At 63.2% G+C, this 115343-nt stretch carries 102 protein-coding genes and 7 pseudogenes (2 of these 109 only partly in view); 53 read left to right on the top strand and 56 right to left on the bottom strand.

Annotation, left to right across the window (positions count from 1 at the left end):
* The 8 genes and pseudogenes from M1E07_RS01650 to M1E07_RS01615 all read left to right on the top strand — a co-directional run.
* A protein-coding gene (locus M1E07_RS01650; RefSeq protein ID WP_461175319.1) for a CoA transferase subunit A crosses the window boundary here: on the top strand, positions 1–18 show its 3' portion. The gene continues 900 nt to the left of window position 1, outside the view; 18 of the gene's 918 nt are visible here — the last part of the coding sequence; the start codon falls outside the window, past its left edge; its stop codon occupies positions 16–18.
* The gene (locus M1E07_RS01645; RefSeq protein WP_461175318.1) at positions 15–830 is read left to right on the top strand and encodes a CoA-transferase subunit beta; all 816 of its coding nucleotides are present in this window, start codon (positions 15–17) and stop codon (positions 828–830) included. Before M1E07_RS01650 ends, M1E07_RS01645 begins: the two co-directional genes overlap by 4 nt.
* Before the next feature lie 62 nt (positions 831–892).
* The gene (locus M1E07_RS01640; RefSeq protein WP_461175317.1) at positions 893–2074 is read left to right on the top strand and encodes a CoA transferase; all 1182 of its coding nucleotides are present in this window, start codon (positions 893–895) and stop codon (positions 2072–2074) included.
* Position 2075: 1 nt separating this feature from the next.
* Positions 2076–2930 (top strand): HpcH/HpaI aldolase/citrate lyase family protein, encoded by an 855-nt coding sequence (locus M1E07_RS01635; protein ID WP_461186645.1) that lies wholly within the window; start codon positions 2076–2078, stop codon positions 2928–2930.
* Positions 2931–3192: 262 nt separating this feature from the next.
* Positions 3193–3936, top strand: coding sequence for a 3-oxoacyl-ACP reductase FabG (fabG, locus tag M1E07_RS01630; protein ID WP_461175315.1), 744 nt, complete (start codon positions 3193–3195; stop codon positions 3934–3936).
* Between the two features lie 470 nt (positions 3937–4406).
* A complete protein-coding gene (locus M1E07_RS01625) occupies positions 4407–5033 on the top strand; it encodes an HTD2 family dehydratase (protein WP_461186644.1) in 627 nt (208 codons plus the stop codon).
* A gap of 21 nt (positions 5034–5054) precedes the next feature.
* Positions 5055–6275, top strand: a complete 1221-nt coding sequence (locus M1E07_RS01620) for an acetyl-CoA C-acetyltransferase (RefSeq protein ID WP_461175313.1) — start codon at positions 5055–5057, stop codon at positions 6273–6275.
* Positions 6276–7068: 793 nt separating this feature from the next.
* Positions 7069–8172, top strand: a pseudogene (locus M1E07_RS01615) (IS30 family transposase).
* A gap of 340 nt (positions 8173–8512) precedes the next feature.
* On the opposite strand, the gene M1E07_RS01610 reads toward M1E07_RS01615, so the two are convergent.
* Positions 8513–9163 carry a TetR/AcrR family transcriptional regulator gene (locus M1E07_RS01610; RefSeq protein WP_461175312.1) on the bottom strand — a complete coding sequence of 217 codons (651 nt, stop codon included), beginning with the start codon at positions 9161–9163 and terminating at the stop codon, positions 8513–8515.
* Between the two features lie 384 nt (positions 9164–9547).
* Complete coding sequence (locus M1E07_RS01605; RefSeq protein WP_461175311.1) at positions 9548–9937, bottom strand: nuclear transport factor 2 family protein; 390 nt, start codon at positions 9935–9937, stop codon at positions 9548–9550.
* Between the two features lie 270 nt (positions 9938–10207).
* Here M1E07_RS01605 and M1E07_RS01600 point away from each other — a divergent pair, with 270 nt between their 5' ends.
* The 4 genes from M1E07_RS01600 to M1E07_RS01585 all read left to right on the top strand — a co-directional run bounded on the left by M1E07_RS01600 (position 10208) and on the right by M1E07_RS01585 (position 14939).
* Positions 10208–10996, top strand: coding sequence for an enoyl-CoA hydratase/isomerase family protein (locus M1E07_RS01600; RefSeq protein WP_461175310.1), 789 nt, complete (start codon positions 10208–10210; stop codon positions 10994–10996).
* Between the two features lie 211 nt (positions 10997–11207).
* Positions 11208–11945, top strand: a complete 738-nt coding sequence (locus tag M1E07_RS01595) for an SDR family NAD(P)-dependent oxidoreductase (protein ID WP_461175309.1) — start codon at positions 11208–11210, stop codon at positions 11943–11945.
* Positions 11946–12042: 97 nt separating this feature from the next.
* Positions 12043–13197 carry a serine hydrolase domain-containing protein gene (locus tag M1E07_RS01590; protein ID WP_461175308.1) on the top strand — a complete coding sequence of 385 codons (1155 nt, stop codon included), beginning with the start codon at positions 12043–12045 and terminating at the stop codon, positions 13195–13197.
* A gap of 815 nt (positions 13198–14012) precedes the next feature.
* Entirely contained in the window at positions 14013–14939 is a 927-nt protein-coding gene (locus M1E07_RS01585) for an NADP-dependent oxidoreductase (protein ID WP_461186643.1), read from the top strand.
* Positions 14940–15284: 345 nt separating this feature from the next.
* Here the strand turns inward: M1E07_RS01585 and panD are convergent, their stop codons facing one another.
* From panD to M1E07_RS01545, 8 genes and pseudogenes are all read right to left on the bottom strand, one after another.
* Positions 15285–15728 carry an aspartate 1-decarboxylase gene (gene panD, locus M1E07_RS01580; RefSeq protein ID WP_461175307.1) on the bottom strand — a complete coding sequence of 148 codons (444 nt, stop codon included), beginning with the start codon at positions 15726–15728 and terminating at the stop codon, positions 15285–15287.
* A gap of 6 nt (positions 15729–15734) precedes the next feature.
* Positions 15735–16016, bottom strand: a complete 282-nt coding sequence (locus M1E07_RS01575; RefSeq protein ID WP_461186642.1) for a hypothetical protein — start codon at positions 16014–16016, stop codon at positions 15735–15737.
* Positions 16017–16329: 313 nt separating this feature from the next.
* Complete coding sequence (locus tag M1E07_RS01570; RefSeq protein WP_461175305.1) at positions 16330–17469, bottom strand: bifunctional 2-methylcitrate synthase/citrate synthase; 1140 nt, start codon at positions 17467–17469, stop codon at positions 16330–16332.
* Between the two features lie 27 nt (positions 17470–17496).
* Entirely contained in the window at positions 17497–18402 is a 906-nt protein-coding gene (gene prpB, locus M1E07_RS01565) for a methylisocitrate lyase (RefSeq protein ID WP_461175304.1), read from the bottom strand.
* A complete protein-coding gene (locus tag M1E07_RS01560; RefSeq protein ID WP_461186641.1) occupies positions 18402–19922 on the bottom strand; it encodes an MmgE/PrpD family protein in 1521 nt (506 codons plus the stop codon). The genes prpB and M1E07_RS01560 overlap by 1 nt, the downstream gene beginning before the upstream one ends.
* Positions 19918–20176, bottom strand: a pseudogene (locus M1E07_RS01555) (FCD domain-containing protein); the annotation flags it as partial. The gene M1E07_RS01560 and the pseudogene M1E07_RS01555, both read right to left, overlap by 5 nt.
* Before the next feature lie 322 nt (positions 20177–20498).
* Entirely contained in the window at positions 20499–21599 is a 1101-nt protein-coding gene (locus tag M1E07_RS01550) for an ABC transporter permease (protein ID WP_461175302.1), read from the bottom strand.
* Positions 21596–23110, bottom strand: coding sequence for a sugar ABC transporter ATP-binding protein (locus M1E07_RS01545; RefSeq protein ID WP_461175301.1), 1515 nt, complete (start codon positions 23108–23110; stop codon positions 21596–21598). Before M1E07_RS01545 ends, M1E07_RS01550 begins: the two co-directional genes overlap by 4 nt.
* Before the next feature lie 248 nt (positions 23111–23358).
* Between M1E07_RS01545 and M1E07_RS01540 the strand changes: the two genes are divergently transcribed.
* Entirely contained in the window at positions 23359–23511 is a 153-nt protein-coding gene (locus tag M1E07_RS01540; RefSeq protein WP_461175300.1) for a hypothetical protein, read from the top strand.
* Between the two features lie 78 nt (positions 23512–23589).
* On the opposite strand, the gene M1E07_RS01535 is transcribed toward M1E07_RS01540, so the two are convergent.
* The 8 genes from M1E07_RS01535 to M1E07_RS01500 all read right to left on the bottom strand — a co-directional run bounded on the left by M1E07_RS01535 (position 23590) and on the right by M1E07_RS01500 (position 31825).
* Complete coding sequence (locus tag M1E07_RS01535; protein ID WP_461175299.1) at positions 23590–24024, bottom strand: acyl-CoA thioesterase; 435 nt, start codon at positions 24022–24024, stop codon at positions 23590–23592.
* Positions 24025–24321: 297 nt separating this feature from the next.
* Positions 24322–24552 (bottom strand): hypothetical protein, encoded by a 231-nt coding sequence (locus M1E07_RS01530; RefSeq protein ID WP_461175298.1) that lies wholly within the window; start codon positions 24550–24552, stop codon positions 24322–24324.
* 59 nt (positions 24553–24611) lie between these two features.
* Positions 24612–24785: an ATP-binding protein gene (locus tag M1E07_RS01525; protein WP_461186846.1), complete on the bottom strand. Its 174-nt coding sequence runs from the start codon at positions 24783–24785 to the stop codon at positions 24612–24614.
* 452 nt (positions 24786–25237) lie between these two features.
* The gene (locus M1E07_RS01520) at positions 25238–26290 is read right to left on the bottom strand and encodes an MBL fold metallo-hydrolase (protein WP_461175296.1); all 1053 of its coding nucleotides are present in this window, start codon (positions 26288–26290) and stop codon (positions 25238–25240) included.
* A gap of 441 nt (positions 26291–26731) precedes the next feature.
* Positions 26732–27151, bottom strand: coding sequence for an organic hydroperoxide resistance protein (locus M1E07_RS01515; RefSeq protein WP_461175295.1), 420 nt, complete (start codon positions 27149–27151; stop codon positions 26732–26734).
* 589 nt (positions 27152–27740) lie between these two features.
* The gene (gene pntB / locus M1E07_RS01510; RefSeq protein WP_461186640.1) at positions 27741–29219 is read right to left on the bottom strand and encodes a Re/Si-specific NAD(P)(+) transhydrogenase subunit beta; all 1479 of its coding nucleotides are present in this window, start codon (positions 29217–29219) and stop codon (positions 27741–27743) included.
* Positions 29216–30772: a Re/Si-specific NAD(P)(+) transhydrogenase subunit alpha gene (locus M1E07_RS01505; protein WP_461186639.1), complete on the bottom strand. Its 1557-nt coding sequence runs from the start codon at positions 30770–30772 to the stop codon at positions 29216–29218. The genes pntB and M1E07_RS01505 overlap by 4 nt, the downstream gene beginning before the upstream one ends.
* A gap of 60 nt (positions 30773–30832) precedes the next feature.
* Positions 30833–31825 (bottom strand): amidohydrolase family protein, encoded by a 993-nt coding sequence (locus M1E07_RS01500; protein WP_461186638.1) that lies wholly within the window; start codon positions 31823–31825, stop codon positions 30833–30835.
* Positions 31826–32067: 242 nt separating this feature from the next.
* On the opposite strand from M1E07_RS01500, the gene cofE reads away from it, so the two are divergent.
* The 3 genes from cofE to cofC all read left to right on the top strand — a co-directional run bounded on the left by cofE (position 32068) and on the right by cofC (position 34955).
* Entirely contained in the window at positions 32068–32928 is an 861-nt protein-coding gene (cofE, locus tag M1E07_RS01495) for a coenzyme F420-0:L-glutamate ligase (protein WP_461186637.1), read from the top strand.
* Positions 32925–33956, top strand: coding sequence for a 2-phospho-L-lactate transferase (gene cofD, locus M1E07_RS01490; RefSeq protein WP_461186636.1), 1032 nt, complete (start codon positions 32925–32927; stop codon positions 33954–33956). Before cofE ends, cofD begins: the two co-directional genes overlap by 4 nt.
* Positions 33957–34358: 402 nt before the next feature.
* Positions 34359–34955, top strand: a complete 597-nt coding sequence (gene cofC, locus M1E07_RS01485) for a 2-phospho-L-lactate guanylyltransferase (RefSeq protein ID WP_461186635.1) — start codon at positions 34359–34361, stop codon at positions 34953–34955.
* On the opposite strand, the gene M1E07_RS01480 is transcribed toward cofC, so the two are convergent.
* The 8 genes from M1E07_RS01480 to M1E07_RS01445 all read right to left on the bottom strand — a co-directional run bounded on the left by M1E07_RS01480 (position 34936) and on the right by M1E07_RS01445 (position 45001).
* On the bottom strand, positions 34936–36441 hold the full coding sequence (locus M1E07_RS01480) for a flavin-containing monooxygenase (protein WP_461186634.1): 1506 nt from the start codon (positions 36439–36441) through the stop codon (positions 34936–34938). The genes cofC and M1E07_RS01480 overlap by 20 nt on opposite strands.
* Before the next feature lie 47 nt (positions 36442–36488).
* Complete coding sequence (locus M1E07_RS01475) at positions 36489–36881, bottom strand: hypothetical protein (protein WP_461186633.1); 393 nt, start codon at positions 36879–36881, stop codon at positions 36489–36491.
* Positions 36882–36967: 86 nt separating this feature from the next.
* The gene (gene cofG, locus M1E07_RS01470; protein ID WP_461186632.1) at positions 36968–39346 is read right to left on the bottom strand and encodes a 7,8-didemethyl-8-hydroxy-5-deazariboflavin synthase CofG; all 2379 of its coding nucleotides are present in this window, start codon (positions 39344–39346) and stop codon (positions 36968–36970) included.
* Entirely contained in the window at positions 39339–39602 is a 264-nt protein-coding gene (locus M1E07_RS01465; RefSeq protein WP_461186631.1) for a hypothetical protein, read from the bottom strand. Before M1E07_RS01465 ends, cofG begins: the two co-directional genes overlap by 8 nt.
* 10 nt (positions 39603–39612) lie before the next feature.
* Positions 39613–40287, bottom strand: a complete 675-nt coding sequence (npdG, locus tag M1E07_RS01460; RefSeq protein WP_461186630.1) for an NADPH-dependent F420 reductase — start codon at positions 40285–40287, stop codon at positions 39613–39615.
* 563 nt (positions 40288–40850) lie between these two features.
* Positions 40851–42020, bottom strand: a complete 1170-nt coding sequence (locus M1E07_RS01455; RefSeq protein WP_461186629.1) for a sugar ABC transporter substrate-binding protein — start codon at positions 42018–42020, stop codon at positions 40851–40853.
* 379 nt (positions 42021–42399) lie between these two features.
* Positions 42400–43569, bottom strand: a complete 1170-nt coding sequence (locus M1E07_RS01450; RefSeq protein WP_461186628.1) for a sugar ABC transporter substrate-binding protein — start codon at positions 43567–43569, stop codon at positions 42400–42402.
* A 262-nt stretch (positions 43570–43831) separates the two neighbouring features.
* On the bottom strand, positions 43832–45001 hold the full coding sequence (locus M1E07_RS01445) for a sugar ABC transporter substrate-binding protein (protein WP_461186627.1): 1170 nt from the start codon (positions 44999–45001) through the stop codon (positions 43832–43834).
* A gap of 358 nt (positions 45002–45359) precedes the next feature.
* On the opposite strand from M1E07_RS01445, the gene M1E07_RS01440 reads away from it, so the two are divergent.
* Positions 45360–45959 carry a pyridoxamine 5'-phosphate oxidase family protein gene (locus tag M1E07_RS01440; RefSeq protein ID WP_461186626.1) on the top strand — a complete coding sequence of 200 codons (600 nt, stop codon included), beginning with the start codon at positions 45360–45362 and terminating at the stop codon, positions 45957–45959.
* 1159 nt (positions 45960–47118) lie between these two features.
* Here the strand turns inward: M1E07_RS01440 and M1E07_RS01435 are convergent.
* The 5 genes and pseudogenes from M1E07_RS01435 to M1E07_RS01415 form a co-directional block, all read right to left on the bottom strand.
* Positions 47119–47790: pseudogene (locus M1E07_RS01435) on the bottom strand (IS982 family transposase); the annotation flags it as partial.
* Positions 47791–47861: 71 nt separating this feature from the next.
* The gene (locus M1E07_RS01430) at positions 47862–48608 is read right to left on the bottom strand and encodes a glucose 1-dehydrogenase (RefSeq protein WP_461175329.1); all 747 of its coding nucleotides are present in this window, start codon (positions 48606–48608) and stop codon (positions 47862–47864) included.
* Positions 48609–48736: 128 nt separating this feature from the next.
* Positions 48737–49483: an NADPH-dependent F420 reductase gene (locus tag M1E07_RS01425; RefSeq protein ID WP_461186625.1), complete on the bottom strand. Its 747-nt coding sequence runs from the start codon at positions 49481–49483 to the stop codon at positions 48737–48739.
* Positions 49484–50015: 532 nt separating this feature from the next.
* Complete coding sequence (locus M1E07_RS01420) at positions 50016–51014, bottom strand: PDR/VanB family oxidoreductase (RefSeq protein WP_461186624.1); 999 nt, start codon at positions 51012–51014, stop codon at positions 50016–50018.
* Between the two features lie 246 nt (positions 51015–51260).
* Positions 51261–52526 (bottom strand): cytochrome P450, encoded by a 1266-nt coding sequence (locus M1E07_RS01415; protein ID WP_461186623.1) that lies wholly within the window; start codon positions 52524–52526, stop codon positions 51261–51263.
* 882 nt (positions 52527–53408) lie between these two features.
* On the opposite strand from M1E07_RS01415, the gene M1E07_RS01410 reads away from it, so the two are divergent.
* Positions 53409–54194: an SDR family oxidoreductase gene (locus M1E07_RS01410; protein WP_461186622.1), complete on the top strand. Its 786-nt coding sequence runs from the start codon at positions 53409–53411 to the stop codon at positions 54192–54194.
* Between the two features lie 1039 nt (positions 54195–55233).
* Here the strand turns inward: M1E07_RS01410 and M1E07_RS01405 are convergent.
* Together M1E07_RS01405 and M1E07_RS01400 are read right to left on the bottom strand one after the other, a co-directional pair.
* A pseudogene (locus M1E07_RS01405) lies at positions 55234–55982 on the bottom strand (SDR family NAD(P)-dependent oxidoreductase).
* A gap of 210 nt (positions 55983–56192) precedes the next feature.
* Positions 56193–56644: pseudogene (locus M1E07_RS01400) on the bottom strand (Gfo/Idh/MocA family protein); the annotation flags it as partial.
* A gap of 1284 nt (positions 56645–57928) precedes the next feature.
* Between M1E07_RS01400 and M1E07_RS01395 the strand changes: the two are divergent.
* Together M1E07_RS01395 and M1E07_RS01390 are read left to right on the top strand one after the other, a co-directional pair.
* Complete coding sequence (locus M1E07_RS01395; protein ID WP_461186621.1) at positions 57929–58909, top strand: alpha/beta hydrolase; 981 nt, start codon at positions 57929–57931, stop codon at positions 58907–58909.
* Positions 58910–58931: 22 nt separating this feature from the next.
* A complete protein-coding gene (locus tag M1E07_RS01390) occupies positions 58932–59228 on the top strand; it encodes a tyrosine-type recombinase/integrase (RefSeq protein ID WP_461186620.1) in 297 nt (98 codons plus the stop codon).
* A gap of 303 nt (positions 59229–59531) precedes the next feature.
* Here the strand turns inward: M1E07_RS01390 and M1E07_RS01385 are convergent, their stop codons facing one another.
* Positions 59532–59747, bottom strand: coding sequence for an SDR family oxidoreductase (locus M1E07_RS01385; protein WP_461186845.1), 216 nt, complete (start codon positions 59745–59747; stop codon positions 59532–59534).
* Between the two features lie 150 nt (positions 59748–59897).
* Here M1E07_RS01385 and M1E07_RS01380 point away from each other — a divergent pair.
* From M1E07_RS01380 to M1E07_RS01365, 4 genes and pseudogenes are all read left to right on the top strand, one after another.
* Positions 59898–60871 (top strand): annotated as a pseudogene (locus M1E07_RS01380) (IS481 family transposase).
* 316 nt (positions 60872–61187) lie between these two features.
* Positions 61188–61901: a biotin transporter BioY gene (locus M1E07_RS01375; protein WP_461186619.1), complete on the top strand. Its 714-nt coding sequence runs from the start codon at positions 61188–61190 to the stop codon at positions 61899–61901.
* Positions 61902–61935: 34 nt separating this feature from the next.
* Entirely contained in the window at positions 61936–62637 is a 702-nt protein-coding gene (locus tag M1E07_RS01370) for an energy-coupling factor ABC transporter ATP-binding protein (RefSeq protein ID WP_461186618.1), read from the top strand.
* The gene (locus M1E07_RS01365; RefSeq protein ID WP_461186617.1) at positions 62634–63269 is read left to right on the top strand and encodes an energy-coupling factor transporter transmembrane component T family protein; all 636 of its coding nucleotides are present in this window, start codon (positions 62634–62636) and stop codon (positions 63267–63269) included. Before M1E07_RS01370 ends, M1E07_RS01365 begins: the two co-directional genes overlap by 4 nt.
* On the opposite strand, the gene M1E07_RS01360 is transcribed toward M1E07_RS01365, so the two are convergent.
* Positions 63233–63496, bottom strand: a complete 264-nt coding sequence (locus M1E07_RS01360) for a CHY zinc finger protein (protein ID WP_461186844.1) — start codon at positions 63494–63496, stop codon at positions 63233–63235. The genes M1E07_RS01365 and M1E07_RS01360 overlap by 37 nt on opposite strands.
* On the opposite strand from M1E07_RS01360, the gene M1E07_RS01355 reads away from it, so the two are divergent.
* Complete coding sequence (locus M1E07_RS01355) at positions 63443–63586, top strand: hypothetical protein (protein ID WP_461186848.1); 144 nt, start codon at positions 63443–63445, stop codon at positions 63584–63586. The genes M1E07_RS01360 and M1E07_RS01355 overlap by 54 nt on opposite strands.
* Positions 63587–64011: 425 nt before the next feature.
* On the opposite strand, the gene M1E07_RS01350 is transcribed toward M1E07_RS01355, so the two are convergent.
* Genes M1E07_RS01350 through glnT form a run of 6 tightly spaced genes read right to left on the bottom strand, consistent with a single transcriptional unit; the run spans position 64012 to position 70925 of the window.
* Entirely contained in the window at positions 64012–65298 is a 1287-nt protein-coding gene (locus M1E07_RS01350; protein ID WP_461186616.1) for an allantoate amidohydrolase, read from the bottom strand.
* Positions 65299–65309: 11 nt separating this feature from the next.
* A complete protein-coding gene (locus M1E07_RS01345) occupies positions 65310–66470 on the bottom strand; it encodes an FAD-dependent oxidoreductase (RefSeq protein ID WP_461186615.1) in 1161 nt (386 codons plus the stop codon).
* The gene (locus tag M1E07_RS01340; protein WP_461186614.1) at positions 66470–67855 is read right to left on the bottom strand and encodes an FMN-binding glutamate synthase family protein; all 1386 of its coding nucleotides are present in this window, start codon (positions 67853–67855) and stop codon (positions 66470–66472) included. Before M1E07_RS01340 ends, M1E07_RS01345 begins: the two co-directional genes overlap by 1 nt.
* An 8-nt stretch (positions 67856–67863) precedes the next feature.
* Positions 67864–68595 (bottom strand): GltB/FmdC/FwdC-like GXGXG domain-containing protein, encoded by a 732-nt coding sequence (locus M1E07_RS01335; RefSeq protein WP_461186613.1) that lies wholly within the window; start codon positions 68593–68595, stop codon positions 67864–67866.
* Positions 68583–69491: a class II glutamine amidotransferase domain-containing protein gene (locus M1E07_RS01330; RefSeq protein ID WP_461186612.1), complete on the bottom strand. Its 909-nt coding sequence runs from the start codon at positions 69489–69491 to the stop codon at positions 68583–68585. The genes M1E07_RS01335 and M1E07_RS01330 overlap by 13 nt, the downstream gene beginning before the upstream one ends.
* A gap of 45 nt (positions 69492–69536) precedes the next feature.
* Entirely contained in the window at positions 69537–70925 is a 1389-nt protein-coding gene (gene glnT, locus M1E07_RS01325) for a type III glutamate--ammonia ligase (RefSeq protein WP_461186611.1), read from the bottom strand.
* 208 nt (positions 70926–71133) lie between these two features.
* On the opposite strand from glnT, the gene M1E07_RS01320 reads away from it, so the two are divergent.
* The 5 genes from M1E07_RS01320 to M1E07_RS01300 are packed head-to-tail and all read left to right on the top strand — an operon-like array spanning position 71134 to position 75341.
* Entirely contained in the window at positions 71134–71511 is a 378-nt protein-coding gene (locus tag M1E07_RS01320) for a cupin domain-containing protein (protein WP_461186610.1), read from the top strand.
* Between the two features lie 7 nt (positions 71512–71518).
* Positions 71519–72013, top strand: coding sequence for a dimethylamine monooxygenase subunit DmmA family protein (locus tag M1E07_RS01315; protein ID WP_461186609.1), 495 nt, complete (start codon positions 71519–71521; stop codon positions 72011–72013).
* Positions 72010–72987 carry a PDR/VanB family oxidoreductase gene (locus tag M1E07_RS01310; protein ID WP_461186608.1) on the top strand — a complete coding sequence of 326 codons (978 nt, stop codon included), beginning with the start codon at positions 72010–72012 and terminating at the stop codon, positions 72985–72987. Before M1E07_RS01315 ends, M1E07_RS01310 begins: the two co-directional genes overlap by 4 nt.
* A gap of 11 nt (positions 72988–72998) precedes the next feature.
* Positions 72999–73985, top strand: coding sequence for a heme-dependent oxidative N-demethylase family protein (locus M1E07_RS01305; protein ID WP_461186843.1), 987 nt, complete (start codon positions 72999–73001; stop codon positions 73983–73985).
* 60 nt (positions 73986–74045) lie between these two features.
* Positions 74046–75341: an ammonium transporter gene (locus tag M1E07_RS01300; protein WP_461186607.1), complete on the top strand. Its 1296-nt coding sequence runs from the start codon at positions 74046–74048 to the stop codon at positions 75339–75341.
* Positions 75342–75364: 23 nt separating this feature from the next.
* On the opposite strand, the gene M1E07_RS01295 is transcribed toward M1E07_RS01300, so the two are convergent.
* Entirely contained in the window at positions 75365–75952 is a 588-nt protein-coding gene (locus M1E07_RS01295; protein ID WP_461186606.1) for a helix-turn-helix domain-containing protein, read from the bottom strand.
* A 347-nt stretch (positions 75953–76299) separates the two neighbouring features.
* On the opposite strand from M1E07_RS01295, the gene M1E07_RS01290 reads away from it, so the two are divergent.
* The gene (locus tag M1E07_RS01290) at positions 76300–76578 is read left to right on the top strand and encodes a hypothetical protein (RefSeq protein WP_461186605.1); all 279 of its coding nucleotides are present in this window, start codon (positions 76300–76302) and stop codon (positions 76576–76578) included.
* Between the two features lie 130 nt (positions 76579–76708).
* Positions 76709–76972, top strand: coding sequence for a DUF4386 family protein (locus tag M1E07_RS01285; RefSeq protein ID WP_461186604.1), 264 nt, complete (start codon positions 76709–76711; stop codon positions 76970–76972).
* Here the strand turns inward: M1E07_RS01285 and M1E07_RS01280 are convergent.
* Complete coding sequence (locus M1E07_RS01280) at positions 76854–77267, bottom strand: IS1096 element passenger TnpR family protein (RefSeq protein ID WP_461186842.1); 414 nt, start codon at positions 77265–77267, stop codon at positions 76854–76856. The genes M1E07_RS01285 and M1E07_RS01280 overlap by 119 nt on opposite strands.
* On the opposite strand from M1E07_RS01280, the gene M1E07_RS01275 reads away from it, so the two are divergent.
* Positions 77157–77459: a hypothetical protein gene (locus M1E07_RS01275; protein ID WP_461186603.1), complete on the top strand. Its 303-nt coding sequence runs from the start codon at positions 77157–77159 to the stop codon at positions 77457–77459. The genes M1E07_RS01280 and M1E07_RS01275 overlap by 111 nt on opposite strands.
* 89 nt (positions 77460–77548) lie before the next feature.
* Here M1E07_RS01275 and M1E07_RS01270 read toward each other — a convergent pair whose 3' ends face one another.
* Positions 77549–79645, bottom strand: a complete 2097-nt coding sequence (locus M1E07_RS01270; protein ID WP_461186602.1) for an Ig-like domain-containing protein — start codon at positions 79643–79645, stop codon at positions 77549–77551.
* A 1297-nt stretch (positions 79646–80942) separates the two neighbouring features.
* Here M1E07_RS01270 and M1E07_RS01265 point away from each other — a divergent pair.
* Positions 80943–82976, top strand: coding sequence for a multicopper oxidase family protein (locus M1E07_RS01265; RefSeq protein ID WP_461186601.1), 2034 nt, complete (start codon positions 80943–80945; stop codon positions 82974–82976).
* Between the two features lie 271 nt (positions 82977–83247).
* On the top strand, positions 83248–83733 hold the full coding sequence (locus tag M1E07_RS01260; protein ID WP_461186600.1) for a hypothetical protein: 486 nt from the start codon (positions 83248–83250) through the stop codon (positions 83731–83733).
* A 134-nt stretch (positions 83734–83867) separates the two neighbouring features.
* On the opposite strand, the gene M1E07_RS01255 is transcribed toward M1E07_RS01260, so the two are convergent.
* Together M1E07_RS01255 and M1E07_RS01250 are read right to left on the bottom strand one after the other, a co-directional pair.
* Positions 83868–85094, bottom strand: coding sequence for a sensor histidine kinase (locus M1E07_RS01255; protein WP_461186599.1), 1227 nt, complete (start codon positions 85092–85094; stop codon positions 83868–83870).
* Between the two features lie 135 nt (positions 85095–85229).
* Positions 85230–85427, bottom strand: a complete 198-nt coding sequence (locus M1E07_RS01250; protein WP_461186598.1) for a hypothetical protein — start codon at positions 85425–85427, stop codon at positions 85230–85232.
* 33 nt (positions 85428–85460) lie between these two features.
* Between M1E07_RS01250 and M1E07_RS01245 the strand changes: the two genes are divergently transcribed.
* From M1E07_RS01245 to M1E07_RS01235, 3 genes are all read left to right on the top strand, one after another.
* The gene (locus M1E07_RS01245; protein WP_461186597.1) at positions 85461–85847 is read left to right on the top strand and encodes a response regulator transcription factor; all 387 of its coding nucleotides are present in this window, start codon (positions 85461–85463) and stop codon (positions 85845–85847) included.
* 467 nt (positions 85848–86314) lie between these two features.
* Positions 86315–87505 carry a glycosyltransferase family 2 protein gene (locus M1E07_RS01240; protein WP_461186596.1) on the top strand — a complete coding sequence of 397 codons (1191 nt, stop codon included), beginning with the start codon at positions 86315–86317 and terminating at the stop codon, positions 87503–87505.
* A gap of 11 nt (positions 87506–87516) precedes the next feature.
* Positions 87517–87663 (top strand): hypothetical protein, encoded by a 147-nt coding sequence (locus tag M1E07_RS01235; protein WP_461186595.1) that lies wholly within the window; start codon positions 87517–87519, stop codon positions 87661–87663.
* An 8-nt stretch (positions 87664–87671) separates the two neighbouring features.
* Here the strand turns inward: M1E07_RS01235 and M1E07_RS01230 are convergent, their stop codons facing one another.
* Complete coding sequence (locus tag M1E07_RS01230) at positions 87672–88847, bottom strand: glycoside hydrolase family 26 protein (protein ID WP_461186841.1); 1176 nt, start codon at positions 88845–88847, stop codon at positions 87672–87674.
* Positions 88848–89408: 561 nt separating this feature from the next.
* Here M1E07_RS01230 and M1E07_RS01225 point away from each other — a divergent pair.
* The gene (locus M1E07_RS01225) at positions 89409–89741 is read left to right on the top strand and encodes an STAS domain-containing protein (RefSeq protein WP_461186594.1); all 333 of its coding nucleotides are present in this window, start codon (positions 89409–89411) and stop codon (positions 89739–89741) included.
* Positions 89734–90156, top strand: a complete 423-nt coding sequence (locus M1E07_RS01220) for an ATP-binding protein (RefSeq protein WP_461186593.1) — start codon at positions 89734–89736, stop codon at positions 90154–90156. Before M1E07_RS01225 ends, M1E07_RS01220 begins: the two co-directional genes overlap by 8 nt.
* A gap of 296 nt (positions 90157–90452) precedes the next feature.
* Here the strand turns inward: M1E07_RS01220 and M1E07_RS01215 are convergent, their stop codons facing one another.
* On the bottom strand, positions 90453–92408 hold the full coding sequence (locus M1E07_RS01215; protein WP_461186592.1) for a glycosyltransferase: 1956 nt from the start codon (positions 92406–92408) through the stop codon (positions 90453–90455).
* A 176-nt stretch (positions 92409–92584) separates the two neighbouring features.
* On the opposite strand from M1E07_RS01215, the gene opgC reads away from it, so the two are divergent.
* Together opgC and M1E07_RS01205 are read left to right on the top strand one after the other, a co-directional pair.
* Positions 92585–95065: an OpgC domain-containing protein gene (gene opgC, locus M1E07_RS01210; RefSeq protein ID WP_461186591.1), complete on the top strand. Its 2481-nt coding sequence runs from the start codon at positions 92585–92587 to the stop codon at positions 95063–95065.
* Between the two features lie 177 nt (positions 95066–95242).
* Positions 95243–96424, top strand: a complete 1182-nt coding sequence (locus M1E07_RS01205) for a PP2C family protein-serine/threonine phosphatase (RefSeq protein WP_461186590.1) — start codon at positions 95243–95245, stop codon at positions 96422–96424.
* 594 nt (positions 96425–97018) lie between these two features.
* On the opposite strand, the gene M1E07_RS01200 is transcribed toward M1E07_RS01205, so the two are convergent.
* Positions 97019–101389 carry a beta strand repeat-containing protein gene (locus M1E07_RS01200; protein WP_461186589.1) on the bottom strand — a complete coding sequence of 1457 codons (4371 nt, stop codon included), beginning with the start codon at positions 101387–101389 and terminating at the stop codon, positions 97019–97021.
* A gap of 245 nt (positions 101390–101634) precedes the next feature.
* Between M1E07_RS01200 and M1E07_RS01195 the strand changes: the two genes are divergently transcribed.
* Entirely contained in the window at positions 101635–103512 is a 1878-nt protein-coding gene (locus M1E07_RS01195) for an O-antigen ligase family protein (RefSeq protein ID WP_461186588.1), read from the top strand.
* Between the two features lie 336 nt (positions 103513–103848).
* Here the strand turns inward: M1E07_RS01195 and M1E07_RS01190 are convergent, their stop codons facing one another.
* The 4 genes from M1E07_RS01190 to M1E07_RS01175 form a co-directional block, all read right to left on the bottom strand.
* On the bottom strand, positions 103849–104166 hold the full coding sequence (locus tag M1E07_RS01190) for a DUF3040 domain-containing protein (protein ID WP_461186587.1): 318 nt from the start codon (positions 104164–104166) through the stop codon (positions 103849–103851).
* Positions 104150–104428, bottom strand: coding sequence for a hypothetical protein (locus tag M1E07_RS01185; RefSeq protein ID WP_461186586.1), 279 nt, complete (start codon positions 104426–104428; stop codon positions 104150–104152). The genes M1E07_RS01190 and M1E07_RS01185 overlap by 17 nt, the downstream gene beginning before the upstream one ends.
* A gap of 42 nt (positions 104429–104470) precedes the next feature.
* Positions 104471–104791 (bottom strand): hypothetical protein, encoded by a 321-nt coding sequence (locus M1E07_RS01180; RefSeq protein ID WP_461186585.1) that lies wholly within the window; start codon positions 104789–104791, stop codon positions 104471–104473.
* A 275-nt stretch (positions 104792–105066) separates the two neighbouring features.
* Positions 105067–105492, bottom strand: coding sequence for an Hsp20/alpha crystallin family protein (locus M1E07_RS01175; protein WP_461186584.1), 426 nt, complete (start codon positions 105490–105492; stop codon positions 105067–105069).
* 323 nt (positions 105493–105815) lie between these two features.
* On the opposite strand from M1E07_RS01175, the gene M1E07_RS01170 reads away from it, so the two are divergent.
* From M1E07_RS01170 to M1E07_RS01155, 4 genes and pseudogenes are all read left to right on the top strand, one after another.
* The gene (locus M1E07_RS01170; protein WP_461186583.1) at positions 105816–106310 is read left to right on the top strand and encodes an Hsp20/alpha crystallin family protein; all 495 of its coding nucleotides are present in this window, start codon (positions 105816–105818) and stop codon (positions 106308–106310) included.
* A 126-nt stretch (positions 106311–106436) separates the two neighbouring features.
* Positions 106437–106736, top strand: a complete 300-nt coding sequence (locus tag M1E07_RS01165; protein ID WP_461186582.1) for a DUF4193 domain-containing protein — start codon at positions 106437–106439, stop codon at positions 106734–106736.
* A gap of 169 nt (positions 106737–106905) precedes the next feature.
* Positions 106906–108821: pseudogene (gene ftsH / locus M1E07_RS01160) on the top strand (ATP-dependent zinc metalloprotease FtsH).
* 799 nt (positions 108822–109620) lie between these two features.
* Positions 109621–110265 carry a class I SAM-dependent methyltransferase gene (locus M1E07_RS01155; protein ID WP_461186581.1) on the top strand — a complete coding sequence of 215 codons (645 nt, stop codon included), beginning with the start codon at positions 109621–109623 and terminating at the stop codon, positions 110263–110265.
* A gap of 77 nt (positions 110266–110342) precedes the next feature.
* On the opposite strand, the gene M1E07_RS01150 is transcribed toward M1E07_RS01155, so the two are convergent.
* Positions 110343–110534, bottom strand: coding sequence for a helix-turn-helix domain-containing protein (locus M1E07_RS01150; RefSeq protein ID WP_461186580.1), 192 nt, complete (start codon positions 110532–110534; stop codon positions 110343–110345).
* Positions 110535–110598: 64 nt separating this feature from the next.
* Between M1E07_RS01150 and M1E07_RS01145 the strand changes: the two genes are divergently transcribed.
* Complete coding sequence (locus M1E07_RS01145) at positions 110599–110847, top strand: sigma factor-like helix-turn-helix DNA-binding protein (protein WP_461186579.1); 249 nt, start codon at positions 110599–110601, stop codon at positions 110845–110847.
* 167 nt (positions 110848–111014) lie between these two features.
* On the opposite strand, the gene M1E07_RS01140 is transcribed toward M1E07_RS01145, so the two are convergent.
* Positions 111015–111335, bottom strand: a complete 321-nt coding sequence (locus tag M1E07_RS01140) for a hypothetical protein (RefSeq protein WP_461186578.1) — start codon at positions 111333–111335, stop codon at positions 111015–111017.
* Between the two features lie 372 nt (positions 111336–111707).
* Positions 111708–112406, bottom strand: coding sequence for a hypothetical protein (locus M1E07_RS01135; protein ID WP_461186577.1), 699 nt, complete (start codon positions 112404–112406; stop codon positions 111708–111710).
* Between the two features lie 243 nt (positions 112407–112649).
* Between M1E07_RS01135 and M1E07_RS01130 the strand changes: the two genes are divergently transcribed.
* The 5 genes from M1E07_RS01130 to M1E07_RS01110 form a co-directional block, all read left to right on the top strand.
* The gene (locus tag M1E07_RS01130) at positions 112650–113045 is read left to right on the top strand and encodes a cupredoxin domain-containing protein (protein ID WP_461186576.1); all 396 of its coding nucleotides are present in this window, start codon (positions 112650–112652) and stop codon (positions 113043–113045) included.
* An 8-nt stretch (positions 113046–113053) separates the two neighbouring features.
* A complete protein-coding gene (locus M1E07_RS01125) occupies positions 113054–113530 on the top strand; it encodes a hypothetical protein (protein ID WP_461186575.1) in 477 nt (158 codons plus the stop codon).
* A gap of 175 nt (positions 113531–113705) precedes the next feature.
* Positions 113706–114470, top strand: coding sequence for a hypothetical protein (locus M1E07_RS01120; protein ID WP_461186574.1), 765 nt, complete (start codon positions 113706–113708; stop codon positions 114468–114470).
* A 24-nt stretch (positions 114471–114494) separates the two neighbouring features.
* A complete protein-coding gene (locus tag M1E07_RS01115; RefSeq protein ID WP_461186573.1) occupies positions 114495–115202 on the top strand; it encodes a sortase domain-containing protein in 708 nt (235 codons plus the stop codon).
* Between the two features lie 49 nt (positions 115203–115251).
* Positions 115252–115343, top strand: the 5' end (the start) of a protein-coding gene (locus tag M1E07_RS01110; RefSeq protein ID WP_461186572.1) for a hypothetical protein. 553 nt of this gene lie beyond the right edge of the window; 92 of the gene's 645 nt are visible here — the first part of the coding sequence; it begins with the start codon at positions 115252–115254; its stop codon lies off the right edge, out of view.

Raw genomic sequence — 115343 nt, 5'->3', positions numbered from 1 at the left:
GAGAGGAGCTTCTCATGACAGGGCAAGTCACGCTGGCTAGCACCCCGGAAAGTGCCTATGCCGATGTCTCCACGTCGAGCACGGAGTTTTTGGCAACCGTGGCCGCCAGGCAACTCATCGGCAAGCGGCGCGTGTTTGCCGGCGTAGGGCTGCCGACCCTGGCGATCAACCTCGCGATGCGAACCGTCAACCCGGACGTCGAACAGGTCTACGAGTCCGGAGTCTGTGGGGCCCACCCCGCGGCACTTGCCGAAGGGATCGCCGATTCCGTCCTGGTCACGGGCGCTGAATCGGTAGTGAGCATGCCTGTCCTCTTTGGTTACGTACTCCAGGGCGGCAACGTCGACGTGGGGTTTCTGGGAGCGGCCCAGGTAGACCGCTGGGGCAGCCTGAACACCAGCTTCATCGGAGACTGGCGGAGGCCGTCAGTTCGGCTTCCCGGGTCGGGTGGTGCGGCCGACATCGTGCCGAATGCCGGCGAATGCATCGTGGTGCTTCGTCGCCACGATCCGAATGCGTTTCCGGAGGTGCTCGACTTCTGCACTTCGCCGAGTCCGGTGCGGGCACGAGAGGAGGACCCGCGCATGGTGCCGCCCGGCTTCGGGGTTTCCACGGTAATTACGCCGCTTGCGGTGCTTCGTCGGAGGCACAAGTTTGGCGAGCTCGAAGTGAGCGAAGTCCATCCTGGAGTGTCTCTCCAGGAGGTCAAGTCATCGACGGGCTGGGACATAGCAGTTGCGCCCGACGTGCGCGAAACAGAGCGGCCGACGGTCGAGGATGTGCGATTGCTGCGCGATGAGATCGACACCGTGCGGCTCTACCTGCGATGAACTTCAGGAACCCGAGCAGCGGCCCCTTGGCTGGGTTACGCGTGATAGAGGTATCAAGTTTCGTGGCTTCGCCCTTGTGCGGGCTGACGCTCCAGCAGCTCGGCGCCGACGTAATTCGGGTCGAACCGCTGGGCGGGGCTCCGGACCGCTCGCGGTGGCCGGTCACCCAGGACGGCCTCAGCCTCTACTGGAATGGGCTAAATCCGGGGAAGCAGGCGATCGAGATCGATTTCAGTTCGGTGGAGGGACGGAGTCTCGTGGCAGATCTCGCGGCTGACGCAGGCATCCTCCTTACCAACACCGAGCGTTGGCCCGAACTGACACATGCGGCGCTGTCGCAGAGGCGCCCCGACATGATCTCAGTGCTGCTGACGGGCACCACGGACGGCGGGTCGGCGGTGGACTACACGGTCCAAGCAGCGACCGGGTTCTCCCTGATTACCGGTCCGGCCGAGCATGCCAGTCCCATCAACAACCCGCTTCCAGCCTGGGACCTCACGGCCGGCCTGTACCTCGCCATCGGACTCATGGCGGCAGAACGGCGACGGTCACACTCCGGCATGGGTAGTGAGGTGCGTGTCGCACTCGAGGACGTGGGGCTGTCCGCAGCCGGGCACCTCGGCTATCTTGCCGATGCGATGCTCAACCCTGGTTCCGGACGGCGCGCAGACGGCAACTATATCTATGGTGGGTTCGGGAGGGATTTCACGTCCAAGGACGGTGCGCGGTTCATGCTGGTGACGTTGACTTCCCGGCAGTGGTCGGATCTTCGAAAGGTCATGGGTCTCGGCGCTGTTTTCGATGGACTGGGGGAGGCTCTGAAAGCTGACTTCTGGGACGAGGGTGACCGGTTTCGTCACCGTGAAGTGCTCGCCGGCCTCGTCTCAGAGTGGTTCGGCCGGCACACCGCCAGCGAAGTGCAAAGCACCTTGGCCTCGACCCGGATCCTATGGTCGGCTTACAAGTCATTCGACGAGATGGTGGCGGATGATGGCGCGATGCTGCGAAGCCATCCCATGTTCGCCACGGTCGAGCAACCGGGGATCGGCGCGGTCCTCGCTCCTGGCTCGCCGGTTTCCATCGACCGGGAACGTGGTGCGCCGGCACCTGCTCCGCGAGTCGGAGAGCACACGCGCGAGGTGCTGCGCGAATATCTCGACCTCGATTCAGCCAAGATCGACGACTTGTTCGAGCGCGGAGTCGTGTCTACCACCGCTGTTCCCGCCGCCCTAAGGACCACCTAACATGACGACGGCAGCCCATGCCCAAACATTTCTGTTCGTGCCCGGCGATCGTCCCGACCGCTTTTCCAAAGGAGCAGCCGCCGGGGCAGACGTCGTGGTCTTGGACCTCGAGGACGCGGTTGCGACACGCGACAAGGAGGAAGCACGCCGCCACGTCGTCCGCTGGCTATCCTCAACCAACGGCTCGTCCGCCGTCCGCATCAATGCCTTTGGAACTCCTTGGCACGAGGCGGACCTCGCTGCACTCACCGGCTTACCCGTCATCCTCATGGTGCCCAAAAGTGAGGACCCCGAACGCGTTGGGGCCATCGCTGCAAGCTGGCCCGGCACCGAAGTTGTCGCGTTGATCGAGACCGCTCGGGGCGTCCTACGTGCCGCTCAGATCGCAGAAGTGCCGGGCGTCAAGCGATTAGCCCTCGGAACGTTCGACCTGGCGGCGGAACTTGGCGTCGACCCCGAAGACGAAAGCGCCATGGCTGCCGCGCGCGCAGGGGTGGTCCTTGCGTCGGCGGCAGCCAAGCTCAATGGTCCAGTGGACGGCGTCACCAGCGATGTTCGCAACACGAACAAACTGATAGCTGACGTGCGACGGGCGGCCACCCTCGGCTTCACGGGGAAGTTATGTGTCCATCCTGCACAAGTGACACCCGCAGCAACCGTCTTCGCACCTACCGAGCAGGAGTTGGCCTGGGCGCGACGGATCATGGAGGCCACCTCGACCGCCGCTGTAGGAGTGTTGTTGGTCGATGGCCAGATGGTAGATCGGCCCGTGATCGATCGCGCCGCCCGAATTCTCGCCTCACGTGTCCCTGTCACTCAACCAGGCACGTCGACTCCGGCGGGAGGTGGCCAATGACGTCTCTCAACACTCGCAAGACCTGGATCGCGCTCACTCGATCCGAGCGACAGCGTGCTCATCCTAGCGCCCAAGATTTGCAGCTTGCCTCCGGCCAGCATCGAGAGTCCTGGGGCGAGCGTATTTTAGAGCGGGCTCTTGACTCGATCCGCGTGCATGGCGGTTACGGATCTCACACTGGTATGACGTTGAGATCCAGCGGAATTCGATCACTGCACGGTGGCTCGGTACACGAAGGACCTACGGCGAGAAGGGGAACTACATGATTGACCTGCTGGAAGGTAAGACAGCCGTCATCACCGGCGGCGCCCAAGGAATCGGGCTGGCGATAGCCGAGTCCTTCATCAACGCTGGTGCCCGCGTGGTACTTGCTGATTTGGACGGACACGCTGCTGAAGAGGCCGCAACCAGGCTAGGCGGACCCGAGCGCGCCGCGGGTATCTCGTGCGATGTGGTCGATGCCTCCCGTATCGACGCGGCGCTGGACTTCGCGGTGACCACGTTCGGCTCGCTCGACATCGTGGTCAACAACGCTGGGATCACTCGGGACGCCACGATGCGCACCATGACTGAGGAGCAGTTCGACCAGGTGATCGCCGTACACCTCAAGGGGTGCTGGAACGGTACCCGTTCGGCTGCTGCGCGGATGAGGGAAGCGGGATCTGGGTCCATCATCAACATCTCCTCGATATCCGGCAAGGTCGGCATGGTCGGTCAAACGAACTACTCGGCAGCTAAGGCAGGAATCATCGGCCTCTCGAAGGCTGCTGCCAAAGAGGTGGCCCACCACGGTGTCCGTGTCAACGTGTTACAGCCGGGGCTGATTCGCTCTGCAATGACCGAGGCAATGCCTCGGAGTGCGTGGGATCAGAAGATGGCCGAAATCCCGATGGGACGTGCGGGAGAGCCAGCGGAGGTGGCTTCCGTCGCCCTGTTCTACGCATCGGACCTGTCGTCTTACATGACAGGTACGGTCGCAGAGATTTCGGGCGGCCGATTCATGTAACAGCTTAGGACGACGGATTGTTTGAAACGCAAACTATGCAAGTGTTATGAGGACCCAATGGTAGTCACAAGTCGTATTGGTTTCGGGCGTAGGTCGCGAGGCATGGTTTGGACCATGCGTGGCCTAATCCCCAATCCTGCCGCCATAGTTGTGCTCGATGCACGACTGCTCGGTGCGGATATCGTCGGCGTATCGAAGGATCGGTATCAGTGAGCCGTGAATCGACCTTAGGAGCGGACGCGGGCTGGAAGCCTCGTACGGTGCTGACCGAGGAACTCGTGGATCCAGGTCGGGTCCGTGCCTTTGCATCCTTGCTCGATTCCGGTGCGCCGATCCCCCGCGCAGGAGATGAGCTCCCACCGCTTTGGCACTGGGTCGCACTGCCGTCGTGGCCGCATTCGTCCGAGCTCGATACAGACGGGCATCCTCGTCGTGGCGGACTGCTCCCGTTGATGCAGGGATTTCGGCGCATGTTCGCAGGCGGCTCGGTCACAATCACCCGTCCAGTCCGCGTGGGCGAGGTGCTAACGCACGAGGCGATCGTTGACTCCATTGCCGCCAAGCGCGGTCGTAACGGGGACTTCACGATGGTGTGCGTCAGCCACGTCTTCCGGGGTGCCGACAACAGCATCTGTCTCGAGGAGAAGCAGAACCTCGTATTCATCGAACCTGGGCCACGCACTCCTCAGCATCGCGGTTCCGTGCCTGCCACGGTGACCGCGCCCGTAGGGCCGCCGCTGCGCAGAACCGCTCATGGATGGGGTATCGTCACTGATCCCACCCTGCTCATGCGGTTCAGCGCAGTGACGGCAAATTCACACCGCATTCACTACGACTGGCCTTACGCGACCGAAACTGAAGGCTATGCCGGACTCGTCGTGCACGGTCCGTTCTCCACACTGCTGCTAGCCGAAGCGCTGCGCCTCGAGGGCCCCGGCGCGACGCCGCGCCAGCTGCAGCACCGGAACATGAGCCCGCTGTTTTGCGGGGAGGAAGCCCTCATCTCACTTACCACCACTGCTGATCACCGAGACGCAGTCTTGCGGCGAGAGGGCGTTGACCTTGTCACGCTCTCAACCCAAACCGCCTCGGCTTGATCTCGTTTGAAAGGAATTACTATGAAAAACGTCCCAGACGTTGTAATCTGCGAGCCCGTTCGTACGCCCATCGGACGCTACGGCGGCATGTTCAGGGACGTGACCGCCCCCGAACTCGGCGTCGCGGCACTCCAAGGGCTAATCGATCGTACCGGGATCGACCCGGCCGAGATCAACGACGTCATCCTCGGCCACGCCAATGCGAACAGTGAAGCGCCGGCCATTGGGCGGATCGTCGCGCTTGATGCCGGACTTCCGTTTAGCGTGGCGGGTCAGCACGTCGATCGCCGCTGCGGATCGGGTCTACAAGCCGTCATCAACGCCATTATGCAGGTCCAGACTGGTGCCAACAGCGTGGTAGTGGCGGGCGGAACGGAAAGCATGAGCAACGCATCGTTCTACTCCACTGACATGCGCTGGGGGGGAGCGCGCACGGGCGTGACCATGCACGATGGGCTCGTGCGCGGTCGCGAAACTGCCGGTGGCCGCCTGTACCCGATGGCGGATGGGGTCCTGGAGACCGCCGAAAACCTGCGGCGGGAGTACTCCATCACCCGGGAGGAGCAGGACCGACTTGCGGTGAGCTCACATGAGCGCGCCGTCGCCGCCCAGCGTTCCGGGGTCTTGTCCGAGGAGATCATTCCGGTCACGGTGCGCACCCGTAAGGGTGAGGTGGTTATCGACACGGACGAGCACCCACGGGCTGGCACGACAATGGAGTCGCTCGCCACGTTGAAGCCGATTCTGTTCGACAAGGACCCCGAGTCGACCGTGACCGCTGGCAACGCTTCAGGACAGAACGATGCGGCATCGATGTGCTTGGTGACCACGATGGAGCGCGCTGAAAAGCTCAATCTCCGCCCGCTGGTGCGCATGGTCAGCTGGGCTGTCGCAGGCGTCCCGCCCCATGTGATGGGCATCGGCCCAGTGCCGGCGACCCAAGCGGCTCTCGACCGGTTGGGACTCGGACTTGCCGACATGGACGTCATCGAGCTGAATGAGGCCTTCGCGTCTCAGGCACTTGCGGTTATGCGGGAGTGGAACTTCACCGATGAAGATCAGGAGCGGACCAACCCGCATGGTTCGGGGATCTCGTTGGGTCATCCGGTCGGCGCTACAGGGGTCAGAATGCTCGGTACGCTGGCGCGCGAGCTGCACCGCCGAGAGGGCCGGTACGGGCTGGAGACCATGTGCATCGGGGGCGGCCAGGGACTGGCCGCGATCTTTGAGCGGATTGCTTAGGTGAACTCTTGGGCACGTTGTGAACATGTGACCTAGTTGGGTACCTCCGGTATCGACGGTAAGGACACCTGAGCATCATGGAAGGTGATCCTACATTCGTCGTGGGCACAGAGTCGCCACCAGTAGGGACGCAGAGGATTTCCAAAAGCGAGCTGGCCAGGCAGCTCGGGGTTTCGCGGGCAACGATGGACCGGAGGCTGTGATCAGACCGGGCCTCCGAAGTACGAGCGGGGGCCCGGTAGGGTGAGCTGTTCGGCGGCCATGATCGCGGGTGGGCATGACGGAGATCTTCCCCAGGGCCACGGTGGCCGCGACGCCCCGAGCGATTCCACCTACCGGCGCCGACGGCGGCGGCCATTCACGTGGTTGGCTGCGTACCGGCGATATCGGCACCATTGACAGCTTCGATTACCTACGCATCACGGATCATTCGAAAGATGTCATCAAGTCGGGAAGTGAGCGGATCTCCTCACAAGACCTGAGAACGAGCTTATGGCCCCACTCTGCAGCGCGGGAGGTCGCAGTAGTAGGGAGTACCGGACGAGCAGTGAGGTGAGCGTGCGGTGGCATTCGTCGTACTCAGGACGCCTGCCACCGAGACAGGCTTACGAGATCTCCTTGTCGGTGACGGTCGAAAAGTGAGCCATAGTGACGGCTTGGCGTCTAGTGGTCGTTGCAGCACCTGAGCTTTTAGGAGTTGCAATTGGCAGATATGAAACGACCACGAAAGTCACGGGGTGCCCCTCCAAAGAACGCTGCACGGGCTCACTATGATCAGCTGATGAAACAGGGAATGGGCAATTCCGAAGCGTGCCGAATCGTCGGAATCAGCCGTAGTTCCGGCACTCGATGGCGGCACGGCCACTCAGTTGTTCTGAAGTCCGGCGACGTCAAAAAGATCGCTCCTATCTCCCGTCTAAGACCAGCCGCGATTTCTGCCCGATTTCTCTCCGAGTCCGAACGGATCACGATCGCGGACCTCCTGCATGCCGGGCGGAGCATTCGCGCTATCGCAACGGAACTCGGGCGCAGTCCTTCAACTGTGAGCAGAGAGATTCGCCGGAATATTCACGAGCCCTCTGGCAACTACCGTCCGCGGACGGCCCAGCGCAGCGCCGAACGTAGACGGAGCCGCCAGCGGACCGGGAAGATCGCGGCCAACCCGGCGCTGCAGGAGTTCGTGCGTGAACATCTGAAGCAACGCTGGAGTCCCCGCCAGATCAGCAACCGTCTACGCGCTAATTTCCCTGGACAACACGAGATGCACGTCGTGCCCGAGACTGTTTATCAAGCTGTCTATGGGCGTGGAAGCCTGGATTTGGCCGTGGACCCTGCTGTCTCGCTGCGCAGCGGTCGGACTGGCCGCCGGCCGCGCCGCCGAAAGGAGCACCGGACCAGGCGTTTCCCGGACATGGTGATGATCCGGGACAGGCCCGCGGAAGTAATCGGCAGACTAGTACCGGGGCATTGGGAGGGCGATCTAATAATTGGGAAGGGCGGTCACTCGGCCATCGCCACACTGGTCGAACGGACCACTCGCTTCATCATCCTCGTGCACCTGGCTAGCTGATTCGATGACCCCGCTCCCGCCGCACCTGCGCCATTCTTTGACCTGGGATCAGAGGACTGAAATGGCTTGCCACCAGAGTTTTACGCGGCAGACGCTGATTCCGGTCTATTTCTGTGTCCCGCGAGCCCCTGGCAGCGCGGCTCAAACGAGAACACTAATGGCCTGCTCCGGCAGTACTTCCCGAAAGGAACAGACCTCGGCGTCCACAGCCCCGAACACCTCACCAAGGTCGCCGCTGAACTCAACCGCAGACCACGCGAAATCCTGGGTTGGCAGAGTCCCATAGAGCACCTGGCTAGACTGACTTCACCGGCGACCGAACCATAAATTGTTGCAACGACCGCTGAACTCCGCCGCCCGCGAAATGGCTCACTTTTCGACCATCGCTGACACTCCTAGCGGGACGTGTGGCTCGACTGCCAGGACGACGCCCGGCACTACGACAAGAGGCTCCTGCGTTAGAAGATCAACAAGACCAGCCCGTGATCTAGTTTCGGACGTCTCGACGAGGCCGCCCTGTCCGGCGCGGCGCCTTATCGGGTAAAGGGCGACGTAATCAGCATCCCGCTCGGCTGATGCAGCCGGGAGGCCATACGGGCGTAGCACGAACCGTGGCACGTCGAGCACTCGTTCCGAACGTCTAACCCTGCGGGTCTGTGTTGATCGATCAGGTCGACTCTCCATGCGACACCACGCGTAGCGCGTCCCGCGCGTAGCGCGCGGCGATGTCGTTAGCAGACAGTGGACCTGAAGGCCTGTACCAGTCGAGGATGCCGCTGAGCGTACCTAATAGAACCCGCGAAGTGAAGTAAGGGTCTTCGTCGAGAAAGATGCCTTCCTCGATCCCGTCCTTCAGTAAACCGATCAGGGTCTCTCGGACGATGCTCCGTTTCGCGACGTACTGTGGCCGCAGGTCGGGCCCGAGGAATCTGAACTCGTCGTGCAGTGACGACAGATCGCGTCGCTTAGTGTTGTGCAGCGCGATTGCGGTAACGCAGTTCTCGAACCGGACCCGCGTATCGTCCCCGGCGTCCTCGAGGCACATGGCAAGGTGTTTGAGCAGATCGTCCATCGCGAAGCCTAGAAGCGCGAAGAGGATGCCTTCCTTATTGCCGTAGTGGTAGTACAGCGAAGGCATCGTCAGCCCGACACCCGTAGCGATCCCGCGAACAGTCGAACCGTGGTAGCCGTGCTTGTGAAAGTCCTCTAGGGCCGCCGCGAGGATGGGGGGGAGAGCCAGATCGGGGTAGTGACGCCACGAACTAGCAAGTGCGGCATCTGCGGACGTCGCCTTCTTGGCTGCTTCTTGGGTGGCCATATCGCATCTCCTGTTGGTTGGAAGCGGCCTGAGTTATTGAGCGCGCTCGACGCGCACTCTACGCATCCTGTCGATCCGCTCGGTGCGCACGAGCCGTGTCCCCGCTGATCTCGGTGGTTGCCGACTGCTCCTTTGCCGGTGTCACCATCGGCAGGACGGACATCTGGTCAAGGCCTTTGGGGAGCAACGCCCTGTCGACGTCCTAGGGCTCGCGCAGCGTCACGATCTCCACGAGCACGTCGGGGCAGTTCGCCACCGGCGGACGGCCGGATTCGGTGGTCCTTGGCGCGCGTCTCAGACTGGCAGGCTCGAGTGCAGCTCGGCGTAGGCGATTGACGTTTTACATTGGCCCCCCATACAGTCACGATCATCTCAACGGTTGACCTACGTCGACGGCTGGTCCTTGCGCCAGGTGTACTGAATCGAACGCTTGCGGAAGCGGGAGACTCCTCTGTCGTCCGTTTGCACGACATCTGCATACGAGCCAACCGCGATGATCGCGCCTGCGTCGATGATTATCCAGTCAGCTCGGCAGACGGCGCTCGGTCCTGATTCCTCGATCAAGACAATGTTCGAGAACTGATGTAGCAAGCCGGCGCGGGACAATCGCATCCACTTTCTAATCTCGTCGTGTCCTTGTACCGTCCCGGCGGAGCTCTCGATCACCGCGTCCTCGGTGAAGCAAGTCGTGAACAGTTCGCTGTCCATTGAGTCGATTCCGACGCAGTACCGCGAGTACAAGGTGATGAGCTGAGACATCGAGGTGGAGGCCATACCGCGTCCTTCCAGTGCTGTCAGTTATGAACACGAAGCGCTACCTGGTGCGGGACAACGCATCGGGGCGTGCGTTTCGCGCCACTGATAGGTTAGTGTTTATCTAGCGCTAGGTCAAGCGCGTCAGTATATGAGGCGCCGGGCGGTCGGGTTGCGTAAGGCACACGCGGACGGACGAGCCGGTGATGGAGGAGGACCAGTCGATGCCTGTGCCAGTCAGAACAATTGAGGCGCTCACGCTTGCCGCGAGCCGACCGTCATGATGGCGCTATGAGCAATCCCAGCGACACTACGCCGCCAGCGCTGGTGGACGGGTGCCTACTGCTTCAGGGCGACGATGGTGTCGTGGTCCTGGCGATTGAGAACGCCCGTAGGCGCAACTGCTTGTCCCTGGGTGTCGAACGGGAGCTGATCGCGCACTTGGAGTCCTTGGCGAAGGGGCGGGAGTGTCGGGCCATAGTCCTGACAGGCAGTGATGGCTATTTCAGTGCCGGGGGAGACGTTGCGCGCATGGCGGCCGCCGACAAAGAGCAAATGGTGGCGATCCTCAGGCAGTTGCAGCGGATCGTTGCATTGATTCACGCCATACCTGTCCCGGTCGTCGCGGCCGTGGAGGGCGGGGCGGCGGGCGGCGGCGTTTCGCTCGCAGCCGTCTGTGACTTCGTGGTCTCCGCGTCGGATGCGAGATTCACGATGGGCTTCGACCGTATCGGCCTGGCTCCCGACATGGGCGCCCTGTTTAGCTTCGAGCGCCGCATCGGGTTGTCGGCCACTCGACGGTTGGCCTACCTGGGCGGGGTGCTCGGCGCGTCCGAGGCACACCGCCTCGGCCTGGTGGACGAGCTGTGCGAACCTGGCTCGGCGCGATCGACAGCAGTGGCACTGGCTCGCACTCTCGCGCTCAGGTCGAGGATTGCGAACGGGGTGGTCAAGCGGACGGTCGCCGAATCCTCGTCCACGCTGCGCAAGGTGTTTGAGCAAGAGCTTGAAAGCGCCGAGGCGCTCTACGCGTCGGAGCAGTTTTTGTCTGCTGTTAAGCCTGGATCCACCGAGCAGTGACTCTGCGGACGGCGCGGGAGAGTGAGGACGCCTTTTGACCGGGATTGCCTTCACGTCCTTCGCGCCCCCTGTACGCCCGACTTCACATAAGTCTCACTGGGGACTTGACCTAGCGTTCGATACATTGTACAGTGTGTGACTTGGGTCTCGGCTGCAAGAGGCAGCCGAATACGCACCGCGGTCGTTGCCGGCGGTTTGAGAGGACCACGGAATGAAGAAAACAGCGCTTGTCACCGGTGGCTGCGGCGGGATCGGCGCCGCTACGGCTGCCAGACTGTCGAAGGCTGGTTACAGCGTCTTTTCGACTGATCTCGAAGTTGCTGTTGCCGGCGCGTCGCCCGAAGTCCTCGACACTGCGGACCACTTCCTGGCGCACGATGTCAGCGACGAGCATAGCTGGGCAAACGTAGTCGACCAGGTAATGCGAGCCGAGGGACGCATCGACATCCTCGTTAACAACGCCGGAGTGGGCAACTTGGCGACAGTCACTGATGAGACCGTCGACGGCTGGAACCGAGTCATCCGGATCACCCAGATGGGGGTATGGCTAGGCATGCGCGCTGTCGGAGCACAGATGGCAAAGCAGGGCGGAGGCTCCATCGTCAACGTGGCCTCGATCTTTGGTTCGAGCGGTGGCAGGGGCGATATGTTCGCCTACCACGCCGCAAAGGGTGCAGTGCTCAGCATGACCAAGAATGCTGCTGTCCTGTGGGGCCCAGAGAACATCCGGGTCAACACGGTACAGCCGGGCTTCGTCCAGACGCCCTCGCTCGACCGCGTCGCAAAGATCCAAGAGGCACGGCTGCAGTGGATGAAGGACAACGCACCCATGCGTCGTATCGCCACTGCTGAGGAGGTGGCGAACGCCATCACCTTCCTCGCTGGCGAGGAGTCGGGTTTCACCACGGGCGCCGATCTCGTCGTAGACGGGGGCTGGTTGTCGCAATGACACCCGTCCTGCTCAACTAAAACTACCCATTCCGGCAAAGAAAACAGCACAGGGCAGACGTTTTCTATCTGGGAAATGTGAAGGAGACTCAGCAGCCATGGTTGAAGTTCACGGAACCAATGATCCAAGGTTCGAGCCCGTACGCGCGGCCTTCCAAGCCAACTTCGACAAGGGCCTGGAAGTCGGTGCTTCCGTCGCCGTCGCGGTGGAAGGTGAGATTGTCGTTGACCTCTGGGGTGGGCTCGCCACCGAAGCCGAGGACGGACCTCGGTGGGAGCAGAACACGATCACGAACACATGGTCGACAACCAAGACGATGGCGCTGGTTTCAGCACTGTTGCTGGTGGACCGCGGCGACCTGGACCTCGAGGCCCCTGTAGTCCGTTACTGGCCAGAATTCGCTGCCGAAGGTAAGGACGCCATCCTGGTGCGGCATGTCCTGAGCCACACCTCCGGCCTGGCGGGCTGGGATGCACCGCTTCACCCGACAGATTTCAGCGACTTCGAGAAGATGACCTCCCTGCTCGCCAAGCAGGCTCCGTGGTGGACACCCGGCGACGGTTCGGGTTATCACGGTCACACTCACGGATTCCTCATCGGGGAACTTGTCCGCCGCGTGACTGGGCAAACCCTCCCTGACTTCTTCCACCAAGAGTTGGCCGACCCGCTCGATGCGGACTTCCACATCGTGGTCCCAGACGCGGATCACGGCCGAATCAGTCCAATCATTCCTCCCCCACCTCGCACCGACCTCCATGCCGGATTTGAGGACCCGAACAGCATCGCGGTGCGTGGTCTAACGAATCCCAACGTCGGAGCCGAATTCGCAAACACCGACTGGTGGCGTCGCGCGGAGGTCAACTCTGGCGGCGGCCACGGAAATGCTCGTTCAGTCGCCACGGTTCAGCGACTACTGTCGAACGGCGGAGAAATCGGTGGGCGCCGCTTCCTGTCCCGCAAGACGTGCGAGTCGGTATTCGCGACACAGGCTGACAATGTGGACAGGGTAATTGGCGCGCACATCACGTGGGGCCTGGGGTTCGCGAAGCGCTCCCGCGGCCTTCCACTGCCAGTGAACGAGTCCACCTACTATTGGGGTGGCTGGGGCGGATCCTTCGTCACCAACGATCTCGGTTCCAGCATGACTGTCGCCTACGTGATGAATCGAATGCAGAACAGCATCGTTGGCGACGAGCGAGGAATCGCGTTACTCGAAGCAGCAGAACGATCCCTCCAAGGGACGGCTGCCTGACGTTCCGGTTGCCGGGATCATCGACAGCGGAAAGGGTCACGCCTCCCGCCACGGTCCTCTCGGAACCGCCCCTGAGAGCGCGCGCGGATAGGGAGTCAGGTGTTCCACCCGTTTGCTCATCGGCTGATTTTGACGGTGAGGAGTGGGGATTTCCCCTACGGCCGGGTAGTCAGCGACCACTTCCAACGGACTGTTCAGCGGTCGGTAGGACTCCTGCCGGTCCCTTCATCGCCACAGGTCCCTTACGCAAGCCGCCTCCGGGGCGGCCTCGGACCGGACCAGTCGGTGCTGCAGGGGTCTTCAGAATCGAGGGTTTAGGCGACGTCAGAATCCGCCGGCCTCGAGCAGATGCATACTCGCACTGGGTCAGCCCGTGCATCCGCGACGCGCTCGGCGCCGTGCCTTCCGCCAGAGTCGCGGGCCTGACTACTGCCATGAGGAAAGGTTGCTCGACGTATTGTTCGAGCGACGGTCCCGCCAGCATTGAACGAGCGCCAGATCGACGGCTGCCGAGCGCAAGGACAAGCTGAGGGCTCTTCGTGCCGCCGTGGTGAAGCACACAGACGATGCGGCCGATGCTTGAACGAGGGCCGGCGAAAGCCGCGGGAGCAGTCCCACATACGGGAGGTTGCGAGAGTAATCACCTATCTGGACGACACTTTGCAGAACCTCGACGAGTGGATGAGACCCGGAGTGCTTCCTCAGCGGAACCCCCGGGGTCGAAGCAATGGTGCGCTATGAGGCGTAGGGCTTGTGCTCCTTGTTCGGCCCATGAAACTTCCCCTACCAGCCGGCCCACGAAAAGGAGACTAAACATGCGAGCAGTTGGAGTAAATGAGTTTGGCGGGCCGGAGGCCCTGCAGTTGATTGAAGTTCCGCGGGAGCCTTTGGGCCCTGGACTGGTACGAATTCGCGTTCGCGCGGCTGCGGTCAACCCGAGTGACACGCAGCTCCGGGCCGGAGCCTACACGGCCTATTATCCCGACAAAACCTTCCCGTGGATACCGGGGATGGACGTCGCAGGTGACGTCAGCGAAGTAGGCGACGGTGTCGAGCATCTAGCTGTTGGTGACCCCGTGATGGGAGTCGTCATTCCACATGGTGCCTATCGGGAAGATAAAGTGCTGTCGGCCAACTCCGTCGTCAAAGTCCCGCTTGGGGTTAGCGCTATCGCCGCATCCACTTTGCCGATGAACGGGCTAACCGCTCGCTTGGCCCTGAACAGAATGGAGCTGCGACCTGGACAAGTACTGGCCGTGACCGGGGCAGCAGGGGCTTTCGGCGGGTATGTCGTCCAGTTGGCGAAGGCCGAGGGACTCACCGTGATTGCGGATGCCTCCGAGCGTGACGAGGAAGTGGTGCGGGGCCTTGGTGCCGACATTATCGTCAGGAGAGGAGCAGACGTGGCTGCTCGCATACGTGAAGAGTTTCCCGACGGCGTCGACGGATTGGCGGATGGATCCCTGCAAGGCGCGCTCGTCCTGCCTGCAGTGAAGGACGGCGGGGCAATTGCAACCGTCCGCGGTTATGAAGGGGATGGGCGCCGCAAGCTGCGGGTCCTGCCTGTTCTCGTACGCGAGATTGCCGAGGACCGCGGGGCGCTGGAGCGGCTTCGCCAGCAAGCGGAGGAAGGGGAGCTCACTCTCCGAGTGGCCCGGACATTCCCAGCCGAACAGGCAGCGGAGGCACACCGGCTCCTGGAACGGGGCGGTCTCCGAGGCCGACTGGTTCTCACTTTCTAATCCTGCCCAATAGACACCATTACGCCTTTCCGGGATGCGAAGCACGGGCTCCAGGCAATGCTTTACGGACGCGTCTTCGGGAAGATGGTATTCAGAGTCTGACCACAAGCTTCCTGCTGCTAGCCGAAAGCCAGTAGCACGTGCTCCTTGGAAGAGCGACTACCTCTTGATTGAAGGGAGAGCCGTGACACTCGTTAGCCAAGGTTGTTCCGTCGTGAGATTCCCACGACGGCGTGAGGTCCGTGAGACCTTCGACTGAGCCTTGCCGCTCGCGCCCTCGACAGCAGTTAGCCAATCGTCAGTGAGTCTTAACCGAACTCGGCGGACGCGCCTGCGCACAAGCTGTTACTGACGGATACGGGTCATGCCTCGAGAGTTGCGCAGTGCGAAGGGCGGGCTCGTCAGCCCGGGGGAGACTGCTTCGGCAGGGTCGGTGCCGAGCAGGGCGATCCTGTTGTACCGGTCCACATGGACCACCCTTGGGCTGTAGGCCCGGGCCTCGTCGGTGGTCATCTGGGCATAGGTGATGAGGATGACGATGTCGTTCTCATTGATCAGGTGCGCGGCGGGGCCGTTGATCCCGATTACGCCCGAGCCACGTTCCCCAGCGATGGTGTAGGTCTCCAGGCGTGCCCCATTGGTGACGTCCACGATCGCCACAAGTTCCCCTGGCAGGATGTCGGCGGCATCCAGCAGGTCCAGGTCCACCGTGACCGAGCCAACGTAGTGCAGATCAGCGTGGGTGACCGTCGCCCTGTGAATTTTGGACTTGAATATCAACCGATTCATAACCAACTACTCTCCGCCCTCATGTTCAGTCGTTATTCTGTTCAAAGCTGAAAAAGTCATGCTATAGGCCCGTGAGCCCTCTAGCTGCCGAGGTTCAACCCAAACCTCATAGCCTTCGGCCCTGGTTATTAACGCCCTACCGTCGATTCCGTCGGCGGCAAGCCAGAGGGCCGACGAATCGGCCATCGCATCGTCGACAAAGCCTGATCTCAAAACCCGCTTGTCGTTTCGAACTTCGACGAAGGCGCCAACCAACTGACTCCATTCCTCGTGGCGGTATGCAGGCATGGAGGGCTCCCTTCAACTGACATGCTTAAATTAAATTGGCCCAGGCGATTGCCGTTCACGTCCCATACAGCAGTAGCGGTTAGCGGTTTGTCCTTGGCGAATATCGGTCTTCCTGGGATCGCGTTATCTTGTTCATTGTGGATGCGGCCCACTTCCGATTTTGTCCTACAATGCGCGGCGTCTCGGTGAAGGAATGAGGACTGACCAATGGTGACAGCGTGAGTTGCGGTGGAGCACCTTATAGCGTTGCGATATTTGACGGTCCGGGTGACCGTCGGATGCTCCACCGCAAGTTTGGAAGCAGCTTATTGCCTTACAAGGCACGTTCCCCGACGCCGTTGTACGCGCTCAACGGCCGGATCAGCGAGTTCGAGTCCAGCTGCTCCATGATGTGCGCGGTCCAACCGGTGATGCGGCTCGCCACGAACAGGGGCGTGAACGTCGCCGTGTCAAAGCCCATCAGGTGGTAGGTGGGCCCCGCCGGGTAGTCTAGATTCGGCTTGATGGCCTTGGCCTCATCCATCGCCGATTCCAGCCCGTTGTACAGGCCTAGGAGTTCGGGCCGGCCGTAGTGCGCAATCATCTTGTCCAGGGCCGCCTTCATGGTGGGCACCCGGGAGTCGCCGTTCTTGTAAACGCGGTGGCCGAAGCCCATGACCTTTTTCTTCTGCGCCAGCGCCTCTTCCATCCAGACCTTGGCACGTGAGGCAGCTTCTTCGAGAGACTCCTCGGACCGGATGCCGATCTCGTCGAAGGTATGCATGACGGCCTCGTTGGCCCCGCCGTGTAGAGGGCCTTTGAGGGCTCCGATGGCAGCGGTAACGGCCGAGTGCAGGTCAGAAAGGGTGGAAGTGACAACGCGGGCAGTAAAGGTGGAGGCGTTGAAGGAGTGCTCGGCATAGAGGATCATCGAGACGTCGAAGGCCTCGATGACCTCGTCCACAGGATCTTCGCCGAAAGTCATCCAGAGGAAGTTGGCGGAATAGCCCAGGTCGTCACGCGGTTCAATGACACCCTGCCCGTGACGGCGGCGCTGGTCGTACGCCACTACCGCCGGCATAGCCGCCCAAAGGTCGACGGCCTTTTCCATACTGGCTTCCGGCGAAGAGTCCTCCGACAGGGGATGACGGGCACCCAGCACGGAGACCGCCGTGCGGCACACATCCATGGGGTGGGCGTCAGCGGGCAGAGCGTCGATAATGGACTTGAGCGCAGGGTCGAGTGCACGGCCGGCCCGTTCGCGGGAAGTGAATTCCGCGAGCTGGTCCGGGGTGGGCAGTTCGCTATTCCAGAGCAGGTAGGCCACCTCTTCGAAACTGCGCTTGGCGGCAAGTTCTTGGACCGGGTACCCGCGGTAGAGCAGTGAGTTCGTGTCCGGGTTGACCTTTGAGACGGCGGTGTAGTCCACCACGACGCCGGCGAGGCCTTTTTTGATCTCGGTTGTGTCAGCCATGCTGAACTCCTTCGTTGCAGCCCATGTTTAGCGGGTCTGTGGGATCTGGAAGTTGAAGATGCCGGAATCGAATTTGTTGTAAGCCTCGTAGTCCACGAGGTCATAGAGGCGGGCCCGGGTGAGCATTTCAGGTACGCGTACCTGCTGCGTTCCCAAGCTCTTGAGTGTGTTCAAAACCTTTTCAGCGGCGCCCATGGCACTGCGGAGCAGGGTGACGGGGTAGATCACCATGTTCACCCCGACGCCCTGGAGCTGGTCCACGGTGAAGAGGTCACTTTTGCCGAACTCGGTCATATTGGCCAGGATGGGCACGTCTACGGCGTCGCGGATGGCCTGGAATTCTTCCAGGGTGGCCATGGCTTCGGGGAAGATGGCGTCCGCGCCGGCGTCCACCAGTGCTTTGGCCCGATCCTGTGCGGCTTTGAGTCCTTCGACGGCGCGGATGTCGGTGCGGGCCATAATGAGGAAGTTGGGGTCGCGGCGGGCGTCTGCTGCAGCCCGGATGCGTTTGGTGGCAGTTTCCAGGTCCACCACGTTTTTGCCATCGAGGTGGCCGCAGCGTTTCGGGTTGAACTGGTCCTCGATGTGCAGCCCGGCGAGGCCGGCGTTTTCGATTTCCTGGACCGTGCGGGCCACGTTCATCGGTTCACCGAAACCCGTGTCGGCGTCGACGATGGCGGGCAGGTCGGTCATCCGAGCGATCTGCCCGGCCCGGGTGGCGACCTCCGTGAGCGTGGTCAGGCCGATGTCCGGCAGGCCGAGGTCGTTGGCCAGGACTGCCCCAGAGATGTAGACACCGGCGAAGCCTTTTTCCTCGATCAGCCGGGCCGAGAGCGGGTTGAATGCCCCGGGGAACTGGGCGATGGTCCCGGAGGCGAGGAGTTCGCGGAACCGGATACGCTTCTGTTCGGGGGTGGTGGTGGAGTACAACATTAGAAGAGTCCCTTGGGTGCGGCGCTGGGATCGATGATGCCGGGGGCGGCGGTGATGTTCAGCTGGTCGAGTTCCCCTGGGCCGAGTTCGGGGAGGCGTTCGACGGCGGCGAGGAACCGTTCGACTTCGGCCTCCTCCACGATGCCCGTGGCGAGGGTGCGGAACTTGTGCACGTACTGGTCCCGTCCGAACGGCCGGGCACCGAGGGGATGCGCGTCAGCGACAGCGATCTCGTCCGTGATGATGGTGCCGTCAGTGAGGGTGATTTCCACGGACCCGCCGAAGGCCTTCTCGGCGATGTCCAGGGAGTGGTAGCGGCGGGTCCATTCCGGATCTTCCTCAGTGGTGACTTTCTGCCACAGCTCCACGGTGTCCGGCCGGGCGGCGCGTTCGGGGGAGTAGGAGTCCACGTGGTGCCAGGCGCCGTCCTGCAGGGCGACGGCGAAGATGTACGGGATGGAGTGGTCCAGCGTCTCCCTCGAAGCGGTGGGGGAGTACTTCTGGGGGTCGTTGGCGCCGGAGCCGATGACGTAGTGGGTGTGGTGGCTGGTGCGGATCAGCACCGACTTCACGTTGGCCGGGTCGGTGGCTTCGGGGTGTTCCTTGTTGAGTTTCCTGGCGAGGTCGATCCAGGCCTGGGCCTGGTACTCGGCGGAGTGTTCCTTCGTGTAGGTGTCCAGAATGGCGCGCTTTGCTTCCCCGGGAGTGGGGAGCGGGACCTGGTAGGACGCGTCCGGACCGTCCAGCAGCCAGGCGATCACCCCGTCTTCGCCTTCATAGATCGGCACGGGGGACGTCTGCCCGAGCATCGCCCGGTCCGCGGCCTCGACCGCCATCTTCCCGGCGAAGGCGGGGGCGTGGGCCTTCCAGGTGGAGATCTCACCCTTGCGCGACTGCCGCGTCGCCGTGGTGGTGTGAAGAGACTGGCCAACTGACTGGAAGATCGTTTCCACATCCAGGCCCAGCAGGGTCCCGATGCCGGCCGCGGCGGACGGGCCCAGATGGGCCACGTGGTCGATCTTGTGCTTGTGCAGGCAGATCGCCTTCACCAGGTTCACCTGGATCTCATACCCCGTGGCGATACCCCGGATCAGGTCCCGGCCGCTGGCGTTGGTGTGCTGGGCTACGGCCAGGATGGGCGGGATGTTGTCGCCGGGGTGGGAGTAGTCCGCTGCCAGGAAGGTGTCGTGGTAGTCCAGTTCACGGACGGCTACCCCGTTGGCCCAGGCCGCCCATTCAGGGGAGACCCGGTCCGTGATGCCAAAGACTTTTGCGCCCTTGCCACCCATACTGGTGCCATGGGCCAGCGCCTGAGCCCGGGCGGCCACGATCGGGGCGCGGTTCAGCGAGGCGATGGCCACTGAGGCGTTGTCGATGATCCGGTTGATCACCATCTCCATGACGTCGTCAGTGACCTCCACAGGGTCGGCGGCAACCCTGGCGATTTTGTGGGCCAGCTGGTCCTCGCGGGGAAGGTTCTCTTCGCTCTTGTACACGCGGACGTGGTGCTTTTTTACCATGGGGCTCCTTCGAGAGTGAGGGGTGAGTGGCTTCGATGTGGGGAAGACTGCGGTGCTAGTGGAGTGTGGTGGCCGCTTCTGCCAGTCGCGGCTTCTCACCGGCGATGGCCTCGGCTATGGTTGCGTGCTCTGCCGCTGCGGGTGTGAGCCGATCGGTGTCTTCCGCGGCTAGCCGTCGGATCCGCACGAAGTGCACCTGGAGAGTCCGCATTATCTGGGGCAAGGTAGGAGTTGGAGATGGAGGAGTCGATGGCGACCCTTGTCGATTCCCCACACCTACTGACGGGGCAGGCTGCACGCGCCAACGTCACGCGCCGCGTGCCAGCGTCGGTTCTCGGGCGCGACCTCCGTCATTGGAACGTCCACCGGTCTGCCCGTCAGATCCTGCGCCGTCGCCGTACGGTCGCCACCGTCGCGTCGACCCTAAGGGTCGAGAATCGACGGGCCTCAGCCGCTGGGCAGGTCCGGTGCGCATTGCGACAGCCCAGCAGTCTCCTGTTCAGCGGCGGCGGTCGTGCACAGATCATCCGGCCCAGCGTGCCGACCCCCGACAGACCGCCCGCGGTCGGTGTATGCCTACTGGGTCCGACGCCTCTTGACCGCACGCGCGGTGATGCACACCGCCACGATCAGAACTGTACCTTCCACCAAGTTCTTTATCCAGGGAAGCTCCGGGAACTGGAGCTGCAGTCCCTTCACTGCGATGGCGAGCAGGTACAGCGCAACCACCGTGCCGCGGACGTTGAACCGTCCGGCGAGCACCTGTGTCGAGCCCAGGAAGGTGGCAGCGAAGGCGGGCAGCAGATAAGGCGTGCCAGCGTCAAACGAGGCCGCCCCCAGCTGCATCGTCAGGACGACACCGGCGAACGCGGCAAGTGTCCCGGATAGCATCAACGACAGCGTCTGGATGCGCTTGACCTTAATCCCGGCGAGCTTAGATGCCTGGGGGTTCGATCCAATGGCGTAGAGGTACCGTCCGAACGGGGTGTGCTCCAAGAGGAACCACAGGGCTATCGCGAGCGCCGCCAGGTAGAACACGGTGATCGGTATGGAGGCTACCGACATCGACCCTGCGTCAGTGAAGGCCTTGGCGACATTGTCGAGAAGGATGGTTTGGCCGTCGGCGATCCAAAAGGCCATTGCAGCCAGGACCGAGGACATGCCCAGCGTCGCGATGATCGATTCAATCTCGAATTGGGTGATGATAAAGGCGTTCACGCCACCGATTAAGGCACCGGCGAGCAGGGTGATGACGATGGCGAGTGGCCAAGCCATGTTGTGGTCAGATAGGAGCGACCCCAGCAGTGAGATGGAGAACGTCATGTTGGCCGCGAGCGAGATGTCGAACGTGCCGGCCGCCATCGACACGGTGACCGCGAGCGTCAGGATGCCTGCGATCGCCGCGCTACCTGCGATGACGCGCGCGTTGCTGACCGTCGCGAATGTCTCCGGCAGCATCAGGGAGAACACGACGGCGAGGATCAGGGCCAGGTAGAGGCCCGAGTACCGGTCCAGGCGCAGGATCTGAAGAAGGTGCGGGCGCGGGCCGTGCGATGATTCCTTGCGAGCGCCCAGAGGCGGACTGGCCTTGGTCGCGTCCTCGAGTGACGTCTTGGACGGGCTGATTTCGGGCATGGCCGACTGTTCCTTTGCTGTCTGGTGGTTGTCGAGGGTCATGATGTGAGTCCCAGGCTGGTGTGCACCAATCGCGCTGTCGTAATCTCGTCGCCGCGCAGCTGTTCCACCGCACGACCGTGGCGGAGGATGACCACGCGGTCGCACAGCCGCTCGAGCTCGGCTTCGTCCGACGAGCACACGAGCACCCCTACGCCCTGACTGGCCGCAGCATCGATCAGGTGGTGAATTTCTGACTTGGCGCCGATGTCGACCCCTTGAGTCGGCTCGTCGAGCAGGAGGACGCGAGGATCCGTCTGGAGCCACTTGCCGAGGACGACCTTCTGCTGGTTGCCTCCCGACAGTGCCTCGATCGGGGCGTCGAGCGAGGGTGTCTTCACGGACATCTTTTGGGTGATCGCGTTCGCTTGACGGCGGTCGTCCCGTCCGCGGATCCGCACGCGTCGCGCCAGCCGCCGGGCGGTGGTGAGGTTGATGTTCTCCCGCACGTTGAGGCCGACGAGCACGCCGTCACGCAGCCGGTTGGCGGGAACCATCCCCAAGCCAAGGGCCAGAGACGCGTCTGGGCGCAGGGGCTTGAGCTCGCGACCCTCGACGGTCACTCGTCCAGCACGGGGACGGGCACCGAAGATGATCGAGCACAGCTCCTCCCGGCCTGACCCGGTGATGCCGGCCACGCCGACGACCTCGCCGGCCGACACCTCGAGATCGAAGTCGACGAGCTCCGCGCCCTGCACCTTCTGCAGAGACAGCAGCGGGTCGCCAGGGGTGACGACAGCGCGTCTGCGGACATCATCCACAATGCCGCCCGTCATCAGGTCCACCAGCGACCGCGGACTGAGATCGGCGATCTCCTTCGTCGCCACCAGGTTCCCGTCCACCAGGACCGTGACCCGGTCGGCGATTTCGAAGACCTCTTCGAGGTGGTGGGACACGTACAGGACGCCGACTCCTTGACGCCGAACAGCCTCGATGATGGAGAACAGATGCTCCACCTCTGCCTTCGGCATCGTGGCTGTCGGTTCGTCCAGGACGAGGACGGACATGGCTCCCCCGGAGCTCTGCAGCGCGCGGGCGATGGCGACGGCGGTCCGCTCGACGGGCTGCAGATCATCGACGGCCTTGCGGACATCTAAGTCGTAGCCGACCGCCCGCAGGGCATCTTCGGTCACGCTGCACTGCTGACGCCAGTCGATTCGCCCACCCAGGCCCCTGGCATACCCATGGCCCAGAGCGAGGTTGTCGACGACGGAGAGCGCAGGAACCAACCCGAGATCCTGATGAACGAACTCGACGCCGGCGCTGTGCACGTCATCTCTGTTGCCGAGCGTCCGGGCCTGCCCGTCGACGACCAGACTCGCGCCGTCGTCCGCCGTGTGGAACCCGGCGAGGATCTTGATTAACGTCGATTTCCCTGATCCGTTCTGGCCCATCAGGGCGTGAACCTCACCCGGCGCGATGTCGAGCGAGACATTGTTCAACACCCGAGTACCGCCAAAGGTCTTTGACACGTTGCGCAGCTCGAGCCGCGGCGCCTGTCCTTGCTTTGTCATCCCTACCCATCCGTTCCTGTGGCTCACACGTCAACAACCTGTATGGAGGTGCTGCTGACAAGCGCGTCCGCCCGCATCCTCGTTGATGCGGTCCGGCTGGTCTACCGAGGCCTGAGTGGTTGACCGACACAGGCACACATAGTGATTTCCATCTCACCGCTTCAGTCCCACCATATCCTATCTAACGAGCGCTAAGTCAAGACCTCCGTTCGGCATCCAGGCCATGTCGGCACTGGAGTCGCACGGACATGGGCAGCGCTCCGACGGGGCGGGGGCGGGAGCGGGAGACGCAGATCATCCTGCGGAGCGTCCTTGGGCTTCCGAATCAAGCCAGGGAGCGCGACGACGGAGTAGCAAGCGACCATGTCCCGGAAGGCGTAGTCCAGCACATCAACGCCTAGGCGTTAGCTTGTGGGCTTCTGTGCAGGGCGCCGTTGGATGAATCGCCGGGCGGATTCACTGCGGAGCAGGGCCCGACCTCACCGCCCTCGCACGTCGACCGGCGGCCCGGCGAAATGTTCCAGGACCGCCTTAGCAGGATCCGGAAGTGCACGAGGGCGGCCGGTCGAAACGTCAACGAGCACAATGGATGTTGCAGCAATCGCGCACTCAACTTCTCCGTCACGAACGCTGTAGGCGATATCAAAACTCGACCGCCCCACCCGTGTTACCCATGCGGCGACGTCGACAGTATCAACGTTCGGCCCGATCGGAGCTCGATAGGCAATCTCCTGATAGCCAATCACGATACCGGCACCTGCGCCCGCGAGAGCTTCCACCGAAGCCCCGAGCGACTCATCCTGAAAAATCCGGAGACGTGCGAGTTCGATATAAGTCAAGTAGACCGCGTTGTTGATGTGGCCGAAGCGGTCGACGTCAGAAAATCGCACCTGCATGGGTACGGTAAGTTCCATAAGTTCTCCTACGTTCTAGAGGCGAGACGGCGGGCCCACGCCGGGAAATATCCGGTCGAACCTTGTACGACAAGTTCGGTCTGGAAACGTTTGTGTTCTAAGTTCGTTTCCGCTTCGGTGTTGTTGATGCATCAGGAGCATCTCCACCGAGATCAGCCATCTCGTCAATGGTTGACGGGTTGTGGTGAGGTCGAGCACTTTTCACGCCGACATCGGGATCCCGGCGGGATGAAGCCGTACCAAGGCCGTACGCCCCTCAATGGGCTTTTCAGGTCGTCTTGTCGGCCAGGAACTGCGCTACGAAGGCGGGTTGAAATCACCGCTGCGGAACTCGTGGCTGGCAACGAACTCGCCCTGGAACTGTGCCATCGTAGTGACGCCATCCATCTCCATTTCCTCGACCGCACGCATGGCGGGAGTGATCGCTTCCTGGCGGTCCTGTCCCAGGCGATGAGTTTGCCGACCATCGAGCCGTACCTCGAACCCACCCGTGACGCGGAAGCCGTTGACTGGGCCGGGGCTCGGCACGAACCCTTTTGGGGTCCTCTGCGTTGAGGTGGCCCTCGACCTGGTGATGCGAGACCATGTCATCCTGGGCCACCGGCAGCGGATTGCCTGCGGCGATTTCCTGTTGGAGCCCGGTCAAAATCTATGCCCGTAATCGTCTCCGACACGGGGTGTTCGACCTGAATGCGCGTGTTCATCTCCACGAGGTAGTACTGACGTACAACGTTTCCATAATGGCTTCCTCTCGGTCGTATGGGTGATGCAGACTAGAACGGTTGGGCATGTGCCACTTGGACTTCGCGGCACGGGACGAGAGGTGACTCCAGGAGTGGGGTCCGTGGATATCTTCGGCTGCGCGCAGGGAAGAGCGCCCTCAGCATAGTTTATCGATCGCTAACTAGCTAGCCTTCCACTTTGACGGTCGGTGGCATTCTGTGTAGCGGTAGGCGTAACGTCTGAACCAAGAGTGCGTTCTTGTGCGTTGACATCGCGAAAGGATGAACGAACGAACGGCCATGCTGCCGCGAACGCCGTCGTGGTGGTCTCGGAGTGGCAGTCCCAATCAGGGCAGCATCTCGCAGAAAGTCGCTGACGACTTCCACCCTTACGTCCGGGACGTCGTCATCGTCCCGTAAAAGAGTTGCTCAACGGTCTCATCCAGCGGCTGGCTCCAATCGGGAGCTTGCCCGGAGGGTTAGGGCTGCCGTCATGAGGACGCAGCCGCGCGTGGTTCGGTGACGGATATGTCGATGTGGTGGCCCTGGGAGCGCAGGTACACGACGTGGCTGGCAGTTTCGGAAACCGCCAATCGCAGCGAGAAGGCCTGCAGGGACTCCCAGCCGCGGGACCACGTCAGGTGCCGGGCGATGTCCCAGACGCTTTCGGGTCGGTGCGCCTCCAGCACCCGCAGGACCTCGGCGGAGCGTTCGCGGTTGTGGTGGATCAGCTGTGCGACCCGCCGCTGCATGCCGCGGAACCGGTACTCGTGCGCCGGGCAGACCTCCATCTCGTCCTCGAACGCGATCAGTTCCAGAGAATCGTAGTAGTCCGCCAGCGGGTTTGCCGGTCCCGGCAGCTCCAGCGCTATGTGCGGGGAGATGCGCGGCAGGACGTGGTCCCCGCTGAAGATCAGGCCGTGCGGCTCATCGACCAGACAGATATGTCCCGGTGAATGCCCGGGAGTCGTAACCACGCGCAGGTCCAGGCCCTTGGCGGGCACCAGACTGCCGTCGGCGAGCCGCAGGTCCGGATCGGCGAGGTTCTGCAGATGGGTGAAATGGGGGCGGTCCAGGGCCGCTTCGGCCAGCCGGTCCGCCGGCACGCCCCAGAGCGTCAGCTCCTCGCGGTCGTCGTTGAGAACAACGTCAGGGTCCTCACCGGCGGTAAGCCGGCGCACTTCCCGGTCACCTAGGGCAACCCACGCCCCTGTGGCTGTCCTTAGTCGGGCAGCCATCCCCAGATGGTCAGAGTGATAATGGGTGGCGACTATGCCGGTCAGGTCGGGCAGGCCCAGGCCGGCCTGCCGCACGCCGGACGCCAAATGCTCCATGCCGGCGTCGCTGTCCCAGCCCGGATCGATCAGGACCGCGTCACCGTCGCCCAGAAGCAAGTAACTGAGGGTGTAACGCATGGGGTTGTCCGGAAACGGCACGGGAATGGACCACACCTCCGCACCAAGCCGCTCCACGGGCGGCAGCACCCTGTTCCTCCACGCTTCCTTCTGCACGTGGCCGGTCAGGGTAATCGGCGGCAGATTCATCGTTTCCTCTCAAACAGCAAAATGGGTTGCGGCGCCTCACACCAGCCCCACCCTCGTATCTATGCGGGGCATGGCTGGCGGGAAGACGTCCAGGAGGCCCTGTGGTCGCCCTAGGCAGCGGCTCGGGGTGCAGGAAGAAGCGATGACGGGGCCTGGTCGCTGAGCTGGAATCGCTGATTTCGATGATATATGAGGCGTATCCGGATAGTTTTGAAATCAAGTATGCACACATACCAGCAATGGCCGCTCCGGCTGCGGGCTAGTAACGATTTCTCTGATGATTCCTAATCAAGAGCCAGGATATAACTCAGTTAGTGCTCCGAAACAGGTTAGGAATCATGAGCGTTCCGGCGCTGCATGTGATAACGGAGTCGGTGCCCTAGGCACCTAATTCACCACGGTTTGCCTGACTCGGATCGGAACATCCACTGGACCCGGTTTCTAGTCGTCTGAGACGGAGATGTTGACCTCGATGTTTCCGCGGATGGCGTTGCTGTAGGGGCAGACCTCGTGTGCCTTGTCGGCCAGGGCCTTGGCCTCACTCTGCGTCAGAGTTGGAATGACGACTTCAAGATCCACCTCGAGAGCGAAGGACTTGCCGTCACGGACAAGACCGACCTTGGCCCCGACACTTGAGTCGCCCAGGTCCGTCTTCGCGGTCCGAGCCACGTGTTGAAGAGCAGAGTGGAAACAGGCGGCATAGCCGGCAGCAAAGAGCTGCTCAGGGTTGCTCCCGTTCCCGGAACCGCCGAGGGCATGCGGAGCTGCAAGTTGGATGTCCAGGCGTCCGTCGTCCGTGCGGGCCCGTCCATTGCGGCCAGCTCCTGTTGCAAGAGCTTCTGCTGTATAGATGACTGTCAATTGTTCTCCATAACTTCTAAGGGGATCTTCAGCGTTGGGTAAACTTACCCAGCGGCCCGACCGGCCAGTCACACGTGTTTCCGCAGCTAAGAGGCGCTTTTCCGCTTCAACTTGCGGGATATTGGCTGTCACTTTCAACCCTTCTCAACCGCAGCTTTACATAACGTCGGTTATCGGCAATTGGAATGGTCCTAGCCTCTGCTCTGCCTATCACACGCGCCCGACTGTCTCTCGGATCTGAAGCCCCGGGCTAGTCCTTCGGATGTAGCTCCAACAGTTCGTGCCTGTAGTGGAGCAAGAATTCGTGCCTGTAGTGAAGACCAATCCAGGGGGATGCAGTCAGTTCGTCGATGTTCAGGGCCTGACGTGGTATTGGTGTCTCTTCTGGGCATGGAGTCGGATCCGGCACACAGCGTCGTAGAGTCTCCTGCGGAGGGTATTTGGGAGGAACCCGGCGTTTGGGCATTGTCTCGTCTCTTTTCTCTCTTCTGTCGTCTGCCTCGGCAGACGGATCCGGCTGTGTAACCAGGACTAGCGCCACTTGGATGTTGTTATAGGGACCAGCAAAAGGCTGCGCGGGCGCTATCGGTTAGAAGGCGCGGAGGATGTCTTCGACGCGTTGTTTGGCGTCGCCGAAGAGCATTTGGGAGTTGTCGCGGTAGAAGAGTGGGTTTTGGACTCCTGCGTACCCGGCGGCCATGGAGCGTTTGAAGACGATGACGTTTTCGGCTTCCCATACTTTGAGGACTGGCATGCCCGCGATGGGGCTGCCGGGGTCTTCGGCGGCGGCGGGGTTGACGGTGTCGTTGGCGCCGATGACCAGGACCACGGAGGTGTCGCCGAGGTCGTCGTTGATTTCGTCCATTTCCAGGACGATGTCGTACGGGACTTTGGCTTCGGCGAGGAGGACGTTCATGTGCCCTGGGAGGCGCCCGGCGACGGGGTGGATGCCGAACCGGACGTTCACACCCTTTTCACGGAGCTGGTGGGCGAGTTCGGCGACGGGGTACTGGGCCTGGGCGACGGCCATGCCGTAGCCGGGGGTGATGACGACGGACGAGGCGTTGGTGAGCATTTCCGCTGTCGCTTCGGCGGTGATTTCGCGGTGCTCGCCCTGGTCCGTGTCCCCTTTGCTGGCGGGGGCGGCGATGCCGAATCCGCCGGCGATCACGGAGATGAAGGACCGGTTCATGGCCTTGCACATGATGTAGGACAGGTATGCACCCGAGGAGCCGACCAGGGCGCCGGTGATGATGAGCAGGTCGTTGTTGAGCAGGAAGCCTGCCGCGGCGGCGGCCCAGCCGGAGTAGCTGTTGAGCATGGACACGACCACGGGCATGTCGCCGCCGCCGATGGAGGCGACCAGGTGCCAGCCCAGCCCCAGGGCAAGGACGGTGACCACGATCAGGAGCCAGAGCTGGGAATCGTTGACGTACCAGACGGTCAGGGCGACGAACACTACGAGGGCGCCGAGGTTGATCCCGTTTTTGCCCGGCAGCATCAGGGGAGAGGATTTCATCCGGGCGGAGAGTTTAAGGAACGCCACGATCGAGCCGGTAAAGGTCACTGCGCCGATGAACACGCCGATGAACACCTCGGCGTGGTGGATCGCCATCAGGTCCGAAGACAACGCGGGAGCTTCGAGGTGGCCGTTCCAGCCCACCAGCACGGCGGCGAGGCCCACGAAGCTGTGCAGCAGGGCAATCAGCTCGGGCATGCCGGTCATTTCGACTACCCGGGCGCGCCAGAGTCCGATCGCGCCGCCAATGGCGACCGCGGCCACCAGCAGGCCCAGCCCGGTGAGGGCGTGGCCGGTGCCCCAAGCGTCCTGCAGGGTCAGCCAGATGGTGGCGGCGAGGGCGATGACCATGCCGGTGATGCCGTATACGACACCGGCGCGGGCTTTCTCGTGCTTGCTCAGCCCGGCGAGGCTGAGGATGAACAGCAGGGCCGCGACGATGTAGGCCGCCCCCGCGATGGAGTCGGCGGTCAACGGACCGGAGACGGTGTCAGTCACGGTAAAGCTCCTCGTAAATGTTGCTGCTGCTATTGGGGTGGCGGCGCTCATGAACGGACCTTCCCGGCCGAGAACATGGCGAGCATCCGCCGGGTGACAGCGAACCCGCCGAAAATGTTAATGCTGGCCAGCAGCACCGCGACGGCGGCCAGGACCTGCATCACGATGTTCTCGGAGGTGACCTGCAGCAGCGCCCCGACGACGATGATCCCGGAGATCGCATTCGTGACGGACATCAGCGGCGTGTGCAGGGCGTGGTGGACTTTCCCGATCACATAGAACCCGACCACGATCGAGAGCATCAGGACCGTGAAGTGCTGCGGCAACGGTGCCGGGGCAACCGCGTTGATCCCGAACAGCACCGCGATCCCCGCCGCAAACAGCCCGGCCTTGCCGGCCGTGCTGAGGCCCTGTTTCTTCTTCGGCGCCGTACTTTCGGCGGACGTTCCGGCGTCGGTCTTCACCGCGGGTGCGGCGGAGACCTGGACCGGGGGCGGCGGCCACGTCTTCTCACCCTCGCGCACCACCGTCACCGAACGCTGCACCACGTCGTCGAAATCGATCCGCAGGACCCCGTCCTTATCCGGGGTCAGGAGCTTGAGCAGATTCACCAGGTTCGTCCCGTACAGCTGGGACGCCTGGGCCGGCAACCGTGCTGGAAGATCCGTATACCCCAGGATCACCACCCCATTATCCGTCACGATCCGCTCCCCCGCGACGGAGCCTTCCACATTCCCGCCCTGCCCGGCAGCCATGTCCACGATGACACTGCCGGATTTCATCGCTGCCACATCATCGGCCGTGAGCAGCTTCGGAGCGGGCCGACCCGGGATCAGGGCAGTGGTGATGATGATGTCCACATCAGCCGCCTGCTCTGTGTAGATTTCGGCTGCACGCCTGTTGTATGCCTCGGACGTCGCCTTCGCGTACCCGTCAGAGGACTTCATCTCCTCTTCCACCTCAACCTTGAGGTAGGTACCACCAATGGACTTCACCTGATCCGCCACCTCAGGCCGCGGATCAGTAGCGCGAACGATCGCGCCCAGGCTGCTCGCAGCACCAATCGCGGCCAAGCCGGCGACACCGGCGCCGGCAACGAGGACCTTCGCCGGCGGGACCTTGCCCGCCGCGGTCACCTGTCCCGTGAAAAACCGGCCGAACTCATGCGCGGCCTCAATCACGGCACGATACCCGGCAATGTTCGCCATCGAACTAAGAACGTCCATCGACTGCGCCCGAGAGATCCGCGGCACCGCATCCAAAGCCAAAGCTGTAATGGGACGTGCCGCCAACGCCTCCACCAGCTCCGGCCGCAGCCCCGGGGCCAGCATCCCGATCAGCGTCGCACCCTCGGCAAGCCGGCCGATCTCCTCTTCAGTCGGCGGGTTGATCCGCAGCACCACCTCAGATCCCCAAGCCTCATCAGCACCCACCACCAGGGCACCGGCCTCGGCATACGCCTCATCACGGAACGACGCGGACTCCCCCGCACCCTTTTCGACCACAACCTCGTAGCCCAAACCCAACAACTGCTTCACCGTGGTGGGCGTCGCCGCCACCCGCCTCTCGCGACCCAATTCGGCCACAACGCCAATACGTGCCACGTAACTCTCTCTTTCATCCAGCCGGGGCAAGCAGAAATTTACTGCCCGCCGGTTCCTCTGCTAGCTCGCGATCCGATACGTACGGTTCGCGGTGCCGGAGAACAGCTTCTGCTTCTCGTCGGGGCTGGCGCCGGCGGCGATGCGCTTGAACGTGTTCCACAGGACGTCGTACGAGGCCATGTAGCCGTCCACGGGGTAGTTCGACTCGAACATGGATCGATCGGGTCCGAAAGTCTCGATGAGCCAGAGAATCTCTGGGCCCCAGTACTCGGCCAGTTGCTCGGACGTGGGAGCGACATCGGGGTCCCCGGTGACGTCGATGCGTTCCGCGAGGTCCGGCACACCGATGCCGCCCAGCTTGACAACGACGTTCTCGCGCTTCGCCAGCTCACTCATGTGCCGTCTCCACGTCCGGAGGACCTCGTCGCGGTCCGCGCCGTACGGTCCCAGCTTGATCGGTGCGCCGAGATGGTCGGTGATGATCCGAGCTTCAGGAAAGGCATCAGCGAGTGCGATCACGTCAGGCAGCTGGGGGTGGTACTGCCACGCGTCGAACGACAGGTCTCTGCGGACCAGCTCGGCAAACCCCGCGCGGAAGTCGGGCTTCGCGTAGAGGCCTTGTTCGACAAGGGTCGGATAGGGCGGGATGTCCCAAGAAGCATCCCACACGCCGGCCTGGCGAACTCCGACGAACCGCCCTTCGCTCAGCTCGAGCAGACGGTCGAGCGCCTCACCTGAGGCGCTGCCGTGGCGGAGGTTGAAGTCGCCCACGATCGCGGACACGACTGTGCCGCCGCGGGTCTCGCTCTCACGGGCGTACTGCGTGACGTACTCGACCTCGTCGAAGTTGGTCCCGTTGAACGAAGCGCGTGCCTCGAGGAAGACGGACTTCGTCACTCGGTGCCCGGTAGCGGTATCGGTCAGATAGTCGTCCAGCGAGTAGTCCCGCACCCAGTTGTGCTTGCCCTTCACAAAGAAGTGGTGATGAGCATCGGTTATCTCGAGGTCGGGTTCAATGACCTCTTCGACGGGCCCTGCTGCGTAGTATTCCATCAAAAGCGTTCGCCTCCAGTGCGATTAGATGCCTGCTGATTGCCCGCCTGTTGCAAGACGCGACTTGGCAAGGATCGGATGAGACTGCCATCACTCATTCTAACGCTCGCTATACTTCCATTACGTTCGACGTCAGTCAAGGTTTGCATAGCGGGTGCCAGCTTGACCCGGACCAATCTGTTGACTTATCGAGCGCTAGCCAATATCGTCGAAATACCGGACTGCGTCTGACGGGATTTGGGATGAATCAAAGTAAGTTGGCTGGCTTTGCAGTGCGCGAGGCTGAAGAGCCGCCCCAGCAGTTTACAGTCGTTGGGATCGGTGGAATTGGTGAGGTCGCCGCTGGCGATGACCTCCTGGCGCTGATAGGGAACGCCGTCGAAGCGGAAATTTCCGCCGGGGACATCGTCGTAGTGACCAGCAAAGTAGTTTCAAAGGCCGAAGGACGTTCTCTGCAGGCAGAGAGCCGCGAAGATGCCATCACGGCCGAAACGGTGCGGCTGGTCGCGAGCAGACCACACCCCGGCGGTGTGACTCGGATTGTCCAGAACAGATTGGGACTGGTGCTCGCCGCCGCGGGCGTCGACGCGAGCAATACCCCTGACGGCACAGTGCTGCTCCTGCCGGAGGACCCGGATGCGTCAGCCCGGGCGCTGTGCGCGGGGTTGCGCCAGCGGTTCGGTTTCGACCTGGGGGTGATTATCACCGACACGCTGGGACGCCCATGGCGGCTGGGGCAGACCGATCTGGCCATCGGGGCCGCCGGATTGGCGGTAACCCATGATTTGCGCGGGACGCGTGATGATTTCCACAGGCGCATGGATGTCACCATCACCGCGGTGGCGGATGAAATAGCAGGTGCGGCGAACCTGGTGCTGGGCAAGACCTCTCGCCGGCCGGTCGCCGTGGTCCACGGCATGGACCACCTGATGCGGCCGCTGGAGGAACCCGGGGCGCGGACCCTGATCCGCCCTGCAGACGAGGACCTGTTCCGTCTAGGATCGGCAGAAGCGCATCTGGAAGGATTCCATGAGGGCTTCGCGGCAGGACAAAGGTCAGCCATTGAATCAGCAATTAGCGCAGAGGCCAGTGCTACCGCATGAGAGTAACGGTGCTGGCTGGTGGTGTGGGCGGGGCGCGGTTCCTACGGGGTCTGCGCCACCATCTGCGCCAGGTAATGCCCGATGGAATGGGCGGGACGACGGCGGAGATCACTGCGGTCATTAACACCGGCGATGACATGTGGCTGACGGGCCTGCGGGTCTGTCCCGATCTGGACTCGGTGATGTATGCCCTCGCGGGCGTCAATGATGAATCGCGTGGCTGGGGCCGGGACGGTGAAACGGAGCGCGTCAGTGCCGAGCTGGCAGCCTACGGCGTTGGCTGGCCGTGGTTCACGCTCGGTGATCTGGACCTGGGCACCCACATCACCCGCTCGCATCTGCTACGCGCCGGGCTGCCGTTGAGCCAGGTCACCCGGCGGCTGGCCTCCCGCTGGGACATCGGGATGGAGCTGCTACCCATGAGCGATGAAGAAGTGGAAACCCATGTGGCGCTGGACGGTCCCACTACCGGTGTACCGGAGATTGTGCACTTCGAGGAATGGTGGGTCCGGCACCGCGCCCAGCGCCCGGCCCGGGAATTTCTCCAGGCCGGGCTCTCAGAGGCAGCCCCGGCGCCGGGGGTGCTGGCGGCGATTTCCGGTGCCGATGCCGTCATCTTGGCCCCGTCGAATCCGGTGGTGTCCATCGGCACGATTCTGAATGTCCCCGGCATCCGGGAAGCCATCCAGGCGACACCGGCCCCGGTCCTGGGAATCTCACCCATTATTTCCGGTGCTGCCGTCCGGGGCATGGCGGACGCCTGCCTGGCCGCGATCGGTGTCAGGACCGGCGCGGATGCAGTGGCCCTGCACTATGGTGCCCGTTCCGCGGGCGGGATCCTGGATGCCTGGCTGATCGACAGCGCCGATGCGGAACTGTCCGATCTTATCGCCGGTGCGGGGGTCCGGCCGGTTGTTGTTCCGCTGTGGATGAACGACGTCCAGACCAGCGCGGATCTTTCCGCAACGGCCTTGGGAGCTGCTTCGACAGTGGCCACGACAGAGTCCCAGGCCGCCGACTCGCAATGACACCTCCGGACAAGGGCAATCAATCAAAGCAAGACTGCGCTGGTTCGGCGCACGCGGCATCGCCGGGCCTGCCGCTGTCGAACAACTGGATTAAAGCACTGCCCCGGAATCCGATTGACGGTTTATCCGCCAGTCGCATCCCCGACGATCTAGTGTCAGCAGACAGCCCTGCCCAAGCCCGCAGCGATGTGAACCCACCCGTATTCTCCTCACAGCATGGTTACGGCAGAACGGCGAGCAAGAGAACATCCCTGTCAATGCGGCCTGCTTTAAACCTGTTCATAGCTTTGAACCATGCCCGTCGAGCACGTGGCATTGTGATGGCTGGGCTGAAGCATTATTTGGGCTGTTCTTGTCCTGCGGAGCAGATCCTATCCCGCTACAACGCGGGGGTAGCGGCACATGACTGACGCCTGGACCATCGTCGTGCCGGTCAAGGGCACCGCGGCCGCGAAGTCCCGTCTCGGGGGTGGTCCCGGCTTGGCGCGCACGATCGCCCTCGACACGGTGGCTGCAGCGCTGCCGGTGGGACGGGTCGTCGTCGTCACCTCCGACGCCGCTGCGGCCGATTTCCGTGCTCTCGGCGCCGAGACAGTGCAGGATCCAGGCCGGGGGCTGTCCGCTGCCGTCCTTCACGGCATCGGAGTGGCGGGCTCTGGACGGGTCGCCGTGCTCCAGGGCGACCTGCCGGCTCTCGCGTCGGCTGAGCTCGAGGTCGCCCTGCGCCTCGCGTCAGCCGCGGAGATGGCGTTCGTCGCAGACTCAGCTGGAACCGGCACGACGTTGATCACCGCCCTCGACCCGGAGCGGCATCGCCCCGCCTTTGGCGAGGGTTCGCGTGCTGCGCACGGCGCCGCGGGTTACGTCGAGCTCGATCTCGACGAGACCTCGGGGCTGCGCTCGGACGTCGACACCTGGGCCGATCTCGAGCGGGTCGAGGGAAGGCTGGGACGGCGGACGGCGGAGGCGCTGGAGACGCTCAGGCAGTCTGCGCGCTGAGCAGGTAGTCGGCCGGGTCAAATCGGGCGAGCCGCTCACGGAACGCCGATGCGGTGTCCGGCCACAGAAGGGTCAGCCGCCGGCTCCGCTCATCGACGTACCAGCTGCGACAGCCGCCGGTGAGCCAGACGGTGGCCTCCGCCAGGCGGTCGATTTCGGCAACGTAGGCGGCCTGTCGCTCCGCCCGGACGTCAAAAACGGCTACCCCCCGGCGGCGCAAATACTCGAGGGACTCGAGAACGAACGCAATCTGAGACTCAATCATGTGCACGGCAGAGTTGTGGCCGAGGCTGGCGTTGGGTCCGTCGATGATGAAGAGATTCGGAAAGCCAGCCACGGTCGTGGAGTTGTGCGCCACCATCCCCTTCGACCAGACGGCGTCGAGGGTGCGGCCGTCGCGGCCTCGAATCCTGCGCGCGATCGGCGGCCGGGTCGAGCGGAATCCGGTCGCCGCGATGAGCACGTCTAGGTCATAGGCCGCTCCCGAGGCGGCCTCGACCCGGTTCCCCTCGACGCCAGCAACAGCCGACGGCTCGAGGCGCACCGACTCGCGCATCAGGGCCGGATAGTAGTCATCGGAGAGCACGACCCGCTTGCACCCGACCTCGTAGTCGGGCGTGAGTGCCCGACGGAGGGCGGGGTCGGGGATCTGCGCCTCGAGGTTCCGCCGCGCGCGGTCACGAAGCCCGGTGAGGTGACCAGTGGCGCCAAGCCTTGCTGCGAAACCGGCTTCGAAGTCCCAGAACATCCGGGCGCGGAGCCCGGCCAGGGAGTCGGGGTCGTCTAGCCAGCCGGTCTTCTCGACCTCGGTATAGGCTCGGTCCTCACGGGGAACGACGTACGGGGCGCTACGCTGGAAGAGAACGACCTCGTCGGCGACCGGGGCGATGCGCGGCAGGATCTGCACGGCCGACGCGCCGCTGCCGACGAGCCCGACACGCTTGCCTGCCAGGTTGAGATCGCGCGGCCATTCTGACGAGTGGATCAAGGTGCCCGCGAACGAGCCGAGCCCCGGCACTGCGGGCAGCCGCTTCTCGGAGAGCCGGCCCGTCGCCACGACCACCCAGCGGCAGCGGTAGCTGTCGCGCGTGGTGACGACCGTCCATGTCGCGGTGGTGTCGTCCCAGTCGAGTGCCAACACGTCGGACGAGAAGTGGAGATGCGGGAGGATGCCCTCCTCGCGGGCGGCCTCCTGCAGGTAGTCGAGGATCTCGGCGCCCGGGGCGAAGAAGCGGCTCCAGTTGGCGCGCGGCCGGAAGGAGAACGAGTAGAGCTGCGACGGGATGTCGCAGGCAACGCCCGGGTATACATTGTCGCGCCAGGTGCCGCCGACGTCGTCGCCGCGCTCCACCACGACGAACGACCGGTCACCGGATCGCGCGAGCCGGATCGCGGCGCCGAGCCCGGCAAAGCCGGCACCGATGATCACCGTGTCGATAAGAGCGGGAGCTGCGTCCGTGACGGCGATGTTCGTGGGGGCGGTCACGGAGAATAACGCGTCCGCGGGTAAAGCCTGGGTGTCGTTGGCCTCCGTCACGGCCGGGCTCGCGGGATCGTGGTGCCGGCCGGGTATCGCCGAGGCTCGCGCAGGAACGAGTCGATGAGATGCGCCTGCTCGGCGGGATGGCCAGCCTCGGCGAAGCACGCATAGGCGGTGATTAGCTCAGCCGCTGGTGACCCGGGCGGGGCGATGACGAGGACGGGGCAGCGGACATCCGGCGCAACCGGACCCAGCACGATAAGGGCTGAGACACGCATGTCAGCAGCGACGGGAGTCTCGCGGCCGGGCGCGACTAGCGCAAAGCGGTCGGGCAGTTCGTCCGGTGAGACGTCCGAGCCCGTTGTGAATACTTGTCGCCACCGCGCCAGCAGCGGCAGCGCAGCGACGAGGGTGGGATCCAGGCCGGCCGGGTCGGCGTCGATCACGACCGGCTCGAGGGACCTGCCGGGCAGACGCGCGACTCCCGTTTCGATTTCTTGCAGGCCGGTGCGATTCTCGGCGTGGACGAGCGTCACGCAAAATCCCCCTTGACCAGCGTGTAGCTTGTGGTGCGTTCCCGCGCCTCGCGACCGAGAGCGGCGGCGATCCGCTGGACGTCTTCCCGCGTTGCCTCACGGTATGCCTCCCCGCCAGCCTCTGGCCAGATGGCACCGTCGAGTAGCAGACCGCCGAAATCGTCCGCTCCACCAGCAAGTACGGCCCCGGCGCCGTGGAAGCCGAGCTTTGTCCAGGCCGCCTGCACATGGTCGATTCTGCCGTGCAGCATCAATCGCGCGACTGCATGGAGTGCCCGCGAGGTTTCGAGGCTCGGCCCTTCACCAGCCGCCACCCGCACCCTGGAGGATACGTCGAACGGCACATACGGCATCGCGATGAACTCCGAGAAGCCACCGGTTTCGTCCTGAATCCGGGTCAGCCGGCGCAGGTGCGCGACGATCTGGGCGGGCGTCTCGACATGACCGTAAACGATCGTCGCCGTCGATCGGAGGCCAGCCCGGTGAGCGGCCTTGATGGGCCGGATCCATTCGTCGACCGGCGGATCGGTGCCCTCGCTCAGCAGCGCGCGCACGCCGTCGTCCAAAATCCGGGCCCCGGTACCGGGAACGCTCGTCACACCTGCCTCCCGCAGTCCTTCGAGGAAGACCTCGACACTGACGCCCATCCTATGAGCCCCGTCGAGCACCTCCGTGGGGCGGTAGGCGTGGAGTGAGAGGTCGGGCCCGGCTGTGCGAATGACTCGAGCCAGGTCGAGGTAGGCCGTGCCCGGTAGCGGCTGGTCGATCGGGCCCTGGACGCAGATTTCGTTGGCGCCGAGGGTGATGGCTTCCTCGACGAGTCGCCGGACCATGGCGTCGGTGAGGCCCTTGCTGTAGAGCGACGAGTCGAGGTTGCGGTTGACGACGTAGGTCAGCGTGTCACCGACCGCTGCCGAGCGGACCTCGTCGGCCAGTGCCGTTACCGCGTCGAGGGCGTCGCCGCGGGCGGTAAGGAGGGAGATGTATTCAGCGTCCGTCAGGCCGGCCGGGTCGGTCGAAGCTCTGGTGAGTGCGGCGGCCACGGCGCGGTCGGCGGTAGGAACAGTGGTGGCAGCAATCCCAGCGACTGTGTCTGTAGGCCGGCAACGCGGCCCGCGCGCCGCCGGGGGCGCGGGCCTCACGCGGGTGCTCTCGGCGGCGAGCAGGGACACCGGATCAGCCAGAGCGGTGACGGCGGGCGCGACGCGCGGATCCAGCCACGTTTCTGGATCCTTCAGGTAGGCCGGGTGCGCCGTGAGCCGCTCGCGCAGGGTGAAGCCGGCGTGCGCCGTCAGCTTGGCGAGCGTCTGGATCTCGGGCCAGGGCCGTTCGGGGTTGACATGGTCGGGCGTGAGCGGGCTGACCCCGCCCCAGTCATCGATGCCTGCGCGCACGAGCAACAGGAGTTCGGTGAGATCGGTGAGGTTCGGCGGCGCCTGGATGGTGTGGTCGGGCCCCATGACAATCCGGGCGACTGCGACGGCGGCGGCATACTCCTCGAGAGCGAGGTCGGTCTCGTTCTGCATCGCGGTGCCCGGCTTCGCACGGAAGTTCTGGACGATGGTCTCCTGCACCTGGCCGTACCGCTCGTGCGACGCCCGGATGGCGAAGAGTGCCTCGGCGCGCTCGGCGTCGTTCTCGCCGATGCCGAGGAGGACTCCGGTGGTGAATGGGATCCGGGAGCGGCCGGCGTCGTCGATCACCCGCATCCGCAGAGCAGGATCCTTGTCCGGGGACCCGAAGTGCACTCCCCCGCGCTCGCTCCAGAGCCGCGTGGCCGTGGTCTCGAGCATCATGCCCATCGACGCGGCGACCGGGCGGAGCCGCTGCAGCTCGGCGAACGACATGACGCCGGGGTTGAGATGCGGCAGAAGGCCGGTCTCAGTGAGCACGAGTTCGGCCATCGCGCCGATGTAGTCGAGGGTGGAGGCGTAGCCGTGGTCGTGGAGCCACTGCCGCGCGACCGGCCAGCGGTTCTCGGGGCGGTCGCCGAGCGTGAAGAGCGCCTCCTTGCAGCCGAGCGCTGCCCCCTCGCGAGCGATGCGAAGGATCTCTTCCGGCGGCAGGTAGGTGGGGATCCCTTTTTTCAGCAGGCCGCCTGGCGTCTCGACGAAGACGCAGTAGTGACAGCGGTCCTGGCATAGCTGCGTAACGGGGAGGAACACCTTCTTCGAATACGTGATGATGCCCGCGCGAGAGGCGCGCGCAAGGCCCTCGTCGCGGAGCCGCGACGAAACGGTCAGCAACCGGTCGAGGTTCTCGCCTCGAGCTCCGAAGAGCGCCGTGGCTCCGGCAAGGTCCGTCTCACCCGTGTCTTCAAGACGAGCGAGAGCATGAGTGAGGGGGGCAGGATTCAGAACGGACGGCTTAGACATGAAGTTCCTTCAAAACGATGGCTGCGCTGGTCTCGCGACGTACCTGCGCGTGTTGCCCGGTCTTGCCTGTCGCGCTCAAACCAATCTGCGCGTACTGGCCCGCCCGGGCGGCGCGTTCGGAAGCCATCACCCCATGAGCGGTGGTGGGCTGGACCGAAGCCCGGCCGATCGCCCGGGTGGTCACTTTCACCTCGGACACCGTTCGTCCACGTGATCGGGGCATTACCATTGCCACTGGCATGTCCGTCGCTGCCATGTCCTAACTCTTATTCAGTTAGGCCGCTGATACGCACGCCAGAGCGGATCTTGTACCGTTTGTTGATGCTGATCAGGACAGCTGTCAACGGTTCCAGCTGGCGGGCAAGCCGCAGGTCTCCGGCATCGATACCTGGGCGTCCGGTAACGGTGGCCGCCAGCTCGATGGCTACGGCTTTCGCCTCAGGGTCATCGCCACAGACGAGGACATCCTCATGATCAAGCAGGTCAGCCGACGCCCACAGATTCGGCGCGGACAGGTGGTGGAAGGCCCCAACGACAGTTGCATTGGGCGCCAGACGAGCTGCCTCCTCAGCTGCACTTTCCGAAACATCCAGCCCGTAGGGTCCCCGCTGATCGAAACCCAAGGGATTGACACAGCTGATGAGGACCTTGCCGGCGAGATTCTCGGCGAGGGAGGCGACAAGCTCCGCGTGGCCCTTGTAAGGGACGGCCAGCAGAACGACGTCGACGCCCTGCAGCGCAGCGTTATTCTCCGCGGCACCAACGACGCCAACGCCGCCAACGCCCTGAAGTTTGGCGTTGACGGCGGCCGCCGCCTCCTCGGCGCGCCCGGCTGCGCGGGAACCAAGTACCACGGTGTGCCCTGCGTGGGCGAAGCGGTAGGCCAAGGCCTTGCCCTGCGGTCCGGATCCGCCAACTACTGCAATCTTGAACGTCCCCATGATGCTCCTAACTAAGTCACTAAAGGGTTTTACTTGGAATGGAAAATGCAACCCCGGGACGGCACTACTCTGGCGGCTACCCGGTGGCGGCGGTCACAGGAACGAAAGGGGCATCAGTCCATGAGATGGTACATAAGCAGCTCGTGCCTGTGGTGGAGCAGCGACTCCTGCCGGTAGTGAAGACCGAGCCAGGGGGATGCGTAAGGTTCATCGATGTTAATCGCTTGCCGGGGTGGTGCTTCCTCTGCACAGAGAGGTGCATCCGGCGACTTTGAGACCGGTGTCTTCTGTGCAAAGCCTTTGGGAAGAACGTAGCGTGGGCGCATGTTCCCTCTTATCTCGTTTAGAAGGCTTGTTAGTTTCTTTGACAGGCGCTGTCAGCAAGACACCGACCCATGGCGCCGGTCGGACCACTGATGTTCGCGGTGTCCTTATCGATCGTACGCTATAGACAGACAGACTCTGATCACGGGTGAGAGTCCTGCGCGCAACGTCGGCTGCGGACCTACGAAGCCGCCATCGACGGTCACGGTAGGCCCGCAGGCGACGCAGGCCGGGCTGGATCAGTCGGTGACCTTCCACAGCTTCTTGAACTGCTCCTGGTAGTCCGCTGGGTAGACGGGCACGGTGTCGCTGTCGCCGATGTTGTCGGGAGTCAGCACGGACAGCGGGCTGGACTGACCCATGACCGGCTTCCCGGTGTCGATGGTCCGCAGCGCAGTGTCGAGGATGACCCAGGCTGACATCTCGGTGGGAAGGCCGATCCAGAACTCGTCGGAACCTGCCTTCAGCGAAGCCACGTTCGTCTTGCCCGGGAGTGCTCCTCCGATCTGCGGATCAAGACCAGCCTGCTTCAGTGCCGGAGCGACGCCTGCGGTCAGGTCGCCGAGATGGAAGTAGGCGAAGTTGATCTTCGGATCGGCCTGCAGCTTGGAGATGACGGCGTTCGTCGCGGCCGGGGCAAGGAGGTCCCCGATCGGGATCTCGGTGTACGAGATGGTGCAGTCGGGGCACTCCTTCTTTAGCGTCGCACTCATCGCCTTCGCCTGATCCTGCTGCGGGGGGGAGGGGATGCTGATCGCTGCCACGTGCGCGTCACAGTTGGTGGATCGCAGGATGGAGTACGCGGCCAGCTCCCCCATGCCCGCCCAGAAGGTGCCGCCGAGCGACGTGGCACTAAAGCCTGGCAGAGACTGCGGCTCGTCCGTGATAGATCCGATCATGAACAGCTCTCCCGCGTCCTTGGCAGCCTGGATCGGTGCCTGCAGCACGGACGGCGGGATGCCGTCGTGGGCGACCACGTCGCCGGCCTTCGAGCTCTTGATGGCGTCCAGTGCCTTGCGGTTGGCATCTTCGACCGAGCCGTCGTAGGTCGGGCCCTTGCCGACCCATCCAACCGCTGAAGCAGCATCAATCAGTTTTTTGTTCAGCTCGAGCGAGATCGACGTGTTGGCGGGTGAGATACGAGTGATGGTCACACCCTTCTCCGGTGTCTTGCTCAACGGAGTCAGCTCGGAGGGCAGAGTCTTGGGCAGGTCTCCGCCCCGCGCCTCGAAGTACTTCTCGGCTGCATCAACGCACTTCTGCTGGCTGGTTGAGAGCTCACGGTCGCCCGCGCCGCCACTGCTGCCCGAGTCTGCTGAGCTGCACGCGGACGCGGCCAGGATCGTGGAGCTCAGTGTCACGCCGAGCAGCAGGCGACGCAACGTCTGTTGGGATCGGTTCGAGGTCATGTGCATTCCTTCTCTGAAGCGCCGACTGCATACCCTACGACGGGATATGGTCCGGCTCCAACGGTCGAGTTACGGTTGTGAACTGGTATTGAGTATTGGATGTAACGAGCGCTAAGTCAATAGTCAATCGTGAGGGGCATCACGTGCAACGAGAAGGGACGGCGCCTCCAACACTCGATCGCCGACGGGCCCCAAGGATTCTCCGCCGACCCATGGAGGCGGTCGGACCACTGATGTTCGCGGTGTCCTTATCGATCGTCGCTATAGACAGACAGACTCTGATCACGGGTGAGAGTCCTGCGCGCAACGTCGGCTGCGGACCTACGAAGCCGCCATCGACGGTCACGGTAGGCCCGCAGGCGACGCAGGCCGGGCTGGATCAGTCGGTGACCTTCCACAGCTTCTTGAACTGCTCCTGGTAGTCCGCTGGGTAGACGGGCACGGTGTCGCTGTCGCCGATGTTGTCGGGAGTCAGCACGGACAGCGGGCTGTACTGACCCATGACCGGCTTCCCGGTGTCGATGGTCCGCAGCGCAGTGTCGAGGATGACCCAGGCTGACATCTCGGTGGGAAGGCCGATCCAGAACTCGTCGGCACCTGCCTTCAGCGAAGCCACGTTCGTCTTGTTCGGGAGTGCTCCTCCGATCTGCGGATCAAGACCAGCCTGCTTCAGTGCCGGAGCGACGCCTGCGGTCAGGTCGCCGATAACGAAGTAGGCGAAGTTGATCTTCGGATCGGACTGCAGCTTGGAGATGACGGCGTTCGTCGCGGCCGGGGCACCGATGTCCCCGAGCGGAATCTCGGTGTACGAGATGGTGCAGTCGGGGCACTCCTTCTTTAGCGTCGCACTCATCGCCTTCGCCTGATCCTGCTGTGCGGGGGAGGGGATGCTGATCGCTGCCACGTGCGCGTCACAGTTGGTGGATCGCAGGATGGAGTACGCGGTCAGCTCCCCCATGCCCGCCCAGAAGGTGCCGCCGAGCGACGTGGCACTAAAGCCTGGCAGAGACTGCGGCTCGTCCGTGATAGATCCGAGCATGAACAGCTCTCCCGCGTCCTTGGCAGCCTGGATCGGTGCCTGCAGCACGGACGGCGGGATGCCGTCGTGGGCGACCACATCGCCGGCCTTCGAGCTCTTGATGGCGTCCAGTGCCTTGCGGTTGGCATCTTCGACCGAGCCGTCGTAGGTCGGGCCCTTGCCGACCCATCCAACCGCTGAAGCAGCATCAATCAGTTTTTTGTTCAGCTCGAGCGAGATTGGCGTGTTGGCGGGTGAGATACGAGTGATGGTCACACCCTTCTCCGGTGTCTTGCTCAACGGAGTCAGCTCGGAGGGCAGAGTCTTGGGCAGGTCTCCGCCCCGCGCCTCGAAGTACTTCTCGGCTGCATCAACGCACTTCTGCTGGCTGGTTGAGAGCTCACGGTCGCCCGCGCCGCCACTGCTGCCCGAGTCTGCTGAGCTGCACGCGGACGCGGCCAGGATCGTGGAGCTCAGTGTCACGCCGAGCAGCAGGCGACGCAACGTCTGTTGGGATCGGTTCGAGGTCATGTGCATTCCTTCTCTGAAGCGCCGACTGCATGCCCTACGACGGGATATGGTCCGGCTCCAACGGTCGAGTTACGTTTATGAACTGGTACGAGTATCGGAACGAGCGCTAAGCCAACAGTCAATCGTGACGGGCCTCACATGATCTGTGAGCTATGGAAAATCTGATCGAGGGGCGAGGGTCTTGTATCAACGCCGGCTGGGGGCCTATGCAGCCGCCATCGACGGTCACGGTAGGCCCGCAGGCGACGCAGGCCGGGCTGGATCAGTCGGTGACCTTCCACAGCTTCTTGAACTGCTCCTGGTAGTCCGCTGGGTAGACGGGCACGGTGTCGCTGTCGCCGATGTTGTCGGGAGTCAGCACGGACAGCGGGCTGGACTGACCCATGACCGGCTTCCCGGTGTCGATGGTCCGCAGCGCAGTGTCGAGGGTGACCCAGGCTGTCATCTCGGTGGGAAGGCCGATCCAGAACTCGTCGGAACCTGCCTTCAGCGAAGCCACGTTCGTCTTGTTCGGGAGTGCTCCTCCGATCTGCGGATCAAGACCAGCCTGTTTCAGTGCCGGAGCGATGCCTGCGGTCAGGTCGCCGAGATGGAAGTAGGCGAAGTTGATCTTCGGATCGGCCTGCAGCTTGGAGATGACGGCGTTCGTCGCGGCCGGGGCACCGATGTCCCCGGTCGGAATCTCGGTGTACGAGATGGTGCAGTCGGGGCACTCCTTCTTTAGCGTCGCACTCATCGCCTTCGCCTGATCCTGCTGCGGGGGGGAGGGGATGCTGATCGCTGCCACGTGCGCGTCGCAGTTGGTGGATCGCATGATGGAGTACGCGGCCAGCTCCCCCATGCCCGCAAAGAAGGTGCCGCTGAGCGACGTGGCACTAAAGCCTGGCAGAGACTGCGGCTCGTCGGTGATAGATCCGATCATGAACAGCTCTCCCGCGTCCTTGGCAGCCTGGATCGGTGCCTGCAGCACGGACGGCGGGATGCCGTCGTGGGCGACCACGTCGCCGGCCTTCGAGCTCTTGATGGCGTCCAGTGCCTTGCGGTTGGCATCTTCGACCGAGCCGTCGTAGGTCGGGCCCTTGCCGACCCATCCAACCGCTGAAGCGGCATCAATCAGTTTTTTGTTCAGCTCGAGCGAGATTGGCGTGTTGGCGGGTGAGATGCGAGTGATGGTCACACCCTTCTCCGGTGTCTTGCTCAACGGAGTCAGCTCGGAGGGCAGAGTCTTGGGCAGGTCTCCGCCCCGCGCCTCGAAGTACTTCTCGGCTGCATCAACGCACTTCTGCTGGCTGGTTGAGAGCTCACGGTCGCCCGCGCCGCCACTGCTGCCCGAGTCTGCTGAGCTGCACGCGGACGCGGCCAGGATCGTGGAGCTCAGTGTCACGCCGAGCAGCAGGCGACGCAACGTCTGTTGGGATCGGTTCAAGGTCATGTGCATTCCTTCTCTGAAGCGCCGACTGCATGCCCTACGACAGGATATGGTCCGGCTCCAACGGTCGAGTTACGTTTATGAACTGGTACGAGTATTCGATGTAACGAGCGCTACGTCAATAATCAATCGTGACAAACCTCACATGACATGTAATTGAAGGGGGTGAACACCTCTTCGCCAGCAAATTGGGGGCCCCTGCGCGTCAACCCTTGCGGCGGCACGATGTACAGGCTAGCGTGATATGACTACTTAGCGCTCGCTAGTCGAAATCGCTCGATGGCGAGCACGGTCGACCGCAGTTGACCGCAGTTACACACCGCCGCGCACGCCGAATGAATTGGAGCACGTCATGCCTCGCTTGGACCACGAAGAGCTCGAGCAGTTCCTGAATGAACACTCTGTTGCCCGATTGGCATCGATCACCGAAGATGGGTCGCCGTACGTCGTCCCGTTGGTGTTCGGTTACACCGGATCCGCCATCCTCGTGGCGTCGAGAGGTAAGTCGGTCTGGTACGACCACCTCGTTCGGGACCCGCGAGTGGCCGTCGCCATCGACGAGTTCGAGCCCCCGGGACGCCGAGTCATCATAAAAGACGTCAAGGCGGAGCTACTCTTCGAGCCCGGGCACGAGCAGGAATGGATCGAGACGAAGCGGAAGATCGAGACGAAGGCGCAGTTCTCGATGCTGTCGCCGGAGGTTTCTCGTGGTGAGATCACCAAGGACGAGGCCTGGAAGTTGGGCGCAGAACGAGCCGACTACTACCTCGATTCGATCAAGCAGGTGCCGTACGCATTGTGGTCCATCCCCTTCGAGTACCCCTCGCCCACTGTGGTCACATGGAAGCCGCTCACGAAGGACGGTGACCTGACCGGTATGTGGTCTGAGAAGTACGGCAAGATCACCAAACCCGAGACGAGCACGGGTGAGGTCATGAAGGGCTGGATGGATAAGGAGTGATATCGGGTCTGCTACCCGGGGTGGGGGCTCAACGCGCGCCTCGCCCGTCTGACTAAGGGCGAGCCGGCGAGTGACGCTACGGCGATCAATGTCGCCGCCGGGAAGCAGCCTCAGAGCCCGAGACCGCCTGCTCCAGGGTCAAGAGATCGGACCCCGTCGCGCCCGATCCGACCGTGTAGGCAGAGACCAGGATAGCGGTGCCAGCTACACCGCCCAGCTGTTGCACCGAACGCTGCGCTGCCGTGGCGTTGAGTCCCGGCAGGTTGATGACACGGGGATTGATTTGACGCAATAAGAGGACCTCCGGGTGTTGTGCGGTGCTTGTCGAGGGCGAACATAAACCAGGAGGTCCTCGCGTCCCCCCGTAACGCGTTTTTGGCTCATGCGGGGCGTCTGCAGCTGGCCCCGTGCATCATGGTTGATGGCTGGCCTTTGCGCGTTCTGCGGAGAGATTCGCTGTCTCTGTACCGACCGTGGCGCGCTAGTCCCACCGCGCCACCTAGCGTGAGCTGGATGAGGCTGGGCTGGAGGACCGAGGAGACGACCGCTGACCTGCTCGCACCGGACCCGGATTCGCACCGAGCGGCGCGTGCTGGGACTGCGCGTGAACGGCCGGCTGAGGCCCCGCCCGGATCTCGCACTACGTGCACGTAACCGTCTCCACGGTCCACGCATCCTGACCCGCTAACTGTGTCCCCCGCTGCGCTTCACCGACCCGTCCACAGGGGACCGCGCACGCCGGTTCGAATATGTTTAGCCCGGCGAAATAATTCATGTGGACATCAAGGAACCGGAAGCATCCCCAACGGGAGGACCGCGTTCACGACCGCGTCCAGGGCGAATCGAACTCCCGGGCCCGGAACCTCGCCGAAGGCACCTTCCTGCATCAGGCAGTGGATGACCGTTCCCGGTTCGTGTACTCCGAGATCCTGCCGGACGAAACAAAGGAAACCCTGTCGGCGTTCATGCGCAACGCCATCACCGCCCGGGGCATCAAAATCCAGAGGGTGCTGACCGATAACAGCCCTGCTACCGCTCCCGCGCCTTTGCCCGTATCCTGGCCGAATTCGGGATCAAGCACAAACGCACCAGACCTGGCCGCCCTCAAACCAACGGTAGATTCGAACGCTTCAATCACGTCCTGCAAGAGGAATGGGAGGTCCGGGCGGATCAGGTGCGCGTGGAGGTCCTCGGTGATGAACCGTTCGAACTCGCGGCCGGCTAAACCTTTGTCCCCGAGGATGACCTGCCCGGCGCGGATGAGGTGGTGGTCGTGTTCGAGCAGGGCCTGGGTGACCTCGCGTTCACCGATCTTCGGATTAGCCGGTCCCCAGATCATCGGCATGCCCTCGGGGGTGCTGATCAGGTAGAGACGCAGGCCCCAGAAGAACCGGGAGTGGGAGGCGCAGTAGCCGTAGCCGGCGTGTCCGGACAGGTCGGGGCGTTTGACGGTTTCCCGGGACATGCCGCACGGCACGGGGGTGGAATCGACCAGACGCAGGACCTCGTGCCAGGACGGGGTGTCCCGTGCCAGGGCGGTGATGGTTGCTGCGATCACCGGGCCCGCGGCCCGGAGTCGCTTGTTGTAGCCGGATTGGTGCGGGATCCCGGGGAACATCCCGGACAGGTGGATCCGCGAGTATCTGATCCACCTGGTCTCGGAGGAGAAGCCGAGCAGGTGCTGTGCCACGGCCAGGCAGAGCAGCTCGGCGTCGCTCAGAACAGGTTTGCGGCCCGGCCGCCGGTCCCTGGACACACCAAGCTCCGGCAACACCTGGTCATCCAAATAGACGTAAAGTGTGGTCAGGAGAGTGTTTAGTTGAGTGTTCACAAACCCGGCTTAACACTCTCCGCCCTACTTTAAAAGCTCCCGCGCCCACAACAGCAATAGGACTTACTCATCTAGACGTTGCCGGGCGGGAACTCGCCGGCGAGCTGCCCCCCGTCGGCGATGAACTCCGCTCCGGTGCAGAAGCTGGACTCGTCGCTAGCCAGGAACAGGACCAAGTTGGCAAGCTCCAGCGGCTCTCCCAGTCGAGCGATCGGAATGCCACTCTGATCGATGTCGTGCCCGTCCGTCATGGGAGTGCGGATATTGCCGGGGTGGACCGAGTTGGACCGGATGTTGTACTTGCCCAGATCGATAGCGGTGGCCTTGGTTAGCCCGCGCATCCCGAACTTCGCGGCCGTGTACCCGGCGAATGACCCCATGCCCATGAGTCCTGCCGTGGACGAGATATTCACGATCGACCCCATCCCCGATTCCTTGAGCGCAGGGATGGCCGCTTTGATGCCGTAGAAGGTGCCGGTCAGGTTGATCCCGATGACTTGGTGCCACTGCTCCGCGGTGTACTCGTCGATGGTGCCGAAGTTCGCGATGCCGGCGTTGTTGACCAGGACGTCGAGGCGGCCAAAATCGGTCGTGGCGAGATCAACCGCAGCGTCCCAGTCCTCTGGCCTCGTCACGTCGAGGTGGATGAATCGCACGTTCGCGCCCAGCTCACTCGCCGTGGCCTCGCCCTCGGCGTCGAGGACGTCACCGATGACGACCTGGGCTCCTTCCTCGACAAGGCGTTGCGCGAATGCGGCACCCATCCCACGGGCTCCGCCCGAGACAAGTGCGACTTTGCCGCTGACACGACCCATGATCTTCCATCTCCTTCATGCCCCTCTGGGCTTCGACGTGATGACTTCGTTCTTCGTGTTGGTGGCGACGGGCGCATCTCGCGCGCGCCGTCGACGAGGTGCTCAGACGCCGGGCCCGGGCAGGCTCTCGCTCACGTGTACAGGGCCCGATTGAGTCGCACCAGGTAATCGGCACCCGGATTGGTCCTGCCGTCGCCGATGCGTTCCATAATCGCCGCGACCGCGATGTCGCGGCGCTTCGGTGAACGATCGGCCTCGGCGGCGGCGAGTGCTCCCGGCATCTCGGCGAGGGTCAGGTCCGTGCAGTAGCAGGGGGTGCCGGGCTGCTGGCGCCATGAGTTCGCGAGAGGGCCCGCGTCGTAGGCGTCAAACCCCGTGTCGTCGACCAGAGCCATGGCGATGGCACGCTCGCTGTCCGAGTCACCCGCAACGGGGATGGCGATCCGGTCAGGGGCGCCCTTCGGCCGGTGCAAGCGCGCGAGGGAGTCCGAACCGATCGCATTCCACGCCTTGACGAGTGGGCGATCCAGCTGCTCGACCGCCCACAGGCTCTCGACTTTCCCGCCGTTGATCTCCTCCACACCGCCGTCCCGCGACGGGTAGTAGTTCGACGTGTCGATCAGGACAGTTGAGGAGGGGAGGTCGCTCACGAGCGGTGCCATGAGCGGGAGTCGATCGAACGGGACCGAGAGGATCAGCACGTCGACGTCGACCGCCGCCTCGGCGGCCCACACAGCCTGTGCGCCTGTGGCCAGGACGGCGGTGTCGACGGTCTTGGGGTCCTTCGAGTTTGCGACTTTGACCGTGTGGCCGGCACCGCTGAGCCTGGTAGCCAACGTTGTGCCGATGTGACCGACTCCCAGGATTCCGATGTTCACGTGTTGCTCTCCTTTATAAGTACGAGTAGGACGAGGGGCGGAGGTGCCCGGCGCATCTCACCGCCGCTCTCACCACGCAGGATGCCAGACCACCTGAAGCGATACGACTCAGACAAGGCTCTTAACCATCGACTGCAGAGATGGTCTAGCCGAAGACCTGCTCACCCTGCGGGTGCGTGCGTCCATGTCTGCCTCTGCGCGCCTGCAGTCCTCGACGAAGTGCCCGCTTCTCAGTCTGACTGTTTGGCGGGATGATCTCAGGACCAGTTTGCCTGTCCTGCGCGTAGCGCGCCAATACTTTTTGCGGAGCGCATTCTTGCACGGCTCGTCATGAATCGTCATGAATCGCCATCGATCGCTGCTTTTGCCTCAGAGACAAAGCGTTCGCCTCGAGTGCATCTAGGTGGTCAACATTCATCCGCTCCTCGCTGCCGATGCGTGGACCGGGAAAAAACTTAGGTGTGCGAGCACCACTGCTCACGTAATTTAGCGGTCGCGAGACAACCTGATCTCCCTTGGCCAGTCAGTGCACCTAGAGGTCCAAGACCAGTCGATCGCTCAGGCAGCGTGACACGCAGATCATCATGCAATCATTCGCGCTTTGCTCGTCCTCGTCGAGGATCGAGTCGCGGTGCTCCGGTGCCCCCTCTAGAACAGGGGTCTCGCAGGTTCCGCAGGTTCCAACACGACACGACCACAAGACGTGGACGCCGGCTTCTTCCACCATCTCGAGAACGCTGCGCTCGGGCGGGACGTTGAGGGTGATCCCGGTCTTTCGAAGCTCGACCTCGAAAGATTCTGCCCGGGCTGGCTCCTTGAGGGGTTTCGCCGTGAACCGCTCGAGGTGCAAGCTGCCGGCGGCCCAGCTGGCGCACCGCTGCTCGACCGCATCGAGGAGCGGTCCTGGGCCGCAGCAGTAGACCTTGGTGTCGGCCTGGGGCGACCCGAGCAGACCATCCAGATCGATTAGACCCTTTTCGTCTTGCGGCCACAGCGCGACCCGGTCCCCGTAGGGCGCGAGCTCGTCCACGAAAGCCATCGACGACAATTGACGGCCTCCATAGATCAGACGCCAGTTCGCGCCCGCCCTCTCGGCTTCGGCGATCATAGGAAGTATGGGGGTAATCCCGATGCCCCCGGCGATGAACAGGTAGTGCTCCGAGGGCAACAGGCTGAAGTGATTGCGAGGACCCCGAACTCGGATCGGCGAACCGTCCACTAGATTCTCATGGAGGTACCGCGACCCACCGCTCCCCTGTGGCTCGTGGAGAACGCCGATGCGCCATCGTCGATCATCCGACGGATCTCCGCACAGGGAGTACTGGCGAGGCCCAATACCCGGGACCAGCACATCGATGTGAGCGCCAGGCTGCCACGGGGGAAGGTTCGCGCCATGCGCCTCTCTCAGCGTGATTGTGGCGACGTCTCCGGCGGGATCTGCCCGTTTCTCCACCACCATATCGAACTCTGCTTCTTTGACCTCAGCCGTCAACGTCCCGGTCTGCACATCGAGCTGAACGAGATGTGTCATTCTTGCCTTCCTCTATTCACGATCGAGCCCCTCAAGGGAGCCGTCTGAACGGTATTGATATTCTCTCGGTCGGGGAATAACAAAGATGCGACGCGTGTCTCGACGTCCCACTCATCCCAACCACACCCTGGGACTTATCTTTGCAGGCGTCCCTCCATACAGGAGCCGCAATCACAACAGGCTCGTCGTCCCACTACCGAGCTCTTCACCTCCCGCTGGCTTGAAAAGGCGCAATACTGCTGCTGGTCACGACGCCACTAGTCGCGGACCGTGCTCACGAAGTGCACCGATACGCATCCGAGCGGTCTCAAACATGTCGTTGCTACTCCTGTCCACATTGCGCGCCACATCGTCCTCAGTAAACGAGTACTCCTCGACTCGCTCAAGCAGTCGCTGCACCGTCGCCGCTACCACGGCCATGACCACATGGGAGCCGAGGCAGTTGTGGACGCCGGCCCCGAAGGAGAGGTGCTGATACCCCCGCCGCTCAGGATCGAACTCGTCGGGGTTGTCGAACTTGGCCGGATCGGCATTGGCCGCCGCTATGTGCAAAAGGAGCCGATCGCCCTTTCTGACGCGAATTCCGGCGAGCTCGACGTCGCGTGTAGCAGTACGTGCCGTCGTCATGGCCGGGTTGAAGCTGCGCATTCCCTCCACGAGGAAGTCGGGAATTCGATCCGGGTTGGTGCGGAGCTGCTCGCGCAGCTCAGGCCGGTCAGCCAGATAGAGCATGGTGTGCGCCGTTAGGGATTGTGGGTTCTCTAAGGCGGCCATCAATATCTGCATGACGATGCCTTGAACCTCGTCGTCTGAGAACTGTCCGTCCTGCAGGAGAATCGAAATCACGTCGTCACGCGGGTCCTTCTTTCGCGCCTGCACGACCTCGTTTACGGACTCGAGGGCCTCTGGCAACGACATCACCACATGGTCGAAATCATCGGTCCCCGAGGTGTCACGGGTGAGCTCGGTCGGGCCGACCAAAGCGCGGAAGATCGCTGCCGGATCCTCGAGCTCAAGTCCCACCATCGTGGTGACAACTCCCGCCACGATCGACATGCTCACGTCGTGGACGATGTCGAACTCACCTTTCGGCAAGAACCGATCTAGCACACCGTCTACGTGTGACATGATCATGTCGCTCTTCGCCGCCACACGACGCTTGGAGAAGGGCCTGGCCAATGCGGCCCGCGGGGCATCATGGCGCTCCCCATCGACGAAGAAGAACATGCCCGGAGTCTCGCCCATCTCCCGGATCCCCTCAGGCTGCGGGATCATGGGACCGAACTGATCGGCGCCATCTACGGGGTTCATGGTGAAGGTCTCGGGATCCAGCATCACTGCCTGGGTCGTATCGTAGTCAGTGACGACCCAAAACCCGCCATAGTTCTCGGTCCACACCGGGCCTTCGGCACGGAGCTGCTTGTTGATCTCCCGATAGTTCTGTCCATACTCGGCCGTGTGATGGTCGAACGGGCAGACCTTACGCCCGTCTGCCCGCGTCTCAATTCTCACGTGCACGTGTCCTCCTCGTAGATGATGCCGACCTGGGGTTCTGCGCGATACCCTTACTGCGCGAAGGGCGAAGATATAACGTAGATCACACAACCTACAGTATAGCGAACGCTACGTCAACCTCTCGGTTGCGCTAGCCGGTTTCAATCCCCTCAAGACGGCGGAGAGGCTATCGGTCCGACTGCCTGGCCATGCGCAAGAGTGGTCCACGCCGGCCGACCTCCTGCGGCTGCGCTGAAGATTCTGCGGTCAGGCTCCACCGGCTCTCGATACTTAAGATGGATTCGATGCCCGTGCGCTGGAGACAGTGCTCGAAACCATCGAGGATCAACTCGGTCGGCTCTAACGGTTCTTCTGTTGCCCTATCCAGTACCAAGGAACCGACGAGCTGAGCGGTTGCTCCCACAGCCTGTTCCAAGGCAGCGTCCCACTTCCTTGGAACTGGAACACCTATTGTGTCCGGGCGCCAAGGGCCCGTGCACGTCGCACCGGTCTCGCGATTCCTGCCGAAGATGAGTGCGATGGCCACCTTCTGCCGTTGCTGCTCGCGTTCGCTGGGGCTCCACCCGCTGGCGCTGCTCTTGTGGGGGTGGGGGGAGGCTCCCGGTCGGCTGCCATGGTGGCTTTTGGACTCGCAGAGGCTTCTCGGTGGGCGTAGCGAAGCATCGCGCCAGGACGCCCCTCTTCTCAGATAGTTCCCAATTCGCATTGTGTCCTCCCCTGAAGACTTGGACCCTCACGCTAGTGGCAATGTTGAGAATAGAAGGTGGCGATGTAGCCCCGAGTCGTTGAAATAGACTGACTCCTATTCTTCTCCGCCTGTTCTGGCGGAGAAAGCGCGTTCACTGCGCCCCGACGTCGACGAAGACAAGAGGAAACACAATGAATAGGACCTATGTGGTCACCGGAGCCGCATCCGGGATTGGCAAGGCCACCGCAGAACGACTCCAAGCTGATGGATACAACGTCATCGGCGTCGACATCAAGGACGCAGATGTCATCGCGAATCTCAGCACTAACGACGGGCGCACCGCGATGGCGCGTGAGGTCGAGGAACGATCCGGCGGGAAGATCGACGGCATCATTGCTGTAGCTGGACTCGGTGCGGCCAGCTCTGTCACGGTCGCAGTGAACTACTTCGGCGCCAAGGCCACACTGGAAGGGCTTCGACCCTTCCTCTCCGGCTCGGATGCTCCGCGGGCGGTGGTCGTGGCATCGTTCGCCGTTGTCGAAGAGGTTGAAGAAAGCCTCTACGAACTCCTCCTCGCTGATGACGAGTCAGGAGCTTTGGCCGAGACGGAACGCCTCGGTGCCGCGAAAAATACTATGGGCGGCAGTGCCGCCTACATCGCGTCCAAGAAGGCCATCGCCCATTGGGTGCGCACCCACGCCAAAGACCCCGAATGGGCAGGTGCCGGAATTGCACTGAACGTCGTCGCTCCCGGTATCATCGCTACGCCCATGACGGCAGAGGTGTTGCAGACGCCTGAGGGCCGTGCTTCGCTCGAGGCGGGAGTGCCGTCGCCTCTGAACGGACCAGCAGCACCGCCTGCCGCCCCCGCGGCGCTCCTTGCCTGGCTTACCAGCGCGGAAAACACCCACGTCACCGGTCAAATCATCTTCATCGATGGCGGGGCGGAGAGCATGCGTCGCCCGGAACTCATCTGATCGTCATCACGCGGGCAGGAGGTGGCAACGCGCCTCCGCTCGCCTCCGCAGCGAACTGAGCCGCGCGCACCGAACGGCCATTCCCTATAGAAACTGCCGACCAGTAAGGACCCGTCACTGCCTTATCAGACTCCGATGCGCACTGAGATGACTTTTAACCGTGCAACGCCCGCAAACACGTCGAATGGAGACTTCTGCTCGACACCCTTGTAGAAATTCGCCTTAACGGTCGTGTCACCAGGACAGGCTTCGTTGAAGACGTAATGCCTGACGCCTCCGCGCTTTGGATCGCCGGCGACCGTAACGGCCGCGACAGATGTTTGAAGTGTCTGAGGGCCACGAGGTTTGGGTCACACCACAGCAACTGTCCGGGGAACTCAGCTACCGGATGCCCACGAAGCAGATGTTCGAAACAATCACCCCACACGCGTGAATGATTCCGACGGCTTGGCTAGACCCTACCGGTCTTACGGCACCGACGTCGGGAAACTTGCGCAGCAATCGGTGGTGAGCCCGAGATACGAGGCATCTTAGAAAGGTAGGTGATACTCCCGTGCACGGAGGCCATCTTGCGCTGCGCGTCTCTCGCAACTATGTATCGGCATCGCAGTTCCTTGCTTCCAGAGTAGTCATCGCGGCCGGGTACTTGACCGGGTCTTCATGGACAAGGCCTCCGGCAGAGACACTGCCATGTCATGGCACATGAGCTGCCGCGGTTCGGCGCAGCGGGGACACGATCGTTGTGCACAGCATGCACCGGCTGTCGTGTAGGCCAAAGGGACGACATTGCATCTGCAAAAGCAACGCGGCGCTACAAAGGGTGCAAAGGGCGGGAACAGGCCTTTACACGGGAACGGGCAGCGGAGCTGGTCCAGATAGCAAACAACGGAGTATCAAAGGGCGCTTGACCCAGGTCTACGCGGAATTAGCAGGGAGACGGTACGAGGCAAAGCCAAGCCTAGGGCCCCGCACCGTCCTCATATGGCCAGACCCGCTGTGAATCAGACCGCGCCTGCATCGTCCTTTGGTGGGTTCCTGGTCAGGTTCCCATTCCCAGGTGTGCTCCGCCTGCAACATCGAGGGATACGCCGGTGATGTAGCGGTTGTCCGGGTCGGCGAGGAAAAGGATCGCGCGGGCGACTTCGTCTGGTTCGGCGAACCGGCGCATGGGAAGTTGCGCGGCGCGCTTGGCCCGGTTGGCGGCTGCATCCGGCCCGAGTCCTTCGCGAATTGTGCCCACATGGGAGTGTTTACTGGGCCGGGCGCGATGGCGTTGACCGAGATGCCGTTGGGGCCTAGCAGCTCGGCGAAGGACCACATGATGTGGAGCACTGCGAGTTTGCTTGCGTTGTAGGGTAGGTAGTTGAGGCGGGCTTCTTTGGCTGCAACGGAGGAGAGGATCACGATGGCACCTGGAGTTCCGGTCCCAATCATTGATTGTGCGGTTTCCCGGACCATGGAGAACGTGCCGGAACCGTTGATCCGCATGATGGAGTCGAATTCTTCGGTCGTTGTTTTCATGATGTCCGGCGTGGCACCCAGGACTCCAGCTGCATGGACGAGAGCGTCGATGCGCCCGTACCGGGTTGTGACGTCACGGACGACTGTGGCGCATTGTTCTTCGGAGGTGACGTCGAGCGGGAAGAAGCCGGCCAGGTCCTGGCCCTCCTTCGGGCCGCGGTCGGCACCTATGACGATGGCCCCTTCGGCTGTGAGTGCGTCGACGACTGCATCACCGATTCCGCCGCTTGATCCGGTCACCAGAACGACTTGGTCTTTAAGGCTCATCTGATAACTCCGCTTGTCCGTTGCTGCCCAGCGGCTGGCTGGTGGGCTGCTCGTTTCATCTTTTCCAGGTCCTTACTTGAGGTGTTTCAAAGGGTGTGCCATCGCCCCGGGCGCGGCTGCTGCAGTGGGCGTCGCTAAGTGCCCTGATCTGCTGCTGCACCGTTGAAGCCCGGGTTGTCCCCGCTCCAGAGGCGCACGTGCCCGTGCTGACTAGCTGTTCCCGCTGGTGGCGTGGCCGGCCCATTGCCGGCCGGCTTGTTCTTCTGTCGGCAGGCCTGAGGCGGCGAGGATCCGGTCGAGCAGCCGCTGGGTATGGACGGCTTCCCGGCAGGAGGTCAGTGGCTGGGCCCTGTCGGCGACCCGGCCCAGGAAATGGTGGACTGCTGCTGAGAAGCCGAGAGTGTCGGTGGCGGTAGCCCAGCCGTACGCCTCGGCGCTGAGCTCCCGTGAGGTGGTGACTCCCCTGTCTGTGGTCGAGACGGTTTCGGGTGTCCGGACTTCCACGGTCTTGCCGTCGCCGTAGGCGTCGAATTTTTCGTTCCAGGCACCGGCTGTCCGGGCTGCCATGAGCACGCCGGTGTTGCCCGTGCTGAAGCGGATCATGGCTGCGACGCCGTCTTCTTCCCAGGGGTCGTCACCGGTGCGTGTGCGGCCACGTCGACCGATCAGAGTCGTCACCAATCCCGGCCGGCGTGATCAGCAAGCAGGGTTTGCCCCCAAGGCAGGTGACGAAATGTCCGTTATCAGCCCGTAAGACGTGGCTGGCATGGCCAATAACCGCCGTACCATGAAATTGCTAACACTGCCACGGAGGAGCCATGCAGGATCTTGTAGGTCGGATACAGCTGATCGATCCAGAGGCGAGCGATACTTTGCGTGTTGTCTCGTACTTCGACTCATTGATCGCGGCCGGGGGCGGAACTGGCGCGCTGATCAGAGCAGCTGCCAACCTCAGCGGTGTCACCGTTGGGTTTCGCTCCTCAAGGACCGCTGCTCGCGCAGGTGCCGACGGGCGAGCGTTGTCTTTTCCCCCTGATTTTGCCATGGACGCCACTTGGCCTTCTCAGGAGTTTGGCACCCACGCGATTGCCTGGCTTGAGCGAACAATCCACCATGCCAACGACGCCATCATTCTGGAACGCCTGGCTATTGGACTTACGATTAGGACCGCCACGCCATCGACCAGCTCGTCGGCCGCGGTCGAGACCGCGGTTAGTTCCGTAGCGACTTGGCCCCAGCGGCGGGCGGCGCTGTCCACGCTCGGCTTACTCGAACGCCCCGCGCTTCGAATTGCGGCGCTGCCCGCGCATGGCTCCGTACCCGGGAGATTCCCCTCCGCGGTGGTCGCGGGACCGTATGGTCTGGCACTTTGCGCCATCGTCGGGCCAGCGCGCCACTCCTTCGATTCGGGAGGGGCACGAGTCGGATTCGGGGAGGTAGTGGGACCCGACGCACTTCCTCAGTCCTGGTCCACCGCTGCCATTGTCTTGAGGCTGACCAACCGTGATTCCCCGTCGATCGACGCTGCAGACCTCGGGGTACTGTTGCGCGCTCTCCAAACCGATCAATCGTCCGGGAAGCCGGTGGCAGATGTCGTCACACTCGGATCCCTCAGCGCAGACGAGCTCCGCTTGCTTGACGCGGTCAGCGATGGGCTGAGTGGACGCTCAATCGCCGCGCGGATGAACATGCATCACTCCACCGTTCAAGCGCGAATCAGCCACCTATGCCAGAGCCTGGCCTTCGATCCGCGGTCCCCTGTTGGCCGGGCCCGCTATACGCTCGCGCGGCTCATGCTGCGATTGGAGGACCCCGGACCAACCGGCGACTAGCCGTGTAGCCGATTGGCTAGCGTTCCGCATGATTCTGACGCATGTGGCGGCTGCATCTGTGACAGCTGGACTGTAGGTTTGCGATGTTCAGATTATTGATCAAAGGAGATCCCTATGTCGGAAGCGCCCATCAAACCTGTCCCCTACGATCCGGAAGTCTGGGCTAGTCTAGAAGCAGTCCTTCCCTATATGCCCACGTTCGCATCGCTGGATGATATTCCCCAGGCACGTGTCGGTGTTCCCGGAATGGAACAAGTCACCAATGCCCAGCTCGAACGGGACGGGCGCTTCCGCGTTGAAGAAAGGCTGGTTCCCGGTCCCGATGGCGCACCCGACGTTGCGCTCATCATTTGCACTCCGGTATCCGCCGCGACTCCGCCTCCGGTGTTGTACAACATACATGGCGGCGGAATGGTCGTCGGAAACTTCCGTGACGGCGTCGAAATGGCACTCGACTGGGCAGACGAGTTCGGCGCGGCCGTCGTCTCGGTCGAGTACCGCCTCGCCCCCGAGGCGCAGGGCTTAGCGCTCGTGGAGGACTGCTATGCAGGCCTCGTGTGGACCGTGCGGAATGCCGCAGATCTGGGGCTGGACCCGACGCGTGTGGTTGTCGTTGGCATGAGTGCCGGAGGCGGGCTCGCAGCCGGCACGACTCTGCTGGCCCGCGATCGAGGTGAGGTCGCGGTGGCTGCGCAGTTGTTGATGTGCCCGATGCTCGATGACCGAAACGACACGTTCTCGGCGATCCAAATGGCAGGCCTCGGTATTTGGCCTCGCGAGTTCAACTACACCGGCTGGGAAGCCGTGCTCGGCGATCAGCGTGGTGGCGAGGACGTCTCGCCCTATATCGCCCCTGCCCGCGCGACTGATCTTTCCGGTTTGCCTCCCACGCTCGTCGATGTCAGCTCCGCGGAGACCTTCAGAGACGAAGCGATCACGTTCGTGAACCGGATCTGGCAGGCCGGAGGGACAGCGGAACTGCACGTCTGGTCCGGTGGAAATCACGGGTTCGACGTGGTGGCACCCCAAGCGCTCGTTTCGCAGCAGACCCGCGTAACGCGGGTCAACTGGCTCCGTCGCCAACTCGGCTACTAATCACCCCCTGCAGAAATAGCCGGTGGCATCCGGACTCGGAGCCCTCGCGCCCCGCCGCCGTTTTCGGAAGAAGGCGCGGCTACAGCGGCCGGGGGCGGCCGAGCCGTTCACAAAGCGTACTGGCAAAATCACTGGGTGTCAGCCGTCCAGGCTGCTCAAAGCCCGCGGCCTGACGAAGACGCCGCGAATCCACGACCTGCGGCACACCCACGCCTGCTGGCTCCTCCGCGAGGGAGTAATCTCCCTCTTCGCAATTTCCAGTCGGTTGGGTCATGCTTCCGTGCGCACCACTGAGCAGGAGTTTCACCAGTTCACCTAGTTTCACCCGAGGAGGGTGCCATGCAGAACCCTTTCAAGCCGACGCCCGGAGTCGCGCCTCCCGCTGGTCAGGCGGGCAGGGCTGCTGGACGAGTTCGAGTACGGCCTACAGCAGGGTTCCGGAGCGCCCGGGCTCCTGACCATCATCACCGGCTCCCGGGGCACTGGCAACCTTCGCAGAAACCCGGACCGGTTCAAAACCTCGTTTTGAACCGGTCCCGTTTCTTGCCGGCTGATCCGAGCTCTTCGCCGCCCGGCCGGAATCGATCGTTTCTGACGAGCCGCTCCGGAACGGCGAACAGGCTCACATGAGGAGCTGGCCGCCGTCGACGATCACGTCCGTTCCCGTGACGTAGCGGCTCTGTTCGCTTGCTAGGAATAGGACCGCTTGGGCGATGTCGTCGGGCACGCCCTTGAAACCGAGGGCCACCGTCGCGGCCGCCATGCTGTCGAGGTCTATGACCGTCGAGGGATCATGACCCTCGAGCGCACCGAGGTCACCCCATGCCGGCGTCTCGATGATGCCCGGGTGAATCGAATTTACCCGGATCCCCGTGCGGTTCTGCGCGCACTCTAGCTGTACTGAGTCAGGACGTTGGTTACATCGTGAATAGGTGAAGACCTCTTAGGTTGGTGGTTACCACACACAGCCAACGACTAAGAGGTCTTCATGTTCCACCGTAATGCCCGTCTGACCCCGGCCGGTAGACGGATCCTCGTCGAACGCGTCCTGAGCGGCCGTCCGTTTGCCCATGTCGCCAAGGAAATGGGCATCTCGCGGACCTGTGCCCACCGCTGGATCAGCCGGTACCGGGCCCACGGCTTGGACGGCCTTCAAGACCGCAGCTCCAGACCCAAGTCATGCCCGCATGCCACCCCAGCGGAAGTCGTTGCCGACGTCCTGACCCAGCGCGTGGAGCACCGCGAAGGCCCGACGGATCTGGCCTTGCGCTGTGGCACCAGTCCCCGGACGGTCTCCCGGATTCTGGCCCGGGCCGGCATGCCGCGCCTGTGGGACCTGGACCCGGTGACCGGGGCACGGATCCGGGCTTCCCGAGCCACCGACCGCCGCTACGAACGCGACGCGCCGGGCGACATGATCCACATCGATGTCAAGAAACTCGGGAGGATCCCTGACGGAGGCGGCTGGCGGGCCGACCCTTCCCAAAGTCCGGCCAACCACCGCAAATCACATCAGAGAATGGGCTTTGACTACGTCCACGTCGCCGTGGACGACTACACCCGCTTTGCCTACGCCGAGGTCCTGCCCGACGAGAAAGGCCCGACCTGCGCCGGCTTCCTCACTCGGGCGGCAGCAGCAATGGCCGCCAACGGTGCACCGGTCAAACGCGTCATGACTGACAACGCGTTCGCCTACCGGCTCTCCCGGGATTTCCAGGACGCACTGACGGCGCTGGGCGCAAACACATCCTGATCAAACCCCGGCACCCCTGGCAGAACGGCAAAGCCGAACGCTTCAACCGCACCCTGCAGGAAGGCTGGGCCTACCGGCAACCCTTCACGTCCAACCAGGCACGCACCGACGCCCTGCAGCCATGGCTAAACTTCTACAACAACCACCGGCCACACAGCAGCCTCGGAGGCAAACCACCCATCAGCAGGTGCAACCAACCTACTGGCTGAGTACATCTAGCCGTTTTCGATGCCGTAGCCCGCGACGATGAGCCATCCGTCGGGCGCTTAATGTCGGCTTCTTTCATGGCCCTGTGGGCGCCGGCGAGACGGGCTTTCCCCCGGAGGATGTGAAGTCAGGGCGGGTGACGACGGCGATGTGGGGCTGGTGGTTGACAGTCATGCCAGATCCGGTCGTAACCGGAGGCGTTCGGTAGCCCAGTCAACCGTTCATCATATTTTTTGTTGAAGCCCTCCAAAATTGAGTAGCCAAGGGCTTACTAAAGTCTGCTGCAGGAACATTCCCAGCAAACGTAAGGATCTATCAATGACGATTCAGGAAAACCTTCCCGCCGCCGAGGACTCTGGAACAACCCCGGGCGCGGGCGTTATGAATGAGAGGAATGTCAGGCCAGACAGTCTTATTTCCAGTCAGCCCACTGAGGTACCTCGCTCCCGCGGACGCACCATGCTGTTGCCGCGTGACCTTGGACTTATTGCCTTGTTTGCTGCGCTCATTGCAACCCTGGGTTTTGTCGCGGTTCCAGTTGCAGGTATGGCGGTACCGATCGTCCTGCAGAACTTGGGTGTGTTCCTGGCTGGTGCCATTCTTGGGGCGCGGCGGGGGACGCTGGCCATCGTCACCTTCTTGGTTTTGGTCGCGGCCGGTCTCCCGCTGCTGTCAGGAGGTCGCGGAGGCATCGGGGTGTTCATGACTCCATCGCTGGGTTATCTCCTGGGATGGGTCGCCGGCGCTTTCGTCATCGGCTTTCTGACGGACAGGATCCGTGCCGGGAAACGATATTTTGCAAGGGTTTTGACGGCCGTGCTGCTCGGCGGAGTACTGGTCATTGACCTGCTGGGAGCGCTTGTTTCGCCCTTGGTCACTGGATTGGATCTCGGCGTCACCCTCATCGGCTCGGTGGTGTTCCTTCCAGGAGACATCCTGAAAGCAGTGCTGGCCGCGCTGGTGGCAGCTGCAGTACACCGCGCCTACCCGGTTCCGGCCGTAGGTATCCGGCGAGGCGAAAGCGGAGCCTAGGGCCCGCGTAAAGCACCCGAGAGGATCTGCGCCCATGATTTCCCTGAATGACGTCAGTCATGACTTTGACGGATTCGACGTGCTTCGAGAGGTAAGCCTTGACCTTCGCGAACATCGGGTTGCCTTCATTGGTGCAAACGGGAGCGGCAAATCCACCCTGGCCCGGACCCTCAACGGCCTATTGATCCCGCGGCGCGGATCCGTTCTGGTGGACGGTGTCGACACGCGCAAAAACGCTGTCCAGGTGCGTCGCAGAGTAGGGTTCATGTTCTCGGACGCGAATCACCAGATCATCATGCCCTCTGTTGCCGAGGACGTCGCTCTGGGGCTCCGGGGACAAAAGCTTTCCAAGGTGGAAAAGGCAGCTATCGTGGCCGAAGCTCTGGACCGTTACGGGTTATCGGAACTCTCCAGCCACTCAGCTCACCTCCTATCCGGCGGGCAAAAGCAAATGCTCGCCCTGGCCTCCGTCCTGGTTACCCAACCGGACATTCTGATTTGTGATGAACCAACCACCCTCCTTGATCTGCACAATGTTCAGATCTTCCTCGAAACCATTGGAAACCTGAGCCAGCAGGTCATCCTGATGACTCATCATTTGGAAATTATTGAGGATTTCGACCGAGTCATCCTTATGGATCGGGGACAGGTTCACTTCGACGGCTCACCCCAGGACGCCGTGTCCGCTTACCGACGCCTCATCGGCAACCGTGAAAAGGAGCGCATCCGCCGATGATGGGGCTGTACGTCGACGGTGCTTCGGGGCTGCACCGAGCGCCCGCCTCCGCCAAATTCCTACTGCTTTTCCTGATTCTCACCGCTGTTTTCCTCGTAGAGAATCTGTATGCGCTAGGAGCGATCCTGCTGTCCACTCTGCTGGTCTACCCGGCCGCGGGCCTTCGGCCTCCACTGGTGTGGGCGGCGGTGCGGCCGGTGGTCCCCATCGTGGTGCTGACGGTCGCAGCCCAAATTCTTTTCCATAGTCTGCAGCGCGGGGCAATGTTCGGCATCCGCCTACTTATCGCCATTCTGCTGGCAAGCCTGCTCACATACACCACCCGCAGCAGCGACATGCTCGAATTTTTCGGCAAAATGCTTGAACCGCTGCGATACATGGGCATAAGCCCTTGGCGGGCCAGCCTGGTCCTGTCGCTGACGGTACGCGCGATTCCGCTTCTATCATCGTCTATCACCACGGCGCGGGAGGCATTTCTCGCCCGAGGCCAAAAAGCTTACAGCTATGAAATTGTGGTTCCCGTTATCGTCGGGCTCATCCAGACTGCTGAAGCCATGGGCGACGCCATATCGGCCCGAGGCCTCGAAGCCGACACTTACGAGAGCGGAACACTGGACGAGGTGTCAAAATAGAGGTGCGCGTGACTGCTGCAGGCCTCGTTAAACTCCGATGAGCACGACGGGCAGCGGGTGCTTGCACGGTACTCAACAATGCTCAGCTCTGTCCCGCAGACACCACAGAGAATCGCCCGCTCCTGCCATTGGTCCTCCGGCCACAGCGTAACGGGGTGGTCCGAACATTCTTCATGACACCGGAAGCAGGGATAGTAATTCCCGCAGCAGTTGAACTTAACGGCGATGATGTCTTTGCGGGTCCGGTAGTGGACGCAGCGCGTCTGCTCATCGACGGGTTTGCCATGAACCTCCATAAGGTCCTTCCAGTCGTGTGAGGGGGAACAAAGTTTACATGCACCGGTTTTTAACGAACGCCCGGGGCGGGTGGAACCTGAGCCCATCTTAGTTTCATCAATGCCCTCCTTGACATTGCAGCCCAAGTCCGTGATGAGGCCAGAACGGACATGTCGCCCACTCCGAGTAGGGTGAAAACAAAGATGGCGATATTGGAACTATAAATCGCCGTGGACTATTGCCAGTGCCTTCGGCAGCAGCCTGTCGGTACCCAGGGTCATCGCGAACGGTGTCCCGCAGTTGATGAATCAAGCACGGCGCCAAAGATGGCAACTGCAAGGCCACGGCGGCGCGTGCAAGCGGACTCGCCAATTCCGGAAAAGTTCGCAACGAACGGTGCGGTTGGGGCACACCCCAGCTTGACGAACCGGGAGGTTAGTTGCCTCCGAGCGATGTGCGGCAGCCCTTAGCTGATGATGCGAGCCTCGCCCAGCAGCCCGGCTAGGCAGTCCGCCAGGGCCATGGCGCCTTCTTCCGCGTCCCAGTCCTCCACCAGTTCGTCGGGTGAGTGTGAGATTCCGGTGGGGTTCCGCACGAATAACATGGCGGTGGGGATGTGCGAGCTCAGCACGCCTGCGTCGTGCCCGGCTCCGGTGTCCAAGACAGGAGCTGCGGGAAGCAGCCCCTGCAGTAGGTCCCTCAGTCCGCCGTCGAAATGAACAGTGGGGCTCAGGGACTCAGTGGTGATGTTGGCGGTGCACCCCTCCTCCGCCGCCATAACCTGGGCGTTGAGCCCGATGGCTTCCACCAAAGCTGCGGTAACCGAATCATCCGGATGTCGCACGTCGATCCACAGATCCACTCGGGACGCGATGACGTTGGTCCCGCCGGGGACTGGCTGCAGCCTGCCTACGGTTGCGCGGGCGTCCCGGTACTTCCTGGCTGTGTCACGGATGCCCAGCAGCGTCTTGGCTGCCGCGATCATCGGGTCGCTTCGGTCCTTCATCAGGGTGGTGCCCGCGTGGTTTCCCTGCCCGCTGATGCTGAGCTTCCAGCGGCCGTGGCCAAGAATGGAGGAACCGATGGCCACCGGCTGGTTCAGGTCCACCAGTCCCCGGCCCTGTTCCACGTGCAGTTCCACGAAGACTCCCAGTTGCTGGAGGGTCTTGTAGTCTGCACCGATCAGTCGGGGGTCCTGCCCGTTGGCGGCAGCTATGTCGGCGAACGTGTCTCCGTTCGGATCTTTGAGGCGGCGGGCTTTGTCCGGGTCCAGCTGACCGGTCAAAAGTCGGGAGCCCAGGCAGGCAACGCCGAACCGTGAGCCCTCCTCTTCGGGGAAGACTGCGATGGCCAGCGGCCGCCGGGGACGGAGTCCGCGGGCCTTGAGGAGGTCGACGGCGACCAGTGCCGACGCGACACCCAGCGGACCGTCGTACTCGCCGCCGCCGGGAACAGAGTCCAGGTGGCTGCCGGTAACAACGGCGTCCCGCCTGGTGCGAGTTGCGGTGTCCCACCATGCCCAGATGATTCCGTTCTGGTCGGTATGGACTTCCAGTCCCCGGCGTTCAGCCTGTTCAATGAACCAGGCCCTTAGGTCCTTTTCCGCTGTGGAAAACACTGGACGCGAGTATCCGCCCCTGGATGTGTCCTTGCCGATGGTGGAGATGTCCTGCAGCAGGCTGGTGACAGTGGACGCGCAGTCGTTGGCAGAAGGCACCGCATATGCCGTGGGTACTGTCTGTGGAAGGCTCACTGGTATCCGTTCTAGGTGGTAAGAGCTGTTGAAGACGTGGGACGGAACCGGGCGGGAACGCCACCGGCCCCCGTGGTGAGGTCTGCAGCCCATTGGCCGATGAGCGGCGCGAACTTGGCCCCATGTCCGGAGCACGGGGACAGGATGGTCAGGTTGTCGATGCGGTCGATGAGAAAGTCCTCGTTGGGCGTGTTCGTGAACAGGCAGGTGGTTTCCGCATAGGGCTCGGGGTCCAGGCCTGGCAGGTAGTGCCGGACGTAGTCCACTACGCGTTCGCGGTTGGCCGGATCAACAACGCCGGTTTGCTGTGCCGCGGAGGGAATGAATGGGCCGCCGTTGTATTCGGCCACTTTCTGCCCGGCAAAGCCGGCGTCGCGTCCGCCGGGCAGACCGTAGGTCTGAATTTCGGCAGCCTTGTGGATGAAAGTGGGCCAGCCTGCGGCACCTGAAGCAGCGCTGCCGTCGTGATCCCGGTATCTAAAGTGGAACGCCTGCTCCTGCCGGACCGTTATCTCCGGGAGCCCGGCGCTGAACCCCTGCGGAAGCTGCAGCCGCCCCAGCAGTTCCGGAAGCCAGCCGCCCGCGCTGATGACGACGTTGCCGGTGTCGAACGTTTCCCCGGTGGAGGAAATGAGGCGGTAACCGCTGCCGTTGCGTTCCACGCTGCGCAGGTTCCAGCCGGTCAGGACTTCGGCGCCGTTCCGGGCCGCCAGGGCCACCATGGCGTTGACGGCGGTTTCGGCGTCAATGACGCCGGCGCCGGGGTGCCAGAGGACGTCCGTGTCGAAGGCAATTTGCGGCCAGCGCTTGCGGGCGTCAGCAGCGGATAGGAGCTCATGCTCTATACCTTCGCTGGCCAGCACCGAGGCCAGCAGCCGGGGGTTACGCTCTGAACCGTAATCCACCGCGCCGAAGGGAGTGATCAGCGGGGTTCCGGCGGCGGCGGCCAGCCCATCCCATAGCGCTTTGGATTCCAGCACTGCCTGCGTATAGAAGGGGTCCGGGTAGGCGTAGCGGAAGATCCGGGCAGAGCCGTGGGAGCTGGCGTCGTGGCTGGCCGGGGTGTTGCGCTCCAGGAGGGTGACCTGGTGACCGCGGGCAGCGAGCTGCCAGGCGGTGGCGGCGCCGGCCAGGCCGGCGCCCACGACCACATAGTCGGAAGAGTCAGGCATCAGAAGTTTCCCTGGCCTGCACCGGGAATCCAGCTGGTGCCGGCCAGCGGCACGCGTGCCATGGCGGAGGCTTCGATGGTGAGCGCCACGAGGTCCTCGGGTTCCAGGTTGTGCAGGTGCGACTTGCCGCAGGCCCGTGCGATGGTCTGGGCCTCCATAGTCAGCACGCGCAGGTAGTTGGCCAGACGCCTGCCGGCAGCTACCGGGTCCAGCCGGGAGGCCAGCTCCGGGTCCTGGGTGGTGATGCCGGCCGGGTCCCGCCCGTCCTGGAAATCGTCATAGAAGCCGGCGGCGGAGCCCAACGCGGAGTATTCGGCAGCGTAGCGGGGGTCGTTGTCGCCCAGGGCGATCAGGGCCGCGGTCCCGATGGCGACAGCGTCAGCGCCGAGAGCCATCGCTTTCGCGACGTCCGCGCCGGTGCGGATCCCACCGGAGACGATGAGCTGGACCTTGCGGTGGACACCGAGTTCCTGCAAGGCCTGGACGGCCTGCGGGATGGCGGCGAGGGTTGGGATGCCGACGTTTTCAATGAAGACCTGTTGCGTGGCGGCGGTGCCGCCCTGCATGCCGTCCACCACCACGACGTCGGCCCCGGACTTCACGGCGAGGGCGGTGTCGTAGTACGGGCGGGACGCGCCGATCTTGACGTAGATGGGGGTTTTCCAGTCGGTGATTTCGCGCAGTTCGCCGATCTTGATCTCCAAGTCGTCCGGGCCGGTCCAGTCCGGGTGGCGGCTAGCTGAGCGCTGGTCGATGCCCACCGGGAGGGTGCGCATGCCTGCGACGCGTTCGGTGATTTTCTGTCCGAGCAGCATGCCGCCGCCGCCGGGCTTGGCGCCCTGGCCGAGGACGATCTCGATCGCGTCAGCCTTGCGGAGATCGTCCGGGTTCATGCCGTAGCGGGACGGCAGGTACTGGTACACGAGGTGCTGGGACTGGCCGCGCTCCTCAGGCGTCATGCCGCCGTCACCCGTGGTGGTGGAGGTGCCTACTTCCGAAGCGCCGCGACCCAGCGCCTCCTTGGCGTTGGCCGACAGGGCACCGAAGCTCATGCCGGCGATGGTCACCGGGGTCTGCAGGTGCAGCGGGCGCGTGGCGTGCCGGTCGCCGAGAACGACGTCGGTATCGCACTTTTCGCGGTAGCCCTCCAGCGGGTAGCGGGACATCGAGGCGCCGAGGAAAAGCAGGTCGTCAAAGTGCGGGACTTTGCGCTTGGCGCCCCAGCCGCGGATGTCGTAGACGCCGGTGGCTGCAGCCCGCTGGATGTCCGCGATGGTGGCGCGGTCGAAAGTGGCGGACTCGCGCAGGCCCAATTCGGCGATGTTTTGAGGTTCGGCGTTGTAAGTGGGCGCTGGAGCAGGAGCAGGAACGGAGGTGATGGTCATAGTGGCTCCTAGTACGACGTCGAGTTGTCGACGTGGAAGTGGTAAAGGTTCCGGGCTGAGCCGTAGCGCTTGAAGTCAGCAGGGTTGTCCGTACGGCCGGCGGCGGCCAGCAGCTCCGCGAGCTCGGCAAGGTGCTCTTCGCGCAGCGGCTTTTCGACGCAGTCCGCGCCGAGGGAAGCCACCGTGCCCTTGACGTAGATCCGGGCCTCATAGATGGAGTCGCCAAGGGCGTCGCCGGCGTCGCCGCAGACCACCAACCGGCCGGCCTGGGCCATAAAGGCGGACATGTGGCCGATGTTACCGCCCACCACAATGTCCACACCCTTCATGGAGATCCCGCAGCGCGCACCGGCGTTGCCGTCGATGACCACCAGGCCGCCATGGCCCGTGGCGGCCGCTGACTGGGACGCGTCACCTTTCACATGGACCGTGCCGGACATGATGTTTTCCGCGAGGCCGACGCCGGCATTGCCATTGATGGTCACGTCGCCTTTTTGGTGCATCCCGGCTGGGTAGTAGCCGGCATGGCCTTCGATGGTCACGTTGATGTCCGCATCGATGCCGACGGCCAGGCTGTGCTTCCCGCCCGGGTTGGTGACGGTCCACGATTGCCCGTCCACGGCTTGGTGGATGGCTTGGTTGAGTTCCCGGACCGAGCTGGCGGCGAGGTCGAGGACTGCAGGGTTGGCGGCAGCGGCTGGTGTTGGGGCGAGGATTTCGGGGGCTGTCAGAGTGACCATGTGTAGACCTTTCCGGGTTCCGGTTCAAAGATGCGGGCGTTCTCGATGCCGGGCAGTCCGGCAAGGGCGCGGTATTCGGAGGCCATGGCCACGTAGTCACCCGTTTCGGCGATGATGGCCGGCTTGCACGCGATGGGGTCCCGGACCACGGCCATGCTGTCCGCTGTTGTGACCACCAGGGTGTAGAAACCATCCAGGACCTTACCGAGGTTTACCAGGGCTTCTTCGAGGGTGTCACCCTGCTTCAGCCGGGAGGCGACGTAGCGAGCGCCCACCTCGGTGTCGTTTTCGCAGTCGAACACCACGCCTTCGCGTTTAAGGTCCCGGCGCACCGTGGCGTGGTTGGAGAAGGAGCCGTTGTGGACCAGGCAGAGGTCGTCGGCCACTGAGAACGGGTGGGAACCGCCGGCGGTGACGGCGGATTCGGTGGCCATCCGGGTGTGGGACAACCCTTGGCTTCCGGCCATCGCCTCGAGGCCGTGCTCGGCGGCGATGTCCATGGGATGGCCCACGCTCTTCATGACCGCCACGTGCTCGCCGCGGCCGATGATGGTGGCGTCCATCAGGGTTTCGCTCACGGCCTTCACCAGCAGGTCAGTCCCGACGGCGGCGCTCACCAGGGTGGTGTCGCCCACCACCTGGACCGCAGCTGCGGCATCAGACGGCAGCAAAGCCGCGACGCCTGCGGTGATTGCCGCCGTCGTGATGCCCTGGTCCTTGCCGAGGAGGCTGAGGGTGGAGGTGCCGGCCGAAACCAAACCGGGGGTGTTGTAGACGGCCAGGCCGGCGGAGTCCGGCCCGCGGTCCACGATCTGGCACAGCATGGAGGACAGCAGGCTGCCCATCTGGGGGTGCAGCGAGGGATTGCGCAGCTGCAGCGCGGCGATTCCGCACATGGTGGGGGTCCTTTACTTGCTTGGAGTGGTCACATCGAAGCTGGATTAGATGGAGGTCAGATACGAACGGATTTCCCAGTCGCTGACCTGGTTGTGCCAGCTCAGGAATTCCTCCTCCTTGGCGTCCGCGTAGTACTTGCCGATCTCCGCGTCGCCACTGAGGCTGGCCAGGATCACGGGGTCCTGCCGGAGCGCCTCCACAGCGTGGAGCAGGGTTGCCGGCAGCAGGTGCGCGTCCGCTTTAGACTCGCCGGGACCGGACGGCGCGCCGGGGTCAGCGGATTTCTCGACGCCGTCCAGCCCGGCAGCGATGGCAGTGGCAATGGCCAGATACGGGTTGGCGGAGCCGTCCCCGGAGCGCAGCTCGATCCGCTTGTTGTCCGGGACCCGGATCATGTGCGTGCGGTCGTTGCCGCCGAAGGACGCCTTGCGGGGCGACCATGTAGCGCCGGAGGAGCTGGTAGTAGCGCCCGTGCGCTTGTAGGAATTCACGGTGGGGGCGAGGAACGCCTGAAGAGCGGGTGCGTGGTCCAGGATTCCGGCGATGAAGGAATAGGCGAGGCTGGAGATCCCAAGGCCGCGGCCGTCGTCGTCCGCATTGTTCTGGTTGGTTGGGAACAGCGCTTCGGCGCCCGACCACAGGGACAGATGGAAGTGCAGGCCGGTGCCGGTGCGGTCGGTGAAGGGCTTGGGCATGAAGGTGGCGGTCATGCCCCGCTGTTCGGCCAGGATGTTCAGGATGTAGCGCAGGGTGACCACCCGGTCAGCCGTGGTCAGCGCATCCGCGTAGTTGAAGTTCTGCTCGAACTGGCCGGCGGCATCCTCATGGTCATTGGCGTAGTTGCCCCAACCCAGACCGTTCATCGCATCCGAGATCGACGTGAGGTGGTCGTACATCCGGGTGACGCCGCGGGCGTCGTAGCACGGGCGCGGAGAATCGTCCCGCTCATCGGCGGTGCTCAGCGTCCCGTCGTCGTTCTTTTTCACCAGGAAGTACTCCACCTCAGCGCCCACCTTGGCCTGCATGCCCTTGCCCCCGAGGCGGGCCAGGGTATTTTTCAGGATCACCCGCGGGGCGTAAGGCCAGGGCTTGCCGTCAACGTGCGGGTCGCAGTGGATGATGGCAAGGCCCTCTTTGATGAAGGGAACCGGTGTGAAGGAGGCCAGATCGGGAACGGCGATCAGGTCCGAGTCCTGCGGCTTCTGCCCCATAAGACCCGCTGCATAACCGGCGAAACCCATGGCACCGTTTTCGAGTTCGTCGGCGGCGTCCACCGGGACCAGCTTGGCGCAGGGCTTGCCGGTCATGTCCACGAAGGTGGCCAGGAGGAAGCGGACGTCGTGCGCTTTCGCAATGTCCGCAAGGGAGATACGGGCGGCGCTCACTGCCAAAGATGCATCTGTTTGTACTTCAGGGGTCGCGAGACTTGTCATCGGAAACTGTCCTGTTCGCTTGCAGTTACTTGATATGAAACGCTGTTGAACCACAGTAGTCAAAACAGTGTTTCCAGTAGACGCACGAATTGTTAACTCTGGATGTCGCGTCCGGCGGCCAACGGCAACAGCAACTTAACCTCCTCGAAACCCAGCACCGTTCACTGTCATGAATCATAGTTTCATTCCATTACACGAAGGAGCACCCATGGAAACGCATACAGGCAGCCTCAGCAAGGCAGGATCTATCCACAAGGTGGAGGGCGGCTACATCGGCCTTCCCGCCATGAACGAACCAGGCTGTGATGCCGCAATCGGCGATTCGTTGTCCAACCCCGGCGGTTCAGCAATCAGCGCCGGCTTCTTTGAGCTCAAGGCCTCCGAACCCCTGGTTTACGAGTACACCTACGACGAGATGAAGGTAGTGGTGCAGGGGGAGTTCATCCTCACCGACCAGGCAACGGGGGATGTTCTCCATGCGAAGGAGCGCGACGTCCTGTTCTTCCCGAAGGGCACAACGGTGAAGTTTGAGACGCCCGACTATGCTTTGGGCTTCTACACCGGTCACCGCTCCTTCGCCCCTTAGACCGGCCATGCAACCCGTACCAGATTCCCGGGCAGCGGCCTCTGCAGCAGGCGGGAACGGGCCCGGCTTCCGCGGCGTAATCTGCGTGTCGTTCGGAAAGCCGGCGGTGCCGGCACCGGAAGATGCCCCCGGAGCACTCCGGCAGCACCTGGACTTCGAATCCGCGGACCGGGAAGCCCTGTCCTGCCTTCAGTTAGTGCTCTCCGACGCATGCGTAGGGGTACGCCTTGTGCTCGCCGGTCCTCCAGCCGACGTCCATGCCGCTGCGGCCGCGGCTGCAGGATGTGGCCTGGTGGAGGAGGAAATCGAAATCCTCCAGGACACTGGTGAGCCCTCCACAGTGTTCTGCGGGCACTGCCACACAACGGCGCGGACACAACAGCAGCCCGGCTCAAACGTGGTGTGCCAGGGATGCGGCACCGTATTGATCATTTCCAGCCACTTTTCCCGCCGGCAGGCCAGCTATCTCGGCTATGCCGCCCATGCGGAGGAGGCAGCATGACGGCGGTGGCAGCCGAGGCCGAAATCCACCCGGCAGTCCGGGGCGGCCTCTTGCTGGAGGTTGCGGACGTCCGTCCTGAGGCCGGGCGGGTCATCAGCATCGTTTTCAAGAACCCCACAGGGGCCCCGCTTCCGCCCTATGTGCCGGGGAGCCACCTCGTGGTGCAGTACGGGGACGGCGCAAACGCCTACTCGCTGACAGGTTCCGGCAGCGCGCCGTCGGAATACACCATCTCAGTGCTCCGGGTGGAGGACGGTGCCGGCGGTTCGCTGGCCATGCACCGGCTTGCCGCCGGTGATGCCGTCTACACCTCGCTGGCCCGCAGCGCGTTTCCCCCGATTGCCCCGGCCAAACACCACCTGCTCGTGGCGGCGGGTATCGGCATCACGCCCATGCTCTCGCACGCCCGGGCCGCCGTCGAAAGATCTTCCGACGTGTCGCTGCTCTATGTGTACCGGCCCGGTGCCGGCGCACACGCTGCGGAGGCGCGGGAACTCCTCGGACCGGCCATGACGGAGTGCACTGACCGCCTAGCGTTCCAGGAACAGCTCAGGGAAAAGCTCAGCACCCAGAGAATCGGGACACACCTCTACGTGTGCGGACCGGCCGCCTTTATGGATGCCGTCCTCGGACAGGCGCTGGAGCAAGGCTGGCCCAAGAGCAGACTGCATTCCGAGCCCTTCGGCACCCCGGAGCTGGATCAAGGCCAGCCGTTCACCGCACATCTGGCACGCAGCGGCACCACCTTACAGGTCCCCGCCGGCGTCTCCCTGCTGGAAGCACTCGAGAAAGCAGGAAAAAGCGTTCCCAACATGTGCCGCAAGGGCGTCTGCGGCGAGTGTGCGCTTCCGGTATTGCGCGGAACTCCCCAGCACCGGGATCTCTACCTGGGCGACGCCGAAAAGACTGCGAACACCACCATGATGTGCTGCGTCTCACGCAGCCTGGACCAGGAATTGGAGTTGGACCTTTGAGCACCGAGCTTATGAGCAAGAACAGCGGGACTGCCGTCCTGCCGGAACGGATCGCCCGCTTCCCGTTCCCGTTTCCCAAGAACTCCTACCGGTACAGCGCCAATGTGGAACCAGCCCCCAACCCGGTGCAGACAGAGGCCGGTACGTGGGGCACCCGGATCCTGGATATCGATCAGCACTATCTTGCCGAACTGAAAGAACGGGACGAGGTGCTGAACCGGGACGCCTCACGTCTTCAGGTGTTGCCCCATATGGAGTTCGCCGTCTGGGATGCCATCGCAACACTGCTTCCCCTCATGGCGCAGGAACATCCGGACTCCATGTCCTTCCGCCGGGAGGGTAACGCCTGCACCTGGCGGAACGCCCTGCTGGATCTTGAGCTTGTGTTCACCCTCGGGGACGACGCCACCCTGCCCCTGTCTCCCCTGCGGTTCCTGGGCAGCCAGGTCCAGGACGACATTGCACTCCTGGACCAGCGTGAGGACGCCCTCTGGCTCGACGCCGGCCTGGTCACCTTCGCGGCCGACTGGTCCTTGGGGTTCGACGTGGGAATGAAGTTCCTCGAAGTCCACGGACCGGTCCCCCGCATTCACGAGGAGCAGATAGCGTGCCGGGCACAGCAGTTCCTGATGCGCCTGCAGCCAGGTGAAAAGTACCGCAGGACCAACTGGACCATGACTGTGGACCGGCGCCTGGACACCTCCACGGAAACGTATCCCGTGTGGGCCAGCCAGCGCAGCGCGGTGGCCGCAGACCCGGCTTTTCCGGAGCGACTCCACCTGCGGGTGGAAGTCCAGCACCTCATCCGCCTTCCCCGGTCTGGCGCCGTCCTGTTCCTGGTCCGGACCCACCTCCTGTCCCTTGCGGACATCGCCCGAGTCCCCGCATGGCGGGAGCGCCTGGGCCGCGTACTGGCCGAACTCCCCGAAGACATGGCCGAGTACAAAGGCATCAGCCGCTACCGCAAGGCCGCGTCCAGCTGGCTGCTCGCCGGCTGACGCGCCCCTTTCCCCTTGCTGGCCCATCCGGCCACAGAAACCTTCCCGATTGGAGATCCCTTGAATTCTGGAGATGTTGCCTGGATCCTCGCTGCAAGCGCATTGGTATGCATCATGATCCCTGCCCTTGCCCTTTTCTACGGCGGCATGGTGGGATCGCGCCGCATCCTGAACATGATGATGATGTGCTTCGGCGGCGTCAGCCTGGTCGCCGTGCTGTGGGCCCTTTTCGGCTACTCGATGGTCTTTGGTGATTCCGTGGCCGGAGCCGGGCTTGTTGGAAATCCCGCCGAATACTTTGGCCTCGACAAAATGCTCACGGAGGATCCGGAAGCGCCACTGCCACCGGCTCTGTTTGGCGCCTTCCAGCTGTTCTTCGCCGGAATCACCACAGCCATCATTGCCGGCGCGGCGGCCGGCAGAATGAAGTTCGGCGCCTGGATGACCTTTGCCGCCCTCTGGGCAACACTCGTCTACTTCCCCGTCGCCCACTGGGTATTCGCTTTCACCTCCGCGGATGGTTCCGTGACCGGTGGCTGGATCATCAACAACCTCAAGGCTATTGACTTCGCCGGCGGAACAGCGGTTCACATCAACTCCGGCATCGCGGCCCTGGCCCTTGCCCTTGTCCTGGGGCGCAGCGCCGGCTGGCCCCGGAGCGAACACACGAAACCGCACAGCCGCCCCCTCGTCCTTGTGGGTGCCGGCCTCTTGTGGGTCGGGTGGTTCGGCTTCAATTCCGGGTCCGCACTGACGGCAGGACATTCGGCATCGGTGGTCTTCCTCAACACCGCTGTGGCAGGTGCAGCCGGGCTGCTCGCCTGGGCCCTGATGGAGCGCACCCGGCTCGGCAGCACCAGCAGCATGGGAGCCGCCTCGGGGCTTATTTCCGGGCTCGTTGCCATCACTCCCGCCTGCGGAGCCGTAAGCCCACTGGGAGCACTCGCCATCGGCCTGATTGCAGGCGCTGTCTGCTCGCTCGCCATCGAACTGAAGTTCCGGCTGGGCTTTGATGACTCCCTTGACGTGGTGGGTGTCCACCTGGTGGGCGGGATCCTGGGGACCCTGCTTGTGGGCCTCTTTGCCACCGATGCCGCTCCCAACGGGGTCAATGGCCTCTTCTACGGTGGAAGCCCGGAACTCCTCGGGATCCAGGCGCTGGCCACAGCCGCCGTCCTTGCCTACTCGTTCCTGCTGACATGGGGCATCGCCAAGGCCATCGACATGACCATGGGCCTGCGCATAGATGCGGCAGACGAGTTGCGCGGGATCGACATCGCGGCCCACGCGGAGGCCGCGTACCTCAGCGACGAAGAGCCGGTTGAGCTGGGCTCGCCCCAGCGGGTGACGTCCTGACCTGACGCCTGTCCCCCGGCGTCCTACTTCGCGGCCACGGCGAGGAACGTGATGGGAAGCTCCAGAAGCTCAAGCGGACCGTGGGGACCTTCACCGTCAAGGAGGAGCGAGTCGCCTGGCTCCATGGTGTATTCGTACTGGCCGTGGCCGTAGATCATCTTGCCTGCCAGCATGTAGATGAACTCCGTACCAGGGTGCTGGAAGAGCGGAAAAACGTCCGACGCATCCGTGAGCGTCACCAAGGTTGGCTCCAGTGCATCCGTGCGGCCCTTCAAGGTACCCAGCACCCGGTATTCGTGCCCGTGCTGGGTACCGCTGCGGACGGTGAGGCTCCCCTGGCCGCTCTTGGTGAAGGTGGCGTCCCGGTCCGTGTCCGCGCCGCGGAACAGCGCCGTGACGGGAATTTTCAGCCCGTCAGCGAGCCGTTGCAGGGTGGTCAGAGAACAGGACGTGCTCGCTGTTTCGATCTTCGAGATCATGGCCTTGGACATCCCGGTGCGGGCAGCAAGCTCAGCGGAGGACAGGCCCTGGGACGTGCGGTAATGCCGCAGCTGGGCGGCAATTACCTGCTCGAGTTTTCCGGCAACCTCTTCCCGGACATGTTCGGTCATATCAGCCATCATAGGTGGCAAGCTCCGCCAGGCCAGCTACACCCAAAGCTGACACACGGCTCCTCGTGGTCCTGGGGAACAACCGAAATTGATCTAGATTTGAAGGAGAAGTCCGTACCCGCCCGCCCCCAACCGGGGACAATCCTGACGGGTTATTCACCGCTGCTGCTGTCAGGGAGCTACCCCAACGGCTCCCGATTCCAGCCATGGGTAACCCGAATTGACCCCAACTGTGGACGGAACAGAGCACCAGCGCAGCTTGTCCGAGCCTCAACAGGTTGACGGAATCACGGTTATCGGCGTTCCAGAATGTATGGGGGAGTGCCCGCAGCTGGGACGATCAACTTGTGGTCCCTGCCCTGCTCGACGATATGCGGGCTCATCAGGCAGCATCAGGGACCCCGGCGGCAGCAGAATTCGGAACCGCAGATGAGTACGCAAAGCAGTTCCCAAAGACGAAACGGCGGACTCCGGGGAAAACCATCACAAGCGTCGGGGCAGCCTTGGCGCTTGGCTATCTTCTCCTCGCCGTCCTCCTGATGTTGGTGTTCAAAATCGACGTTCGCGACTTCGTTGGTCCGATCACGCTTCAGCCGCTTTCACATAAGCATCTACTGCAGATATGACTTTCTCAGCGCGCGAGAACAGGGACCCAAACGGGATGGAGCCGCACTCCGTTAGCCCCGAACGGCGCCCGGAAAGCCTTCCGAATCACGGGTCGACCAGCCCGCTCAGGTCTTCTTCGGACTATGGCTGGTGCCCCTTGGGTACCCGGCCATCAAGTCCAGGCTTTTCCCCAAAACGCTTGGCATCGTCCTGATGGTTGCCACCGCCAGCTACCTGACGGCCGTGGTCCTCGCGTTCCTGCTTCCCGCACTCGCGATGCAAATTTTCATCAACCTCAACATCGTGCACTGCACCGCAGAGATCTGGATGGTCTTCTACCTGCTCCTCGTCGGCGTCCGCACGCCCCGCACGACCAACCACGTCCCCCCGCAAGCGGCTCCGCTCCCCGCCTGACCACGCATCCAAAGCTGCCAAGACCCCGTTGCAGAACTCTTAGGAGAACAACATGCAGGCGATCACCGGCCGGAAGCCTTCCTGGCAACTGTCCGGCCGGTGCCGCCCGGTTCACGGCGGCGACGTCCAGGAATGCAAGGTCAAAAGGCTCAGCCGACCCGGTTATCTGGGCCACCCATGCTGAGTGTTCGGCATGGTCATGATGGGACGGGTCGGCCAACGCGCCCATGATCCCCTCATAGCCGTGAAATCCTCCGGAGTCTTCCAGCGGGCCGTGTTTGGCGCCGTCGACCAGCCGGGGGCGCGGATCATCTTTGTCCGCGCGCCGCCGGGCAACCAGCTCGAGCCGGTGAAGCTAGCTGCCACCAAAGTCGTACTCGTAAAACGCTTTCGCATTCAATGTAGTGATTTTCAGTGTGGTTCACGCAAAACGCTCGGCTGGAGTACTCCAGCCGAGCGTCTGCGTGAGTTACTACTAACCACCTAACCAGCAGGTGTTGCAACGACTCTTAGAAACCGCCGTCACGTGCCGGCCTTCCTCGCCTCCTAGGGTGAAATGTTCAGGTATCTGGTGGTTTAGCTGGTGCCGGTGGTGAAGCTCCAACTGGTGGTGGCCAGGGGTGTGCCTGCCACGTCGCGGATGGTGCCGGGGCCGCCGGTGATGGTGGCGGTGTACCTGGTGCTGGCCGCGAGTGTGGTGGCGGGGTTGAGGATCCACTGGTTGGTGGTTCCGTTGCGGGTGACGGTGGCTGTCACCGCTGCACCGGTCGCAGTGTTCTTCAGGGTGAAGGTGGTGGCGCTGACGCCGTTTACGGGTTTGCTGAACGTTGCGGTGATGTTGGCCGTTCTCAGGACTCCGGTGGCATTTACTCCGGGTGTCCGGGAGGTCACGGTGGGTGCGGTGCTTGTGGTGAATCGCCAGCTGGTTGATGCCAGCGGCCGGTTGGCCAGGTCGCGGATTGCGGCCGTGCCGCCGGTCAGGGTGGCGGTGTAGGTGGTGTTCGGGGTGAGCAGGGCGGTGGGGTCAAGCGTTGCTCGCCGGGTGGCTTGGTCATAGGTCACTGTCGCGGGGATGGTGGTGCCGGCGGCGTTCTTGAGTGTAAGCGTGGTGCCGGAGATGCCCTGGACGAATTCGCTGAAGGTGGCGGTGATGTTGGTGCCGGTACCGACGCCGGTGGCACCGGAGGCAGGTGCCCGGCTGGCGACAGTGGGTGCCACGGTGTCGGCGGCGCCGATCCTAACGGTCCGGCTGGCGATGGCGCTGACGTTGCCGGCGGCGTCCTTGGCCCGGACCTCGAAAACATGCGTCCCGTTGACCTGTGCATCCCAGGTTTTGGGGGAGGCGCAGGTGGGGTCCCAGGTGGAGTTGCTGGGCAGCAGCCGGCATTCGAACTTGGCACCGGCTTCGCTGGAGAAGTTCAGTGTCGGGGTGTTATCCAGCGTGGGTGTTGAGGGGAACGGGGCGGTGACGGAGGCTGCCGGAGCGGCGGTGTCCACCGTGAACGTCAGTGTCGGGGAGGTGAGGTACTGCGGCACGTCTGCCGGCACCAGACCCGTTGCGGGGTCCGGGAGGTAGGCGGGGTTTGCGGTGCGCGACTGGATCTTATGGATGCCCGGGGCTAGCGGTGCCAGTCTGGCGGAGTAGCTTCCGCCGGAAAGTGTGGTTGCCACCGGGGTCGCTGCTCCGTCAACGATCAGCTGCACGGGCGCTGGGCTGCCCGCCGGCGCAGTACCGGTCATGGTTGGCGTCGCGATGTTGGTGATGTTGTCCGTCGCGGAATGTCCACTGTCACTGACTGCAGCGAGATCCGGTGTGGAGGGGGCGCCGTCGGAACCTTCCGCTATTAGCCCCTGGACGGTGAAGGTGCTCACGGTGAGGGTGTTGATTCCCGGGCCACCGGCGTTGGGGCCGTCGATAATGACGGCGTTGGTGCCCGAGGGCGCTCCCGTGACGGCCCGCGGTGTGTTGATATCGCCCAGGGTTCCCGGGGCTGCCCCTACCTGGCGGAGGAACGTCGCGGTGCTGCCGGCCTTGTAATCGCCCAGGAACGCGGCGCCCACTCCGGCCCAGTCGCAGGGCACGGTCGGGCTGGGCGCGCACACGCCGGAGTCAAGGGTGACTCTGATCCTTCCCAGCGCGGGGTTCTTTGGATCCGCTTCAGAGGTGAACACATTCACCCCGTAAGGGTGCGTGATCGTGTACGAGGCGTTGGGAAGGATGTTCTCGACGATGAACCGGAGCCGGCCGAAGCCCATCTGCTCACCAGGTTCCACAACGCCGTTGGTGTGCGCGCCTTCCAGTGCCGCTTCATACAACCCCAGGTTCCCGCCTGCCGCTTCGGCAGCAAACCAGAAAGCCTCCTCTGGGAAGTTGTCCGGGTACGAAGCCGGCGCCCCAATGTTTGGCGGCTCCGAGAGGCACCCGGCGTCAGCCATGTAGCAAAGCTGCAGCCTCACCGTGCCGTCAGAAAACCAGGACGGAAAACCGTTGGACGGATCCACCGGCCCCACTCCGGCTGTGGAAGCGATGGCCGGTGCCGCTGCCAGCGGCGACAGCGCCGCTGCCAGCAGCGCCCCGGCGGCGGCGGAGGCCAGCCCGGCCCTAGCGCCCAGCCGCCGCGGAGGAGGATCGACTTGGCCGGTCCCCGCCGCATATTGAAGCTTCCTGATCATGATGACTCCTCCGGACTCGCGATGGCCCCCAGTACCTCTCAAGGCCAGGCGGGGTAGTTGCCCCAACCAGCGCAATCATCAAATGACGACCTTGCATAAGTCTTGGTAGCCGTGCCCTTGGTTGCACCCCTGCCCATCAAAGGCGGGGAGCCCGAACCCGACTGGGCCTGACAGGTCAAGGAAATCCCAAGATGGATTCGAAGGATTCCCCCAGCATCCTGTGGATACCGTCCCTTAATGATTAATTGTTCAGTGCTTCGGTGCACCAATCCGGGCTCCGCATTCGTGGCGGGCACCCAAAACCTCACTGTTGGTCATCACGAGGCCTACGTCTGTGCAGAGCACAAGACGCTGATGGATGCCGGGGCCTTCTGGGACATGCAAGAGCGCTATGTTCTGATGGGGTATGACCTAGCACCGGTCCTCGATAACTGGTCCGCGCGCCCCAGTGCAGGATAGGATGGCTTCACCCTCCACCTTGAAATCGCCGGGCAAATTAAGCCCTATGAAGTATTTCTGCTGCATACCGAAGCGAAGACGCTGTCCACGTTCATCGACGCAGCCAATGACGGCGATTGACGGCGTAAGTGCTGGGCCTGCTGGTTTCAATCGGCCCAACGGGCTGGCCGTGATTTGCCCATCGGCTGTGATGTGCGCGGAAGCGGCAATACATTGAGTATTTAGATGACCAGGAGCCGTTACCAGCCGCCATGGATCAGCTTTCGTACCACCACACAGCACCCCTTACTGGCTTTCCGACCTGAGGATCAGCCTATGTGCCGGCAACCACCTGCCAAGACGCCCGAAGGCTACACACTCTTGGCAAGCCGTCCGTGATGAAGGGTTACACCCGGCCCACAGCCGTTGCCATCCCCCGCAGCGGCTAGGAGCTGGATTCCTGTTCGCAGGGCTATTGCAAGGTCGGGGCCAAAGGGTTTCCTCAAGGTTGTGGCTGCAAGCTGTCCGTATCTGGCCGGTGAGTTAGCCCCCAATAACTCGTTCCGGTCAGTACGCCGGGCGCGGAATTGCCCTCACCGATGCCACGCCCGGCGCCTCCTAGTCCCCCGCTCCAAGACGCAGCCCACTTCGTCTCGCGCGTCGCTGGAGCGCGTCAGGGATTTGGACTGCGGAAATGCCCATCACTAACAGAGTTTGGGACGACGGCGCGAAAGCACGACATTTTTGACGGTGTGATATCCCAGCCCGGTTGCCTGCCAGCGGCTATGCGGTTCTCCGTACATGCCGGATCCGGGATTTCTCCAGCCTTTTCGCAGGGTGGTCCCCGCACCCTTTGTCCATGCCAGTTTCACGCCGTCAGGTTTTGCAAATAGGTGGTATCGGAATCATCGGCGCCTTTGGGCTTGCCGTGCCACTGGGCTCGGTCGAGGCAAAGTCTGCGAGCCGGCTGGCTGCCCGCAACGTGCCCAAGCCGTACCAGCGGACTTTGACTGTCCCTTCGGTGCTTGCGCCCTCAAAGACAACGGTGGATGCCGACGGCCACAAAAGGCACCACTACCGCATTCAGCAGAAGCTTAGCTCGGCGAATATTGTGCCGGGGCTGAGCACTCCAATCCTTGGCTACAACGGAACGTTCCCGGGCCCCACCATCAAGGTGAATCAGGGCGACCGCATCACTCTGATGATGGACAACGTGCTGCCGCTGCTCCATCCGCAGTGGGGGTACCGGCTCGATACCTCCACCCACCTGCACGGTTCGGCTTCGCTGCCGCAGTTCGACGGGTACGCGAACGATTTGACCGGTCTTGGCCAATGCAAGGACTACGAGTACCCGAACTTCCAGCCGGCCCGGACTCTCTGGTATCACGACCATGCTGTCCACAACACTGCGCAAAGTGTTTATTCCGGGCTGGCGGGCCATTACCACCTGCACGACGAAGTTGAACGGAGCCTGCTTCCCCAGGGCCGGTTTGATGTGCCGCTGACCATTTCTGATGCTATGTTCGCCGCCAATGGCTCCCTGGGCTATGACGACAACACCCACTCCGGCCTCTGGGGTGACGTCATCCTGGTAAACGGTGCTCCGTGGCCGGTTATGAAGGTCCAGCGGCGGATTTACCGCTTCCGCGTCCTTAATGCTTCCATTTCACGTTCCTACCGTTTCTCCTTGAGCACAGGGGATCCCGTGACAATGGTCGGCACGGATGGTGGCCTGATGCCCTCGGCCCAGCAGGTGACGTCATGGCGGCATAGCAGCGCGGAGCGCTATGAGATCCTCATCGATTTCTCCAAGTACCCTGCAGGAAAGCGCGTGGAACTGCGCAATGCGTCCAACAAGAACAACGTGGATTACGACTACACCGGCAGGGTCATGGCCTTTGATGTGACCGATGAACCGGTCGATACGTCCGGACCGGCCGCCAAGGTCATGCCGACACTGCTCACCTCGAGCACCACCATGAGCCTGAAGACTTCCGAGTCGGTGAAGACCCGGCGCATGCGCGTGAAGCGGGACGGCGACATCTGGACCTTCGGCGGCATGACGTGGGACGAGGTGGTCGAGAGCGGCTACAGGAAAGTCCTGGCCGACCCGGACCTGAATGATGTGGAAATCTGGGAAATCGAGAACAGCTCGGGTGGCTGGTTCCATCCGGTCCACATTCACCTGGTGGACTTCCAGATCCTCAGCCGCAACGGGAAAGCACCCTTCAACTATGAACGCGGGCCAAAGGACACCGTATACGTTGGCGAAGGCGAGACGGTCCGGCTGCTCATGAAGTTTGAGCACCACCGCGGCAGGTACATGATCCACTGCCACAACCTCCCGCACGAGGATCACGACATGATGGCCCAGTTCAGCGTGGGCCTCGGCCCGGACGACCCCGACCCCAACGACCCCATCGAGGCGTCCCGGCCGCATCCGATCCCCCCGGACGAACCGGTTCAGGGAGCGGCAGCGGCTCCGGCAGCGGCATCCACTGAAACAGCAGGGGGCACCGGCTCAACCGCAACGGCTGAGCCCACAGACGCCGCAGCAGCCGCCACCACCCCCGCCAAATCGGCGCCGGCAGCAGAAACCACGACGGTACGGAGCGACGTTCTCACCATCACCGCCGCCCGGCACCGTCTTAGGAAGGACATGACCATCTCGGGCACCTCCAAGATCGCTGGAACAGTCCCGTCCGGTTCAACCTCGGTCACCGTCTACGCGGTCTCGCCCGCCGGTACCAAAACCAAGCTGGGAACCGCCACTATCAACTCGCTCGGTAACTGGTCCCTGACGGCCAAGCCCGGCCCGGCTCAGCAGGTAACCTCCGTGAGGGTGGAATCCAGCCGCGGCGGCACGGCCACCCGCACGGTAGACACCCGTTGACTACCTCCCTGAGGCCGCTGAAACAGGGGTGATGTCCGCTCTATTTACCCTCCGCAGCTGCCTCGCGCTCCAATCTGTTGCTGCCGCTGGGATTGAGCTGCCCGAAGTCACGCTGGCCCAAGTCCGGGTGCTAAGGCAAAGGACCTGGCGGGCCGAACGAGCCCAGGATCACACGAGCCTACGTTCCCGGCCAGGACTGGACGGACCCTGCCCGACGCTGACGTTTCCCACTGGCAGCACCGGCGGGACGGGCGCAGTTGTGGACCTCGGCATGGACTTGCGCACTGGCGGTAACGGCGGAGTGGATGCCGGCGTTGATGTGGATATCGACTTCGGTATTGGTGGCAGTAACGGAGGCACCGACACCGAAAACCCGGGTAGCGAGAACCCCGGCACGGAAAACCCTGACAACGGTACAGGCGGCAACGGAACGGTAGATCCCGGCACCGGCGGCAACGGCACTGTTGATACCGGCACCGGCGGCAACTCCGGCACCGATATTGGCGGTACCGACGGCAACGGGACCAGTGATGATACGACCGGCACCGGCACTTCCGGTAACGGTGGCACCTTCATCGCGGCTGCTGGTTCCACCACCGTCGGCGGCGTGATCAACACGGACTCTTCCTACCGCAGCACCACTAGCGGCAAAGGTAGCGCTCTGGCCAACGCCGGCATCTATATCTCGCTCGTACCGTTCGCCCTGCTGTTGCTTGGCGCCGGGCTCGTCCTGCTCCGCAAGCGCAGGATCTCCTAGCACTTGGTACCTCGCCCCTGCTCCTGCCACAGGAGCAGGGGCCAGGCTGCCCCTTCGTGTAACAAGTGGGCCGGACGGCGGAAGATCCTTGAACCTCGCCGTCTGGGTCTCGCCATGACGGGAGGCTTGGCGGCTTAGCCGGCGGGGAAACTGACGGCGACGGTGGTTCCGCCTCCCGGAGTCTCCGACAGCGTAAGTTCGCCCCCGTGGGCTTTGGCGATACTGCTGCAGGTGGCCAGGCCCGGGCCTGTGCCGGGCCCGTCGCCGTCACGGCGGAGCCGCACCAAGGGTTCCAGGACTTTCGCCCAGTCTTCGGGGGCGATGCCCTTGCCGTTGTCCGCCACGAGAATGGTGGCCCCGTGGTAGTTGGCGGTTCCGCTGATACAGAGGCGCAGTTCCCGGTGGGCGCTGCGGTAGTTCATCGCGTTCGACAGCAGGTTCTGCAGCAGCGTACGCAGCTGCCCCCGGTCGGCGTATACGGTCACATCCTGCATGTCCACCATGTTCTGGTCAGCGATGCCAAGGTCCAGCATCACTTCGTTGGCGACCGTCTGGACGGATACGTAAGCGGGCTGTATTTTGCCGCCAACACGGGAGTAGTTCAGGACGTCTTCGAGCATGGCAAGCATGCGGCGCCCGGACGCGCCGACCTTGTTCAAATCGTCTGCGGCCCCGGGGACAACGCGAATTTCGGGGTCGTCCTGCAGCATTTCCAGATAGCCCAGCATCGTGGTCAAGGGGGTGCGCATGTCGTGGCTGACACGGCCGGCGAACCCGGCGAGCCGGGCGTTGCTTTCCTCCAGCTCGGCGTAGGCCCGGTCGAGCTGGGCGGTCCGGTGCTGCAGCTCCAATAGCTCCACGACCTGCCTGGCGAGAACCTCCAACATGTCCACTTGCCTAGGGCTAAGCTCCTGGGCAGCTTCGGAAAAGACACACAACGTCCCCGGCACGAACCCGGAGGACGTTTCCAGAGGAACTGAGGCGTAGAAACGGACCCTGCCGATCTCCCCGATGACAAAAGGACTGTCGGCAAAACGGGGATCCCGCGAGGCGTCTGGAACTATCGTTTTCTCCCGGGACAGGAAGACTTTGGCGCACATCGAATCCTCGCGGGAGCATACCCCGGGGTCCACTCCCCAAGCCCCGATCTGGTGCTGGTGCCCGGCGCTGATGATGTTAACGACACCAAATGGTGCGCCGCACAACTGGGTGGCCAGCCGGACCAGATTCTGGAGTGCATCCATCACGGCCGCGTTGGGCAGCAGTGGTGAGTCAAGGGACGGGTCGAGTCCGTACTCCAGCAGTTCAAGGTCACGGCTCACGTCCTCAGTGAAAGCCAGTCGTCCTGCTGCCCCTGTCATGAAACCCCCGGTCCGTTGCGATGCCCTCCGAGATCATACCCGCCCGGTCTTTAGGGCATCGCGGGATGAAGCGGCGGCCCCGGCCAGAGGGAGGAGCGTACCGGTCCCCTCTTCCGGGCAGTCGGAGCGCAACCGTCAGGAAGTGGTGCAGGAGCGATCAGGTTCCGCGGGCAGTTCCAGCGTTTCCGGGTGGGTGACCCATCCGAGGTGCAGGGTGCTTCGAATAAGTGATGTCCGCGATGCCTGCTGCCCACAGATGGGGGCGGGCATCGCGATCAAAGCGGAATACACCCAGAGCAGGTACTGCCATGGTGAGGCCTCGACCATCCTCATCACCGCACTGTGGGTAGCTGAAAGGAATTACGGATGACCGTTCGGGGTGTGGCGGTTGTTGTCGAGGCTGACGACGAGCTCAGAACCTGCCTTTCCGAAATTCTTCAGCAATCCGGATTTGTGGTTCGGCAGGCATCATCCGGCGGCCAGGGCGTGGACACGATACAAAACCACGGCCCGGTCCTGGTCATTCTGGATATGGACCTCCCCGATTTTGACGGTATTGAAGCTGCACGAAGAATCCGTACATTCAGCGACGCATACCTCATCATGATCGCCTGCTCGGGTACGGAGGAAGACATTGTCATGGGTCTTGTCGCAGGTGCGGATGACTATCTTGGCAAGCCCGTCCGGGCCTATGAACTTCGCGCCCGCATCCATGCATTGCTTCGCCGGCCGCGCGGCGGGACCGGGACCTAACCGCTCTGCGATAGCTCCCCCTGCCCTTCCCGAGCCGACCGCCCCGGGGCCGGGAAGAACGAGGACGGGCTGACCACCTGTGCATCGGAGGGACGCGTTCCCGGTGTGGCAGGCTCACCCCGATCGCCTATCCCGCTCTCCCGGCATGGGTGATCCCTCTCGAGGCGCGATTCGTTGAACGAGGTTCCTTCTGCTGCCTCACGCCTCCAGACGGACCAAAAATAATTCCGGCCTTCTCACCTATGCTCCACTGCTGCCACCGACGCTGCAGTTTAGGGACAAATAGACCGCTGACCTGCGTCGATACGTATTTCTTGAGCTGATATTTCACTTAGTTGAGGGAATCTTGATGCCCGTCAGCTTATTGACAAAGCCTTGATCGATAGTGGCCGGGAAATTTGAGAATGCGCTGTTTGGCTGGATTCCAGGTCCCCACCGGGACCTGTGAAGTCTAGAAGGAGGCCCCCGTGCAGGTTGCTACACCCACCGCAGCACTTGACCAGGGTGAAAGCACTGACCCGGGCGCACCAAAAGCACCGACGCTGGTCCGCGGTAAATCCGGGCATCAACCCACCAAGGATTCGGGGCTGCGGATGGTCGTCCTGATCCCGGCCTATAACGAGGCCGCGTCAATCGGAGCGACGCTTGACGGCCTGATGGTCCAGAGCCGGCCCGCCGACCTTATTGTGGTCATCCCCAACGGCTGCACCGACGCCACTGCAAGGGAAGCGCGGAAGTACCCGGTGACCGTGATGGAGCTTCCCCGCCTGGAGCACCGTAAATCCGAGGCCCTGAATCGCGCCTGGGCAGAGCACGCCTATGACGCGGATGTGGTGGTCTGCCTGGACGCCGACACCGTGCTGCCGCCGAACGCGCTGACAGCTTGGGAACGCGAATTCGACAGCGAGGCCGGTGTGCTCCTTGGCGGGTCCTCGTCCAAGTTCACCATGCAGGACCCCGGGCTGCTCAGCCGGCTGCAGAAGGCCGAGTTCACCACGTGGACTGACACAGCCCTGCGCCGCGGGAAAACCAGCGTGCTCGCCGGGACCGGCTGTGCCATAAACAACGCAGTTCTGAGGGACATCGCTGCCCGGGACGACCGGGAAGGGCCCTGGGTGTACACCTCCCAGGTTGAAGACTTCGAGCTGACCTACCGGATCCGCGAGCTCGGCTACGTCTGCCAGGTTTCACCCGACGTGCGCGCCTACACCGACTCCATGAAATCCCTCAAGGCGCTCTGGGGCCAGCGGATGAAATGGCAGGTCGGCACGGTAGAGGATTTGCTGGGCCTGGGCATCAACCGCCTCACCCTGCGGGACTGGGCCCAGCAGGCCATGGGCCTGCTGGGCGTCTTCCTCAAACTCCTGTGGATCGCCGTCATCGTCCTGTCAGTAGCTCTGGACGTATTCCAGGTGGTCCTGTTCTGGTGGCTCGTGCCCGTCCTGTTCGTGGCCCTGGACATCAAACGGGCACTGCGGATACCGCATCGGGACTGGAAAGACATCGTCATCGCCGCCGCCTTCTTCCCGCAGGAAATTTTCATGTGGCTGCGCTCAGGATGGTTCCTGGCCTCCTGGTGCGCGGTCCTGACCACCAAGATCACCCGGCGGCGCATCGACCGCTGGGAAGCGCAATATACAGCAGAGGAAATCAACTAATAATGTACGGAATGAACACCTCCATCCCCGCCTCCGGCGCCGCCCTGGCCTACACCGGACTCAATGTTGGAGCAGGCCTGCTCACGGCACTGGGCATCATGCTGATCGGCGCAGCGCTGATCGCACTCGTCCGCCGCAACCCCGCAGCCCGGCCCTAATCAGCCGGCTATGACGCCCGGCGTGCCGCCAGAGCAGACTTGAACGCGGCCGCCGAGGCGTCGCTGCTGTTAATGCGCCAGTCAGCTTCCTTCTGCATGTGGAACCACACGAAACCCGCCACGTCCGGCTGGGCCGAGAGGTAGGACACCAGATCAGTGTTCCACGCAGCCTTTGACCCGCCGGCCTCACTCGACGCCGTCTCGGCAATAAGAATCGGCATCCCGGGCGCCAGGGACCGCAACTGTGCGATCCCGGGCGCAAACAGATCCTGCGGCGAAATCCAACCGCTCCATACCGCGGACGTACCCCAGTTGTACCCGTCAAGGCCTACGATATCGACATAGCCGGCGCCCGGGAAGAGCCCGGCCAGGTCAGTGGAACCCCAGTACGGGGCGTTCGGGCTCCACACCCATGAAACGTTGGACGCGCCGGTGGCGGCCATAACGTCGTGCACGTGACGCCACGCCTGGACGTAGTCGCCGGGTTCATTGCCGTTGACCCCTTCAGCCCACGGGTACCAGTCCCCGTTCATCTCGTGAGCGAACCTCAGCTGCACCGGGTACCCCCAGGCGGCCAACGCCTGGCCCCACTGAGTGATCCGGGCATCGAAGTCACCGGCCGCGATCCGGTCCAGCGAGTAGGCAGGCTGGTCCACTCCGCCGCCCCAGGCCCACGGCTCCCACGTCACCAGGGGAACAGCACCCCGGGCCCGGACCGCGTTCATTTCACTAATGGGCGGCCCCTGGAGGAAGTCCTTGTAGAACAAAACGCTGGACGGGCTCTCCCCGGCCAGCCGGGACACCTCATCCAACTCCGCGCTTGCCAGCGGACCGCCCGTGGTTGCGACACCGAAACCCAGCTTCGCGGTGCTGACAGGCGGGGGCACAGGCGCCGGCGAAGCCACGGTGAACACCGAGGAGGCCTGGACGGAGGAGGTCTTCGCCGAGACCGTGACCTTTCCGGTCGCGGTCCCCGGAATGGTGATCGAGGTGCTGAAGGCACCGGCCGACGTCGTCCGGAAACCAAACGTCGTTGACCCCGCCACGATCGTTCCCGACATAGAGACCTTAAAGCCGGTCCCGCTCACCGCAACAACAGACCCCGCCGGGCCGGTCGAAGGGCTAAGCGAAATCTGGGCCGCCGCAGGAGCTGCCAGAACAGGCTGAACACCTGCCACCGTCAAGGCCGCGCAGACCGCAAGGGCAGCAGTAATCACTTTCAGAAACTTGAACAAGCGATCGTCCCCACAATCGTCAGGGCTGCCAGTCCAGCAGCCGTCAGTTCGGTGCCAGCCGGCACTTCCCTGATCCTAAAGTCCCCTCCCCCCGAAAGCCTCAAGAATTTTGCTCAAGATTGATGATTCCCCGAAGCCGTGCAGCTGTCAGAGCGAGCCAGGGCACCGGACTGGGCTAAAGCGCATCCCATCAGAGCGCGGAAGCAAACGCACCGTGATCGCCCGGTGGTGTCCCGAGCCGAATGTCCCTACGTCTGGAAGGAGCTATTCTCACCGGTGAGATATGGGATCAACCGGGAGACGGTCTACCAGTACCTACGAAAGCCAGACCAGCGGGACCCCCTCCCCTGCCGTTCCAACCCTCTTGCCGTAGCTTAACGAATCATATTTATCGGCGTCTCATTTCCATCCCCGGCACCAACTGGTGATCGTGAACCCTTCCTCTTAACGCCTACTCTGTAAGGGCTATGCATCGGCCGCCGAAGCTGTGGTTATGGAGAAGGAGTCCTGATGGAGTTCAGTTACGAGGTACGGGATTCATATGCGGAGGTCACGGCCGACGGGCGGCTCAACATGGTCTCCGCCCCCAAGCTGCGCGAGTTCGTTACCGACGTCCTCGCCGGCGGATCGAACAGGATTGTGGTCAACTTGGGAAAGACAACGTTCATGGACTCGTCCGGCTTGGGCGCGCTCATCGGCTGCCTCAAAGCCGCCCGCCAGGCCGGCGGGGACCTCCGGATCGCGGCCGTTCAGCCGCAGGTCAAGATGGTCCTGCAGCTGACGAGCATGGACAAGGTCCTCACCGCATACTCCTCGCCGGACGAGGCGTTCAGCAATGACTGATGTCCTCGCGTCGCGCAGCTTCCGTGGCCCCGCTGCCGAAGATGCCATTGAATCCGTCCACGATGACATGGACAGCCTCTGGCTGGACGTCCCCTTCGTCCAGGACATGGACCAGATGACATTCACGACGGCGGTCATCGAGTCCGCGTCCAACATCGTCCAACACGCAGAGCCGGCCGGGGAGGAACCCGTGGAGCTGGGCGTGGACATCACGGTCCAGCCCACACTGTTGCAGGCCCGGGTCAGCGCGTACTATGCCAAGCCCCCGTTCGGGCCGATGGAACCTGCGGTCCCTGGGGAGGACGCCGAGTCCGGCCGTGGTCTGGCGCTGATCGAGGCGCTGGTATCCACCGTCACGTTCGAGCGTCAGGACGGAACCAACACTTGGTTTTTGTCCCGCACTTCGTGCCAATGATGAAGATTTTTGGTCCCCTACCGCCCTAGCCGGTAGCGCCTAAGGCGGCAGGAACAAAGGAGGTAACAGACGCATCCCACATCAGACAGTACGGGGGCATAAACTTCTACCCCGATACGATCAGGGGCGCGGAGCGGTAACGATGGAATTCCGCCGTTTCTTCCAAGCCGCGGGGCTGTTCGAGGTGACCACGGACCGGACCTGCGCGTCTGGCTGAAGGAATAGGCCGACTCGATTTCGGTGGACTAGCCAACAAGGCGGAGGAGAACGGGCATGGCCCGCGGTCGGTTCGGCCCTTATCGCTTTGTTGACTTTGCCGTCTCTTCCTCTGGGACGTACCCGTCGTAGCGGACGGCCTTGATGAGCACACTGAAGACCACAAGGTCGTAGATGACCCATGCGACGTTTACGAGTGTCCCCAGCGGTTCGTTCAGGCCCATCGCGAGCCGGATCATGCCGATCAAACCTGCGCCCGCGAGCAGTCCCATGGCGATGAGTTGCGGGCGGATGAGGTGCCAGTCACGGCTGTTGTCCTGCTTCACCTTCGGTGTCACTGCGAATCCGAGGGGCCGACCAAACCATACGTTGCGGGCCGCGGTGGTGCAGGCCTTTATCCAGGTGGGGAACAGGGCCAGGGAGTACTGCTGGCCCCGCCACGTTTTCGCGCCGCGGCCGGCGTAGGCGAAGAGGATCTGGTTGGCCACCATGAAGGGGATGAACCGGATAAAGAAGTCAGTGCTGAGGCTGGTGACCGGCAGGATGCCCAGGACCAGGTAGATAATCGGCGCGGCGATATAGACGACTGCGGCGAACCCGGACAGGTAGCTCCACATAGTGGCGAAGTACATCAACCGCTGGGTTCCGTTCATGCCCCGCTTGGTGAGGGGGTTTTCGCGGAGCAGCACCTGAATGGTGCCCTGGGCCCAGCGCAGCCGCTGGGTGAGCATTGTTTTGAGATCCTCCGGCGCCAGGCCGAGGGCCAGGATTTCGTGGTGGTAGACGCTTTTCCAGCCAAGCGCGTGCAGGCGCATCGAGGTGGCCATGTCCTCGGTAACGGAGATCGTGGCCAGCGGCATGAGCGGCTGAGCCTCGTCGCCGCGTTCTACGGAGATTGCTTCCAGCACCGCCTGGACAGATTCCAGGGCGCCCAGCGGTGACCATTGCCGCGAGGACAGCTGCGCCACTGCCGTGTCCACTTCTTCCGGGGTGAGCTGGCCGTGTCCGGCGTCCAGGTCCATGGCCCGGATTTCGGCGAGGTCTGCCTGCAGGGCGGAGAAGTCGGCGGCCACGAGCTCCTCAACGGCAGCGTCCACGGTGCGGCGCAGGTCATAGGTGATCTCGCTGTAGGACCGCCCGGCCTTCAGGTCGCCTGTCGCTTTTGTTGTTGCCCTCTCTACTTCGTCAAGCAGCCGGGCGACCGTCGGATCGGCGGCTTGGGTGGATTTGCGTGCGTGTCGGAGCGCTTTTCGGGACCCTTTCAGGGCGCCGCGGATGTTCCGCTCCACCTCCGCCACGTAACCGGCAAGGCCAAGCTGCATGAGTGCCTCCCGCCGCAGCAGGGCGTTCGAGCCGCAGAAGAACGCAGCGTTCCACCCGTCCTTGCCCTGCTGCAGGGGGCCGTAAAACAGCGGCGCCTGGCTGCCCAGCGGATCGTCTTCGGGGACGTTGATAAACCACTGGGGAGTTTGCACGAGGGCGACCTTGCGGTTGTTGAAATAGCCCAAAGTCCTGTCGAGGACCTCCGGCTTCGGGATCTGATCCGCGTCCAGGATCATCATGAATTCGCCCTGGGTCATCATCAGGGCGTTGTTGAGGTTCCCGGCCTTCGCGTGCCGGGGAAGGCTGGATGTCCAGTCGGCGCTGCGGGTCAGGTACCCGATGCCGTGCTGCCCGGCGGCTTCCCGCATGTCCGGCCGGGCCCCGTCGTCAAGGATCCAGGTCTTGTGGGGGTAGCGGATCTTTTGGGCGGCCAGCGCGGTCTCCATCACCATCTCGATCGGCTCGTTGTAGGTGGTGATGAAAACATCCACGGTCAGTCCCGGCGGGGCTTCCGGAGGTGTCCTCTTCTTCAGCCGCCACATCGTCAGCCCGAACAGGCACACGTCAATCAGGCTGTACGTCTCGGCGAGGACGAGCGGCACAGCGATCCACCACGCCGACCAGTTCAAGGACTCCAGCCACCGCCAAGCGACGTAATTGACCCCAAGTATTACCGTAAGCACCACCAGCAGACGAAGCACGAAACGGTGCACGCTGACCCTCCTGTAACGACCGGTGACAAATTCCAATACGCTCCCCGCGCGTCATACCGCGTCGGCGACCGGCGGTAGGGCCACCAGCCTAGTAGTCCAATCCGCGGCTTTGTAAGCAGGGACAACGGGTAAAGGGCAGGATAGTACCTACCCACCGAGTGATCCTGAGAGAGAACATGACATCCAACCCGCGGCGGCTCCCGCCCCTGCCGATGCTCACTATGCTCCTTCTCCTTCCGCTGTTCACAGCGCTGCTTCTGATCACGGCGGCTCCCGCCCGGGCCGCCAGCCCGTCCCCTACTCCCCCGCCGACCACTGAGGGGCCTTACCTGGGTGCGCTGCTGGATTGGTCCACGGACTCCCCGGCCGCATACGAAGAGCGGCTCGGGACGGCCGCTGCGCTTTACGGCCGGCCAGTGCAACTGCCGATGAGTGAGCAGGAACAAGGCTTCCTGCGCTCATACTTTGGCCAGGTCGCCGCCCGGGGAGCCCAGGCACTGCTCACGGTCCGGCCCGACGTTTCCCTGGCAGATGTTGATGACCCTCTGGCATCGGCGTTTGCCGCGCAGGTAGCTGACGCGGCCCAGGGTTACGAAGGCACCGTGTTCATCCGCTTCGCCCCGCAGATGAATGCCTCCTGGGTGCCGTGGGGGCAGCAGCCCGAGGCCTACCGGGACGCGTTCCGCGTCCTCGGCGCGGCCATGGATGACGAGCTGGGGGAACCTGTGATGCTGTGGTCCCCTACCGCGGCTGAGGATTACCCCTTCCGGGACCCGTCGCCCACCTCACCCTCGGGCGGACCTCTTGGGGCACTGGATACCGACGGGAACGGGGAGTGGAACTTCGATGACGGCGCCTACGCCCCCTACTACCCCGGCGACGATGTGGTCGATTGGGTAGGCCTGTCCGCGTACCACGACAAAACTGACGGGACCTTGGAGCCCAACACCGTACCGCAACCCGGAGAGTTCGAGGCGCTGCTCGGCCCCACCTCCCGGGACGGGCCTGCCGCAGAGGACTTCTACGGCTTTTATGCCTCTGCCCGGGATAAACCTTTGATGGTGGAGACAGCGGCTTTTTACACCCCCGGCACCGACGGCGGGGCCTCCGAGGCGGACATCAAGAGCATCTGGTGGGACCAGGTGATGGCCGCACCCGCCAACGGATATGACCGGATCAAAGCCGTGGTGTGGAACGAAACGGCCGAGCAACGCCAGCAGGGAACAGCCGGAGTGGATTGGCGGTCCACGCACAAGCCCGATCTCGCCGCAGCTTTCGCACAGCGCATTAAGGACACAGGCCTGGTAACCGGCCCGGTGTTCGAGCAGGCACCCCTGGACGGGGTCGCGCCGGCTGCCACCGGCGCCGTCCTTGACGGAACCGCCGCATGGACGGCCGCTGCTGCCGGCCTGGCAGCAGCCCTTGCATTGTGCCTGCTGCCCCTGTGGAGGCCGGTGCGGCGGTTGGCCTATCCGGGCAATTCCTCCCGCGATGCCAGGATCGACATGCTGCGCGGGGCGGCCATCATCTTCGTCGTTGTGAACCATGTAGGGCTCACCTCGTTCTTCCAGCTGCTGACCCAGGAAACCATCGGTGTGGTCTCCGGAGCTGAACTGTTCGTGCTTCTCTCCGGAGCCGTCCTGGGTTTGGTGTACGGGCCCCGCGTCAAAGACAACCTCGGCGACGTCGTGGACCGGACCAGCAAGCGGGCATGGAAAATTTACCTCACCGCGCTGGCGGTCGTGCTGCTCATTTTCGCCCTGAGCCGCCTGCCGTTCCTGAACGCCACCGCCGTTACCACCTTCACCGACCAGGGCACCGGAGCCACCGGCGCCGGGGGCGTTGGCTCCACTTACGACTTGTACGCCGGCATGGAGGCACTGTTCCAGTTCCCCGTCCCTGACTACCTCATCCCATCACTGTTGCTGTTGCAGCTCGGACCCTGGCAGTTCAACGTCATGGGCCTGTACGTGATCCTGCTGGCCATCAGCCCGCTGGTGCTCGTGGCGCTCAGCCGGGGACGGGGGTGGCTGGTCCTCACCATCAGCCTGGGACTCTATGCAGTGGGCACCACAACCCGGTTTCGGCTGCTGCCCTCACAGTTCGAGGATTCTTTCCCCCTGCTGGTGTGGCAGGTGCTGTTCGTCCTGGGCATGGTGGCAGGCTACTACCGCCGGCAGATCGTGGCCTGGTTCTCCCACCCACGCCAAAGAGTGCTGCTCTGGGCGTGCATTCTCCTTGCGACCGCCCTGGCCTTGTTCTCCTGGACCAGCACGTACTTCGCCAACGCCTACGACGTCAGGCTGGCCCTGCTACCGGAACAGACCTTCCGCACCGTCTACGACGGCTTCTTCGGGCGCACCTACCTCGGGCCGGGCCGGCTGCTGAACGTGCTGCTGGTCATCATCGCCGGGTACGCCCTGCTCAGCGCCTACTGGAAACCCCTGGAAAAGACCCTGGGCTGGTTCCTCATTCCCCTGGGCCAGGCAACCCTCTACGTCTTCGTCCTTCACGTATTCCTGATCCTCGCCGCCGCGAACGTCCCGGCACTGCGGCAAGGGGACATCTGGCTTAACACCGCCGCATACGTCGTGATCCTGGCCCTGCTGTGGGCCATGGTCAGGACCAGGTTCCTGTTCCGGATCATCCCCCGCTGAAATCACAAAACCGGCCCCCGGGCTCAAAGGTTTTCTTCTCTCACATTTCGTTAGAACTCATACGAACCAGCAGCATTGCTGTGCCACATCAACAACAGCGCTGCTTCCTGGCAGTCTGCTTGCATTTAGGATGGCGTGACAACCAGTGCCGGGCAGCCGGCACAAGGAGGCAGACAGATGATTGAGCAGGTTACTGAGGCGATTCCGGGCGAGGACGAGCGGCAACGTTTGGCGTCGCTGGCATCCACCGAGCTTCTCAGCAGCCCCGCGGAGGAACGGTTCGACCGGATCACGCGATTGGCCCAACAGCTCTTCGGGGTCAGCACCGCAACGGTGGCCCTGATTGCTGACGACCGTCAGTTCCTGAAGTCGCTGGCCGGGAGTCTGAAGCAGGTCATTCCCAGGGCCGACGCTTTCTGCACCCACACCATCAAAACCCCAGACACCATGGTCGTTGAAGACGCCCGCGAAGACGAGCGCTTCAGCACCAACCCGCTCGTTCTGGGCCAACCGAACATCCGCTTCTACGCGGGACAGCCGTTACAGGGGCCGGGGGGCTGGAACATCGGGACGCTATGCCTTATCGATCAACAACCACGGACCTTCTCTCCGGAGCAGGAGCAGATACTTCGTGACCTCGCCGCAATCGTCCAACGCGAAATCAATGTCACCGTCGAGATGAAAAACGCCGCCAAAATACAACGGGCGCTGCTGCCCGTTGCCCCGCCGGAGGTGGACGGATATGAAGTCCACGCCTTCACCCGGCCCGCCGGTGACGTCTCCGGGGACTTCTACGACTGGCAGATCAACGACAAAACGCTGACCTTCAGCCTCGCCGATGTGATGGGAAAAGGAGCGGGCCCGGCAATCCTGGCCGCCGCAGTCCAGTCCCGGCTGCGAGCAATCAACCTTCCCGAACCAGGACGCTCCCTCACAGCGCTTTCCGAACAGCTGGACACCGACTTGGCCCTTGACGACGTGTTCGTCACCGCTTTCCATGCCGACCTTGACATCGAAACAGGTACAGTCCGCTACTCCGATGCCGGACACAGCATCGCCCACCACGTCACAGCTGACGGCAAAATCACCCAACTGCACGCCAGCGGACCGCCCCTCGGCATCATGCCTGACTATCACTGGACCACAGAAACTCTCGTCCTTAAGCCAGGTGACTCGCTCATCGTCCCCAGTGACGGCATCCTCGAACTCGTAAACGACGACATCCAGCAGCTTCAGGCCGAGCTGCGGAATCTGACAGCCAAGGACTTAGACACAAAGGCGTCCATGAAGGCACTTATCAACGCCCCGCTCCACCCGACCGACGACCTCACACTCCTCGCCATCAGGCGGTTGGCTTAAAAACACGATTGTTGTATGCCACGCGCTACGGCTGCGGTTGCCCCAACGTGTTTGTGATTCGAATGATCCAGCACCCTCACTGGGTAGGCGGGCACGGTCCACTCTCACTACCCCTAAGCACTTTCCTGCCCGGAATGGTCCAGTCGCTGATGACTAAATTCGATGCGTGTAGCGTCAGTAACGGAAAGCCCGCGGGTCCCCCAACCGGTGGGCTTTTCTTCACCTCGCATGACAGGCGGGGAGCTTCCTTCCGGTGCCGCTTAGACCGGAGATTCAAGGAAGAGAACGTTGCGTCGCTTACGCAAGCTCTACCAGCGCACCGTTCCAGCCGTTACCCCCCCAGGTGAGTGCTATGCCGTTGCCTTGACGAGCGAAGGTGTAGCCAGGCGCTGCGGCCCATTGGGTCACCGGCGCGACGTTCGGGACGTCGACCGGCACGGATAGACAGGGTTGGCCGTTTTGGCTGTTGTGCGGCGACAATCGTGTGGGTGGCGCTTACGGGCTGACCGATTAACGCAGTCACGGCCGCTGCAACTCTTGGAGTCGCAGCGGCCGTGTCTGGTTAAAGGATCCGTTTTGAAGGGCGGCCGCCGGTTAGGTCACCGGTGCCGTCGGCGCGGAGGTTTTCTCCGCCGATGTAAAGCCGGACTTGGTGCCCGTCACGCTGACGCTGATCGCGTAGCCGGGGAGCAGCGGCGTATAGGTGCTTTTGACTTCCCCGCTGATCGGCATGCCGTTGGCGTACCACTGGTACGTCAGGCTGACCGGCGCCGGCCCCCACGCCCCGGGCACGGCGGTGAGAATCGATCCCGCCGTCGGAGTACCCGAGATGGTGGGGACGGGCGCTGTCAGTACCCCGACCCCGACCTTGACCGACACCGCACTGGTCTTGGTTACGGTGGAGAAGCCGGACTTGGATCCCGTCACGGTGACTGCCAGCGTCTTGCCCAGCATTGCCGTCGTCGGGGTGTACGTGCTGGCCGTGGCGCCGGTGATGGCTACCCCGTTTGCCTTCCACTGGTACTTGAGGGTGACTGGAGCCGGCCCCCATGCACCTGTGGCTGTCAGGACGGAGCCTACCCTGAGGGCACCGCTGATCACCGGGACCGGAGCGCTGAGGGTTCCGACGGCGACTCTCGCAGTGATTGCCGAGGCCTTGGTCACTGTCGTGTATCCCGCCTTTGAACCGGTGACGGTGACGCTCAGGGTCTTGCCTATCACTGCCGCCACTGGCTTGTAGGTACTGGCAGTGGCGGCGGTGATGGCAATCCCGTTCGCCTTCCACTGGTACTTCAGGGTGACCGGGGCCGGGCCCCAGGCACCCGGAACCGCAGTCAGGGTGTAGCCCACCCTTGCCGTCCCCGTGATCTTCGGAACGGCTACGGCGAGGGTCCCGACGGCGACCTTTGTGGTGAGTGCCGACGTCTTGGCCGCCGTGTTGTAACCGGCCTTGGAGCCGGTGACCGTGACGGTCAGAGTCTTGCCCAGCTGCGCCGCCGTGGCTTTGAATGTGGCCGCAGTGGCGCCGGTGACGGCGATGCCGTTGGCCTTCCACTGGTACTTCAGCGTCACCGGCGCCGGACCCCAGGTTCCCGGGACCGCGGACAGCGTGTAGCCGACCTTGGCCGTTCCGGTGATCTTGGGAGTAGGCGCAGTCAGGACAGGGTTGAGCGCCATGACCGTTCCGGTAGCCGTTGAGGTCTTGGTGGCCGTGGTGTAGCCGGTTTTGGTGCCCGTAGCGGTGAACGTCAGAGTCTTACCCACCTGGGCCGACATCGGCTTGAATGTGGTGGCAGTAGCACCGGTGATGGCTACGCCATTGGCCTTCCACTGATACTTCAGGGTGACCGGGGCGGGTCCCCAGGTGCCCACGGTCGCCGTCAGCGCGTAGCCGACCTTCGCCGTTCCCTTGACCGTCGGTGTGGGCGCGGTGAGGTTCTGCACCCCTAGGGCGTAGGACAGGTTGTGCGTTGTGGCTTTGCCCCTGACCACGCTGACCTTGGTGGCCGAGGCCTCGGTGGTCACGTTGCCGGAGTAGAGGTCCCCACGTCCGGAGGTGCCGCTGTGGACCCTGAGGGTGTAGTTGCCGGTAGTGAGGCCCTTTAGGGTGTAGTTGCCGGCGGCATCCGTGGACACGCTGCGGGTGACCAGCGAACCGTCCGGGGTGTAGGCCTGGATGAAGGCATTGGCGGCTGGTTTCCCGGCCTTGTCCAGCACGGTTCCAGTTACCGAACCGCCTGCCGTCAGAGTGGCGTCGATGTTCTGCGCAGACTGTCCGGAGGTAAGCGGGATGGCCTTGGCCTGTCCCGCCCCGGCGGATTCCGGCTGGTTCTGGTAGTACTGCGCCTCATCCTGGGTGAACCCGCTGGAGCGGTTGAACGCCACCTTGTAGGAGCCCGCTGCCAGGCCGACGACGCTGTAGTTGCCGGTCCCGTCCGTGGAGCCGCTCTTGACCAGCTTGCCACTGCCGTCCAGGATGCTGAGCGGATAGTAGCCGGAGGTTCCGCTGCCGGTGACCTTGCCGCTGATGGTGGCGCCGGTGACAAACTCGATGTCTGCGCCGGTAACGCTCTGCCCGGCCGAGATTGCTACTGCCTTGGCGGTCTCGACCGTAGCTCCTCCGTACCAGCGGTCTTCGGCGCCGCTCTGGCCGCCGAGGAAGCGGACCTTGTAGGTGCCCGTTTCCAGCCCAACGATGCTGTAAGTTCCGTCCCAGACGATGTTGCCGTAGACAGACTGCGCATCCACCGCTCCGGTCTTCGTGGCGATGATCTGGGAGGCGTACAGGCTTGTGCCTGCCGGCGCCGTGATCTTGCCGCTGATCGCCCCGCCTTTGACAAGGGTGGCGTTGATGGCCGTTGCGGACTGTCCCTCTGTGAGGGTCAGCGGGGTGGCTGTGGCCAGGGACGTGGCCTTGTTGTACCACTGGGTCAGCGCGCCCGAACCGTGCCCGCCGAACTGCAGCTTATAACTGCCGGCCGGTAGCCCGCGCAGGGTGTATGTTCCGTCGCTGCTGAGCTGGACCGAGGTCACCGGCGTATTGTCGGCAGCCTTAAAGACGCTGACCTGGACGCTGTAAGAACTCACGCCCGCCGGCAGTGTGACCTTGCCGCTGATCGCTGCACCCACGGCCAGCGTGGCATCGACGGCCGTCTTGTCCTGACCCGCAGCCAGGACAACCGGGGTGGCTGCTGCCTGCGTCAGAACGTTGTTGTACCACTCGTCCAGTGCGCCTGAGTTGTAGTTGGCGAATTGGACCTTGTAGGTCCCTGCAGGAAGGCCTCTGACGGTATAAGTGCCGTCAGCGTTGAGGCTGGCAGAGGTGGTGAACGGGGTGCCCTCGCTCGTAGCGCGTACTGATACGCCGGACAGGCTCACCCCGGCCGGAACGGTCACCTTTCCGCTGATAGTTGCGCCCTTGACCAGAGTGGTGTTGACACCGCTTACGTCCTGGCCGGCGGCGAGGGACAGCGGGGTGGCTGTTTCCCGCGACGTGCCGTTTGAATGCCATAGATCCAGCGCGCCGGAGTTGGATCCGGAGAACTGGAGCACGTAGTTGCCCTGGGCAAGCCCTGTGAGCTTGTAGGTCCCGTCTGCCTGCACCATCGTGGAGGCAGGGTAGGCCCGGAAGTTGTCGGCGTTGTACGCGTAGACCCAGACAGCGGTAAGCGCCACGCCCGCGGGCGCAGTCACTGTTCCGCCGATGGACGCGCCTTTGACGAGTACCGTGTCCGTCAGGGCCAGTTCCTGGCTGCTCGTGACGTCAACGGCCGTTCCTTCAGCCGACGATGCGGCGCCCCCGTACCACTGGCTCAGGGCACCCGAACTGCCGGCACTGAACTGGACCTTGTAGGAACCGGCAACGAGTCCGCCAAAAGTGAATGAACCGTCTGCGCTGACCTGACGGGAAGTCACGTAGGAGATCCCGTCTGCCCGGAAGAGGTATGCCTGAACTCTGCCCAGGTCCACGCCGGCAGCGGAAGTGACCTTGCCGCTGATTGACGCCCCCTTGATGAGCGAAGCGTTCACCCCGCTCTGGTCCTGGCCTTCCGTAACGGCTACTGGCGTGGCGGCTTCAAAGGAGGACGCGGCGCTGTACCACTGTTCCAGAAGCCCTGTTTCCCATCCGAGGAACTGAATCTTGTAACTGCCTGACCGAAGCCCCGTCACCTTGTACGTTCCATCGGTGTTCACCGACGCTGATGTTACGTAGTTCGCGCGTGTTCCGGCAGCCTCGTACACGGTTGCCTGCAGGGTCGAAGCATCTATTCCCGCGGGGACTGTGACTGTTCCGTTGATGGAGGCTCCGCGCACGAGTGTTGCGTTGATGCCGGTGACGTCCTGGCCGGCAGTGAGCGTCACCGGCGTGGCGGTGTCACGCGATGCTGCTCCCGCATGCCATTGAGTGACGGCGCCGGAACCTCCGTCGCTGAACTCGACCTTGTAGGTCCCGGACGGGAGGCCGCGGACTGCGTAGCTGCCATCCGGGTTGACCGACCCGGATCCCCGGTACCAGTCGGTTCCGGTGCTTTCCACGGAGACGTACACGCGGGTGAGGTCAACGCCTGAAGGGGCGGTGACCTTGCCGCCGATTGAGGCCCCCTTCACCAGGGTCGCGTTGATTCCGGTCAGGCTCTGGCCCGCCCCGAGCGTGACAGGGGTAGCCGTTTGGTGCGATGTTGCCCCCGAGTACCACTGGTCAATGGTGCCGGCTCCGTTGCTTCCGTTGAACTGGATCTTGTAAGCACCTGCCGGCAGGCCGCTCACGGCATACGTGCCGTCATCGTTGACCTGGCCAGAACCGGCCCAGGAGTAGCTGTCGGAGGTGTACGCGTAGACCTGCGTAGATGCGAGGTTAACGCCCGCTGGTGCAGTGAGCTTGCCGCTGATTGACGCGTCGGACAGGTCTACGGCGTTGGCAGGCGCGAGACCCGAAACTATGAGCGCCGAAAGAACCGAAAACAATAACGCGATCCTTAAATGGAATCGCCTGCTCTTTACGAGCATTTTTACCCCCCATGGGTCAGCACACGGACCGGCCGCTACTTTAAATTGTCAAAGAACGCCTTAGTCTAACTGCGCACCCGAATTTCCCCAATGATTTTGTAAAGTTACTGGTCATACATAGAACCGTGTTACTCATCCCGCCGAAAACCGCCTGCAGGCCAACCGCTATTGTTGGTCCAAGTACTTTGGGGGAGATAGACAGCATGCGCATGGAACGAGTAATGGCCTGGATGCCCCGGCTCTGCATCATTATGATGGCGGGTTCCCTCTTGGCTGTGCAGCCGGGCGGGCTGTTCCGGTTTGTCTGGATCAAGGTCCTGTTGGTCATAATTGCCGTTATCGCCGGCCTGTTCTCGCCGCCAGACTCCCGACTTCCGCTGGCAGTAAAGGCTGCGCTTGCCGGCTGCGCGCTATGGATCACCGTCGCCATGCTGCTCTCCGACACCCCCGCGGCAAGCATCGCCGGACGCTGGCCGCGGTATGAGGGCCTGCTGATGCTCGGTGTCTACCTCGCCGTGTTCACGGTAGGCGCCAAGGTCCTGGGCGGCGCCCCCGGCAGTCACCGGCGCACCCTTCTTGGCATGTCCCTGGCAGGTGCGGGCATCGTCGTGTTCGTCCTTGCGGTGCTGGAAAGCGCCGGACTGCGGCCACTCGGCGGGGCCGCCGATGTACGCCCTGGAGCGACACTGGGCAACGCCACCGACCAAGGGCTCATCGGCGTCATCATCACCGGCGTCCTGCTCGCCCAAGGCGCCCCGGACCGGGCCTGGGCGGTGTGGCTGCGCCGAGCCGGACTGCTTGCAGGCGCGGGGGTGGCCGTCCTATCCGGCTCCCGCGCGGCCTTGGCAGCACTGCTGGCCGTAGCGGTATTCGGCACCTACACGTGGATGAGGAGCCGGTCCTGGACAGGGCCGAAGATCACCGCCGGAACGGGACTCGCAGCGGCGGGCATCGCCGCCGGTGTCCTGCTGGCCCCCGCATCCCGCGAGCGGCTGCTGTCGACAGCCACTGTTGACGGGCGGTGGCTGTTGTGGGACCAGACCCTTGGGTTGATTGCCGACATTCCGCTCTCCGGCGTCGGCCCGAGCGGCTTCGTTGATGCATTGCCGGGGTATCTCGGGGCCGAGTGGGCGCGGACGGTGGGAGACAGCTTCCCAGCTGATTCGCCCCATAGCTGGCCGCTGCAGACGCTGGCCGCAGGCGGCTTTCCGCTGCTGGCACTTGTGGTGGTGCTGATTGCGGTGTCGGCGGCGGCGGTGATCCGAAGGATGAGAGAGTCCCGGTCAGCTGTCGACCGGAGGTACTTGGCCGTGGTGCTGGTAACGGTGGCGGCATACGCACTGGCTCTGCTCACACACTTTACGTCCATCGGCACCACCGGGCTCGCAGCCTTCCTGTGCGGCGGTTTGGTGGGAAGTGATGCCGGCAGGGATGCTTTCATCAGGACCGGCGCCCTCCGGGAGTTAGCCGCCGAAAAGCTGCGATTAGTGCCCCGTATGGCAGGGGCGCTGCTGGTCATCGGTGGACTGGCAGTTGCTATTCCGGCGACAGTTGCGGAATGGTCCATGGGTGCCGGAGCCCGGGCCGCCGCTGCTGGCAACCATGCCCAGGCCGAGCAGGAGTTCAAGCAGGCGTGGCAGCTCAGATCCTGGGACAGCGACACTGCATTGCTGGCAGCCCAGGCGTTCGCCGGTCCCGCCACGGAGGGGGATCAACAGGCGGCCCGATACGCCGTCAATTGGGGGACTCTTGCGCGGGAACGGACGCCGCAGTCGCAGGAAGCAGGAACGGCCTTGGCTCTCGGGTACCTCTACAGCGGGGACGTTCCGAAAGCGAAGGACCTGTTGGATTCGCTGGTGGCTGATTCCCCCTATACGGCGGCCCTTTACGTTCACCGCGGGGTGGCGCACTTCGGCCTGGGGCGTCCATCGGATGCAATTGCTGATCTTGAGTACGCGGCATCATTAGATCCTGCCTTGGAGACACCGTGGCGGGTTTTGTCCAATATCCACCAGCGGCTGGGTAATAGCCAGGAAGCTTCCTTCGCTAACCGGAGGGCTGATGAAATAGGGGGCCGCTAATAAATTCAATTCCATCCAAGGACTGCCCATGAAGTCGAATGCTCAAGAATAAATCAAGATCGGCGCAGTTTTTTCACAAGATAGGCGCATTTTTATGAATAACGCTTCCGGCGGGGACATTGGAGTTAATCCGGGGCGTCAGAAGGGCGTCCCGCCTTGACGCTTCCCAGGCGAAGCATCCCAAAGATCAGTGATAGATACGCCCTCAATTCAAAACAGGGGCAGGCAGAAAGGACAAGTTCGCTGGCGGTTCTCCCCAGTCTGGTTTTCCATCAGTTGCCGCATGGCGGCTGGGCGGAAGGGGCTGGGTGGAAGCGAGGGTCAATCGGGGGGCCATCACTTACCCAGCCACCCGTTCATGGCGGCTCCCCCGGGCCCTCGGGGTGGGAGGATGCGGTTCAGGGTGCAGTCACCGCCGGCGACCATCAGCAGGAAGCCGACGGCGCCGATGGCGCCGATGGCAATGATTTTGGTGATGATTCCCGCGATGATCAGCGCGAAGCCGGCTATGGCCGCCTGGACGCCATAGAAGGTTTCAGATGTTGCCCTGTGGTGGGTGAGCCGGGCCAGTTTCTGGGCGAGAGCAGGATCTGCTGCGGCCAGTTCCTGTTCGAGCTTTTCAAGGTGCCTGCGTTCTTCATCCGACAGCGCCACGGGGACCCGGCCCTTCATGATCGGGCGATTGATCAGGAAACATCTGTTCCAGGGCCCTGGTGTTGGCTTCCACGGTGAGCAGGTCCAGCAGTTCGCCTTCACTGAGTCCGGAGGCTTCACTGATATCGGCAAGGGACCAGGACCCGCTTGCGAGCAGAGCCGACGCAGAGGCCCGCAACGCCGCATAGGCGGCATCGAGCGTGGTCTCGGCCGTCACGATCACTCGCGCCAGTGACCGAAGCTCTTCAAGTTCTGCATCCATGCTGATCCCTCCCCCGTCGCTCCGGCGATTAAGGGTGAGTGGTTATTGTTCGAGGACGCTGTCGATCAGATCCTTGAGGATCTCCCAGAAGTCCCGGGCGCGGAACGACGTAACGGGCCCTCGTCCCTGGGCTTGCCGGATGGCGTTCGCTACGGCAATCGCCTCAGCAAAAAGTTCGGCTGTGACGGCAGGGACGCGTTCAGGTTCAAGGGCAAGGATATGTTCCACCAGGGCCCGGGAGTGCTTTGCGGACTCCCCGTCCTGGTGCCAACCGAGCCTGCTCGGTTCAAGGCGTGTCTTTGCCGTCTGGAATCCCCGGTCCACATGCGGGGCGAAACCATCGTTCATATATTGGATAGTCATTGTTGCCACCTTCAGGCCGCCCGGCCTCGGGACAACCTGTGTCGTGGGAAGCGGTGCTTTGGGGAACGCCGGGTGGAACCAGCCCACCACGGCAGTTCCGGACTCCGGGCGTGAGCACGAGCGGGAAGCGGTCCCCGGGTCGCGGGGACCGGGGACCGCTGCGGGGGAAGGATGCCTTGCCCTGATCCTGCCTGTGCGCCAAGAGGCGCGGTGGCGCTTGTGGATGAGTTACCGCCCGAGAGGCAGCCGTGGGCTGCAGCCTCCTTCCCGGCCTGTTAGGCGCTGATTTGCTGCTGCTCGCCGGCTCCGGAGGAAACTTCGATCTTCCGGGGCTGGGCCTTCTCCGCCACCGGAATCCGGACCGTGAGGACACCGCCGTCGTAGCTTGCCTTCACCTTCTCTGTATCCAATGCTTCACCCAAAAGCAGTTGCCGGCTGAAGACACCGCGCGGGCGCTCGGAAGCAATCAGTTCGATGCCTTCTCCAAGGGTGTCCTTGCGCTCGGCCCGGATGGTCAGGACGTTCTGCTCGACATTCACATCGATCGACTCAGGTTCAACGCCGGGTAGATCAAGCGCGACCACAAACTCCTTGCCGTCACGCCAGGCGTCCATGGCCATCGCGGCGGGGCGGGCGGCCGTGCCCAGCGCCTGCTGCGTCAGCCTGTCGAGCTGCCGGAACGGATCGCTCATCATCAACATGACATACCTCCTCTGATCAGTAATTGACCGGATAGATCTATATCCGCTGATATAGATTTTTTAGCACCGCGGCCGGAGATTGGCAAGAGTCTTTGGTATCGGGAGACCCCGAATTCCGGCACTGGTTCCTCTCGTTGGGCATCGGTCCTCTACCTGTCCTCAAACACCGCCAATGGGTCTAAGAGGCCCAAACCTCGTCCGTAATTCCTCCTGCCTGGGGCTTAACAACCAACGGCAGCGCGCGTATCTTAAAGCTGTTCGATCCGATCCTGGCCCCGGGCCCTGTCGGCTGTGCGGGCTGGGCAGCAGACAGGAGGCGCACGATGAGCAATCTGATGCGGTGGTCCGGCGTCGACATCGCAGATCCCATCCGGCGGTTCCTCGAAGGGGATGCGGGGTCCTGGCTGAGGGTAGAGGAATACCGTGACGGCGATTCCATGGTCGTCAAAGCCGAGGTGCCGGGCATTGATCCCAGCAAGGACGTTGATATCACCCTGAGGGGGGACGAGCTGCGCATCAACGTCCGGCATGAGGAGAAGACCGAGCACAAGGACAAGCGCGGATACCGGTCCGAGTTCCGGTACGGTACGTTCTCCCGGAGTGTGGCCCTGCCAGGGGCAGTCAGGGAAGAAGACATCCGCGCTTCCTACAACGATGGGATCCTCGAAGTCAGGGTCCCGGTGCCGGAGCAGCAGGAAAGCCCGTCCCGGAAGATTCCGATCACCCGTGGCGGGGAAGCAGCCGAAACAAACAGCGGAACCAGTACCGGCGAAAGTGATGCCGGTGGCAGCGGAACAGATGCCGGAGCCAATATTTAAACCGCAAGGTACTCAGTGGCTGAGGGTCCGTCCCGCTGCTGGCACCGGAAAGTCCACGGTGGGCGGGGCCCTTACCGCTGATGTTGCTCCCGGGATGTCCCCGGCGTATGACATGGAGGAGGAGCAGTGTCCATTGACTATGACGAGCCCCGTGCAAAGGCCGATGATGAGGTGGCGCAGCCACTCGATGAGCTCAAGACAAATAAAGCCTCACCCGCAGCGGCGATCCTTGATGTGGATGAAGGCGACCTGGCTGACAGTTTCGAACTTCCCGGCGCTGACCTTTCCGGTGAAGAATTACTGGTCCATATCGTGCCGATCCAGCCGGACGAGTTCACGTGCAGGTCCTGCTTCCTGGTCCATCACCGCAGCCAGCTCGCCAGGGAAACGGAAGGAAACAAGTACTGCATTGAATGCGAAAGCTGAGCAGCCGCGATGCTTCCCTGCGTGAGGCGGATTGGTTGACGTAAGCGGAACCACTGGCTAAACCATGATCACAGCTCAGACTTTTGGGAGGTGGATAGTGAGCGATTCAGCCACCCGCCAGGACAGCCCTCGTGACGAGGCAGGGACACCGCCGGGGTCCTAGCCTAAAGTGCCGTGGCGGACCGAAGGCCTGCCTGACGAATCCGGGCAGGGGAAGAAAAGAGGCCGGTGGTGGCGCACCCTGTTGATCGTGGTGCTGTATCTGGCAGTGTTTTCTGTCTTGTCAGTGCAGGACCAGCTGGGAAACCGCAGTCCGTGTCCTACACCGAGTTCAAGGCGCAGGTCCGGGATAACAACATCGCGGAAGTCTTCGCCAAGGGCCAGACTATCGACGGGACCCTCCGGACCGAAAAGCCCCTGCCCGGCAGCGACGGGAACAGTTACACCCGGTTCACGACCGAACGTCCGCTCTTCGCCGACGACAATCTGCTGAGCGAACTGGAACAAAACAGCGTCACGGTCCGCGCCACCCCGCTTGTGAGCGAACGCGGTGTCCTGGCCAACCTGCTGATCTCCATTGCCCCCATCGTGCTCCTGGTGTTGTTTTACCTGTGGCTGTTCAAAAAGCAGTCGGGCATGCTCGGCATGGGCGGTTTCGGGGCAGGGAAAAAGTTTCAGCCGGTGGACCCGGAAAAGGTCAGGGTGACCTTCAAGGACGTCGCCGGCATCGATGAGGTCGAAGCCGAAATTTCCGAGGTTGTTGATTACCTCAAAGACCCGCAGAAGTATCAGGCGATCGGGGCCAAGCCACCCAAAGGCGTTCTGCTCAGCGGCCCTCCCGGGACCGGCAAGACCCTGCTCGCCCGTGCCACTGCCGGTGAGGCCGGGGTCCCGTTCTTCCACGCCAGTTCCTCCGAATTCGTGGAAATGGTGGTCGGCGTCGGCGCCAGTCGGGTCCGGGAACTGTTCCAGGCCGCCCGCAATGCCGCACCTTCCATCATCTTCATCGATGAAATCGACGCGATCGGCCGCAAGAGGAGCGGTTCCCTGACAGTGGGTGGGCACGATGAGCGGGAACAAACCCTGAACCAGATCCTCACCGAGATGGACGGGTTCTCCTCATCCGAGGGGATCGTTGTCCTGGCGGCAACTAACCGGCCCGACGTCCTGGACCCGGCCCTGCTGCGGCCCGGCAGGTTTGACCGCTCCATTACGGTGCACGCCCCGGACCAGGCCGGGCGGCTGCAGATCCTGCGCGTCCACGCAGAAAACGTGCGGCTCGCCCCCGACGCTGACCTGGACATCGTCAGCCGCATCACCCCCGGCATGACAGGCGCGGAACTGGCCAACCTCGTCAACGAGGCCGCGCTGCTCGCCGTCAAACGTGCCCACCCAGCAGTCACCCAGCGCGACCTGCTCGACGCCCTCGAGAAAATCCAGCTCGGTACCGCGCGGAATGTTGTTATGCCCGAGGATGAACGCAGGCGCACCGCCTACCACGAATCCGGGCACGCCCTGCTGGGCATGCTTGAACCCGGCGCGGACCCGGTCCGGAAAATCTCCATCATCCCCCGCGGCCGCGCCCTCGGCGTCACCCTCTCCACCCCCGACACCGACCGGTACGGGTACGACGAAAACTACCTCCGGGGCAGGATCGTCGGCGCACTGGGTGGCATGGCCGCCGAAGACCTCGTCTTCGGCGTCGTTACAACGGGGGCTGAAAGCGACCTGCAGACCAGCACCCACCTGGCCAGGATGATGGTCGGCCGGTGGGGCATGTCCAAACGCATCGGCCCCGTCCAGGTCCTCCCCGAAGAAGGAGACCCCCGCGCCGCGGGCGTCTCCGAAGGCATGCTCGACACGGTGGCCGAAGAAGTACACACCTTGGTAGACCAATGCCACCAACGCGCACTGGCGCTCCTGCAGGAAAACCGCTGGCGCCTGGACTCCCTCGCCCAACGTGTACTGGAAAAAGAAACCCTCGACGAACAGGAAATCTACGAAGCAGCAGGCCTCCACCGCTCCCCCACCGGCAGAGACGAATACCAAGGGGTAAATCAACCGGCCCGGGCAACCGGCTTGTAAAGCACGAACAAAGCCTCTTTTCCGCTGAAGGGCGTGAAAAAACCCGCCGCTTGGGGGGCACGACGGGCTTTCCACACGAGACCATACAATGCAGCGATTTCGTCATCGAATGGAAGTGAAGCTCCCGCAACCGACCCTGGCAGGGCTGCTGCTCCTGTGATGTCCGCATCGAGCCGGTGGCGATCGGGTAGTGCTTGCTTCACCATAGATTGGTGAATAATGAGCCTTTCCAATCCTCCGCCGAAGCTGCGGGGCTACAGGCTGGCACGACGGGCAGCTGCTTCAGTCGCCTTCTCCCGGCCAAAATGAAAAGCCGCCCCGGTGCCAGGCGTGGTTGAAGAAAAGTGAAGGCGGGAGATGGCTCCCCCGTACGGTTGTTAACCGGAAGCCAGCTCCCGGGCGCGTGTTCCCCCCATTCAAGAGCCTCCCCAACCAAGGTCTTGAACACCCGTCCGCGCAAATCCTCCGGCAGGGCATCATCTCCCGTCAATGCAGTGACTACGGCTCCTGATCTGAGGGGACTCATTGGTCCTCCACTCGATGTTCAAAACCGATCGCCATAGTGTCTACGTTGGAAAGCCCATCGGTCCCCCACCGGTGGGCTTTCTTTGGCTGATGCCGCTGTAGCAGACCAGGGCCATCCTCTTGGCTGGCACTTTCCACTGGGTCGGGATGCTCCGAACGCCGCGTAATCTGGCTGTCTCGTAAGTTGTCCAAAACTGGTGCCAAGATCCCCTGACCACCAGGGCGGCTTTTGGTACAAGGCCGGCAGCGAAGAAATCCAGTTCGGGAGGCTGAAGTGAACCAGACCAGCAACGAAGACATCACGAAAGCCTTCAACAAGAACTCCCGCCTCTATGACCGGTGGATGAACTTCTTCGAGCGCTATATCGCCAACGGAGCCCGGGCGTGGGCTGTGTCCATGACCCAAGGGTCGGTCATCGAGATAGGAGTGGGTTCTGGCCTGAACCTCCCGCTGTACGGCCCGGAGGTCAAACACGTGACCGGCTTTGACCTCTCCGAGAAGATGCTTGCCATCGCCCGCAGACGCGTAACGGACAAGCGAATCGACCGCGTCCAGCTACATCAGGGTGACGCGCAGACTCTGAACCTGCCGTCGGGAAGCGCGGACACCTTCATTTCTACCTTCACCTTCTGCGCCATCCCCGATCCTCTGGCCGCCAGCCGTGAGGCCTACCGGGTACTCCGCCCGGGCGGAGTGTTCGTCCTGGCCGAACACGGGCGCTCCACGCGTGCCCTGGATAGCGACGTCATGCGGTGGATCGAACCACTGATCATCCGTTTCAGCGCCGAGCACCTCACCCATGATCCTATGCCGTACCTGACGGGCGCGGGCTTCACCATTACCGAAGCCCAGCGCGGCGGACCAGGCGGCGTCGTCTTTCGAATACTTGCCCACAAGCACGACGCCTCTGCAGACTGAGGGGCCGGGCCTTCGAGTGGCCCGGTCACAGTCCGGTCGTGCACTTTCAAGGGTCGTGTGCACCTGGACAGACAGCGTTAGGGCGCTGCATCTCTTGCTGTCTTGGTTGCTGGGACCCGGCGGTACAGCGTAGGTACTGAGACGCCGAGGCTGGCGGCTACTTCTTTCGGTGGAGTCCCCTGGCTGAGCAGTTTCCGGGCGGAGCGGACTTTGGCGTCAGTCATGAACCGTTTGCGGCCCCGGCACCCCGAGGCTTGGCTGATGACCATTGCCCACCGAAGGTCAGTCGACAAGGTCCGGGCAACCCAAAAGTAGCCGCAACCGCGACCATCGATGGGCAGTGACCGCGCCGAGCAGCTACAGGGCGTGCTTGATGACGTGGCAGACAAGATGGACGCTCAGATCCTCATGGCTTCGTTGGCATGCCTCTCGGCCCTGCAGCGCGAATCCATTGTCCTCGCCTATTTCGGCTCGTTGACCTACCAGGAGATCTCCGGGAAGCTCTCTGTACCGCTGCCCACGATCAAATCCAGAATCAGGGATGGCCTCCAAAAGCTCAGGACGCAAATCGACGTTGTGTAGGCGGGCGACACCAGGAGCGGCTGGTAATGGTGACTAGGCTGCACTATGCAGTCATACGTCTATCGGGTCTGACCAGACGGACTTTCATGGGGGGATACGGCTTATGCCATTGAGAATTTAGGAGCCCGGCTGACGGTCGGCGTAGTTGGATCATTCGGGGTTTTGCACTACCCACTTTTGGTCTTCACGACCAGTGTCGCCTTGCCAGCAGCGATGTCGACGAGGGGCAACGGTTCGGTTCGCTGACTGCGGCGTTGCTGAACCGTGGGTTTAGGCTGGCGTGCAATGCTGATCACGCGGACATTGCACTCAAAGCGCAGCAAGCTGACGGAAGTATCCAGTGCCGTGCCTCTGCCGACGGTCTCATCTCTCTCGTGTTCGACAACAACCTCGTTTGGTTTCGGCAGTTTGACCTTGAAGACGCTGAATTTGTCCGTTGGCTGAAGGCGGCGCAAAGCAGGGAAGTCACTCTCATCAGCGGCGACCACGTCCAGGTAACTGAGACGGGTGGTATCGACCTGAGACTGGCCGCCGACAGGAAAGCGCTGGTAGCAGCCAAGATTCCTACCATGTGGACCTAACGCGGCCGCGGCACCGGACCTCGGTGCTGGTTTGCGGCGATGACGGACGGCCGGAGGTTATCCCTTCCCCAAAAAGACTTGGTCCTTGTGCTCAGCGCACCTATGTCCCGTGCCTGCTCCTAAGTCCTCCAGACTTCGGGGAAATTCCTTGAGCAGCCCGGGATAGTGACACTAAGGTGTCACTACAGCTGGAAATGACGGCTTTTTCACCGTTCGATTGGCGGTTTGAGCTACTCGAGCCGCTGGCCGCCCCCAGCAGCGGCCAGTCCGGTCAGGCTGTCAGCGCAGGACGCCGCACAGGGCCGGGTCTGTTGCTTCGGCGGGCAGGTCCTTCCTTAGTTCGCTGCCGCCTTCGGGGTCACTGAAGTTGTAGGTCTTGTTGTCGTCGTAGTCCAGTCCGTGGATGACCAGGACGCCTTCACCGTCCCGGATGGAATCGGCGATTGCCTTGGCGGTGCCGAGCCCGCCTGGACCGGGATAGCCGGTTCCGGCGACGTCGGTGAATTCGATGTTGTCCCGGCTGTAGTCGAAGATGCCGTCATGAGACACCGGGAACCTTGTAACGTCCAGGAAGCTGTCCGGGGTAGTGTCCCCGGTCGTGTTTAGGGACACGACAACCGGCCCGTAGGCGGGAATCCCTTCAACGGTGTTAACGCGCCCGTCCCAGTTATCGTCCAGAGCCAGGCTCGGGCACTCGTTCAGGGCCTCGTTGCCGTAGTGGATGTGCTGGGCGTGGGGTGCATCCGGGGTCAGACCCTCGGCGTGGACCTCAATGTGTTCGATCTTCTGGTTTTTCACCACAGCGGTGGCGGTACCGGAAGCACCGGAACCGTTCAGTTCATGAAGCTCGGCTGTGAGCGTCACCGACTTGTCCGACGCTTTGCCGTTGTGGGCCAGGACAGGGCCTGCTCCCATCGACACCGCGGTGATGACCACTGCTGCTGCTCCGCCAAGAGCCAGCTTGGAATTTCTTTTCATGTTTTCGCTCCCTATTAAGGGGCCACCGAGGAATTCGACGGTCTCCTGTGATTCGCGCCACAAGGGGACTGGGATGGGCAGAACCCCCTACGCCTTTTCGTTCGCCCGGTCTCAGTGGGGGCAGGCTTCTACCTCACGGGGCAGTCCGTGCGGGCCGGGGTGACGAATAAGGTGCGTGGGGTAGTTTCCTGATGGGCGCGCCGACCGGCGGGTGCAGGACACATCCCTGTGAAGGGGATTGTCATGAAAAGTGTTACCCGTATCTGGGCCGTAGCCGCGGCCTTGTCATTGACGGCCATCACCGGGTGCTCAGCCGGGAACGGGAACTCATCCGCCCCGCCCCCCGCGTCCAGTTCTGCCGCTCCGTCCTCTGACGGGCCGGCACAGGCAGCTGAAGGGGTCATCACGATCAAGGATTTCAAGTATGAGGTTCCGGCGTCGGTGAAACCGGGGTCGATGGTGACTGTTACGAACACTGACAGCGCACCACATACCCTAACTGTCAAGGACGAGGGCGGGTTCGACATTGAAGTCCCGGGCGGTTCAACCGTGATCTTGCAGGCACCTGACGCCCCGGGTGAGTACGAAATCATCTGCAGCTTCCACCCGCAGATGACCGGGACGCTGGTAGTGAAGTGAGCCGGAAAATGACCGAGCCGGAACCGAAGCGGCAGGCGCGTTCTCTGTGGATGTTGCGCGTAGGTGTTGCGGTGGCCCTGGTGGTCAGCGCGGTGGTCCATGTCCAGCTCGCGCCGGGCTATCAGCAGGCTGCACCGGGCGGTATCGGCCAGGGCACCCTGTTTCTGGTCCAAGCCGGCGCCGCCGCCCTAGCAGCAGTATTCGTGCTGCTCAAAGGTTCCCGCATGGCTTTCACTGGGGCCGCCATGGTGGCGTTATCGTCCTTGGCCGCGGTCATCCTTTATCGATATGTCCAGGTCCCGGCTCTCGGACCGCTGCCGTCAATGTATGAACCAGTCTGGTACACCGCGAAGACTATAACGGCTGTCGCCGAAGCGGCTGCAGGGGCCTTCGCGGTGGCCGGGTACGCCCTGCTGTACAAGAGCGGGGCTGGATCAGGGCGGGTTGGTGCGCGGGGACGGCGCCGCAGCGCTGCGGTTGCCTGATCCTTCCTCTGTGACCGCCTGATGGACCCCCGGTCGGCGCGCGCGCAACTGGCCTGCAGGAATATGTGAACCCGGCCACATCCGCACCCATCCTTTCCTGGAACTGGTGCGAAGTACTGTTGTCCCCTCCCGGGGGCACCAACATCACACGCGCGTGTATGAGGAGATTTTTCGAATGAATAAGACACTCCGCTTTATGGCAGTTCCCACCCTTGCTTTGGGCGCTCTTGCCCTCACTGGTTCCCCGGCGATGGCCGCGGACCAGTCCTACCAGTCCACTCTGGGCCAGCTCAACGGCAGTGCCGGCTCGGGCACCATCCAGCTCCATGTAAAGGGCAACCAGGCCCATGTTGTCCTGAAAGTTTCGGGCATGCCCGCGACCTTCATGGACGCCCCGTACCCGCACGTCCAGCACATCCACGGCGGAGCGCAGGGCGTCTGCCCTGACCCTTCCGCCGATAAGGACGGCGACCAGGTCATTTCCACCACCGAAGGCGCCCCGTCCTACGGCGGCATCGTCACCACCCTCTCCACCAGCGGTGACACCAGCCCCGCGGCAGGCCTTGACCTGAAGGTCGGCGGCCAGGGCGCCGCGTACACCGTTGACCGCACCTTCGAACTGAACGCCGAAACCAAGGCGGCCCTGGAAGCCGGCACCGCAGTGGTCGTGGTTCACGGCCTTGATCCCGCCACCCTCAGCGCAGCCGGACAGGCCGCAAAGAGTGACCTCGCACCGACCCTTCCGCTGGCTGCCACCTCCCCCGCCCTGTGCGGGACCTTGACGGCCGGGCAGATGAAAATGCCCGCAGGCGGCGCAGCTACCGGCATCGCCACCGAAACCGGCACCGACACCGGAGCCCTCGCCATCGGCTCCGGCCTGGCCCTGATGGCCCTCGCCGGCGGCGCCTACGTCGTCCGCCGCCGTAACGCAGCAGCCTAAGCACCAGCTGATCGGATCACTACAGTGACACCCAGGAACCCCGGCCACCGCGGAGGCCCCCTGGCCGCCACGGCGGCCGGGGTTCTGCTCGCCCTGTCCCTTGCCGGCTGCGCCGGCGGAGCTGCCACCACTCCCGATGCAGCAGATGCTCCTTCGGCCTCTGCCTCCTCGTCTGTGGCACCCACCGAAGCTGCGGTTCCGTCCCCGGCGGCGACAACCGCCGCACCTGCTGCCCCCGCGCCCGCGCCGCCCCAGGGACAGCTTCCGCCGGTCATGACAGCGTCGGCTCCGGTGACCCTGACAATTCCCTCGATCTCGGTGCGCACGGACCTGATCCACCTGGGACTGGAAGACAACGGCTCCCTGAAAGTCCCCCAGGACACCGGCAACGGCGCACCCGCCAGCTGGTACGACGGATCCCCCACCCCCGGCGAACGCGGACCCTCAGTCCTGCTCGGCCACGTCAACGCCCTGGGCGGCAACAAGGGCGTGTTCGCGGACCTGAGAAAACTCACCCCCGGTGCTGACATCACCGTCTCCCGGGCTGACGGCAGCACCGCCGTGTTCACCGTTGACCGCGGCGCCCTCTACCCCAAGAACGAGTTCCCCACCCTCGAGGTCTACGGCAACACTCCCGGGTCCGAACTGCGGCTGATTACCTGCGACGGCTACGACCCCGCCACCGGCGAGTTCGATGACAACTACGTCATCTACGCCACCCTCAAAGCCTGACAAACGGCCCGCCCACCCCAAAACGTGGGCGGCCAGGATGGAAAGAGCCATGAAACAGCACCCGCCCTTGCTGGCTTCCCTGGCCCTGTCCGCTCTGCTGCTCTCCGGTTGCGCCACAGCGGCCGGATCCGTGTCCGCCCC

The sequence above is a fragment of the Arthrobacter sp. Z4-13 genome, from assembly GCF_054792705.1.
The sequence above is the reverse complement of the archived record's forward strand: the minus strand, read 5'-3'. Positions and strand labels throughout refer to the sequence as shown.

Excerpts from the sequence above, each read along its gene's own strand:
- M1E07_RS01645 (WP_461175318.1), top strand. The coding sequence starts at position 15 with ATGACAGGGCAAGTCACGCTGGCTAGCACCCCGGAAAGTGCCTATGCC.
- M1E07_RS01635 (WP_461186645.1), top strand. The coding sequence starts at position 2,076 with ATGACGACGGCAGCCCATGCCCAAACATTTCTGTTCGTGCCCGGCGAT.
- fabG (WP_461175315.1), top strand. The coding sequence starts at position 3,193 with ATGATTGACCTGCTGGAAGGTAAGACAGCCGTCATCACCGGCGGCGCC.
- M1E07_RS01625 (WP_461186644.1), top strand. The coding sequence starts at position 4,407 with ATGTTCGCAGGCGGCTCGGTCACAATCACCCGTCCAGTCCGCGTGGGC.
- M1E07_RS01620 (WP_461175313.1), top strand. The coding sequence starts at position 5,055 with ATGAAAAACGTCCCAGACGTTGTAATCTGCGAGCCCGTTCGTACGCCC.
- M1E07_RS01610 (WP_461175312.1), bottom strand. The coding sequence starts at position 9,163 with ATGGCCACCCAAGAAGCAGCCAAGAAGGCGACGTCCGCAGATGCCGCA.
- M1E07_RS01605 (WP_461175311.1), bottom strand. The coding sequence starts at position 9,937 with ATGGCCTCCACCTCGATGTCTCAGCTCATCACCTTGTACTCGCGGTAC.
- M1E07_RS01600 (WP_461175310.1), top strand. The coding sequence starts at position 10,208 with ATGAGCAATCCCAGCGACACTACGCCGCCAGCGCTGGTGGACGGGTGC.
- M1E07_RS01595 (WP_461175309.1), top strand. The coding sequence starts at position 11,208 with ATGAAGAAAACAGCGCTTGTCACCGGTGGCTGCGGCGGGATCGGCGCC.
- M1E07_RS01590 (WP_461175308.1), top strand. The coding sequence starts at position 12,043 with ATGGTTGAAGTTCACGGAACCAATGATCCAAGGTTCGAGCCCGTACGC.
- M1E07_RS01585 (WP_461186643.1), top strand. The coding sequence starts at position 14,013 with ATGCGAGCAGTTGGAGTAAATGAGTTTGGCGGGCCGGAGGCCCTGCAG.
- panD (WP_461175307.1), bottom strand. The coding sequence starts at position 15,728 with ATGAATCGGTTGATATTCAAGTCCAAAATTCACAGGGCGACGGTCACC.
- M1E07_RS01575 (WP_461186642.1), bottom strand. The coding sequence starts at position 16,016 with ATGCCTGCATACCGCCACGAGGAATGGAGTCAGTTGGTTGGCGCCTTC.
- M1E07_RS01570 (WP_461175305.1), bottom strand. The coding sequence starts at position 17,469 with ATGGCTGACACAACCGAGATCAAAAAAGGCCTCGCCGGCGTCGTGGTG.
- prpB (WP_461175304.1), bottom strand. The coding sequence starts at position 18,402 with ATGTTGTACTCCACCACCACCCCCGAACAGAAGCGTATCCGGTTCCGC.
- M1E07_RS01560 (WP_461186641.1), bottom strand. The coding sequence starts at position 19,922 with ATGGTAAAAAAGCACCACGTCCGCGTGTACAAGAGCGAAGAGAACCTT.
- M1E07_RS01550 (WP_461175302.1), bottom strand. The coding sequence starts at position 21,599 with ATGACCCTCGACAACCACCAGACAGCAAAGGAACAGTCGGCCATGCCC.
- M1E07_RS01545 (WP_461175301.1), bottom strand. The coding sequence starts at position 23,110 with ATGACAAAGCAAGGACAGGCGCCGCGGCTCGAGCTGCGCAACGTGTCA.
- M1E07_RS01540 (WP_461175300.1), top strand. The coding sequence starts at position 23,359 with ATGGGCAGCGCTCCGACGGGGCGGGGGCGGGAGCGGGAGACGCAGATC.
- M1E07_RS01535 (WP_461175299.1), bottom strand. The coding sequence starts at position 24,024 with ATGGAACTTACCGTACCCATGCAGGTGCGATTTTCTGACGTCGACCGC.
- M1E07_RS01520 (WP_461175296.1), bottom strand. The coding sequence starts at position 26,290 with ATGAATCTGCCGCCGATTACCCTGACCGGCCACGTGCAGAAGGAAGCG.
- pntB (WP_461186640.1), bottom strand. The coding sequence starts at position 29,219 with ATGAGCGCCGCCACCCCAATAGCAGCAGCAACATTTACGAGGAGCTTT.
- M1E07_RS01500 (WP_461186638.1), bottom strand. The coding sequence starts at position 31,825 with ATGGAATACTACGCAGCAGGGCCCGTCGAAGAGGTCATTGAACCCGAC.
- cofE (WP_461186637.1), top strand. The coding sequence starts at position 32,068 with ATGAATCAAAGTAAGTTGGCTGGCTTTGCAGTGCGCGAGGCTGAAGAG.
- cofD (WP_461186636.1), top strand. The coding sequence starts at position 32,925 with ATGAGAGTAACGGTGCTGGCTGGTGGTGTGGGCGGGGCGCGGTTCCTA.
- cofC (WP_461186635.1), top strand. The coding sequence starts at position 34,359 with ATGACTGACGCCTGGACCATCGTCGTGCCGGTCAAGGGCACCGCGGCC.
- cofG (WP_461186632.1), bottom strand. The coding sequence starts at position 39,346 with ATGTCTAAGCCGTCCGTTCTGAATCCTGCCCCCCTCACTCATGCTCTC.
- M1E07_RS01465 (WP_461186631.1), bottom strand. The coding sequence starts at position 39,602 with ATGGCAGCGACGGACATGCCAGTGGCAATGGTAATGCCCCGATCACGT.
- npdG (WP_461186630.1), bottom strand. The coding sequence starts at position 40,287 with ATGGGGACGTTCAAGATTGCAGTAGTTGGCGGATCCGGACCGCAGGGC.
- M1E07_RS01455 (WP_461186629.1), bottom strand. The coding sequence starts at position 42,020 with ATGACCTCGAACCGATCCCAACAGACGTTGCGTCGCCTGCTGCTCGGC.
- M1E07_RS01450 (WP_461186628.1), bottom strand. The coding sequence starts at position 43,569 with ATGACCTCGAACCGATCCCAACAGACGTTGCGTCGCCTGCTGCTCGGC.
- M1E07_RS01445 (WP_461186627.1), bottom strand. The coding sequence starts at position 45,001 with ATGACCTTGAACCGATCCCAACAGACGTTGCGTCGCCTGCTGCTCGGC.
- M1E07_RS01420 (WP_461186624.1), bottom strand. The coding sequence starts at position 51,014 with ATGACACATCTCGTTCAGCTCGATGTGCAGACCGGGACGTTGACGGCT.
- M1E07_RS01410 (WP_461186622.1), top strand. The coding sequence starts at position 53,409 with ATGAATAGGACCTATGTGGTCACCGGAGCCGCATCCGGGATTGGCAAG.
- M1E07_RS01395 (WP_461186621.1), top strand. The coding sequence starts at position 57,929 with ATGTCGGAAGCGCCCATCAAACCTGTCCCCTACGATCCGGAAGTCTGG.
- M1E07_RS01375 (WP_461186619.1), top strand. The coding sequence starts at position 61,188 with ATGACGATTCAGGAAAACCTTCCCGCCGCCGAGGACTCTGGAACAACC.
- M1E07_RS01370 (WP_461186618.1), top strand. The coding sequence starts at position 61,936 with ATGATTTCCCTGAATGACGTCAGTCATGACTTTGACGGATTCGACGTG.
- M1E07_RS01365 (WP_461186617.1), top strand. The coding sequence starts at position 62,634 with ATGATGGGGCTGTACGTCGACGGTGCTTCGGGGCTGCACCGAGCGCCC.
- M1E07_RS01355 (WP_461186848.1), top strand. The coding sequence starts at position 63,443 with ATGACACCGGAAGCAGGGATAGTAATTCCCGCAGCAGTTGAACTTAAC.
- M1E07_RS01345 (WP_461186615.1), bottom strand. The coding sequence starts at position 66,470 with ATGCCTGACTCTTCCGACTATGTGGTCGTGGGCGCCGGCCTGGCCGGC.
- M1E07_RS01340 (WP_461186614.1), bottom strand. The coding sequence starts at position 67,855 with ATGACCATCACCTCCGTTCCTGCTCCTGCTCCAGCGCCCACTTACAAC.
- M1E07_RS01335 (WP_461186613.1), bottom strand. The coding sequence starts at position 68,595 with ATGGTCACTCTGACAGCCCCCGAAATCCTCGCCCCAACACCAGCCGCT.
- M1E07_RS01330 (WP_461186612.1), bottom strand. The coding sequence starts at position 69,491 with ATGTGCGGAATCGCCGCGCTGCAGCTGCGCAATCCCTCGCTGCACCCC.
- glnT (WP_461186611.1), bottom strand. The coding sequence starts at position 70,925 with ATGACAAGTCTCGCGACCCCTGAAGTACAAACAGATGCATCTTTGGCA.
- M1E07_RS01320 (WP_461186610.1), top strand. The coding sequence starts at position 71,134 with ATGGAAACGCATACAGGCAGCCTCAGCAAGGCAGGATCTATCCACAAG.
- M1E07_RS01315 (WP_461186609.1), top strand. The coding sequence starts at position 71,519 with ATGCAACCCGTACCAGATTCCCGGGCAGCGGCCTCTGCAGCAGGCGGG.
- M1E07_RS01310 (WP_461186608.1), top strand. The coding sequence starts at position 72,010 with ATGACGGCGGTGGCAGCCGAGGCCGAAATCCACCCGGCAGTCCGGGGC.
- M1E07_RS01305 (WP_461186843.1), top strand. The coding sequence starts at position 72,999 with ATGAGCAAGAACAGCGGGACTGCCGTCCTGCCGGAACGGATCGCCCGC.
- M1E07_RS01295 (WP_461186606.1), bottom strand. The coding sequence starts at position 75,952 with ATGACCGAACATGTCCGGGAAGAGGTTGCCGGAAAACTCGAGCAGGTA.
- M1E07_RS01270 (WP_461186602.1), bottom strand. The coding sequence starts at position 79,645 with ATGATCAGGAAGCTTCAATATGCGGCGGGGACCGGCCAAGTCGATCCT.
- M1E07_RS01265 (WP_461186601.1), top strand. The coding sequence starts at position 80,943 with ATGCCAGTTTCACGCCGTCAGGTTTTGCAAATAGGTGGTATCGGAATC.
- M1E07_RS01260 (WP_461186600.1), top strand. The coding sequence starts at position 83,248 with ATGGACTTGCGCACTGGCGGTAACGGCGGAGTGGATGCCGGCGTTGAT.
- M1E07_RS01255 (WP_461186599.1), bottom strand. The coding sequence starts at position 85,094 with ATGACAGGGGCAGCAGGACGACTGGCTTTCACTGAGGACGTGAGCCGT.
- M1E07_RS01250 (WP_461186598.1), bottom strand. The coding sequence starts at position 85,427 with ATGAGGATGGTCGAGGCCTCACCATGGCAGTACCTGCTCTGGGTGTAT.
- M1E07_RS01245 (WP_461186597.1), top strand. The coding sequence starts at position 85,461 with ATGACCGTTCGGGGTGTGGCGGTTGTTGTCGAGGCTGACGACGAGCTC.
- M1E07_RS01235 (WP_461186595.1), top strand. The coding sequence starts at position 87,517 with ATGAACACCTCCATCCCCGCCTCCGGCGCCGCCCTGGCCTACACCGGA.
- M1E07_RS01225 (WP_461186594.1), top strand. The coding sequence starts at position 89,409 with ATGGAGTTCAGTTACGAGGTACGGGATTCATATGCGGAGGTCACGGCC.
- M1E07_RS01220 (WP_461186593.1), top strand. The coding sequence starts at position 89,734 with ATGACTGATGTCCTCGCGTCGCGCAGCTTCCGTGGCCCCGCTGCCGAA.
- opgC (WP_461186591.1), top strand. The coding sequence starts at position 92,585 with ATGACATCCAACCCGCGGCGGCTCCCGCCCCTGCCGATGCTCACTATG.
- M1E07_RS01205 (WP_461186590.1), top strand. The coding sequence starts at position 95,243 with ATGATTGAGCAGGTTACTGAGGCGATTCCGGGCGAGGACGAGCGGCAA.
- M1E07_RS01195 (WP_461186588.1), top strand. The coding sequence starts at position 101,635 with ATGCGCATGGAACGAGTAATGGCCTGGATGCCCCGGCTCTGCATCATT.
- M1E07_RS01185 (WP_461186586.1), bottom strand. The coding sequence starts at position 104,428 with ATGGATGCAGAACTTGAAGAGCTTCGGTCACTGGCGCGAGTGATCGTG.
- M1E07_RS01180 (WP_461186585.1), bottom strand. The coding sequence starts at position 104,791 with ATGACTATCCAATATATGAACGATGGTTTCGCCCCGCATGTGGACCGG.
- M1E07_RS01175 (WP_461186584.1), bottom strand. The coding sequence starts at position 105,492 with ATGTTGATGATGAGCGATCCGTTCCGGCAGCTCGACAGGCTGACGCAG.
- M1E07_RS01170 (WP_461186583.1), top strand. The coding sequence starts at position 105,816 with ATGAGCAATCTGATGCGGTGGTCCGGCGTCGACATCGCAGATCCCATC.
- M1E07_RS01150 (WP_461186580.1), bottom strand. The coding sequence starts at position 110,534 with ATGGTCATCAGCCAAGCCTCGGGGTGCCGGGGCCGCAAACGGTTCATG.
- M1E07_RS01145 (WP_461186579.1), top strand. The coding sequence starts at position 110,599 with ATGGGCAGTGACCGCGCCGAGCAGCTACAGGGCGTGCTTGATGACGTG.
- M1E07_RS01135 (WP_461186577.1), bottom strand. The coding sequence starts at position 112,406 with ATGAAAAGAAATTCCAAGCTGGCTCTTGGCGGAGCAGCAGCAGTGGTC.
- M1E07_RS01130 (WP_461186576.1), top strand. The coding sequence starts at position 112,650 with ATGAAAAGTGTTACCCGTATCTGGGCCGTAGCCGCGGCCTTGTCATTG.
- M1E07_RS01125 (WP_461186575.1), top strand. The coding sequence starts at position 113,054 with ATGACCGAGCCGGAACCGAAGCGGCAGGCGCGTTCTCTGTGGATGTTG.
- M1E07_RS01120 (WP_461186574.1), top strand. The coding sequence starts at position 113,706 with ATGAATAAGACACTCCGCTTTATGGCAGTTCCCACCCTTGCTTTGGGC.